Origin of the sequence: Micromonospora sp. II (assembly GCF_001709195.1) — a bacterium.
Taxonomy (GTDB): Bacteria; Actinomycetota; Actinomycetes; order Mycobacteriales; family Micromonosporaceae; genus Micromonospora; species Micromonospora chalcea.
On sequence record NZ_LYXF01000005.1, the window covers coordinates 1 to 113,753 of the forward strand.

106 protein-coding genes, 2 tRNA genes and 1 pseudogene (1 of these 109 running past the window's edge) are annotated in these 113,753 nt (G+C 73.4%); 64 read left to right on the forward strand and 45 right to left on the reverse strand.

Features of this window, described 5'->3' with window-relative positions:
• From A8711_RS02250 to A8711_RS02270, 5 genes are all read left to right on the forward strand, one after another.
• A partial coding sequence (locus tag A8711_RS02250; protein WP_141707642.1) for an oligopeptide/dipeptide ABC transporter ATP-binding protein occupies window positions 1-403 on the forward strand: 403 nt, incomplete at its 5' end.
• A complete protein-coding gene (locus A8711_RS02255; protein ID WP_069087325.1) occupies window positions 400-1,422 on the forward strand; it encodes an ABC transporter ATP-binding protein in 1,023 nt (340 codons plus the stop codon). The genes A8711_RS02250 and A8711_RS02255, both read left to right, overlap by 4 nt.
• Window positions 1,419-2,423 (forward strand): ABC transporter permease, encoded by a 1,005-nt coding sequence (locus tag A8711_RS02260; protein WP_069087326.1) that lies wholly within the window; start codon window positions 1,419-1,421, stop codon window positions 2,421-2,423. Before A8711_RS02255 ends, A8711_RS02260 begins: the two co-directional genes overlap by 4 nt.
• Before the next feature lie 13 nt (window positions 2,424-2,436).
• Window positions 2,437-3,423 (forward strand): ABC transporter permease, encoded by a 987-nt coding sequence (locus A8711_RS02265; protein ID WP_043328426.1) that lies wholly within the window; start codon window positions 2,437-2,439, stop codon window positions 3,421-3,423.
• A 107-nt stretch (window positions 3,424-3,530) separates the two neighbouring features.
• Window positions 3,531-5,276 (forward strand): ABC transporter substrate-binding protein, encoded by a 1,746-nt coding sequence (locus tag A8711_RS02270; protein ID WP_043328427.1) that lies wholly within the window; start codon window positions 3,531-3,533, stop codon window positions 5,274-5,276.
• Window positions 5,277-5,360: 84 nt separating this feature from the next.
• Here A8711_RS02270 and A8711_RS02275 read toward each other — a convergent pair whose 3' ends face one another.
• Window positions 5,361-7,505 (reverse strand): prolyl oligopeptidase family serine peptidase, encoded by a 2,145-nt coding sequence (locus A8711_RS02275; protein WP_069087327.1) that lies wholly within the window; start codon window positions 7,503-7,505, stop codon window positions 5,361-5,363.
• Between the two features lie 85 nt (window positions 7,506-7,590).
• On the opposite strand from A8711_RS02275, the gene mshB reads away from it, so the two are divergent.
• From mshB to A8711_RS02290, 3 genes are all read left to right on the forward strand, one after another.
• Complete coding sequence (gene mshB, locus A8711_RS02280; RefSeq protein ID WP_176722736.1) at window positions 7,591-8,514, forward strand: N-acetyl-1-D-myo-inositol-2-amino-2-deoxy-alpha-D-glucopyranoside deacetylase; 924 nt, start codon at window positions 7,591-7,593, stop codon at window positions 8,512-8,514.
• Window positions 8,511-9,005, forward strand: coding sequence for a hypothetical protein (locus A8711_RS02285; protein ID WP_043328433.1), 495 nt, complete (start codon window positions 8,511-8,513; stop codon window positions 9,003-9,005). Before mshB ends, A8711_RS02285 begins: the two co-directional genes overlap by 4 nt.
• An 85-nt stretch (window positions 9,006-9,090) precedes the next feature.
• Window positions 9,091-9,555, forward strand: a complete 465-nt coding sequence (locus A8711_RS02290) for a hypothetical protein (RefSeq protein ID WP_043328434.1) — start codon at window positions 9,091-9,093, stop codon at window positions 9,553-9,555.
• A 12-nt stretch (window positions 9,556-9,567) separates the two neighbouring features.
• Here A8711_RS02290 and A8711_RS02295 read toward each other — a convergent pair whose 3' ends face one another.
• On the reverse strand, window positions 9,568-10,602 hold the full coding sequence (locus A8711_RS02295) for a GNAT family N-acetyltransferase (protein WP_069087328.1): 1,035 nt from the start codon (window positions 10,600-10,602) through the stop codon (window positions 9,568-9,570).
• 78 nt (window positions 10,603-10,680) lie between these two features.
• On the opposite strand from A8711_RS02295, the gene fdxA reads away from it, so the two are divergent.
• From fdxA to A8711_RS02320, 5 genes are read left to right on the forward strand one after another with little or no spacing between them, the layout of a single operon-like run.
• Window positions 10,681-11,007 carry a ferredoxin gene (fdxA, locus tag A8711_RS02300; protein ID WP_007464872.1) on the forward strand — a complete coding sequence of 109 codons (327 nt, stop codon included), beginning with the start codon at window positions 10,681-10,683 and terminating at the stop codon, window positions 11,005-11,007.
• Window positions 11,004-12,113, forward strand: coding sequence for a succinyldiaminopimelate transaminase (gene dapC, locus A8711_RS02305; protein WP_043330946.1), 1,110 nt, complete (start codon window positions 11,004-11,006; stop codon window positions 12,111-12,113). Before fdxA ends, dapC begins: the two co-directional genes overlap by 4 nt.
• 1 nt (window position 12,114) lies before the next feature.
• Window positions 12,115-13,131 (forward strand): prephenate dehydrogenase/arogenate dehydrogenase family protein, encoded by a 1,017-nt coding sequence (locus tag A8711_RS02310; RefSeq protein ID WP_069087329.1) that lies wholly within the window; start codon window positions 12,115-12,117, stop codon window positions 13,129-13,131.
• Window positions 13,132-13,136: 5 nt separating this feature from the next.
• Complete coding sequence (locus A8711_RS02315; RefSeq protein WP_064447912.1) at window positions 13,137-13,781, forward strand: SIMPL domain-containing protein; 645 nt, start codon at window positions 13,137-13,139, stop codon at window positions 13,779-13,781.
• Window positions 13,781-14,428 carry a nucleoside/nucleotide kinase family protein gene (locus tag A8711_RS02320; RefSeq protein ID WP_064447911.1) on the forward strand — a complete coding sequence of 216 codons (648 nt, stop codon included), beginning with the start codon at window positions 13,781-13,783 and terminating at the stop codon, window positions 14,426-14,428. The genes A8711_RS02315 and A8711_RS02320 overlap by 1 nt, the downstream gene beginning before the upstream one ends.
• 42 nt (window positions 14,429-14,470) lie before the next feature.
• Here the strand turns inward: A8711_RS02320 and A8711_RS02325 are convergent, their stop codons facing one another.
• Both A8711_RS02325 and A8711_RS02330 read right to left on the reverse strand, forming a co-directional pair.
• Window positions 14,471-17,056, reverse strand: coding sequence for a hypothetical protein (locus A8711_RS02325; protein WP_069087330.1), 2,586 nt, complete (start codon window positions 17,054-17,056; stop codon window positions 14,471-14,473).
• 83 nt (window positions 17,057-17,139) lie between these two features.
• Window positions 17,140-17,706, reverse strand: coding sequence for a sugar O-acetyltransferase (locus A8711_RS02330; protein WP_069087331.1), 567 nt, complete (start codon window positions 17,704-17,706; stop codon window positions 17,140-17,142).
• A gap of 140 nt (window positions 17,707-17,846) precedes the next feature.
• Here A8711_RS02330 and A8711_RS02335 point away from each other — a divergent pair, with 140 nt between their 5' ends.
• Window positions 17,847-21,185, forward strand: a complete 3,339-nt coding sequence (locus tag A8711_RS02335; protein ID WP_069087332.1) for a S8 family serine peptidase — start codon at window positions 17,847-17,849, stop codon at window positions 21,183-21,185.
• A 51-nt stretch (window positions 21,186-21,236) separates the two neighbouring features.
• On the opposite strand, the gene dapD is transcribed toward A8711_RS02335, so the two are convergent.
• On the reverse strand, window positions 21,237-22,196 hold the full coding sequence (gene dapD, locus A8711_RS02340) for a 2,3,4,5-tetrahydropyridine-2,6-dicarboxylate N-succinyltransferase (protein ID WP_064447941.1): 960 nt from the start codon (window positions 22,194-22,196) through the stop codon (window positions 21,237-21,239).
• Window positions 22,197-22,301: 105 nt separating this feature from the next.
• Here dapD and dapE point away from each other — a divergent pair, with 105 nt between their 5' ends.
• Window positions 22,302-23,375, forward strand: coding sequence for a succinyl-diaminopimelate desuccinylase (gene dapE / locus A8711_RS02345; RefSeq protein WP_043328442.1), 1,074 nt, complete (start codon window positions 22,302-22,304; stop codon window positions 23,373-23,375).
• A 46-nt stretch (window positions 23,376-23,421) separates the two neighbouring features.
• Here the strand turns inward: dapE and A8711_RS32315 are convergent, their stop codons facing one another.
• On the reverse strand, window positions 23,422-23,583 hold the full coding sequence (locus A8711_RS32315) for a hypothetical protein (RefSeq protein WP_166457212.1): 162 nt from the start codon (window positions 23,581-23,583) through the stop codon (window positions 23,422-23,424).
• A 154-nt stretch (window positions 23,584-23,737) separates the two neighbouring features.
• On the opposite strand from A8711_RS32315, the gene A8711_RS02350 reads away from it, so the two are divergent.
• From A8711_RS02350 to A8711_RS02380, 7 genes are all read left to right on the forward strand, one after another.
• On the forward strand, window positions 23,738-24,619 hold the full coding sequence (locus A8711_RS02350) for a TIGR00730 family Rossman fold protein (protein ID WP_069087333.1): 882 nt from the start codon (window positions 23,738-23,740) through the stop codon (window positions 24,617-24,619).
• Between the two features lie 2 nt (window positions 24,620-24,621).
• The gene (locus A8711_RS02355; RefSeq protein ID WP_043328444.1) at window positions 24,622-25,167 is read left to right on the forward strand and encodes a TIGR00730 family Rossman fold protein; all 546 of its coding nucleotides are present in this window, start codon (window positions 24,622-24,624) and stop codon (window positions 25,165-25,167) included.
• Window positions 25,168-25,408: 241 nt separating this feature from the next.
• Complete coding sequence (locus tag A8711_RS02360) at window positions 25,409-28,993, forward strand: ATP-dependent DNA helicase (RefSeq protein WP_176722741.1); 3,585 nt, start codon at window positions 25,409-25,411, stop codon at window positions 28,991-28,993.
• Window positions 28,990-32,394, forward strand: a complete 3,405-nt coding sequence (locus A8711_RS02365; protein ID WP_069087334.1) for an ATP-dependent helicase — start codon at window positions 28,990-28,992, stop codon at window positions 32,392-32,394. The genes A8711_RS02360 and A8711_RS02365 overlap by 4 nt, the downstream gene beginning before the upstream one ends.
• Window positions 32,395-32,598: 204 nt before the next feature.
• Window positions 32,599-32,802, forward strand: a complete 204-nt coding sequence (locus A8711_RS02370) for a cold-shock protein (RefSeq protein WP_013288421.1) — start codon at window positions 32,599-32,601, stop codon at window positions 32,800-32,802.
• Window positions 32,803-32,980: 178 nt separating this feature from the next.
• Entirely contained in the window at window positions 32,981-34,234 is a 1,254-nt protein-coding gene (locus A8711_RS02375; RefSeq protein ID WP_069087335.1) for a DEAD/DEAH box helicase, read from the forward strand.
• A 163-nt stretch (window positions 34,235-34,397) separates the two neighbouring features.
• A complete protein-coding gene (locus A8711_RS02380; protein WP_043328445.1) occupies window positions 34,398-34,583 on the forward strand; it encodes a hypothetical protein in 186 nt (61 codons plus the stop codon).
• A 150-nt stretch (window positions 34,584-34,733) separates the two neighbouring features.
• Here A8711_RS02380 and A8711_RS02385 read toward each other — a convergent pair whose 3' ends face one another.
• Genes A8711_RS02385 through A8711_RS02400 form a run of 4 tightly spaced genes read right to left on the reverse strand, consistent with a single transcriptional unit; the run spans window position 34,734 to window position 37,893 of the window.
• Window positions 34,734-35,177 (reverse strand): Rrf2 family transcriptional regulator, encoded by a 444-nt coding sequence (locus A8711_RS02385; RefSeq protein WP_069087336.1) that lies wholly within the window; start codon window positions 35,175-35,177, stop codon window positions 34,734-34,736.
• Between the two features lie 4 nt (window positions 35,178-35,181).
• On the reverse strand, window positions 35,182-36,066 hold the full coding sequence (locus tag A8711_RS02390; protein ID WP_030503657.1) for an ABC transporter permease: 885 nt from the start codon (window positions 36,064-36,066) through the stop codon (window positions 35,182-35,184).
• A complete protein-coding gene (locus tag A8711_RS02395; RefSeq protein WP_030503658.1) occupies window positions 36,056-36,835 on the reverse strand; it encodes an ABC transporter ATP-binding protein in 780 nt (259 codons plus the stop codon). Before A8711_RS02395 ends, A8711_RS02390 begins: the two co-directional genes overlap by 11 nt.
• Window positions 36,832-37,893 carry an ABC transporter substrate-binding protein gene (locus A8711_RS02400; protein ID WP_064447905.1) on the reverse strand — a complete coding sequence of 354 codons (1,062 nt, stop codon included), beginning with the start codon at window positions 37,891-37,893 and terminating at the stop codon, window positions 36,832-36,834. Before A8711_RS02400 ends, A8711_RS02395 begins: the two co-directional genes overlap by 4 nt.
• Window positions 37,894-38,041: 148 nt before the next feature.
• On the opposite strand from A8711_RS02400, the gene A8711_RS02405 reads away from it, so the two are divergent.
• From A8711_RS02405 to nudC, 3 genes are read left to right on the forward strand one after another with little or no spacing between them, the layout of a single operon-like run.
• Entirely contained in the window at window positions 38,042-39,352 is a 1,311-nt protein-coding gene (locus tag A8711_RS02405) for a pitrilysin family protein (protein ID WP_064447904.1), read from the forward strand.
• Entirely contained in the window at window positions 39,349-40,677 is a 1,329-nt protein-coding gene (locus tag A8711_RS02410) for a pitrilysin family protein (RefSeq protein WP_069087337.1), read from the forward strand. The genes A8711_RS02405 and A8711_RS02410 overlap by 4 nt, the downstream gene beginning before the upstream one ends.
• A complete protein-coding gene (gene nudC / locus A8711_RS02415; protein WP_064447903.1) occupies window positions 40,674-41,621 on the forward strand; it encodes an NAD(+) diphosphatase in 948 nt (315 codons plus the stop codon). Before A8711_RS02410 ends, nudC begins: the two co-directional genes overlap by 4 nt.
• Before the next feature lie 195 nt (window positions 41,622-41,816).
• Here the strand turns inward: nudC and A8711_RS02420 are convergent, their stop codons facing one another.
• The 3 genes from A8711_RS02420 to A8711_RS02430 all read right to left on the reverse strand — a co-directional run bounded on the left by A8711_RS02420 (window position 41,817) and on the right by A8711_RS02430 (window position 43,575).
• Window positions 41,817-42,086: a hypothetical protein gene (locus A8711_RS02420; protein ID WP_064447902.1), complete on the reverse strand. Its 270-nt coding sequence runs from the start codon at window positions 42,084-42,086 to the stop codon at window positions 41,817-41,819.
• 197 nt (window positions 42,087-42,283) lie between these two features.
• Window positions 42,284-42,523 carry a DUF397 domain-containing protein gene (locus A8711_RS02425; protein ID WP_069087338.1) on the reverse strand — a complete coding sequence of 80 codons (240 nt, stop codon included), beginning with the start codon at window positions 42,521-42,523 and terminating at the stop codon, window positions 42,284-42,286.
• Window positions 42,524-42,594: 71 nt separating this feature from the next.
• Window positions 42,595-43,575 (reverse strand): helix-turn-helix transcriptional regulator, encoded by a 981-nt coding sequence (locus tag A8711_RS02430; RefSeq protein ID WP_030503665.1) that lies wholly within the window; start codon window positions 43,573-43,575, stop codon window positions 42,595-42,597.
• 205 nt (window positions 43,576-43,780) lie between these two features.
• Here A8711_RS02430 and A8711_RS02435 point away from each other — a divergent pair, with 205 nt between their 5' ends.
• Window positions 43,781-45,034 carry an MFS transporter gene (locus A8711_RS02435; protein WP_069087339.1) on the forward strand — a complete coding sequence of 418 codons (1,254 nt, stop codon included), beginning with the start codon at window positions 43,781-43,783 and terminating at the stop codon, window positions 45,032-45,034.
• A gap of 57 nt (window positions 45,035-45,091) precedes the next feature.
• On the opposite strand, the gene A8711_RS02440 is transcribed toward A8711_RS02435, so the two are convergent.
• The gene (locus A8711_RS02440) at window positions 45,092-45,334 is read right to left on the reverse strand and encodes a mycoredoxin (RefSeq protein ID WP_043328458.1); all 243 of its coding nucleotides are present in this window, start codon (window positions 45,332-45,334) and stop codon (window positions 45,092-45,094) included.
• A gap of 91 nt (window positions 45,335-45,425) precedes the next feature.
• Here A8711_RS02440 and A8711_RS02445 point away from each other — a divergent pair, with 91 nt between their 5' ends.
• From A8711_RS02445 to A8711_RS02450, 3 genes are all read left to right on the forward strand, one after another.
• Window positions 45,426-47,549, forward strand: coding sequence for an ATP-dependent DNA helicase UvrD2 (locus A8711_RS02445; protein WP_043328460.1), 2,124 nt, complete (start codon window positions 45,426-45,428; stop codon window positions 47,547-47,549).
• A gap of 129 nt (window positions 47,550-47,678) precedes the next feature.
• Window positions 47,679-47,933, forward strand: coding sequence for a hypothetical protein (locus tag A8711_RS31295; RefSeq protein WP_082931090.1), 255 nt, complete (start codon window positions 47,679-47,681; stop codon window positions 47,931-47,933).
• A 131-nt stretch (window positions 47,934-48,064) separates the two neighbouring features.
• Window positions 48,065-48,430: a WhiB family transcriptional regulator gene (locus tag A8711_RS02450; protein ID WP_030503670.1), complete on the forward strand. Its 366-nt coding sequence runs from the start codon at window positions 48,065-48,067 to the stop codon at window positions 48,428-48,430.
• 317 nt (window positions 48,431-48,747) lie between these two features.
• On the opposite strand, the gene A8711_RS02455 is transcribed toward A8711_RS02450, so the two are convergent.
• From A8711_RS02455 to A8711_RS32670, 3 genes are all read right to left on the reverse strand, one after another.
• A complete protein-coding gene (locus tag A8711_RS02455; RefSeq protein ID WP_069087340.1) occupies window positions 48,748-50,094 on the reverse strand; it encodes an AarF/ABC1/UbiB kinase family protein in 1,347 nt (448 codons plus the stop codon).
• 10 nt (window positions 50,095-50,104) lie between these two features.
• Window positions 50,105-51,217: a TOMM precursor leader peptide-binding protein gene (locus A8711_RS02460; RefSeq protein WP_140946507.1), complete on the reverse strand. Its 1,113-nt coding sequence runs from the start codon at window positions 51,215-51,217 to the stop codon at window positions 50,105-50,107.
• Between the two features lie 169 nt (window positions 51,218-51,386).
• Complete coding sequence (locus A8711_RS32670) at window positions 51,387-51,554, reverse strand: DUF5679 domain-containing protein (protein ID WP_007464795.1); 168 nt, start codon at window positions 51,552-51,554, stop codon at window positions 51,387-51,389.
• A 471-nt stretch (window positions 51,555-52,025) separates the two neighbouring features.
• Between A8711_RS32670 and A8711_RS02465 the strand changes: the two genes are divergently transcribed.
• Together A8711_RS02465 and A8711_RS02470 are read left to right on the forward strand one after the other, a co-directional pair.
• Window positions 52,026-52,547 (forward strand): M48 family metallopeptidase, encoded by a 522-nt coding sequence (locus tag A8711_RS02465; RefSeq protein ID WP_043328464.1) that lies wholly within the window; start codon window positions 52,026-52,028, stop codon window positions 52,545-52,547.
• 115 nt (window positions 52,548-52,662) lie between these two features.
• A complete protein-coding gene (locus A8711_RS02470; RefSeq protein ID WP_069087341.1) occupies window positions 52,663-53,283 on the forward strand; it encodes a hypothetical protein in 621 nt (206 codons plus the stop codon).
• Window positions 53,284-53,441: 158 nt separating this feature from the next.
• Here A8711_RS02470 and A8711_RS02475 read toward each other — a convergent pair whose 3' ends face one another.
• Window positions 53,442-54,713 carry a zinc-dependent metalloprotease gene (locus A8711_RS02475; RefSeq protein WP_082931089.1) on the reverse strand — a complete coding sequence of 424 codons (1,272 nt, stop codon included), beginning with the start codon at window positions 54,711-54,713 and terminating at the stop codon, window positions 53,442-53,444.
• Window positions 54,714-54,828: 115 nt separating this feature from the next.
• Between A8711_RS02475 and A8711_RS02480 the strand changes: the two genes are divergently transcribed.
• The 7 genes from A8711_RS02480 to A8711_RS02510 all read left to right on the forward strand — a co-directional run bounded on the left by A8711_RS02480 (window position 54,829) and on the right by A8711_RS02510 (window position 61,229).
• Complete coding sequence (locus tag A8711_RS02480) at window positions 54,829-55,842, forward strand: PDZ domain-containing protein (RefSeq protein WP_176722737.1); 1,014 nt, start codon at window positions 54,829-54,831, stop codon at window positions 55,840-55,842.
• A 127-nt stretch (window positions 55,843-55,969) separates the two neighbouring features.
• Window positions 55,970-58,960 carry a UPF0182 family protein gene (locus A8711_RS02485; protein WP_233607763.1) on the forward strand — a complete coding sequence of 997 codons (2,991 nt, stop codon included), beginning with the start codon at window positions 55,970-55,972 and terminating at the stop codon, window positions 58,958-58,960.
• Between the two features lie 149 nt (window positions 58,961-59,109).
• The gene (locus A8711_RS02490) at window positions 59,110-59,619 is read left to right on the forward strand and encodes an RNA polymerase sigma factor (protein ID WP_043328470.1); all 510 of its coding nucleotides are present in this window, start codon (window positions 59,110-59,112) and stop codon (window positions 59,617-59,619) included.
• Entirely contained in the window at window positions 59,609-60,538 is a 930-nt protein-coding gene (locus A8711_RS02495) for a hypothetical protein (RefSeq protein WP_069087343.1), read from the forward strand. The genes A8711_RS02490 and A8711_RS02495 overlap by 11 nt, the downstream gene beginning before the upstream one ends.
• Before the next feature lie 50 nt (window positions 60,539-60,588).
• Window positions 60,589-60,662, forward strand: a tRNA-Met gene (locus A8711_RS02500).
• A 136-nt stretch (window positions 60,663-60,798) separates the two neighbouring features.
• Window positions 60,799-60,872: transfer RNA gene (locus tag A8711_RS02505), tRNA-Met, on the forward strand.
• Between the two features lie 108 nt (window positions 60,873-60,980).
• Entirely contained in the window at window positions 60,981-61,229 is a 249-nt protein-coding gene (locus A8711_RS02510; protein WP_043328474.1) for a hypothetical protein, read from the forward strand.
• 114 nt (window positions 61,230-61,343) lie between these two features.
• Here A8711_RS02510 and A8711_RS02515 read toward each other — a convergent pair whose 3' ends face one another.
• On the reverse strand, window positions 61,344-62,669 hold the full coding sequence (locus tag A8711_RS02515) for an ABC transporter substrate-binding protein (protein WP_069087344.1): 1,326 nt from the start codon (window positions 62,667-62,669) through the stop codon (window positions 61,344-61,346).
• Window positions 62,670-62,793: 124 nt separating this feature from the next.
• Here A8711_RS02515 and A8711_RS02520 point away from each other — a divergent pair, with 124 nt between their 5' ends.
• Window positions 62,794-63,627: a phosphoribosylaminoimidazolesuccinocarboxamide synthase gene (locus A8711_RS02520; protein WP_043328477.1), complete on the forward strand. Its 834-nt coding sequence runs from the start codon at window positions 62,794-62,796 to the stop codon at window positions 63,625-63,627.
• 3 nt (window positions 63,628-63,630) lie between these two features.
• Here A8711_RS02520 and glpK read toward each other — a convergent pair whose 3' ends face one another.
• Window positions 63,631-65,115 (reverse strand): glycerol kinase GlpK, encoded by a 1,485-nt coding sequence (gene glpK / locus A8711_RS02525; protein WP_069087345.1) that lies wholly within the window; start codon window positions 65,113-65,115, stop codon window positions 63,631-63,633.
• Between the two features lie 64 nt (window positions 65,116-65,179).
• Between glpK and A8711_RS02530 the strand changes: the two genes are divergently transcribed.
• Window positions 65,180-66,118 carry a ribose-phosphate pyrophosphokinase gene (locus A8711_RS02530; protein ID WP_069087346.1) on the forward strand — a complete coding sequence of 313 codons (939 nt, stop codon included), beginning with the start codon at window positions 65,180-65,182 and terminating at the stop codon, window positions 66,116-66,118.
• Here the strand turns inward: A8711_RS02530 and A8711_RS02535 are convergent.
• Window positions 66,099-66,554: an ATP-binding protein gene (locus A8711_RS02535; protein ID WP_043328481.1), complete on the reverse strand. Its 456-nt coding sequence runs from the start codon at window positions 66,552-66,554 to the stop codon at window positions 66,099-66,101. The genes A8711_RS02530 and A8711_RS02535 overlap by 20 nt on opposite strands.
• A 115-nt stretch (window positions 66,555-66,669) precedes the next feature.
• Between A8711_RS02535 and macS the strand changes: the two genes are divergently transcribed.
• Both macS and A8711_RS02545 read left to right on the forward strand, forming a co-directional pair.
• Complete coding sequence (macS, locus tag A8711_RS02540; protein ID WP_064447892.1) at window positions 66,670-67,791, forward strand: MacS family sensor histidine kinase; 1,122 nt, start codon at window positions 66,670-66,672, stop codon at window positions 67,789-67,791.
• Between the two features lie 11 nt (window positions 67,792-67,802).
• Window positions 67,803-68,435, forward strand: coding sequence for a response regulator transcription factor (locus A8711_RS02545; RefSeq protein WP_176722742.1), 633 nt, complete (start codon window positions 67,803-67,805; stop codon window positions 68,433-68,435).
• On the opposite strand, the gene A8711_RS02550 is transcribed toward A8711_RS02545, so the two are convergent.
• The 3 genes from A8711_RS02550 to A8711_RS02560 all read right to left on the reverse strand — a co-directional run bounded on the left by A8711_RS02550 (window position 68,436) and on the right by A8711_RS02560 (window position 70,815).
• Complete coding sequence (locus tag A8711_RS02550; protein ID WP_069087347.1) at window positions 68,436-69,008, reverse strand: DUF5709 domain-containing protein; 573 nt, start codon at window positions 69,006-69,008, stop codon at window positions 68,436-68,438.
• 80 nt (window positions 69,009-69,088) lie between these two features.
• On the reverse strand, window positions 69,089-69,760 hold the full coding sequence (locus tag A8711_RS02555) for an ATP-binding protein (RefSeq protein WP_051611585.1): 672 nt from the start codon (window positions 69,758-69,760) through the stop codon (window positions 69,089-69,091).
• 56 nt (window positions 69,761-69,816) lie between these two features.
• A complete protein-coding gene (locus tag A8711_RS02560; protein ID WP_043328486.1) occupies window positions 69,817-70,815 on the reverse strand; it encodes an SDR family oxidoreductase in 999 nt (332 codons plus the stop codon).
• 194 nt (window positions 70,816-71,009) lie between these two features.
• On the opposite strand from A8711_RS02560, the gene A8711_RS02565 reads away from it, so the two are divergent.
• Entirely contained in the window at window positions 71,010-72,278 is a 1,269-nt protein-coding gene (locus A8711_RS02565) for a glycosyltransferase (RefSeq protein ID WP_064447891.1), read from the forward strand.
• On the opposite strand, the gene A8711_RS02570 is transcribed toward A8711_RS02565, so the two are convergent.
• From A8711_RS02570 to aroA, 5 genes are all read right to left on the reverse strand, one after another.
• Window positions 72,161-73,126 carry a hypothetical protein gene (locus A8711_RS02570; RefSeq protein ID WP_176722743.1) on the reverse strand — a complete coding sequence of 322 codons (966 nt, stop codon included), beginning with the start codon at window positions 73,124-73,126 and terminating at the stop codon, window positions 72,161-72,163. The genes A8711_RS02565 and A8711_RS02570 overlap by 118 nt on opposite strands.
• 60 nt (window positions 73,127-73,186) lie before the next feature.
• Window positions 73,187-74,005, reverse strand: a complete 819-nt coding sequence (gene hisN / locus A8711_RS02575; RefSeq protein WP_064447890.1) for a histidinol-phosphatase — start codon at window positions 74,003-74,005, stop codon at window positions 73,187-73,189.
• A 68-nt stretch (window positions 74,006-74,073) separates the two neighbouring features.
• Window positions 74,074-74,766, reverse strand: coding sequence for a DUF6348 family protein (locus A8711_RS02580; protein ID WP_069087348.1), 693 nt, complete (start codon window positions 74,764-74,766; stop codon window positions 74,074-74,076).
• A 55-nt stretch (window positions 74,767-74,821) separates the two neighbouring features.
• The gene (gene rsgA, locus A8711_RS02585) at window positions 74,822-75,715 is read right to left on the reverse strand and encodes a ribosome small subunit-dependent GTPase A (protein WP_205798140.1); all 894 of its coding nucleotides are present in this window, start codon (window positions 75,713-75,715) and stop codon (window positions 74,822-74,824) included.
• Window positions 75,716-75,919: 204 nt separating this feature from the next.
• Window positions 75,920-77,221 carry a 3-phosphoshikimate 1-carboxyvinyltransferase gene (aroA, locus tag A8711_RS02590; protein ID WP_064447938.1) on the reverse strand — a complete coding sequence of 434 codons (1,302 nt, stop codon included), beginning with the start codon at window positions 77,219-77,221 and terminating at the stop codon, window positions 75,920-75,922.
• Window positions 77,222-77,323: 102 nt separating this feature from the next.
• Between aroA and A8711_RS02595 the strand changes: the two are divergent.
• The 5 genes and pseudogenes from A8711_RS02595 to rsrA all read left to right on the forward strand — a co-directional run bounded on the left by A8711_RS02595 (window position 77,324) and on the right by rsrA (window position 80,659).
• Window positions 77,324-78,030 (forward strand): annotated as a pseudogene (locus tag A8711_RS02595) (SOS response-associated peptidase).
• A gap of 212 nt (window positions 78,031-78,242) precedes the next feature.
• Window positions 78,243-78,635: a WhiB family transcriptional regulator gene (locus A8711_RS02600; protein ID WP_030503699.1), complete on the forward strand. Its 393-nt coding sequence runs from the start codon at window positions 78,243-78,245 to the stop codon at window positions 78,633-78,635.
• A gap of 96 nt (window positions 78,636-78,731) precedes the next feature.
• Window positions 78,732-79,343 (forward strand): alpha/beta family hydrolase, encoded by a 612-nt coding sequence (locus A8711_RS02605; RefSeq protein WP_069087350.1) that lies wholly within the window; start codon window positions 78,732-78,734, stop codon window positions 79,341-79,343.
• A 228-nt stretch (window positions 79,344-79,571) separates the two neighbouring features.
• Complete coding sequence (locus tag A8711_RS02610) at window positions 79,572-80,369, forward strand: sigma-70 family RNA polymerase sigma factor (RefSeq protein ID WP_069087351.1); 798 nt, start codon at window positions 79,572-79,574, stop codon at window positions 80,367-80,369.
• A 2-nt stretch (window positions 80,370-80,371) separates the two neighbouring features.
• A complete protein-coding gene (gene rsrA / locus A8711_RS02615) occupies window positions 80,372-80,659 on the forward strand; it encodes a mycothiol system anti-sigma-R factor (RefSeq protein WP_043330951.1) in 288 nt (95 codons plus the stop codon).
• Between the two features lie 83 nt (window positions 80,660-80,742).
• On the opposite strand, the gene A8711_RS33095 is transcribed toward rsrA, so the two are convergent.
• Complete coding sequence (locus A8711_RS33095) at window positions 80,743-80,817, reverse strand: 50S ribosomal protein bL37 (RefSeq protein WP_369752275.1); 75 nt, start codon at window positions 80,815-80,817, stop codon at window positions 80,743-80,745.
• A gap of 238 nt (window positions 80,818-81,055) precedes the next feature.
• Here A8711_RS33095 and A8711_RS02620 point away from each other — a divergent pair, with 238 nt between their 5' ends.
• Window positions 81,056-81,271 (forward strand): biotin/lipoyl-binding carrier protein, encoded by a 216-nt coding sequence (locus A8711_RS02620; protein WP_043328500.1) that lies wholly within the window; start codon window positions 81,056-81,058, stop codon window positions 81,269-81,271.
• Window positions 81,268-81,780, forward strand: coding sequence for a GNAT family N-acetyltransferase (locus A8711_RS02625; RefSeq protein ID WP_064447885.1), 513 nt, complete (start codon window positions 81,268-81,270; stop codon window positions 81,778-81,780). The genes A8711_RS02620 and A8711_RS02625 overlap by 4 nt, the downstream gene beginning before the upstream one ends.
• A gap of 6 nt (window positions 81,781-81,786) precedes the next feature.
• Here A8711_RS02625 and A8711_RS02630 read toward each other — a convergent pair whose 3' ends face one another.
• Window positions 81,787-82,362: a TetR/AcrR family transcriptional regulator gene (locus A8711_RS02630; protein WP_064447884.1), complete on the reverse strand. Its 576-nt coding sequence runs from the start codon at window positions 82,360-82,362 to the stop codon at window positions 81,787-81,789.
• A gap of 119 nt (window positions 82,363-82,481) precedes the next feature.
• On the opposite strand from A8711_RS02630, the gene A8711_RS02635 reads away from it, so the two are divergent.
• The gene (locus A8711_RS02635) at window positions 82,482-84,074 is read left to right on the forward strand and encodes an MDR family MFS transporter (protein ID WP_064447883.1); all 1,593 of its coding nucleotides are present in this window, start codon (window positions 82,482-82,484) and stop codon (window positions 84,072-84,074) included.
• Window positions 84,075-84,298: 224 nt separating this feature from the next.
• On the opposite strand, the gene A8711_RS02640 is transcribed toward A8711_RS02635, so the two are convergent.
• The gene (locus tag A8711_RS02640; protein ID WP_069087352.1) at window positions 84,299-85,897 is read right to left on the reverse strand and encodes a tetratricopeptide repeat protein; all 1,599 of its coding nucleotides are present in this window, start codon (window positions 85,895-85,897) and stop codon (window positions 84,299-84,301) included.
• Between the two features lie 184 nt (window positions 85,898-86,081).
• Between A8711_RS02640 and A8711_RS02645 the strand changes: the two genes are divergently transcribed.
• Together A8711_RS02645 and A8711_RS02650 are read left to right on the forward strand one after the other, a co-directional pair.
• Window positions 86,082-87,110, forward strand: coding sequence for an SIS domain-containing protein (locus A8711_RS02645; RefSeq protein WP_069087353.1), 1,029 nt, complete (start codon window positions 86,082-86,084; stop codon window positions 87,108-87,110).
• 25 nt (window positions 87,111-87,135) lie between these two features.
• Window positions 87,136-88,725 (forward strand): PAS domain-containing sensor histidine kinase, encoded by a 1,590-nt coding sequence (locus A8711_RS02650; protein ID WP_043328512.1) that lies wholly within the window; start codon window positions 87,136-87,138, stop codon window positions 88,723-88,725.
• Here the strand turns inward: A8711_RS02650 and A8711_RS02655 are convergent.
• Complete coding sequence (locus A8711_RS02655) at window positions 88,700-90,595, reverse strand: glycosyltransferase family 39 protein (RefSeq protein ID WP_069087354.1); 1,896 nt, start codon at window positions 90,593-90,595, stop codon at window positions 88,700-88,702. The two genes, A8711_RS02650 and A8711_RS02655, sit on opposite strands and share 26 nt — an antisense overlap.
• A 596-nt stretch (window positions 90,596-91,191) precedes the next feature.
• Here A8711_RS02655 and A8711_RS02660 point away from each other — a divergent pair.
• The 4 genes from A8711_RS02660 to A8711_RS02670 are packed head-to-tail and all read left to right on the forward strand — an operon-like array spanning window position 91,192 to window position 94,533.
• Window positions 91,192-92,901: a nitrite/sulfite reductase gene (locus tag A8711_RS02660; RefSeq protein WP_043330952.1), complete on the forward strand. Its 1,710-nt coding sequence runs from the start codon at window positions 91,192-91,194 to the stop codon at window positions 92,899-92,901.
• The gene (locus A8711_RS32320) at window positions 92,898-93,056 is read left to right on the forward strand and encodes a hypothetical protein (protein WP_013288361.1); all 159 of its coding nucleotides are present in this window, start codon (window positions 92,898-92,900) and stop codon (window positions 93,054-93,056) included. The genes A8711_RS02660 and A8711_RS32320 overlap by 4 nt, the downstream gene beginning before the upstream one ends.
• Window positions 93,053-93,802, forward strand: coding sequence for a phosphoadenylyl-sulfate reductase (locus A8711_RS02665; protein ID WP_043328516.1), 750 nt, complete (start codon window positions 93,053-93,055; stop codon window positions 93,800-93,802). The genes A8711_RS32320 and A8711_RS02665 overlap by 4 nt, the downstream gene beginning before the upstream one ends.
• Window positions 93,784-94,533: a sirohydrochlorin chelatase gene (locus A8711_RS02670; protein ID WP_176722739.1), complete on the forward strand. Its 750-nt coding sequence runs from the start codon at window positions 93,784-93,786 to the stop codon at window positions 94,531-94,533. Before A8711_RS02665 ends, A8711_RS02670 begins: the two co-directional genes overlap by 19 nt.
• Window positions 94,534-94,596: 63 nt before the next feature.
• Here A8711_RS02670 and A8711_RS02675 read toward each other — a convergent pair whose 3' ends face one another.
• Entirely contained in the window at window positions 94,597-94,854 is a 258-nt protein-coding gene (locus A8711_RS02675) for a WhiB family transcriptional regulator (RefSeq protein WP_013288358.1), read from the reverse strand.
• A 448-nt stretch (window positions 94,855-95,302) separates the two neighbouring features.
• Complete coding sequence (locus tag A8711_RS02680; RefSeq protein WP_043328518.1) at window positions 95,303-96,253, reverse strand: diacylglycerol kinase family protein; 951 nt, start codon at window positions 96,251-96,253, stop codon at window positions 95,303-95,305.
• Between the two features lie 43 nt (window positions 96,254-96,296).
• On the opposite strand from A8711_RS02680, the gene A8711_RS02685 reads away from it, so the two are divergent.
• Complete coding sequence (locus A8711_RS02685; RefSeq protein ID WP_069087397.1) at window positions 96,297-96,698, forward strand: hypothetical protein; 402 nt, start codon at window positions 96,297-96,299, stop codon at window positions 96,696-96,698.
• 37 nt (window positions 96,699-96,735) lie between these two features.
• Here A8711_RS02685 and A8711_RS02690 read toward each other — a convergent pair whose 3' ends face one another.
• Genes A8711_RS02690 through sodN form a run of 3 tightly spaced genes read right to left on the reverse strand, consistent with a single transcriptional unit; the run spans window position 96,736 to window position 98,101 of the window.
• Window positions 96,736-97,143, reverse strand: coding sequence for an ATP-binding protein (locus A8711_RS02690; RefSeq protein WP_069087356.1), 408 nt, complete (start codon window positions 97,141-97,143; stop codon window positions 96,736-96,738).
• Between the two features lie 32 nt (window positions 97,144-97,175).
• Complete coding sequence (locus tag A8711_RS02695; RefSeq protein WP_069087357.1) at window positions 97,176-97,700, reverse strand: GNAT family N-acetyltransferase; 525 nt, start codon at window positions 97,698-97,700, stop codon at window positions 97,176-97,178.
• The gene (gene sodN / locus A8711_RS02700; RefSeq protein WP_043328527.1) at window positions 97,697-98,101 is read right to left on the reverse strand and encodes a superoxide dismutase, Ni; all 405 of its coding nucleotides are present in this window, start codon (window positions 98,099-98,101) and stop codon (window positions 97,697-97,699) included. The genes A8711_RS02695 and sodN overlap by 4 nt, the downstream gene beginning before the upstream one ends.
• Before the next feature lie 78 nt (window positions 98,102-98,179).
• On the opposite strand from sodN, the gene A8711_RS02705 reads away from it, so the two are divergent.
• The 3 genes from A8711_RS02705 to A8711_RS02715 all read left to right on the forward strand — a co-directional run bounded on the left by A8711_RS02705 (window position 98,180) and on the right by A8711_RS02715 (window position 100,890).
• Window positions 98,180-98,518 carry a S24 family peptidase gene (locus A8711_RS02705; protein WP_069087358.1) on the forward strand — a complete coding sequence of 113 codons (339 nt, stop codon included), beginning with the start codon at window positions 98,180-98,182 and terminating at the stop codon, window positions 98,516-98,518.
• A 157-nt stretch (window positions 98,519-98,675) separates the two neighbouring features.
• Window positions 98,676-99,851, forward strand: a complete 1,176-nt coding sequence (locus A8711_RS02710) for an NADP-dependent malic enzyme (protein ID WP_043328531.1) — start codon at window positions 98,676-98,678, stop codon at window positions 99,849-99,851.
• 85 nt (window positions 99,852-99,936) lie between these two features.
• Entirely contained in the window at window positions 99,937-100,890 is a 954-nt protein-coding gene (locus A8711_RS02715; RefSeq protein ID WP_030503225.1) for a Zn-dependent alcohol dehydrogenase, read from the forward strand.
• A gap of 115 nt (window positions 100,891-101,005) precedes the next feature.
• Here the strand turns inward: A8711_RS02715 and A8711_RS02720 are convergent, their stop codons facing one another.
• The 3 genes from A8711_RS02720 to A8711_RS02730 form a co-directional block, all read right to left on the reverse strand.
• A complete protein-coding gene (locus A8711_RS02720) occupies window positions 101,006-101,971 on the reverse strand; it encodes a chlorophyllase (protein ID WP_069087359.1) in 966 nt (321 codons plus the stop codon).
• 41 nt (window positions 101,972-102,012) lie between these two features.
• Window positions 102,013-102,546, reverse strand: coding sequence for a nucleotidyltransferase domain-containing protein (locus A8711_RS02725; protein WP_069087360.1), 534 nt, complete (start codon window positions 102,544-102,546; stop codon window positions 102,013-102,015).
• 113 nt (window positions 102,547-102,659) lie between these two features.
• Window positions 102,660-103,733 carry a hydrolase gene (locus A8711_RS02730; protein ID WP_069087361.1) on the reverse strand — a complete coding sequence of 358 codons (1,074 nt, stop codon included), beginning with the start codon at window positions 103,731-103,733 and terminating at the stop codon, window positions 102,660-102,662.
• Between the two features lie 181 nt (window positions 103,734-103,914).
• Here A8711_RS02730 and A8711_RS32325 point away from each other — a divergent pair, with 181 nt between their 5' ends.
• Window positions 103,915-104,088, forward strand: a complete 174-nt coding sequence (locus A8711_RS32325) for a hypothetical protein (RefSeq protein WP_166457193.1) — start codon at window positions 103,915-103,917, stop codon at window positions 104,086-104,088.
• 145 nt (window positions 104,089-104,233) lie between these two features.
• Here A8711_RS32325 and A8711_RS02735 read toward each other — a convergent pair whose 3' ends face one another.
• Together A8711_RS02735 and pta are read right to left on the reverse strand one after the other, a co-directional pair.
• Window positions 104,234-105,346, reverse strand: a complete 1,113-nt coding sequence (locus A8711_RS02735; RefSeq protein WP_064447873.1) for an acetate/propionate family kinase — start codon at window positions 105,344-105,346, stop codon at window positions 104,234-104,236.
• Window positions 105,343-107,418, reverse strand: coding sequence for a phosphate acetyltransferase (gene pta, locus A8711_RS02740; RefSeq protein ID WP_124779061.1), 2,076 nt, complete (start codon window positions 107,416-107,418; stop codon window positions 105,343-105,345). Before pta ends, A8711_RS02735 begins: the two co-directional genes overlap by 4 nt.
• Before the next feature lie 94 nt (window positions 107,419-107,512).
• Between pta and A8711_RS32330 the strand changes: the two genes are divergently transcribed.
• Together A8711_RS32330 and A8711_RS02750 are read left to right on the forward strand one after the other, a co-directional pair.
• The gene (locus A8711_RS32330; RefSeq protein WP_069087363.1) at window positions 107,513-108,031 is read left to right on the forward strand and encodes a hypothetical protein; all 519 of its coding nucleotides are present in this window, start codon (window positions 107,513-107,515) and stop codon (window positions 108,029-108,031) included.
• A complete protein-coding gene (locus A8711_RS02750; RefSeq protein ID WP_069087398.1) occupies window positions 108,024-110,360 on the forward strand; it encodes a bifunctional polysaccharide deacetylase/glycosyltransferase family 2 protein in 2,337 nt (778 codons plus the stop codon). Before A8711_RS32330 ends, A8711_RS02750 begins: the two co-directional genes overlap by 8 nt.
• A gap of 21 nt (window positions 110,361-110,381) precedes the next feature.
• Here the strand turns inward: A8711_RS02750 and A8711_RS02755 are convergent, their stop codons facing one another.
• Together A8711_RS02755 and A8711_RS02760 are read right to left on the reverse strand one after the other, a co-directional pair.
• A complete protein-coding gene (locus A8711_RS02755; RefSeq protein ID WP_030503218.1) occupies window positions 110,382-110,561 on the reverse strand; it encodes a DUF6104 family protein in 180 nt (59 codons plus the stop codon).
• A gap of 63 nt (window positions 110,562-110,624) precedes the next feature.
• Window positions 110,625-113,753 carry the 3' portion of a multifunctional oxoglutarate decarboxylase/oxoglutarate dehydrogenase thiamine pyrophosphate-binding subunit/dihydrolipoyllysine-residue succinyltransferase subunit gene (locus A8711_RS02760; RefSeq protein ID WP_069087364.1) on the reverse strand. The gene runs 615 nt beyond the window's last position, so 3,129 of the gene's 3,744 nt are visible here — the last part of the coding sequence; the start codon falls outside the window, past its right edge; its stop codon occupies window positions 110,625-110,627.

Genomic DNA, 113,753 nt, shown 5'->3' on the forward strand with positions numbered 1-113,753 from the left:
GATCACGCATGACCTGGGTGTGGTGTCTCAGGTGGCTGATGACGTGTTGGTGATGTACGCGGGTCGGGCGGTGGAGCACGGGAGTGTGGAGCGGGTGTTGCGGGCGCCGCAGCATCCGTACACGTGGGGGTTGTTGTCGAGTGTGCCGTCGTTGCACGGTGACGCGGACGCGGACCTGGTGCCGATCCCGGGTAACCCGCCCAGCTTGATCAATCTGCCGTCTGGGTGTGCGTTCCATCCGCGGTGCCGGTGGGCCGGCGTGAACGGTGACCGGTCCCGCACCGAGGTGCCCGARCTGCGGGAGGCCGGCGTGCCGGGTCACCTGGTCGCCTGCCATMTGCCGSCGGGTGACCGGGAGCGGATCTACCGGGACGAGGTCGCGCGGGTGGGGGTGGCCCGATGAGCGCCGAGACCGAGCCGCTGCTGTCGGTGCGGGGACTGACCAAGCACTTCCCCGTCCGGCAGGGCCTGCGCGTCACGGGTGCGGTGCGGGCCGTCGACGGGCTGGACTTCGACGTGCGGCCCGGCGAGACGCTCGGCCTGGTCGGGGAGTCGGGGTGTGGGAAGACCACGACCGGGCGGATGCTGGTGCGTCTGCTGGAACCCACCGCCGGGACGATCGAGTTCGCCGGGCGGGACATCACCCACGGCGGGCGGCGTGAGCTGCGCGCGTTGCGGCAGGACCTGCAGATCATCTTCCAGGACCCGTACGCCTCACTGAACCCCCGCCACACCGTCGGGCGGATCGTGGCCATGCCGTTGCAGGTCAACCGGATCACCCCACCCGGCGGCGTGAAGAAACGCGTCCAGGAACTCCTCGAACTCGTCGGGCTGAATCCGGAGCACTACAACAGGTACCCGCACGAGTTCTCCGGCGGGCAACGCCAGCGCATCGGCATCGCCCGCGCCCTCGCGTTGAAACCCAAGCTGATCGTCGCCGACGAACCCGTCTCGGCGCTGGACGTGTCGATCCAGGCGCAGGTCATCAACCTGCTCCGCGACCTGCAACGCGACCTCGACCTGGCGTTCGTGTTCATCGCCCACGACCTCGCCGTCATCCGCCACTTCTGCCACCGCGTCGCCGTCATGTATCTCGGCAAGATCGTCGAAATCGGCGACCGCGACACCATCTACACCCGGCCCCAGCACCCCTACACCCGAGCCCTGCTCTCCGCCATCCCCGACGTCACCACCCTCGGGCCCGCCGGCCGGATCCGCCTCACCGGCGACGTCCCCACCCCGTTGAACCCGCCATCGGGCTGCCGCTTCCGCACCCGCTGCTGGAAAGCCACCGACCACTGCGCCACCGAAGAACCCGCCCTGACCACCCGGGACGACGGCGGGCAGCTCACCGCCTGCCACTACCCGGAGAGCGGACCGGTCGGCATGCCGACCGGCGAACCCGTGGAGGTGTCGAAATGAGCCTGTCGCCGGTCGAGGGCGCGGCGCTCGCCGAGATCGAGTCCTCCGATCAGGAGCCGGACGAGAAGAAGCGGCTGGTCGGCCGCTCACCGGGCCAGCTCGTCTGGGCCCGGCTGCGGCGCGACCGTACCGCAATGGTCAGCGGTGTCGTGCTGGCCCTGTTCATCCTGGCGGCGATGGCCGCGCCGCTGATCCAGCGGCTGTACGGCGTGTCGCCGAACCAGCAGTTCGGTGACCTGTTGGACGCCACCGGCATGCCGCTGGGCTACGTGGGCGGCGTCAGCGGTGACCACTGGTTCGGGCTGGAACCGGGCCTGGGCCGGGACATCTTCATCCGGATGATCTACGGCATCCGGACGTCGCTGCTGATCGCGCTCGGCGCCGCGCTGGTCACCACGACCATCGGCGTGGTGCTCGGGATCGTCGCCGGCTTCCTGGGCGGCGTGGTCGACTCGGTGATCAGCTGGATCACCGACGTCGCGCTGGCGTTGCCGTTCCTCATCTTCGCGCTGGCCGTGGTGCCGACGTTCTCGCTGCGCTTCTACGGCCCCCGGGACGCGGTGCCGACGTGGTTCGCGGTGACCACGCTGATCGTGGTCTTCGCCGCGTTCGGCTGGACCGGAACGGCCCGGCTCGTCCGGGGCCAGGTGGTGTCGCTGCGCGAACGGGAGTTCGTGGAGGCGGCGCGGGCCAGCGGCGCCGGGCTCGGGCACATGCTGTTCCGGCAGTTGCTGCCGAACATCTGGGCCCCGATCCTGGTGGCGTTCTCGCTCGCCGTGCCGTCGTACGTCACGGGCGAAGCGGCGCTGTCCTTCCTCGGCGTCGGGCTGCCCGAGTCGGTGCCGAGCTTCGGCCGGATGATCTACCGCAGCATCGACTACCTGCAGACCGACCCGGCGTACGTCTTCTTCCCCGGCATCACCATCTTCGCGCTCGTGCTGGCGTTCAACCTCTTCGGCGACGCGCTGCGCGACGCGCTCGACCCGAAGTCGTCACGGTAGGGGGTTCGACGACATGGTGCGGTTTCTGCTGAAGCGGCTGCTGCTCGCGGTCTCGGTGCTGCTCGCGGTGAGCATCGTCAGTTTCCTCATGTTCTTCGCGCTGCCCCGCGACCCGGTGACCGGCATGTGCCCGAAGAACTGCAACGCCGAGCGGCTGGAGCGGGTACGCACGGAGCTGGGGCTCAACGACCCGAAGCCGACGCAGTACGTCAACTACATGAAGGGCATCTTCGTCGGCCGTGACCTGGGCAGCGCGCAGGGCGGCAAGTGCGAGGCGCCCTGCCTCGGCTACTCGTACGTCAACAGCGAGGCGGTGACCGACACGTTCGCCCGGGTGCTGCCGGTGACGCTGAACATCGTGCTCCCGGCGGCGGTGCTCTGGCTGGCGCTCGGCGTGGGGCTCGGGATGATCTCCGCGCTGCGGCGGGGGTCGCTGCTCGACCGCATCTCGATCGGGTTGACGCTGACGTTCGCCTCGCTGCAGCTCTACTTCGTCGGCGCCGTGCTGCTGCTGGTCTTCGTGTACTCGCTGAAGATCCTGCCGACACCCCGCTACGTGCCGTTCCTGGAGAACCCGATCGAATGGGCGCGCGGCCTGGTGCTGGCGTGGGTGACGCTCGCGCTGCTCTTCTCCGCGATCTACGCGCGGCTGTCCCGGGCGCAGATGCTGGAGACGCTCTCCGAGGACTTCGTGCGGACCGCGCGGGCCAAGGGCGTGGCGAAACGCAATGTGTACGGACGGCACGCGCTGCGCGCCGCGATCACGCCGATCGTGACGATCGCCGGGCTCGACGTGGGCGCGGCGCTCGGCGGCACCGTCATCACCGAGACGACGTTCGGCATCCAGGGGCTGGGGCGTACGGCGGTGGAGGCGGTACGCCAGGGCGACCTGCCGACCATCATGGCCACCGTCCTGGTGTCGGCGCTGTTCGTGGTGGTGGCGAACATCGTGGTCGACCTGCTGTACGCGTTCATCGATCCACGGGTGCGTCTCGGCTGATCCGGGCGTCGCCGGTGGTCGATCGTTGTGCCCCCGTTATCTGCTCGAAATTTACCGCGAGTGAAAGCTAGGCGAAGCTTTCCTTCATCGGACCCGAGGAGTTGAGTATGCGAGCAAGACTCGCCACCGCCGTGGGCGGTGCGATGGCACTGGTGGTCGCCCTCAGTGCGTGCAGCAAGAACACCGGCGACAACGGCGACACCGCGGACACGAACAAGCCCCGCAGCGGCGCCATCGCGACCGACCCGAAGGACTCGCTCGGCCCGGCGGCCGAGGTGCCCGGCGCGGCCAAGGGCGGAACCTTCTACATCCTGCGCGAGAGCAAGATCTCCCACCTGGACCCGCAGCGGGTCTACTCGTTCGCCGGCCTGATGGGCAGCCAGCTCTACGCCCGGTTCCTCACCACCTTCAAGGACGACGGCAAGGGCAACGTCACGCTGGTCGGCGACCTCGCCGAGACGCCCGGCAAGAACGTGAACAACGACTGCAAGGTCTGGGAGTTCACGATCAAGGAGGGCGTCAAGTTCGAGGACGGCCGCCCGATCACCTCCAAGGAGATCGCGTACGGCATCGCCCGCTCGTTCGACCCGGACCTGACCGGCGGCCCCACCTACCTGCAGGAGTGGCTGGCCGACAGCCCGCAGTACGACACCAAGTGGGACTTCAAGAAGAACAAGACCTCGCTGCCGCCCGGCCTGACCACGCCGGACCCGCGCACGCTGCGCTTCGAGTTCAACAAGCCCCGCTGCGACCTGCCGTTCGCGGTGTCGCTGCCGGCCACCGCGCCGCTGCCGCCGGACAAGGACACCGGCGTCAACCTGGACAACATGCCGTTCTCGTCCGGGCCGTACCGCTTCACCAAGATCCAGCCCGGCGTGGAGATGGTGCTGGAGCGCAACACGAACTGGGACCCGGCCACCGACCCGGTGCGGCACGCCTACCCGGACAAGTTCGTCTGGTCGCTCGGCTCGGACAACACCACCCAGACCAACCGCGTCCTCGCCGGCACCGGCAACGACGCGGCGGCGGTCGCCACCGGTGGCGTGCCGCCCGAGCTGATCGCGAAGGTGACCGGCGACCCGGCGCTCAAGGCCCGGATGATCGTCGCGGCGACGCCCAACGCCTACCGGCTGAGCATCAACACCACCCGGGTCACCGACCTGTCCGTGCGGCAGGCGATCAACTACGCGATCGACCGCAGCAGCATCACCAAGAACCTCGGCGGCCCGTACGGCGCGGTGCCGCTGACCACGCTGCTGCCCCCTACCACGCTCGGGTACAAGAAGTTCGACGCGTACCCGGCCGGTGAGAGCGGCGACCCGGCGAAGGCGAAGGAGACGCTGGGCGGCAAGTCGGTGAACCTGGTGCTCGGCACCTCCGACGACACCGCCTCGCAGGAGACCGCCACCCAGGTCAAGAACGCGCTGGAGAAGGCCGGCTTCACGGTCACCGTCAAGCCGATCCCCGAGGACGGCTACCTCGACTTCGTGAAGAAGAAGAGCAACCCCTGGGACCTGTGGGTCGACTCGTGGGCGGCCGACTGGCCCAGCGGCGCCTCGATCCTGCCGGTGCTCTTCGACGGCCGCAGCCTCAAGGCCGAGGGCAACAGCAACACGTCCCAGCTCAACAACGAGGCGATCAACGCCGAGTTCGACCGGGTGCTGGCCCTCGACCCGGCCAAGCAGGCCGAGGAGTGGAGCAAGCTGGACGAGAAGCTGATGAAGGAGTCCGCGCCGGCGGTGCCGCTCTACAACGAGGTGGTCTCCGTGGCGCACGGCGAGAAGGCCGGTGGCATCTTCATCGGCAGCATCTTCGGCTGGCCCAGCTTCGTCAACGCGTACGTCAAGCAGTAGCTCTGCAAGGAAGGGCCCCTTCTTAACGCCTGGCGTTAAGAAGGGGCCCTTCCTTTACCGCAGGCGTTAACAGGGGGCCCTTCCTTACAAGTAGCGGCGGAGGAAGTCCAGCTCCAGCCGGAGCAGGCGCTCGGACACCCCGCCCGCGGCCAGGTGGCTCGCCCCGGTCAGCGGCAGCACCGCGTGCGGGCGGCCCGTCGCCAGCAGCGCCGCGGACAGCCGCAGCGTGTGCGCGGCCAGCACGTTGTCGTCGGCCAGGCCGTGCACCAGCAGCATCGGCCGGGCCTGCGCCGGGTCGCCGAGCGGCTCGGCGGCCAGCTCGACCAGCGAGTGGTGGGCGTAGACGTCCATGCCGTCGTCGGGCATGCCGAGGTAGCGCTCGCTGTACGCGGTGTCGTACAGCGCCCAGTCGGTGACCGGCGCGCCGACGATCGCGCACTTGAACAACTCCGGGTGGCGCAGCACCGCGAGCCCGGCCAGCCAGCCGCCGAACGACCAGCCGCGCACCGCCACCCGCTCCAGGTCCAGGTCGGGGTGCTTGTCGGCGAGCGCGGTGAGCGCGTCCACCTGGTCGGTGAGGATCACGTCGGCGACCCGGCGGTGGATCGCCTTCTCGAACGAAGGCGCGATGCCGGGGGTGCCCCGGTTGTCGATGGTGACCACCGCGAAGCCCTGCTCGGCCCACCACTGCCGCTCCAGCCAGACGCTGCGGGCCGCCACCACCTCCTGGTGGCCGGGGCCGCCGTAGATGTCCAGCAGCACCGGCAGCCGGGTGCCCTTGACGTGCTCGGCCGGGTAGAGCACCGCGCTTGGCAGCCGCCGGTCGGTGACCCGGACCATCGTCGGCCGCGGCGCGTACGAGCAGGTGGCGGCCAGCGAGCGCAGCTCACCCACCTCGCGGTCGCCGTGCCAGACCCGCCAGCGGACGCCGGGGTGCTCCAGCGACGCGATGCCCACCGCCAGCGTGGAGCCGCCGATCGAGGCGGTGTGCCAGCCGGGGTCGCTGCCCATCCGGCGGGCGTCCATGCCGCCGCCGATGGTGGTCCGCACCCGGTAGAGGTGGCGCTGGCTCGGCTCACCCTCACTCGCCTCGACCAGCAGGTCCGCGGTCGTGCCCGGGCCGTTCGGCAGCCGCCCGACCACCCGCCGCACGTACAGCGAGGGCGGGGTGAGCAGCGTGCCGTCGGCGAACAGGCAGCGTGCGTCGTACCCGTCGTGGGCCAGCTCGCCGCCGACCAGCACCCGCCCGTTGGGCAGGTGGGCGGGGGTGCCGGGGATCGGTTCCACCCAGCGCGGGTCGGCCAGCTCGGCGTGCACCTGCGTCTCCCCGGTGCGCGGGTCCACCGCCAGCACCAGGCCGTGCTGCTGCGAGCGGCGCAGCACCGTGATCAGCGGCCCGCCGTCGGACCAGTCCGCCGAGCTCAGGTAGGGGTAGGTCTCCCGGTCCCAGTGCACGTCGACCCAGCCGCCGTCGAGGTCGAGCAGGTGCAGGCTGACCTCCGCGTTCGGGCCACCCGCGACGGGGTACGCCAGCGACGTCGGCGGGCTCGCCGGGTCGGCCGGGTCGTGCAGGTACCAGCGCTCCAGCCGGGACTCGTCGACCCGGGCGGCCAGCACGCTGCGCCCGTCCGGCGCCCACCAGTAGCCGCGGTAGCGGTCGAACTCCTCGGCGGCGATGTGCTCGGCCAGCCCCCAGGTCACGCCGCTGTCCTCACCGGCGAGCAGGTTGTCGGTACCGTCCGGCTCCACCACCCGCAGCTGGCCCCGGCGTACGCCCTCGGCGGCGTCGGTGACGTAGGCCAGCCGCTCGCCGGTCGGGTCGGGCCGGGGGTCGATCACCGGCCCGCCGGTGGCCACCTCGACCACGTCGCCGTGCACCAGGTCGGCCCGGAACAGCCGCCCGGCCAGCGCGAACGCGGCCACCCGGCCGGCCGCGTCCAGGGCGTACGAGCCGATGCCGCCGGAGCTGAGCCGCAGCCGCTCGCGCAGCGCCCGCTCACCCGGGGACAGGCGGGCCGGATCGGCGTCCGCGCCCAGCAGCACCGCCGGGTCGGCGACCAGGCGTTCCTCGCCGCTGTCGATGTCGAGCAGCCAGAGCGCGTCGGCCGGGTCCTCCGGTCCCGCGGAGCGCAGGAAGACGACCCGGGAGCCGTCGCCGGAGACGGTGACGGCGCGCGGCGCCCCGTGGCTGAACCGACGGGTACGGGCGGCCAGCTCGGGAAAGTCCACGCCTGCAGCGTAGGCGCGCGCCGGAGGTGATGTGGCCGACCTGAGCGGACGCATCACCGTCGAGCGGGCAGGACCGCCGGTTAGAGTGACGGGCGTGACGACGCTGCCCGACCGACGCCTTCTGCTGGTCCACGCGCATCCCGACGACGAGTCGATCGGCACCGGCGCGACGATGGCGCACTACGCCGCCACCGGCGCCCACGTCACGCTCGTCACCTGCACGCTGGGCGAGGAGGGCGAGATCCACGTCCCGGCGCTGGCCCAGCTCTGCGCGGCCGAGGCGGACCAGCTCGGCGGCTACCGGATCGGCGAGCTGGCCGACGCCTGCGCCGCGCTCGGCGTCACCGACCACCGGTTCCTCGGCGGCGCGGGCCGCTACCGCGACTCGGGCATGATGGGCATGGCCACCAACGAGCACCCGCGGGCGTTCTGGCAGGCCGACCTGGACGTCGCCGCCGGGCACCTGCTGGAGGTCATCCGCGAGGTCCGTCCCCAGGTGCTCGTCACGTACGACCCGAACGGCTTCTACGGCCACCCGGACCACATCCAGGCGCACCGGGTGGCGATGCGCGGCGTGGAGCTGGCCGCGGCCGAGGGGATCGCCCCGGCGAAGGTCTACTGGACGGCCATGCCGCGCAGCGTGCTCGACGCCGGGCTGGAGACGTTCACCGAGTCCTCGGACAACCCGTTCGCCGGCATCGAGAGCGCCGACGAGCTGCCGTTCGGTACGCCGGACGCGGAGATCGCCGCCCGGATCGACGGCACCGAGCAGCACGCCGCCAAGGAGGCGGCGATGCGGGCCCACGCCACCCAGATCCCGGCCAACTCGTGGCTCTACTCGATCGCCGGCAACTTCGGCGGCGAGTTCATGGGCGTCGAGTACTTCACGCTCGCGGTGGGCGAGAAGGGGCCCGGCCATGGCCCGTACGGCTGGGAGGACGACCTCTTCGCCGGGATCGCCCCGGACGCCGCGGATCGGTCCCCGGTCGCGGCGGCCGGTGTCCGGTGACGCTGCCGGCCGTACCCGTGTCGACAGTTGCCGAGCCGCCACCGGAGGCCGCGCCGCCGAGCCGGGCGGAGCGGACGCTCGACCGCGCGCTGCGGGTGACCGGCGGCGTGCTGACGGTCTGGGGCGGCGTGCTGCTCGCGCTGCTCGAACTGATCTTCTCGACCTGGGCCTGGGAGCTGGTGCAGGGCCGTTCCGGCGCGGCGCAGGCGCTGGTCGGGGTGGGCGCGGTGGTCGTCGGCGTGCCGGTGGTGGTGGCGGCGACGGTGCTGCTGGGCTCGTTCGGGCACCGGTCGACGGGGGGCCGCTGGGCGGTCGTGCTGGCCGCGCTGCCGTGGTTCGTGGTGATCGTGGCGGGCGGTGTCCGGACCGTCGAGGGTGATCTCGCGCTGGTCGGCGACAACGTGCTCGGGCTGGCGCTGATCGTGGCCGGCGCGGTCACGTTCGCGGTGGTCGGTTTCCGGCACCTGGTGACGCCGCCCCCTGTCCGGTGAGGTGCTGACGCCACACAGGCGACGGTGGTAGACATTCCTGCCAGAGGCCCGCCGAGGGAGCGGGCGGTACGGCGGGAGGCGTGCGATGGGTCAGCGGTGGCGTGCGGTCGGAGTGCTGGCGGCCGCGTTGTTCGCGGTGAACGTGGTGGCCCGGCTGGTCACCAGATTCGCGTTCCCGGACGACGACGCCGCGTCCGACCGGGTGTCGCTGGCGATGTTCCTGGTGATCGGGCTGATCCTGGCGGGCGTCGCGTTCCGGTGGGGGGCCGACCGTCCGCTCGGCCGCCTGGCCGGTGACCTGGCCGCCGCGGTGGGGGTGGCGCTGGCGCTCACCGTGTTCGTCGGTCCGCTGGTGGTCGGGGAGAACCCGTTCGGCGGTGGCGCCGGCCTGTTCTTCGCCCAGATCTGGCTCTATCTCGCCGCCACCGCCGCCGGTGTGCTGGTCGGCTACCTGATCCTCACCGCGCTCGGCCGGGACTACCGGTCCCGGCAGCTCAAGCGGTACGCCGAGATGAAGCGGTCCCGGCCGCGCCGGGTCGTCCGGCGCTGACCCTCCGGCCGTTCAGGCGGCCGGGGCGACCCGGGTCAGGTAGGTGTGGTGGGTGGTGAACCCGAGCCGGCGGTAGAGCTCGACCGCGCGGGTGTTGCTCTGCTCCACCTGGAGGAACGCCCGCGTGGCGCCCTCGGCCGCGCCCCAGCGGGCCAGGGCGCGGACGACCGCGACGGCGAATCCGCGCCGACGCGCCTCGGGCAGCACTTCGAGCAGGCTGACGCCGAGCCAGCGGCCTTCGCCGGTCACCGTGCCCCGGCCGACCGCGAGCAGCCGGCCGTCGATCCGCAGCTCCGCGAAGCGGACCCGGTCGACGGCCGTGAGCACGTGCCGCGCGGCGTCCGGCAGGCCTCCCTTGCGACCGGCGGCGATCGCCAGCCAGTCGTCGGCGGGCGCGCCGGCCAGCGTCACCGGCGGCGTGCCGTCCGGACCGGCGAGCGGCGGCGGGCCGTCCGGGCCGGCGGTCGGCGTGTCGGCATCCGGCGGCGTGTCGGCGAGCCCGGCGTCCGGCGGCGCGGCCAGGGCGCGCAGCGGCACGGTCTGCACCAGCACCGGGGGCCGGGCCGTCCAGCCGCGCGCGTCCAGTTCGGCGCCGACCGGGGCGGCCAGCGGCAGCGGGGTGTTCACCAGCGCGGTGCCGCCCCGCTCGGCGTACCAGCGCTGCACCGCGTCCAGCGCGGCGGGCAGGGGCCGGTCCGGGTCGCCGACCGGCAGCGCGCTGTTCGCCCGACCGGTCCAGCCGTCGGCCCAGCGCAGCCGCCAGTCGCCGAGCCGTCCGCGTACCGGTGCGGGCCACGCCTCGTCGGCGGCCAGCTCCAGCGCGACCACGGCGGCGGCGGTGGGGCGGCGGGCCGGCGGCACCCGCTTGGCCCGGTGCACCTCGGCGACCGGTACGCGCAGCGGACCGGCGTCGGTGGCGAGGGTGATGTGGGTCTCGCTCAGCTCGACGAGTTCGCCGAGCGCGTCGGAGAACAGCGTGCGGCCCTCACGAATCCCCACAATCCGGCGGACCACGATCCGGTGTCCCACGTCCTGCTGTCGGAGCACGATCGACCCCCTCCCCGGCGAGATACTAGGCTCTTACCGTTGCGGGTGATCGCGACGAGTCTGCGGAGGAGAAGACCGGTGACCTACATCATCGCCGAGCCGTGCGTGGATGTGCTCGACAAGGCATGCATCGAGGAGTGCCCGGTCGACTGCATCTACGAGGGCAACCGGATGCTCTACATCCACCCCGACGAGTGCGTCGACTGTGGTGCCTGCGAGCCGGTCTGCCCGGTAGAAGCGATCTTCTACGAGGACGACGTCCCGGAGCAGTGGAAGGACTACACCGGGGCCAACTACGAGTTCTTCGAGGACCTGGGCTCGCCCGGTGGCGCCTCGAAGATCGGCAAGGTGGAGAAGGACGCCACCTTCGTCGCCGCGCAGCCGCCGCGCGGCGAGGGCCACTGAACCGGCGCTCGCCGGTCTCGGCACGGCTGCCCGACTTCACCTGGGACACCCTGGACGCCGCGGCCGCCACGGCCGCGGCGCATCCGGACGGTCTCATCAATCTGTCGATGGGCACGCCGGTCGACCCGGTGCCACAGCTGATCCGGCAGGCGCTGGCCGACGCGTCGAACGCGCCGGGCTACCCGCTGACCGCCGGCACCGCGGCGCTGCGGGACGCGATCGCGGCGTGGGTCGCCCGGGCCTGCGGCGCGGGCGTCGACGGGCTGGGCGTGCTGCCCACGATCGGCTCCAAGGAGCTGGTGGCGTGGCTGCCCACGCTGCTCGGGCTCGGCCCCGGTGACGTGGTGGTGGTGCCGTCGGTGGCCTACCCGACGTACGAGGACGGGGCGCGGCTGGTCGGCGCGACCACCGTACGCACCGACTCGCTGACCGCGCTCGGCCCGGATCCCCGGGTCCGGCTGGTCTGGGTCAACTCGCCGGGCAACCCGACCGGCCGGGTGCTGCCCGCCGCCCACCTGCGCAAGGTGGTCGAGTGGGCGCGCGAGCGCGGGGCCGTGGTGGCCAGCGACGAGTGCTACCTGCCGCTGGGCTGGGACGCCGAGCCCGTCTCGGTGCTCTCGCCCGAGGTGTGCGGCGGCTCGTACGACGGCGTGCTGGCGGTGCACTCGCTGTCCAAGCGCTCGAACCTGGCCGGGTACCGGGCCGGGTTCGTCGCCGGTGACCCGGCGCTGGTGGCCGAGCTGCTCAAGATCCGCAAGCACGCGGGTCTGATCGTGCCCGCGCCGGTGCAGGCCGCGATGGTGGCCGCGCTCGGCGACCAGGAGCACGCCGACGCCCAGCGGGAGCGCTACCGCGTCCGGCGGGAGAAGCTGCGTGCGGCGTTCACCGGGGCCGGCTTCACGGTCGAGCACTCGGAGGCCGGCCTCTACCTCTGGCTGACCCGCGACGAGGACTGCTGGGACACGGTGGACTGGCTGGCCCGCCGGGGCATCCTGGTCGCGGCCGGGATCTTCTACGGCCCGGCCGGCGCCCGGCACGTCCGGGTGGCGCTCACCGAGTCCGACGAGCGTGTCGACGCGGTGGCCGGGCGGCTCGCCGGGTCCTGACATGGCGGGCGAGCTGGCACGGGCGGCGGTGGTCGGCACCGGGCTGATCGGCGGTTCGCTGCTGCTCCGGTTGCGCGACGCCGGGCTCGACGTGACCGGCTGGGACCCGGACCCGGAGACCCGCGGGCGGGTACGCGAGCGGGGCGTCGTGGTGGCCGACACGGTCGAGGACGCGGTGGCCGGCCGGGACGTGGTGTTCCTCTGCGGCCCCCTGCCGACGTTGCCGGCGACGTTGGCCCGGGTCGCCGCCGTCACCGACGACAGGTGCGTGCTCACCGACGTCGGCAGCGTCAAGGCCGAGGTGAGCACCGTCGCCACCGTGCAGGGGCTCGGGCACCGGTTCGTGCCGGGCCACCCGATGGCCGGGGCCGACCGGGCCGGACCGGACGCGGCCGAGCCGGGCCTGCTCGACGGCGCCGCCTGGGTGCTCTGCCCGGGGCCGACCGGGCTGGACGCCTTCCGGCGGCTGGCCGCGCTGCTCGTGGACGTCTTCCACGCCCGGGTGGTGCCGATGTCCGCCCCGGAGCACGACGGAGCGGCCGCGCTCGCCTCGCACGTGCCGCACGTGCTCGCCGGGGCGCTGGCCGGCACCGTGCACCGGTCGGCGCTGCGGGACGCGGTTCTGACGCTCGCCGCCGGGAGCTTCTCCGACGGCACCCGGGTCGCCGGCGGGCCGCCCGAACGGACCGCGAACATGCTGCTCGGGAACCGCGACCGCGTCCTCGCCGAGCTGGACGCGCTCGGCGTCTTCCTGGGCGAGCTGACCGAGGCGCTGCGCGCCGGCGACGCCGACGCGCTGGCCGAGCGCCTCGCCGAGGGGCGGCAGACCCGGTCCACGCTGCGGGCGCGCGAGTTCACCGCGCACCGGCGGGAGTTCCCGTGCGCCGCCGACCACGTCGGCGAGCTGGCGTACCTGCGGGAGCTGGGCGCCGCGGGCGGTCACCTGACCGGGGTACGCGAGGCGGGCGGCGCGGTCACCTACACGGGGCACCTGCCGGCCACGCCGCCGTTAGGCTGAGCGGCATGGCGGACGCACCGGTCGTGGCGGTACGCGGTGAGGCGTACCGGGAGGTGGCGCCCGAGCTGGCGCGGTTCACGGTGACGGCGACGGCCCGGGACCGGGATCGCGAGACCACGCTGACCCGGCTGGCCGAACGGGCCGCAGCGGTGCGGGCGCTGCTCGACGCGGCCGAGCCGGCGGTGGAGCGCCGGGAGACCGGCCAGGTGCACGTCTGGCCGGTGACGAGGCGTTCCGGCGACCGCGTCGTGGCATACCAGGGCAGCGTGAGCACCACTGTCACGACGAGCGACTTCACCGCGCTGGGCGAGCTGATGCTCCGCCTGGCCGACCAGGAGCAGGTCGAGGTGGCCGGCCCGGTGTGGTCGCTGCGGCCGGACAGCCCGGCCTACCGGGAGGCGCGGCAGGCGGCGATCGCGGACGCGCTGGTCCGGGCCCGGGAGTACGCCGAGGCGCTCGGCGCCCGGGTGATCGCGTTGCGCGAGCTGTCCGACACCGGGCTGAGCGCGTCCCCGCCGATGATGGTCAAGGCGGCGTACGCGCGCTCCGGCGAGCAGCCGGAGCTGGAGTTGGAGCTGGACCCGGCGCCGCAGCCGGTGCAGGCGGCGGTCGAGGCGCGGTTCACCATCAGCGAGCCGGTGCTGGACTGATGCCGGCGGCGGAGGTGCTCGGGCTCGACGACCTGGTCGCCCGGGCGCGCGCGCTGGCCGAGGCCGGCCCGCGTCAGCTGCTCGGCATCGCCGGGGCACCCGGTGCGGGCAAGTCCACCCTGGCGGAAGGGATCGTGGCCGCGCTCGGCCCGGTCGCCCGGCTGGTCCCGATGGACGGCTTCCACCTGGCCGGGACGGCGTTGGAGCGGCTCGGCCGGTCGGGGCGCAAGGGCGCGCCGGACACGTTCGACGTCAACGGGTTCGCCTCGATGCTGCGCCGGTTGCGCCGGCTGGAGCCGACGTCGGTGTGGGCGCCGGAGTTCCGCCGTGACCTGGAGGAGCCGGTCGCCGGGGCGATCGAGGTCCCGCCCGAGGTGCGCCTGGTGGTCACCGAGGGCAACTACCTCCTGCTGCGGGACGACCCGTGGGAGGAGGTGCGGACGCTTCTGCACGAGGCCTGGTTCCTCGATCTGGAGGCGGAGGTGCGGGTGCGCCGGCTCACCGCGCGGCACGAGGCGTACGGGAAGTCGCCGGAGCAGGCCCGGGCCTGGGCGCTGGGCAGCGACGAGGAGAACGCCCGGCTGGTCGCGGGCACGGCCGTGCACGCCGACCTGGTGGTCCGCCTGGCCGACCCGCCGCCGGCGTGACGCCGGGCGCTGCCGCAGACCCGCCGCCGCACCGGCGCACGGTCAGCCGGCCCGCTGCCGGGGCGACGGCACGGTGCGGCGCAGCAACCGGGCCACCACGGCGCGCTCGCGGGTGAACTCCGCCGCCTCCGGGTAGCCGCTGTGGCTGCGGATGGGCGGGTCGGCCACCTCGCCGCCGGTCGGGTGCAGCGCCTCCGGGTCCGCCACCGGCACGTCCCGCTGCCCGGCGCTGACCTGCCAGCCGAGCGGATCCGTGTCCCGCCAGAAGTTCGTCCAGGCCACGTGGCCGCCGGGCCAGGTGAGCGCGCCGGCCAGCGTACGCAGCCGCTCCGGGCCGAAGTAGGACGGGAAGACCCGCCCGTAGAGCCGGGTGAGCTGGCAGCCGTAGGAGAAGAACCAGGTACGCAGCCGCCACCGGCGGGGCAGTTGCAGAAGCACTGCGGCGCAGATGACGGTGCCCTGGCTGTGCCCGGAGAGGATGACGCCGTCCATCCGGTCGCTGTGGTGCGGCGGTAGCGCCAGCAGGCCCGCGACCCGGGTCTGGAGTTCCGGTACGGCGCGCTCGGCGTAGCTGGGCGGGGCGAGCGGGTGCGCGGCCCGGGGCCAGAACGTGCACACGTCCCAGATCACGCCGACCGAGCGGCGTACCGAGTCGGTGCGGTAGACCAGCAGCCCGAGCGCCGCCATCACCACCGGCAGCCAGCCGAGGATGGCGTCTCCCCGTTCGGCGGTCCAGTGGATGGCGGTCTGCCAGCCGGAGGGGGACAGCGGGCTCGGCCGTTCGCCGGAGAGCGCGGCGGCGCAGCAGAGCGTGACCAGGACCGCGCAGAACGCGGCGTAGCAGCCCATCAGCCGGACCGCGTGCTCGCCGACCAGCCGGTGCAGCGCCCGGTACGTGCTGACGTCGCGGCAGCGTCGCCGGTCGTGCGCGGACAGGCCGGGGGCGGCGGTGAGCCGGGCGTACTCCACCCGGCGCAGGCGGTGCAGCAGGACCGCGACCCGGACCAGCAGCCCGATCAGCGCGAGCAGGCCGACCGCGCAGGCCAGCCCGGCCCAGAAGACGGCGAGCGGAGGTATCACCCGGCTCGGGCCGCTCGGCTCGGCCGACGCGTCCAGCCGGTCGCTGACCCAGTAGAGCAGTCCGGCGCAGTAGGCCGCCGCCATCATCCAGCCGAAACCGGCGATGACCGCCGGGGCGCAGCCCCGCCAGGCCAGATCGGTGTACGCGCCGAGCGGCTGGGTCGGCACCGTCGGGCGCAGGCGGGGCAGGAGCAGTCCGATGCCGGCCAGCACACCGGCCGGGCCGACGAGCATCCAGGTGCGCAGCGCGTCCGGCGCGTCGGGCAGGCCGGGCAGCCCGTGTTCGATCCAGGTCGCGCCCAGCGGCAGCAGCAGCGCCCCGGCGGCCGGACCGGCCAGTGCCCGCCGGCCGGAGCGGTTCGCCGCGGCGATGGCCACCAGCAGCAGCACCTGGTAGGCGACGAGCCAGGCGATGGCGGTGTCGTACCCGGGCAGTGACCGGTCGGCATGGCAGCCGGCGATCTCCGGCTGCGCCGCGCACCCGAGCGGCGGCCGGTACGCCGACAGCGGCTGGCCGGCCGGGCCCTCGGGCAGCAGCAGCAGGACGAACGTGCCGACCAGACCGAGCGCGGTGAGCGCCGCGACGGCGATGCTCCACCGGCCGAGCGGGGTGGCGCCCTGGCGCCGGCTCAACCAGGGCCGGGCCACCGCGATCACGGCGATCGTCACCACGGCGGCGAGCAGCGCGACGGTCGGCCAGGCGACAGCGGCCCGCAGGCCGCGCGGCGGATCCATGATGAGAACCGCGGTGACGGGTACGGCGGCGGCGGTGACCGCGCCCGTGCACAGGTGCAGCACGGCGGCGCGGCGCAGTTGCCCTTCCCCGTTCCAGAACGTCGGATCCTGGAGCGGGTTCTGCGGCGGCTCGCGCGGCTCCGGTGGTTCGACCGGCTCACCGTCTTCCCGGACGGGCGCATGGTGGTGCGGGTCGGCGGGCATCTGCGCCTCGTACTGGTAGGTGCGGAAGGCGACGAGTCCGATCGCGGCCAGCACGAGCAGCGGCAGCAGCAGTCCGAGCGCGAGCGCCCGGGTGCCCTGCCGCCACCAGGAGTCGCCGAGGAACTGCCACGGCCCGGGGAGCCGGCCGAGGCAGTCCGCCTCCACGCACTGCCAGCCGATCAGGTCCACGCCGACGCCGGTCACGGTCATGACGAGCGTGCAGGTCAGGCTCAGGCAGAACAGGCGGATGAGCCAGGCGGTGATGCCGGACCGGCTGGCCCAGCGCTCCTGGTCCGGGTCGGGCGGGATGCCCGCGCGGGCGTGCAGCGCGACGTTCGCCAGGGCGAAAGGGAGCAGCAGCGTCCACAGCGCCCGTTCCACGTCCCGCCGGGTCCGCGCGCCGGAGGTCAACTGCCCCCAGCTGTACGCCTCGACGGTGATCGGGTCGTCCCGGCCGGCTGTGGTGGACCGGTAGAAGCCGGTCACCTGACCGCCGGCGACGAGTGCTGGTTGCCCACCGTCACCGTTCGCGCCTGCTTTCAGGCCGAGCAGCTGATCCGGCGGGGTGTTCGACACCCCGTGCACCCGTAGTTCGAGGACCCGCTCCATAGTGCCTCCCGGTGAACGCCCTACTACTCAGAGTGCACGCCGGGGCTGGAGTCCGCATCCGCTGGAGCGGTTGTTCCCGCAGCTCAGGATGGCTGAGTCAGGCTTCTGATCGGACGAGCGGGGTTACCCACCGCCACCACATTGGCCGGCAGGTCGCGGGTCACGACAGCGCCGGCGCCGACCACCGTGTTATCGCCGATGGTCACCCCGGCCAGGACGATCACTCCGCCGCCGAGCCAGACGTTGTCACCGATGGTGATCGGCTGTGCGGATTCCCACTTGGCCCGGCGCGCCTCCGGTTCGACCGGGTGGGTGGCGGTGAGCAACTGCACGTTCGGTCCGATCTGGACGTCCGCGCCGATGGTGATGCGGGCGACGTCGAGGAGGACCGCGTTGAAGTTGACGAACGTGCGCGGGCCGATGTGCGTCTGGTGTCCGTAGTCGCAGTGCAGTGGCGGCCGGACCCAGGCGTCCTCGCCGAGTGAGCCGAGCAGTTCGCGCAGCGCGGCGAGGCGGCCCGCCGGATCGTCGGCGGAGCTGCGGTTGAAGCGTTCACTGAGCCGGGCCGCGCGCGCCAGGTCGGCGATGATCGCGGGATCGTCGGCGATGTACTGCTCGCCGGCCAGCATCCGGTCCTTCATGGAGGTCATCGCTCGATCGTCCCGGCCGGTTCGGGAGCGTGGTGGCGGTTCCGTCGGATCGGCGACTTCCCGATGCATACGCGGTATGCAATGCTGATACCCGCATCGATGTGTCCCTCATCGATGAAACGTTCGACGAAGGAGGAAGGTTGCTCCGGAATCGCAGAAAACTGGGCGCGCTGGGCATGGCCCTGGCGCTGGCGCTCGGTCTGCCGGTGCCCGCGCGGGCTGCCGCGCCCACCGGCCCGACCGCGCCCACCGGCCCGTCCGAACAGGCCGGCAACCGTACGGCCACCGTCACCCTGATCACCGGGGACCGGGTCACCGTCACCGGCGACCACGCCGCGGTACGCCCCGGCGCCGGGCGTACCGGCATCGAGTTCCTGGTCCGCCGCGAGCGCGACCGCCTCACCGTGCTGCCGCAGGACGCGCTCCCGCTGGTCCGCGCCGGCAAACTCGACCGGCGGCTGTTCGACGTCACCGGGCTGATCGAGGCCGGCTACGACGACGCGCGGCGCGACACCGTACCGCTGCTCGTGACGTACCGGCCGGGGGTGGCCCGGCGCGCGGCGGCTCCGCTCGCCGGCGCCCGGGTGACCCGCGACCTGCCGGCGATCACCGGCGCGGCGGTCGTCGCGTCCAAGAGCGACACCGGCGCGCTCTGGAACGCGGTCAGCGCCGACAGTTCCGGTGCCCGGCTCGACGCGGCGGGGGGTGTCGAGCGGATCTGGCTCGACGGCCGGCGGCGGGTGACGCTCGACCACAGCGTGCCGCAGATCGGCGCGCCGACCGCCTGGGCCGCCGGATACACCGGCAAGGGCGTCCGGGTCGCGGTGCTCGACACCGGCGTCGACCTCACCCACCCGGACCTGGCGGGCAAGGTCGCCGAGTCGCGCAACTTCACCGAGGAGACCAACCCGGACGACATCGTCGGGCACGGCACCCACGTGGCCTCGACCATCGCCGGCAGCGGGGCCGCCTCCGGCGGGAAGTACCGGGGCGTCGCGCCGGACGCCACGCTGCTGTCCGGGAAGGTCTGCGAGGTCTACGGCTGCACCGAGTCGGCCATCCTGGCCGGCATGCAGTGGGCCGCCGCCGAACAGCACGCCACTGTGGTCAACATGAGTCTCGGCGGCGGCGACACGCCGGAGGTGGACCCGCTGGAGGAGGCGGTGGGGACGCTCACCGAGCAGCACGGGACGCTCTTCGTGATCGCCGCCGGCAACGACGGCGCCGACGGCTCGGTCGGGTCGCCGGCCAGCGCCGACGCCGCGCTGGCGGTCGGCGCCGTGGACCGCGACGACGCGCTCGCCGACTTCTCCAGCCGTGGCCCCCGGGTCGGCGACGGAGCGATCAAGCCGGACATCACCGCGCCCGGCGTGGAGATCGTGGCCGCCCGGGCCGCACACGGCGAGATCGGCGACCCGGTGGGCGACAAGTACGCCTCACTGTCCGGCACGTCGATGGCCACGCCGCACGTGGCCGGCGCGGTCGCGCTCCTCGCCCAGCAGCACCCCGGCTGGACGCCCGCCAGCTACAAGGCGACGTTGATGGCCTCGGCGAAGCCGCACCCGGAGCAGACCGCGTACCAGCAGGGCGCGGGCCGGGTCGACCTCGCCCGCGCGATCACCCAGCAGGTGACCAGCGACCCGCCGTCCGTCTCGTTCGGCGTGGCGACCTGGCCGCACACCGACGACCAGCCGATCAGCCGGACCGTCACCTACCGCAACGGCGGGACCGCCCCGGTCACGCTGGACCTGAGCACCGAGTTCACCGGGCCGGGCGGACGGTCCGCACCGGCCGGCATGCTCACCCTCAGCGCCCCCCGGCTCACCGTCCCGGCGGGCGGCAGCGCCCAGGTGACGGTGGTCGTGGACACCCGGCTCGGCGGCGCCGACGGCTACTGGACCGGCCGCCTGGTCGCCCGTGCCGGCGACGCGGTGGCGGTGACCCCGCTCGCGGTCGACCGCGAGGTGGAGAGCTACGACCTGACGGTGACGCACCGCAACCGCTCCGGCGCTCTGACCGGTGACTACTTCACCAGCCTGCTCGGGCTCGACGACGCCAGCTACCGCGACGTGTACGACGCCGACGGCGAGGCCCGGCTGCGGGTGCCAAAGGGCCGGTACGGCGTGCAGAGCCTGATCTTCGCAGCCGGCGACGAGGGCTGGTCGGAGGTCTCCTTCCTCGCCCAGCCGGAGCTGGTGGTGACCGGCAACCAGCGGCTCGTGCTGGACGCGCGGGCGGCGAAGCCGGTCCGTACCACGGTGCCGCAGCGCGGCGCGGCACCGCTGCTGATCGACCTCACCGCGGCCTGGAAGCTTGACGACTTCCAAGCCAGCTTCGGGCTCTGGGCCGACAAGTTCGACGGTCTCTACTCGGGCCAGGTCGGCCGCAACGTCTCCGCCGACCTCTTCGTCGGCGCGGTCGCCAGCCAGTGGACCGAGGCGAAGGCGCCCGAGCGCAGCCCGTACTTCTACGGCCTGAACGAGCAGTTCCCGGGCCGGTTCCCGACCGGTTTCGTCAGGCACTACCGGCCCGCCGACTTCGCCACCGTCACGAGCCGGTTCGCCGCCGGCTACACCGGGATGGACAACGAACGGGTCGTGTTCCCGGAGTCCGACTACGACATCGGCGGCTCGGCGATCGTCCTGCCGGTCCAGGTGCCCGGCAAGCGGATCGAGCACCTCTCCACCGCCAAGACCCGCTGGAGCGCCGAGCTGGACTTCGGTGAGCGGGGCGAGGACGGCTGGCTGGAGGCGCGGGCGGTGCTGCAGTCCGTGCCCACCCGCTACCGGGCCGGGCGCACCTACACCGAGGAATGGAACAAGGGCCCCTTCGGCCCGTCGTTCCCGCAGCCGCGCTGGCCGGAGGAGAGCATCACCCGCATCGGCGACAGCATCGTGGTCTCGCTGCCGGTGCACAGCGACGCGGCCGGCCACCCGGGCGGTTCGCTCAACGACACCGAGCAGACGCGGCTGTTCCGCAACGGCAAGCTGCTCGGCGAGTCGCCCTACCCGGGCTACGGCGAGTTCACGGTGCCGCCGGGCGCGGCGAACTACCGGCTGGAGACCACCGCGACCCGGGGCTTCACCGACCTGAGCACCGAGGTCTCGGCGAGCTGGACGTTCCGCTCCAAGCGGGTTCCGGGCGACGTGCCGGCCCGGCTGCCGGCCATGGCGGTCCGGTTCACCCCGCCGCTGGCGGTGGACAGCTCGGCACCGGCGGGCCGGACGTTCACCGTGCCGGTGGCGGTGCAGCGCCAGCCCGGCGCGCCGTCCGGCCGGGTCGTCGCGCTCACCGTCGACGTCTCCTACGACGGCGGGAAGACCTGGCGCAAGGCGACGGTGAAGAAGCAGGGCGGGGCGTGGACGGCCACCGTCCGGCACCCGGCCGGCCCGGGGTACGCGTCGCTGCGGGCCACCGCCCGTGACGACGCCGGCAACACCGTGACCCAGCGGATCATCCAGGCGTACCGCCTGCGGTGAGCCGGCCGTCCGGGTCCGCGCGGTGGGCGCGGACCCGGACGGGGGTACGGCTCAGTCGTTGGCGTGCAGCGCGGCGTTCAGTTTGATGCCCTGCCCGGTGCGGGGCTTCGCCTCCAGCGCGCCGGTCACCGAGTTGCGCCAGAACAGCAGCCCGTCGACGCCGGACAGCTCGCGGGCCTTGACCGTCCGGCCGTCCGGAAGGGTGATCTTCGAGGCGGCGGTGATGTAGCAGCCGGCCTCCACCACGCAGTCGTCGCCGAGCGTGATGCCGACACCGGCGTTCGCGCCGATCAGGCTGCGCTCACCGATGCGCACCCTCTCCGTGCCGCCGCCGGAGAGCGTGCCCATGATCGAGGCGCCGCCGCCGACGTCGGAGCCGTCGCCGACCACCACGCCCTGCACGATGCGGCCCTCGACCATCGAGGTGCCCAGCGTGCCCGCGTTGAAGTTGACGAAGCCCTCGTGCATCACGGTGGTGCCGGAGGACAGGTACGCGCCCAGCCGGACCCGGTCCGCGTCGGCGATTCGCACCCCGGACGGCACCACGTAGTCGGTCATCCGGGGGAACTTGTCGACCCCGTACACGGCCAGGTGGCGGCCCGCCGCCCGCTCGATGACACGCAGCTCGTCCACCCGCTCCGGCGGGCACGGCCCGGCCGACGTCCAGGCCACGTTCGCCAGCTTGCCGAAGATGCCGTCGAGGTTCAGCTCGTTCGGCCGCACCAGGCGGTGGGAGAGCAGGTGCAACCGCAGGTACGCGTCGGCCGCGTCCTTGATCGGGTCGTCCAGCGAACCGATCACCGTGGTCACCTCGACCGTGCGCAGACCGGGCAGCGCCCGCTCGCCGATCGCGCCCGGCGGCAGGTCGAGCACGTCGGCCTGGTCCTCGCCGGGCACCAGCGGCAGCTCGCCCAGACCCAGCTTGCCGGTCGGGTACCAGGTGTCGAGCACCTGGTCCTCGGCGGTGACGGTGGCCAGGCCGATGCCCCAGGCAGATGGTGCGGACGTCACGATGTCACCCTTCTCCTCCGGCAACGGCGTCCGCCGCTGCTCGCGGCCGCGGGCCTCGCCGAACGTGTTCCCTGGCCCGCCGAGGTTGACGGTACCGTGCGAGACATGCAGAACCCGTTGACCCCCGAGGTCCTGGCCGATCCGGTGGCGCTGACCCGCGCCCTGGTCGACATCGAGTCGGTCTCCCTCAACGAGAAGGCGATCGCCGACTGCGTCGAGGAGGTGCTGCGCCGTGTGCCGCACCTGACCACGTACCGGCACCAGAACACCGTCATGGCCCGTACCGACCTGGGCCGGGCCCAGCGCGTGGTGCTCGCCGGCCACCTGGACACCGTCCCGCTCAACGGCAACTTCCCCTCGACCATGCGCGGCGACCTGATGTACGGCTGCGGCACCTCCGACATGAAGTCCGGCGTGGCGTTCGCCCTGCACCTGGCGGTCACGCTGCCCGACCCGCGCTACGACGTCACGTACTTCTTCTACGAGGCCGAGGAGATCGAGTCGAAGTACAACGGCCTCACCCTGGTCGCGCAGACCCACCCGGAGTGGCTGGAGGCCGACTTCGCGGTGCTGCTGGAGCCGACGTACGGGATCGTCGAGGCGGGCTGCCAGGGCACCATGCGGGCGGTGATCACCACGCACGGGGAGCGGGCCCACGCGGCGCGTTCCTGGCACGGGGTGAACGCCATCCACGGCGCGAGCGAGGTGCTGCGGCGGCTGACCACGTACGAGGCGCGCCGGGTGACGATCGAGGGCTGCGACTACCGCGAGGGCCTCAACGCGGTACGGATCACCGGCGGGGTGGCCGGCAACGTCATCCCCGACCGGTGCGAGATCGAGATCAACTACCGGTACGCCCCGGACCGCGACCCGGCGGGCGCCGAGGCGCACCTGCGCGAGGTCTTCGCCGGCTTCGACCTGGCGGTCACCGACGCGGCGGCCGGCGCGCCACCCGGGCTGGACAACCCGGCGGCGCAGGAGTTCCTGGCGGCGGTGGGCGCCGCCCCGATCGGCAAGCTGGGCTGGACGGACGTGGCGCGGTTCGCGGCCATGGGCATCCCGGCGCTGAACTTCGGGCCCGGCGACCCGAACCTGGCGCACCACAAGGACGAGCACGTCGAACTGACCAAGATCCGGGACGGCGCGGCCACCCTGCACCGCTGGCTCGCCCCGGCCTGACGCGCCGCGATCCGGGGCCCGCACCCGCCTGGCGGGCCCCGGATCGTCAGACGCTGGTCGTCAGGGGCGCGTCCGCCTCGCCGGTCTCGCCGGTGAGGTCGGTGCGGTGGGTCTCCATCATCCGGGCGCGGCGGCGCTCGGCCACCACGTCGCGGATCCGCCGCTGCATCTGACGGCGAATCCGGATCATCTCGCTGTTACTGATCAACGCTGGCTCCTCCCCCGAAGGCGCGTCGCCCGGGGTATACCGGGTATGTGAATAGTAAGACGTACGAGCCAGCGATTTAGTTGCCCGTATCCCAGATTTTCTTCGGCTCCCGGGCCAGCGCGTCCCGCCGGATCCGCTCCATTACGGTGACCACATGGGCGAGAGCAGCGGGAAGTCGGCTGGGCAGGGGCGGCGGGGGGAGACGCGTCGGGCGGAACGGCACCGCGGTGCGGTGACGCTGCGCAACCGGGCGATTCCGACGAGTACCGCTGATCAGCGACTGCTCGACTCCCGGGGACGCAGCGACTGGAAGACCAAGGACGCCTGGCGGGCCCTGCGGATCCTGTCCGAGTTCGTCGAGGGCTTCGACACCCTCGCCGACCTGCCCCCGGCGGTGAGCGTCTTCGGCTCCGCCCGCAGCAAGCCGGACAGCCCGGAGTGCCGGATGGCCGAGGAAGTGGGCGCGGCACTGGCCCGGGCCGGCTACGCGGTGATCACCGGGGGCGGCCCCGGCGTGATGGAGGCCGCCAACCGTGGCGCCGGCGAAGCCGGCGGCCTCTCCGTCGGGCTCGGCATCGAGCTGCCGTTCGAGCAGGGCCTCAACGACTGGGTCGACCTGGCCATCGACTTCCGCTACTTCTTCGCCCGCAAGACCATGTTCGTCAAGTACGCCCAGGCGTTCGTGGTGCTGCCCGGCGGCTTCGGCACCCTGGACGAGCTGTTCGAGGCGCTCACCCTGGTGCAGACCGGCAAGGTGACCCGGTTCCCGGTGGTGCTGATGGGCACCGACTACTGGCGCGGACTGCTCGACTGGCTGCGTACGACGATGGCCGCCGAGGGCAAGATCGGCCCGGCCGACCTCGACCTGATCCGGCTCACCGACGACGTCAACGAAGCGGTCCGGCACATCGTGGAGGCCGAGGCGGTGCTCTCCGCCGAGCAGGAGGCGGTACGCGAGGAGGCGGTCGCCCGGGTCGCCGCCGACCAGCGCGCCGCCGCCGAGGCCGCCCCCGAGGGCCCGGCCGGACGGAGCTGAACGTGGCGAACGTCTGTGTCTTCTGCGCGTCCTCCCGTACTCTCGACGACCGCTGGCTCGCGCTGGCCACCGAGACCGGCGAGGAACTCGCCCGGCGCGGTCACACGTTGGTCAGCGGCGGCGGCTGCGTCGGCATGATGGGCGCCGTGGTGGAGGGCGCGCGGGCGGCCGGCGGCCGCACCATCGGCGTCATCCCGCAGTCCCTGGTCGACCTGGAGGTCGCCGACCTGGACTCCGACGAGCTGCTGGTGACCGACAGCCTGGCCGACCGCAAGACGCTGATGGACGAGAAGTCCGACGCGTTCGTGGCGCTGCCCGGCGGCCTGGGCACGTTGGACGAGCTGTTCGAGGTGTGGACCACAGCCACCCTGGCCCTGCACGCCAAGCCGATGGTGATCGTGGACGTGGACGGCTTCTACCGGCCGCTGCTCGACTGGATCCGCGGGCTCGGCGAGCAGCGCTTCCTCAAGCCGGCCGCGCTGGACCTGCTGATGGTCGCCGACAGCGTGCCCGCCGCGCTCGACCTGATCGACGCCCGCCTCACCTGACGCGCGCCCGGCCACCCGTGCTTGTTCACTACCGTCTCGGCGTGCTTGATCGACACTACTTCGGGGAGGTGGTGGTGTCCGGGCGCGCGTGATGCGGCCACTTCGCCGAGGTGGCGTGAACGCATGGAGCCGGGCGTGGGGCGGAGCCGGCAATGGTGCGCGCCGCGGGCAAGGTGAGCTGGTGACGGGCGGGACGACTGTCGGTTTCCGGGTGTCGTACCGGCGTGGTGGGATGTCGGTGATGCAGGCGTACCGGTTGGTGCGCCGGCCCGGCGGCGCGGGGGCGGGGGTCACCCACGACGCCGGGGCGGGGCAGGGGGTGGGTCGGTCCGGTGGGCCGGCCGAGGCGGAGCCGCGATCCGGGGGGTCGGCGGGCGATGCCGCGCACCCACAGACCGCCACGCCGCACGACAGCGCTTCGCCGCAGACCGGGACCGGGGCCGGGGCGGGCACGAACGTCTCGCGCCGGGTCGATCCGGTGCAGGCCGAGGTGGTCGCGCACACCGACGGGCCGATGCTCGTCGTGGGTGGTCCCGGCACCGGCAAGACGTCCACGCTCGTCGAGGCGGTCGCCGCCCGGGTGGCCGAGGGCGTCGACCCGGAGCGGATCCTGGTGCTCACCTTCGGCCGGCGGGGCGCCACCGAGCTGCGCCACCGGATCGAGGCGCGTATCGCCGGGGACGGACACCGCGTGGTCCGCGAGCCGCTGGTGCGCACGTTCCCGGCGTACGCCTTCGGGCTGCTGCGCCGCGCGGCGGCCGAACGCGGCGAGCCCTCACCGCGGCTGCTCACCGGCCCGGAGCAGGATCTGATCATCCGCGAGCTGCTCGACGTGGTGGGGGAGGAGCCCGGCGACGACCCGGTCGGCTGGCCGGAGGATCTGCGCCCCGCGCTGCGTACCCGGGCGTTCGCCCAGCAGCTGCGCGACCTGCTGATGCGGGCCGCGGAGCGCGGCGTCGGGCCGGTGGAGCTGGCCCGGCTCGGCGAGAAGCTGGGCCGCGCCGACTGGCCGGCCGCCGCGCGTTTCCTGCGGGAGTACGTCGCCGTGCTCGCCCTGCGCGACGTGAGCAACAGGGGCTCGGTCGCGTACGACCCGGCGGAGCTGGTGCGCGCCGCCACCGGCATGCTGCTCGACGATCCCGACCTGCTCGCCGCCGAGCGCCGCCGCCTGGCCCACGTGTACGTCGACGAGCTGGCCGACACCGACCCGGCGCAGCTCGACCTGCTCGCCGTGGTGGCCGGAGGCGGGCGGTCCCTGGTGGCGTTCGCCGACCCGGACTCGTCCACGTACGCCTTCCGGGGCGCCGACCCGGCCGGCGTCGCCACGTTCCCGCACCGCTTCCGCACCGCCTCCGGCGCGCCGGCGGCCCAGGTCACGCTCACCACCTCGTACCGGGCCGGGCCGGAACTGCTCGCGGCCACCGCCCGGCTGGCCCGGCGGCTGCGCGGCCCGGCGGCGCACCGGCGGCTGCGCCCGCTGCCCGATGCGCCGGCCGGAACGGTGGAGGTACGGACGTTCCGCTCCGCCACCAGCGAGTCGGCCTGGCTGGCGCACGCGTTGCGCGAGGCGCACCTGCTCGACGGCGTGCCGTGGTCCCGGATGGCGGTGCTGGTCCGCTCCACCGGCCGGCAACTGCCGTCGCTGCGGCGCGCGCTGCACACGGCCGGGGTGCCGACCGTCGTGCACGGCGAGGACCTTCCGCTGCACCTCCAGCCGGCGGTCGCCCCGCTGCTGCTCCTGCTGCGCTGTGCGCTCGAACCGGACCGGCTGGACGAGGAGGCCGCTGTCGCGCTGCTGCACTCGCCGCTGGGCGGGGCCGACCCGCTGGCCGAGCGGCGGCTGCGTCAAGGGCTGCGGGCGCTGGCGCTGGCCGGCGGCGACCGCCGTCCCTCCGGCGACCTGCTGGTGGAGGCGCTGCGCGACCCGGCCGAACTGTCCACCATCGAGCGCCGCTGGGCGGCCCCCGCGCAGGCCGTGGCGCACCTGCTGGAGACCGCCCGGCAGGCCGCCGCCACCCCGGGCGCGACGGTCGAGGACGTGCTCTGGGCGGTGTGGCGGGAGAGCGGGCTGGCCGAACGCTGGGCCGGGGCGATCACCAGGGGGCGGGCGGCCACCGGCGAGCACGAGACCGCCCAGCGGTGGCGGGCCGAGGCCGCCGACCGGGACCTGGACGCCGTACTCGTGCTGTTCGACGCGGCGGCCCGGTTCACCGACCGGCTGCCCGGCGCGCGTACCGAGGTGTTCCTCGACCACGTTCTCGGGCAGGAACTGCCCGCCGACACGCTCGCCGCCGCCGCCGACCGGGGCGACGCGGTACGCCTGCTCACCGCGCACGCCGCGAAGGGCCTGGAATGGGACCTGGTCGCGGTGGCCGGGGTGCAGGAGGGCGTCTGGCCGGACCTGCGCCTGCGCGGCAGCCTGCTCGGCTCGGAGCGCCTGGTCGACGTGCTGGCCGGTCGCGCCGACGGGGCCGGCCTGCGGGCCAGCCTGGTCGGGCAGACGTCGGCGTTGCTGGACGAGGAGCGGCGGCTGTTCCACGTGGCGATCAGCCGGGCGCGGCGGCGGCTGCTGGTCACCGCTGTGGCGTCGGCGGCGGTCGGCGGGGACGACCACGAGGAGCAGCCGAGCCGCTTCCTGCACGAAATCGCAGCCGCCGACCCACCCGCCACCGGCGCAGGCGGCACCGCCCCGACCGGCCCGGACCCGACCGGCCCCGGCCCGGCCGGGAACGGACCGACCGGCCAGGTCACGCGCGGGCAAACCGCGGACGGGCCGGTGCCGCACGGGGACGAGCATCCGCAGGACGGGCCGCCCGCCGTACTCCCGGTCACGCTGCCGCCACGCGGTCTCACCCTGTCCGCGCTGGTGGCGGAGCTGCGTACCGCTGTCACCGACCCGGCGGCGCCGATCGCCCGGCGGCACGCGGCGGCGGGTGAGCTGGCGCGGCTGGCCGCCGCCGGGGTGCCCGGCGCGCACCCGGACGACTGGTGGGGGCTGCGCGGCCTCTCCGACGACCGGCCGCTGGTCGACGAGGGCGAGCCGGTGCGGGTCACGCCGTCGGCGATGGAGAGCGCGTTGCGGTGCAGCCTGCGCTGGCTGCTGGAACGGCACGGCGGTAGCGGGCCGGCGAGCGCCGCGCAGGGCGTCGGCAACCTGGTGCACGCCGCCGCGATGCTCGCCGAGGACGCCAGCGTCGACCGGGAGGCGTTGCTGGAGTACGTGGCCGCGCGGTTCGACGCGATCGAGCTGGCCGCCCGGTGGATGGCCGGCCCGGAGCGGCAGCGCGCCGAGGCGATGGTGGACAAGCTGCTTCGCTGGCTGGCCGGAAACCCGCGCCGGCTGCTGGCGATCGAGCACGAGTTCGCGGTCCGCCTCGACGATCCGTCCCGCCCGATCGAGCTGACCGGCCGGGTCGACCGGCTGGAGGTCGACGCCGAGGGGCGGCTCGTGGTGATCGACCTGAAGACCGGCAAGTCGACGGCGGTCACCGAGCGGGAGGTGGCCGAGCATCCGCAGCTCGGCGCGTACCAGGCGGCGGTGGAGGCGGGCGGGTTCGCCGAGTTCGGCGAGGAACCGGGCGGGGCCGCGCTGGTGCAGCTCGGCACCGGCGCGCGGGACGCCAAGGAGCAGACCCAGGCCGCGGCCGGGGAGGGGCCGGAGGCCGGGTGGGCCACCGCGCTGGTGCGCCGTACCGCCGACACGATGGCCGCCTCGACGTTCGCCGCGGTGGCCAACTCCAAGTGCCGGGTCTGCCCGGTACGCACCAGCTGCCCGGTCTCCGGCCAGGGCCGCCAGGTGGTCGAGCCGCCCCCGGAGAACTCATGAGCGTTCAGCCGGCGCTGTTCGGCGCTCCCGCCACGCCCGCGCCGCGCGCGGCCGACGCCGGGCCCCGCTACACGCCCGTCGAGCTGGCCCGGCTGCTGCGGCTGCCCGCGCCCACCCGGGAACAGGCCGCGATCATCGCCGCGCCGGTGGAGCCGCTGCTGGTGGTCGCGGGCGCCGGCTCCGGCAAGACCGAGACGATGGCCGCGCGGGTGGTGTGGCTGGTCGCCAACTCCTACGTACGCCCCGAGCACATCCTCGGCCTCACCTTCACCCGCAAGGCGGCCGGCGAGCTGGCCCACCGGGTCCGCACGCGGCTCGACCAGCTCATCCGGCGGCTCGGCCGGCAGGGGCGGGACCCGCACGACGACCCGCTGGCGGGCGAGCCGACCGTGTCCACGTACCACTCGTACGCCGGGCGGATCGTCACCGAGCACGGGCTGCGCGCCGGGTACGAGCCGACCACCCGGCTGCTCACCGAGGCGTCCCGCTGGCAGCTCGTCGACATGCTGGTGCGCAACTACGACGGGGACATGTCCGAGGTGGACCGGATGCCGTCCACCATCACCGACGCGGTCCTGGCGCTCGCCGGTGAGCTGGACGAGCACCTGGTCGACCCGGACGAGCTGGCCGGCTGGACCGGCCGGTTCTTCGCCGAGGTGCAGTCGCGTCCCGGCCGGGTCTACGCCGACGTGCGCAAGGCGCTCCAGCTCCAGCGGACCCGGCTGAAGCTGCTGCCGCTGGTGCGCGCGTACGCCCGGCGCAAGGACGACTTCGAGGCGATGGACTTCGCCGACCAGCTCGCCCGCGCGGCCCGGGTGGCCCGCGACCACCCCGGCGTCGGCGTGATCGAGCGGGACCGGTTCCGGGTGGTGCTGCTCGACGAGTACCAGGACACCAGCCACGCCCAGGTGGTGCTGCTCAACGCGCTGTTCGGCGGCGGCCACCCGGTCACCGCCGTGGGCGACCCGTGCCAGTCCATCTACGGCTGGCGCGGGGCCAGCGCCGGCACGCTGGACCGGTTCCCGGCCGAGTTCGCCCGCACCGACGGCAGCCCCGCCGACGTGCTCAGCCTGACCACGAGCTGGCGCAACCGGCCGGAGATCCTCGGTGTCGCCAACACGCTGTCGGTGCCGCTGCGGGCGGCCGGCGCGCGGGTGCCGGAGCTGCACGCCGCGCTCAGCGTCCGCGACCCGATCCCGCACCGCACCCCGGGCGGGCAGGCCGCCGGCACCGTGCACTGCGCGCTGCTGGAGACGTACGCCGACGAGGCCGACTGGATCGCGGACAGCGTGCTGGCGGCCTGGCGAGGCGCGGCCGGGATGCCCGGCGCGCTGCCCGAGCACATCCCGGCCGACCGCCGCCCGACCACCGCGGTGCTGGTGCGGCTGCGCAGCCAGATCCCGGCGATCGAGGCGGCGTTGCGCGCTCGTGGACTGCCTGTCGACGTGGTCGGCCTGGGTGGGCTGCTGGACACCCCGGAGGTACGGGACGTGGTGTGCACGCTGCGCGTGCTCGCCGACCCGACCGACGGGGCGGCGTTGCTGCGGCTGCTCACCGGCGCGCGCTGGCGGATCGGCCCGCGTGACCTGGTCGCCCTGCACCGCCGCGCTCGCGCGATCGCCCGCAGCCGCCGGGAACTGACCGGCGACGAGGGCCCGGAGATCACCGTGGACGTGCTGGACGAGGCGACGCTCGTGGAGGCGCTGGCGGACCTGGGGCCGGCGCAGGCGTACTCGGCCGAGGGCTACGCGCGGCTGCGCTCGTACGGGATGGAACTGGCGCTGCTGCGCTACCGCCTGGACCAGTCGCTGCCGGAACTGATCGCGGACATCGAGCGGACCATCGGCCTCGACGTCGAGGTGGCGGTCCGGGCCGGCCGGGACGGCGCGGGCGACGCCGGGCTGGCCCGCGCGCACCTGGACGCGCTCGGCGACGTGGCGGCCCGGTTCAGCGGCGAGACGCCCGGCGCGACGCTCGCCGGTTTCCTCGCCTACCTGGCCGCCGCCGAGGACGAGGAGCGCGGGCTGGCGCCGGGCGAGGTCGAGGTGGTGGCCGGCGCGGTGCAGGTGCTCACCTCGCACGCCGCGAAGGGCCTGGAGTGGGACGTGGTGGCGGTGGCCGGGATGACCCGGGGCGTCTGGCCGGGGCCGGTGCGCAACTCCGACCACTGGCTGGGCGGGCTGGGCGTGCTGCCGTTCCCGCTGCGCGGCGACGCGGACGGGCTGCCCGAGCTGGCCCTGCCGGAGGCGGAGGACCAGCGCGGGGTGGCCCGGGCGCTGACCGAGTTCACCGACGACTGGCGGGCGCACGACGAGCGGGAGGAGCGCCGGCTGGCGTACGTGGCGGTGACCCGCCCCCGCCGCCTGCTGCTCTGCTCCGGCTACTGGTGGGGGGAGGGGACCAAGCGGTTCCGCGGCCCGTCGGTGTTCCTGCGGGAGGTGCACGACGCCTGCCTGGCCGACCCGGACGGCCGTGTGGTCGACGCGTGGACGCCCGAGCCGGCCGGGGACGCGGTGAACCCGACCACCGAGACGGTGCTGCGGGCCGAGTGGCCGGCCGACCCGCTGGGCGCCCGCCGGCCCGCGCTGACCGAGGCGGCGGCGCTGGTCCGCCGGTACCTCGCCGACCCGGAGGTGGCCCGGCGCGAGGCGGCGCTGCTCGCCACCACCGGCGCGGCGGAGGACGCCGAGGTGGCCCGCTGGCGGCGTGAGGCCGAGCTGCTGCTCGCCGAGCGGGCGGAGCTGGCCCGGCAGGCCGAGGCGGTCGAGGTCGAACTGCCCGGCCATCTCTCGGTGACCCAGCTGGTGGCGTTGCGCCGCGACCCGGAGGCGCTGGCCCGGACGCTGCGCCGCCCGATGCCCACCGAACCGACGCCGTACGCCCGGCGCGGCACCGCGTTCCACGCCTGGCTGGAGCAGCGCTTCGGCGCGGACCGGCTGCTCGACGTGGACGAGCTGCCCGGCGCGGCGGACGAGGACGCGGCCCCGGACGAGGCCCTGGTCGAGTTGCAGGAGCGCTTCCTGGCCAGCGAGTGGGCCGACCGGGTGCCGGTGGAGGTGGAGGTGCCGTTCGCCACTGTCGTCGCCGGGGTGGTGATCCGGGGCCGGATGGACGCCGTGTTCGCCCGCCCGGGCGGGCGCTACGACGTGGTCGACTGGAAGACCGGGCGGCAGCCCACCGGCCGGGAGGCCGACGCGGCGGCGGTGCAGTTGGCGGTCTACCGGCTGGCCTGGGCGGAACTGGCCGGGGTGCCGGTGGAGCGGGTCGGCGCGGCGTTCCACTACGTCCGGGACTCGGTGACCGTCCGCCCGGCCGACCTGCTCGACGCGGACGGGCTGGCCGATCTGGTGGCCGCCGTGCCGGAAATCCCGGGGGATCTACCGCAGCGCACGAGTCCGTGATACGTTGTCCGGGTTGCAGTTTTGGTTTCCAGAGACTCTGTGTGCGCCTGGCGGATTGTGGCCCCAGGCGCTCTTTGTTGTGTCCGGAGTTCTCCGGGCGGGGCGACCAGCAGCGACAGGCACGCCGCGTATTCCACGCGCGGGGTGCTCCTCTCCGGCCCGCAACACGTGCGGGCCGACCGTTCCGTCAAGGAGACGAAACACATGGCAATTGGCACCGTCAAGTGGTTCAACGCTGACAAGGGCTTCGGCTTCATCACCCCGGACGACGGCGGCGCCGACGTCTTCGCCCACTTCTCGGCGATCCAGACCTCCGGCTACCGGAGCCTGGACGAGAACCAGCGGGTCGAGTTCGAGGTGACCCAGGGCCAGAAGGGCCCGCAGGCGGAGAACATCCGCCCGCTCTGATCTTCGGATCAACCGGCACCACCACCGCGCCCTCTCGGGCGCGGTGCACGGGCCGGCCCGCCTCTGCCGGGCCGGCCCGTCCCTTTCGGTTCGTGCTTGTGACCACCGGTGACGCCGGTGACGCGCCGCAGCCCGGCGCCCTTCCTCGACACGTGCCGCCTCGAGGAAGGCTTTCCGCATGACCACGACCCTGCCCACGTTCGCCGCCACCGGCCTGGCGCCGGCGCTCGTCTCCGAGCTGACCGCGCAGGGCATCTCCGCGCCGTTCCCGATCCAGGCGGCCACGCTGCCGGACTCGCTGGCCGGCCGCGACGTGCTCGGCCGGGGCCGCACCGGCTCCGGCAAGACGCTCGCGTTCGGGCTGCCGCTGCTGCACCGTACGGCCGGCCGCCGGGCCCGCCCGGGCCGTCCGCTCGCGCTGGTGCTCGTACCCACCCGGGAACTGGCCGCGCAGGTCACCGCCGCGCTCACCCCGTACGCTGCCACGCTCGGGCTGCGCTGCGCCACAGTGGTCGGCGGGCTCTCCCTGACCCGGCAGGCGGCCGCGCTGCGCGCCGGCGCCGAGGTGCTGGTGGCCACGCCGGGCCGGCTGCACGACCTGATCGACCGCGGGGACGCCCGGCTGGACCAGGTGTCCATCACGGTGCTGGACGAGGCCGACCAGATGGCCGACATGGGCTTCCTGCCGCAGGTGACGAAGCTGCTGGAGCAGGTCGCGCCGGGCGGGCAGCGGATGCTCTTCTCGGCCACCCTGGACCGGGGCGTGGACCGGCTGGTCCGCCGCTTCCTGGCCGACCCGGTGACGCATTCCGTCGACCCGGGCACCGCCACCGTCACCGCGATGACCCACCACGTGCTGCACCTCGATGCGGACGACAAGCAGGCCGCGCTGGCCCACATCGCCGCCCGCGAGGGCCGCACCATCGTCTTCATCGCCACCAAGCACCGCGCCGACCGGGTGGCCCGGCAGTTGCTCGCCAAGGGCGTACGCGCCGCGGCGCTGCACGGCGGCAAGTCGCAGCCGCAGCGCACCCGCATCCTGGAGCAGTTCCGCACCGGCCAGGTCACCGCGCTGGTGGCCACCGACGTGGCGGCCCGGGGCATCCACGTCGACGGGCTGGACCTGGTGGTCAACGCCGACCCGCCCGCGGAGGCCAAGGACTACCTGCACCGGGGTGGCCGGACCGCGCGGGCCGGCGAGTCCGGCACCGTGGTCACGCTGGTGCTGCCGGAGCAGCGCCGCGACGTCGCCCGGCTGATGAGCACCGCGGGCATCAACCCCAAGACCACCCGGGTACGCCCCGGCGACAGCGAGCTGAGCCGGCTCACCGGCGCCCGGGAGCCGTCCGGTGTGCCGGTGACCATCGCCGCGCCCGCTGCCGCGCACCCCGCCCCGGCGACCCGTCCTCGCCGGCGTCCGCGCCGCCGCTGACCGCGCCTGACCGGCTCGGCTTCGAGCGGGCCGGCCGACCGTCCCTGAGTCGGGAATCAGTCGACGTTCGGTCGGCTGTCCGACTGTCCGGCCTCGCCGTGGCGGCGATGCTGTCGGGCGGGGGACCGGTCGGGGGGTCGGCCGGACGCGGAGGGAGCGGTTCATGGCGGGGGAAGCCGGATCGGGCGGTGCACGGGAAGTGCTGCTGGTGCTCGCGGTGGCGGGGGCCGGCCTGGCGCTCGCCGCGGTGGCCGCGTTCGGGCCCTGGCGGCCCTCCGACGGCGGCTCGCCGGATCGCGGCGCCGCCCGCAGCTTCACGCCCGGAATGAGCGCCCCGCACGCTCAGTAGCCGCGCCGGGCGGATGATGCCCGGAAAGCGATATGACTCTCAGGTATAAATATGCCCGAGAGTCATATCGGCCAGGAGTCATGCCCTCTGTGGCCGACAACCGGCCGGGTCCGCGACCCCGCGCGCCGTCGCCCTGTGACCGGACGCGCGTCAGGGTGCCGTCGCCCGGTCGCTCAGCAGGTCGGCGAGCGTGGTCCGGTCCACGACCAGGGCGATCGCGCCGTCCACCGCCAGCCACACGTCCCGCAGGCCGGTGGCCACGCCGTGGTAGCCGGCCCGGTCGGCGGGGATGCCCCGGACGCTGGTGATCGCGCCACCCACCGCGCGGAGCACGTCGCCCACGCTGATCTCGTCCGGCGGGCGGGTCAGCGCGTACCCGCCCTCGGTGCCGCGATGGCTGTGCAGCAGCCCGGCCCGCCGCAGGTCGAGCAGGATCCCCTGGAGGAAGCTGAGCGGGATGTCCTGGCTCTCGGCCAGGCTCGCCGCCTTGACCAGCTCGCCGCCGCCGGACACCGCGTCGCCGGGGGTACCGGCGGCGTCGGCGACGGCGAGCATGGCCCGGAGCGCGTAGTCGGCGCGCGCGGAGATGTACACGACGTCAGTTGCCGGCCTGGTCCAGCACGCCCCAGCGGCGGCGGATCGCCTTGTCGGCGGCACCGAACGCGGTGTCCACGAGCAGGCCCACCACCAGGATGACGATCATGATGGCCATCAGCCGGGGCGCCTCGCTCAGTTCACGCGCGTACGTCAGCTGTGCGCCGATCGAGGTGCGGGTGGCGATGACCACCAGCAGCTCACCGGCCATCAGGCTGCGCCAGGCGAACGCCCAGCCCTGCTTGAGCCCGGCCACGATGGCCGGTAGCGCGGCCGGCGCGATCACGTACCGGTAGAGGTTGAGCCCCCGGGCGCCGAGGTTGCGGCCGGCGCGGACCAGCAGCGGCGGCACGTAGTCCACGCCGTGGATGACGCCGTTGGCGACCGACGGCGCGGCGCCGAGCACCACCACGAAGAAGATCGCCTGCTCGCTGAGCTGGAACAGCAGGATGGCCAGCGGGAACCAGGCGATCGACGGCATGGTCTGCAACGCGGTGATCATCGAGCCGAGCGCGGCCCGGAGCACCTTGACCCGGGCCACGCCGAGGCCGAGCAGCAGGCCGACCGCGACCGCGGCGGCGAACCCGACCGCCGCCCGCCGGGCGGTGGTGGCCAGGCCCTCCCAGAGCGCCGAGCTGAGCAGGTACTCCCCGAGGTCGCCGAAGACCACGGCCGGGCCGGGCAGCGCCCACGGCTCCTTCCACCCGGACCAGACCACCGCCTGCCAGATCGCCACCGCGAGCGCGAGCGCGGCGAGCTTGGGCCAGGTGGCCGACCACAGGCGGCGTACCCGGGACGGGCCCTTCTCCCGGCCGGCGATCTCCAGCGCGTCGAGCCCGGAGATCTCCGCGTCGGCCCGCGCCGACGCGGACAGGGTGTCACTGGCCATGCCGGCCCACCTCCTTGCGCAGCCGGTCGGTGACCTCGGCGGCGATGGCCGAGACCTCCGGCGAGTCGATCCGCCGGGGGCGCGGCACGGCGACCTCGGTGGAGTAGATGATTCGGCCGGGCCGGCTGGAGAGCAGCACGATGCGGTCGGCGAGCCGGGCCGCCTCGCGGACGTTGTGCGTGACGAACAGGACGGTGAGCTTGCGCTCGGTCCAGATCCGCTCCAGCTCGTCGTGCAGGATGTCGCGGGTCATCGCGTCCAGCGCGCCGAACGGCTCGTCCATCAGCAGCACCGGCGTCTCCAGCGCGAGTGTGCGGGCCAGCGCGACGCGCTGCCGCATGCCGCCGGAGAGCTGGTGCGGGCGCTTGCGGCCGAACTCCGACAGGTGGACCGTGCGCAGCAGCTCGGCCACCCGCTCCTTGCGCTGGTCGCGGGGGAGACCGCGCAGCTTCAGCGGCACCTCGACGTTGCCCTCGACGGTGAGCCATGGGAAGAGCGCCGGCTCCTGGAACATGAGCCCCGGGTTGACGCCCTCGCCCAGCTCGATGGTGCCGCCGCTGGCCCGGTCCAGGCCGGCGACCAGGTTGAGCAGCGTGCTCTTGCCGCAGCCGGACGCGCCGACCATGCAGACGAACTCGCCGGGCGCGATGTCCAGCGACAGTCCGTCCAGCGCCAGGACGGCCTGGTCGCCCTGGCCGTACACCTTTGTGACGCCGCGCAGCGCGACCGAGCCGGTCGCGCTGCGCGGGGTCGTGGTCGTCGACGTCACGGCTGGCTGACCTCGGCCTTGCCCTGCGCCTTGAGGACCTCGTTGAGGTACTTGAGGTCGTACAGGCCGTTCAGGTCGACCGGCTGGGTCAGCCCGACCGCGACGGCGTGGTCCAGGCCGGTCTTCAGCGAGGCCGGGATCGGGTCGTTGGTGAACTCCAGCGTCGGCCAGGCCTGCTTGATCAGCTTGAGGTCCAGCGGCTTGCCGGTGATCTTGCCGATGTGGTCGGAGATGGCCTGCTGCGCCTCGTCCGGCTTGGTGTTGACGAACTCGTTCGCCGCGACCTGGCCCTCGACCAGCTTCTTCACCACGTCCGGGTGTGCCTTGAGGAACTTGGTGCTGACCAGCAGGTTGGTGATGACGAACTTCTTGTCCGGCCAGAGGTCACGCTCGTCGACGAGCACCTTGCCACCGGCGTTGACCAGCCGGGAGACGAACGGCTCGGGCACCCATGCGCCGTCGATGGCGCCGCTGCCGAACGTCTCGATCGTCTGCGCGTTCTCCTGCGGCACGATCTTGACGTCGCCGCCGCCCTCCTTGGTGGTCTCCAGGCCCTTCTCCTTGAGCCAGAAGCGCAGCGCCACGTCCTGGGTGTTGCCGAGCTGCGGAGTGGCGATCTTCTTGCCGCGCAGCTGCTCCACCGAGGTGATGCCGGGCTTGACCACGAGCGCGACGCCGCCGGACGCCGCGCCGGAGATGACCCGGACCGCCTCGCCCTTGGACTTGGAGAAGGCGTTCACCGTCGGGTTCGGGCCGATGTACGTGGCGTCGAGCGCGCCGGAGAAGACCGCCTCGATGGCGGCCGGGCCGGCGTTGAAGGTCTTGGTGTCCAGCTCGACGTCGCTGCCGAGTTTCTCCTTGAAGATCCCCTTCTCCACGCCGACCACGGCCGGGGCGTGCGTGATGTTGGGGAAGTAGCCCAGGCGCAGCGTGACCGGGCCGGACCCGCCGGCGGCGTCGCTGTCCTCGCCGCAGGCGGCGGTGGTGCCGAGCGTGGCCGCGCCGACCGCGGCCAGGGTCGCCAGGGTGACCAGGCGGCGCAGGGGAAGCCCTCTCATCGAATGTCCAATCCGCAGTATTCCTATTTAGTTGGTAGGAAGAGTGGGGCAAGTGGCCGCCGGCGTCAAGACCCGTCCCGCAACAGTCCACCGTTCGGCCAGGGCACACCGGCGATAGAGCCGGTACGGAAGCGCTAATGTCGATCTCGTGTCCACGCGGAGAGCGAAGATCCCAGCGACGAAGTACCCGGCCGAACGGTTCACCCTCGACAACGGCCTGCGTGTGGTGCTCACGCCGGACCGCAGCGCCCCGGTCATCGGGGTGGCTGTGGTCTACGACGTCGGCATCCGCTCCGAGCCGGAGGGACGCACCGGCTTCGCCCACCTCTTCGAGCACCTGATGTTCCAGGGGTCGGAGAACCTGGAGAAGCTGGCCCACTTCCGGCACGTCCAGGGCGCCGGCGGGACGTTCAACGGCTCCACCCACCTGGACTACACCGACTACTTCGAGACGCTGCCCGCCAACGCCCTGGAACGCGCGCTGTTCCTGGAGGCCGACCGGATGCGCGGCCCCCGGCTGACCGAGGAGAACCTGCGCAACCAGGTCGACGTGGTCAAGGAGGAGATCCGGGTCAACGTGCTGAACCGGCCGTACGGCGGGTTCCCCTGGCTGACGCTGCCCCCGGTGATGTTCGACACCTTCCCCAACGCGCACGACGGCTACGGCTCCTTCGACGACCTGGAGTCGGCGACAGTGGCCGACGCCGCCGACTTCTTCCGCCGCTACTACGCCAGCGGCAACGCCGTACTGGCGGTCAGCGGCGACATCGACGTGGCCGAGGCGACCACGCTCATCGAACGGCACTTCGGCGACGTGCCGGCCCGTCCCGCCCCGCAGCGGCCCGACTTCGCCGAGCCCGACCTGACCACCGAGCGGCGCAGCACGTACACCGACGCGCTGGCCCCGCTGCCGGCGGTGGCCGGCGCGTGGCGCGTGCCCGACCCGGTCGACGACTTCGCCGGCTACCTGCCCTACGTGGTGCTGGCCGAGGTGCTCACCGACGGCGACGCGTCCCGGCTGGTCGAGCGGCTGGTGCAGCGCGACCGGTCGGTCACCAGCCTCGGCGGGTACGTCGGTTTCATGGGCGACCCGTTCGACGTGCGCGACCCCACCGCGCTGCTGCTCCAGGCGCACCTGCCGCCCGGCGGCGACGTGGACAAGGTGCTGCGCACCATCGACGAGGAACTGGACCGGCTGGCGACCGACGGGCTGACCGACGGAGAGCTGGCGCGCACCCAGGCCCGGATGGCCACCCACCTGCTGCGCGACACCGACGCGGTGCTCGGCCGGGCGCTGCGGATGGCCGTGCTGGAACAGCAGCGCGGCGAGCCGGGCCTGCTCAACGAGCTGCCCCGGCTGGTCGGCGCGGTGACCGAGGACCAGGTCCGCGCCGCCGCCGCCACCCTGCGGCCCGAGCGCCGCGCGTCCGTCGAGGTCGTCGCCGGAGGAGCCCGATGACTGCTACTACTGTCCGGCCGCTGCCGGCGCTGCGCCCGAACCGCCGCCTCAAGGTGCCCAAGCAGGCCGAGCGCACGCTGCGCAACGGCCTCACCGTGATCGCGGTACGCCGCTCCGCCGTACCGCTGGTCGAGCTGCGACTGTGGATGCCGTTCGGGCGCACGCACCTGGCCCGCGGCGCGATGCTGGCGCAGACCATGCTCGCCGGCACGCAGGCGCACAGCGCCACCGAGATCGCCGCCGAGCTGCAGAAGGTCGGCGGCGGACTGACCGCCGGGCTCGACCCGGACCGGTTGATGCTCTCCGGCGCGGGCCTGGTCACCGGCCTGGACCGGATGCTGGAACTGCTCGCCGAGGTGCTCACCGGCGCCAACTACCCGGCCGACTGGGTGGAGACCGAACGGGACCGGCTGGTCGACCGCATCCAGGTCGCCCAGAGCCAGCCGTCGCACCTGGCCCGAACCGCGCTGCTCAAGCGGGTGTACGGCCGCCACCCGTACGCCGTGCAGACCCCCGACCCCGACCAGGTCCGGGCGGTCCGGCCGGCCGCGTTGCGCCGGCTGCACGCCGAGCGGGTACACCCGGCCGGTGCGGTGCTCGTGCTCGTCGGCGACGTGGCGCCGGAGCGGGCGCTGGACGCGGCCGAGCAGGCGCTCGCCGGCTGGCGCGGCGACGGCCACGTCGCCGAACTGCCGCCCGCGCCGCCGCTGGAACCCGGGCCGCTGCTGCTCGTCGACCGGCCCGGCTCGGTGCAGTCCTCGGTACGCCTCGCGCTGCCCGCGGTGCCCCGTACCCACCCGGACCACGCCGCGCTGCAACTGGCGAACCTCATCTTCGGTGGCTACTTCTCCTCCCGCTGGGTGGAGAACATCCGCGAGGACAAGGGCTACACGTACGGGCCGCACTCGCTCGTCGAGCACTCGGTGGCCGGTTCGGTGCTCATCGCCGGCGCCGAGGTGGCCACCGAGGTGACAGCGGCGGCGCTGGTGGAGACGAACTACGAGCTGGGCCGACTCGCCACGGTGCCGCCGAAGGCCGACGAGCTGGAGCAGGCCCGCCAGTACGCGCTCGGCACGCTCCAGCTCGGCATGTCGACCCAGGCCGGGCTCGCGTCGCTGACCAGCGCGTACGCCGGCAACGGGCTGCGGCTGGACTTCCTCGCCGAGCACGCAGCCCGGCTCGCCGCCGCGACTGTGGACGACGTGGCCGAGGTGGCCGCCCGCTACCTGGCGCCGGCCCGCGCGGTCACCGTCGTGCTCGGCGACGCCGAACGGGTGGCCGACTCGCTCGCCGCGCTGACACCGGTACGTACGGAATCCGCGTGAGCGGCGAGCCCGCGCCGCCGCTGGCCCGGTCCACGCTCGACCGGGCCGCCCACCGGCGTACCGACCCGGCCTGGCTGGCCGAGGCGTGGGAGCGGGCGCGGGTGCTGGTGCTCGACTCCGCCGCCGAGGGGCGTGCCCTGGTCCGGGGCGTGGCGAGCCCACCCGAACTGGTCCTGGTCGGCCCCGGCGACCTGCCCGAGGTGCCCCGGTCGGTGCCGATGTTCCTCGGCGTCGAGCCGGACGGCGTGCCGGTCTTCGCGGTCGACGGGCCGCTGCCGGCGCTGCCGGAAACTCGCCCGGCGCACCTGCGCGAGGTCGGCCACCTGATGACCGACCGGGACGCGGGCCTGTTCACCACCGCGCTGGCGCTGCTCAACTGGCACCTGCGGCACGGCTACTCGTCCACGACCGGGAAGGCGACGCAGGCCGACGAGGCCGGCTGGTCACGGATCGACCCGGGCGGCGACCGGGTCTGGCCGCGTACCGACCCGGCCATGATCGTGCTGGTGCACGACGGCATGGACGGCGCGGACGGCCGCTGCCTGCTCGGCAACAACGCGGCCTGGCCGCGCACCCCGGGCCAGCGCCGCTACTCCTGCCTGGCCGGATACGTCGAGCCCGGCGAGTCGGCCGAGGCCGCCGTGCTCCGCGAGGTCCGCGAGGAGGTAGGCGTCCCGGTCGAGGAGATCGCGTACGTGGGCAGCCAGTCCTGGCCGTTCCCCGGCTCGCTGATGCTCGGCTTCCTGGCCCGCGCCGACGCCGACGCGCCGATCCGGGTCGACCTGGCCGAGATCGCGCACGCGCGCTGGTTCACCCGCCGGGAGATCGGGGCCGCGCTGGCCGGCGAGCCGGTGCCGGTGGGCGGGGGAGACCGGCTGATCCTGCCGCCGCCGTCGTCGATCGCGCTGTTCCTGGTGCACCGCTGGCTCGACGGCCACTGCTGACCCGCCCTGGTTCCGCCCGCCCGCCCGTCGGGTTGGGGCGTTTCGGCTGGCGGGCGCAGGGCCGGGCGGGCACGGTCCCGGCCCGGACCGTCGTTGCCGCGACGGTCGCGGGCCGGGAACACGGGCCGTCGTGGCCGGGTGAGGCGATGATCGGCGGGGGAAGCCGGTCCGGCCACGACGGACGTCAGCGTCCGGTCATCCACCGTGCCAGCGGTACGGCTGCCCCGGTGCGGGCTCCTCGATGGGCAGCACCTTGACCCGGTGCCGGCCGGCGCGTACCGCCCCGACGGCGGACAGCGCTCGGGCGAGCAGGAGCGCGGCGTCCCGGTCCTCGGCGTGGACGACCTGGCGGCGGGGTTCCGGCGTGCTCGTCTCGTCCCGCAGGCGGCCCCCACCGGCCCAGGCGGCGGCGATGTCGGCGTCGGCGGCGGTACGGATCTCGGTGCGGACGATCAGGAACCGCATGGTGTCCCCCGGAGAGTGGACGGTTACCCGCTGGAACTTCCACGTCACTCCCGCGTCATGTTACGCCGATGTGTCCTCCCGACAAGTGGAACGCGCCACCTCGACCGATCGGGGGATGCCAGGTCAGCACCGTTGTCGGGGCCGGACACGCGAGGGGGCCGCCGGCGTGACGCCGACGGCCCCGAACGTTCGCCGGATCAGTCCAGATCGAACTGACCGTTCTTCGCTCCGGCGAGGAAGCCGAGCCAGCCGGCCCGGTCGAACAGCAGGACCGGCCCGCTCGGGTCCTTGCTGTCCCGCAGCGCCATGGTCGCCGGCCCGGTGCCGAGCGGCGCGACCTCCACGCAGTTGGAGGTCTGGCTGCGGGTGCTCTTGCGCCAGGCGGCGCCCACGAGCTGTCCCGAGAGGGCGGTCGTGCTGGTACGGATCTTGTTCATGGTGCTTGCTCCTGGTGAGGTGCTCCGATGGGACCGAGCGACGCCGGAGCGCGGACGGTGTCCCTACCGGATCACCGCTCCGTGGTGAGGCGCCCCGAGTCCCGGCGGCGCTGGGTCGGCGCCGTTGCCGGCCCGTACACCGCCGTGGACTCGACTGCCGTGCCGGTCAGCCGTCCTGTCGCCTCGATCAACCAGGAGAGGGTGTCCGATGCGGAGAGTGCCGACGAGCATAGCCACTCGAACACCACTTTATAGCGATTTAGGGTGTTCACCTCGGTCGACATGACGTCGGTGAACCCACCTTCGATGGCCAATGTCTCCGGATCGAGCGGATCGGCGAACCGGTAGACCGAGAACGCGGTCGGCGGAAGGTACCAGTCGCCGACCCGGGTGTCCCGCAACAGCAGCAGCAACGTCACGTTCGGGAGCAGGGCCATCTCGCACAGGTGGACGAGCTGGTCGTGCAGCACCTCCGGCGGGCCGGCCCGCCGGCCGAGGGCGGCCTCCTCCAGCACGGCCGTGTACCGGGGCACGTCGGGGGAGCGGGTCAGCAGCGACTGGCGGGCCTGCCGCGCGCGTACCTCGGTTTCCGGGTCCTCGTGCTCCTGGTCGCCGGCCTGGGCGGCGACCTGCGCGGCCGACATGATCCGGTGCCGGGCGTACCCGGGCGTCTGCAGCAGCCCCGGGACCAGCACCGGGTTGTACTCGGAGATCTCCGCGCAGCCGGCCTCCAGCTCGGCGAAGGCGCGCTGCTGCTGGGTCATCACCGGGAAGTTGCGCAGCCAGCCGCGCATGTCGCCGGCCTCGTGGGTGATGCCGGTCAGCTCCGCGCGCTGCTCCTCGTCGGCGCCGTAGAGCGTCAACAGCACGTCCACGTCGTCCGGGTCGGGCCGGCTGCGGCCGTTCTCCAGGCGGGACAACTTGGATGCGGAGGCCCAGCCGATCCGCTCGATGACCTGGTCACCGGTCAGACCGGCCTGTTCGCGGAGCCGGCGCAGCTCGATGCCGAGTCGACGGCGGCGCAGAATCGGGCCTGGTACGGCAGGAGGCACGGCGTCCTCTTTCCCGTCGACCGTCGCAGGACGCGACGGTAACTGTATGAAATTCGCCCCCCACGGTCAGTATGGACGTCGCGACCGGCGTCGGAGGTTCCGGCACGGGCGTGTCACGAGACAAAAAGAGGACTGTGGAGGGTGTCTTCACCAGCGCCCACCCCCGACGCGCCCCTGGTGGCGCACCCCTGCCGGAGGCAACCCGATGCGCACCGTCCTGCGCCGCCCCGACTTCCGTCTCCTCTTCGCCGCAGTGGTGGCGAGCATGGCGGCGGAGTCGGTGCTGCTGCTCGCCCTGGCCGTCTGGGTCAAGGATCTGACCGGGTCGGACAGCATGGCGGGGGCGACCATCTTCGCGGTCATCGCACCGATGGCCCTCGCCCCGCTCGTCGGCTGGGTGGTCGACCGCTACCGCCGGAAACCCTTCTTCATCGCCGCCAACCTGGTCGCCGCGGCGCTGCTCAGTCCGCTGCTCACGGTCCGGGACCGCTCCGACGTCTGGGTGATCTACGTGGTCGCGGCGTTCTACGGACTGTCGTACATCACCCTCGCCGCCGTGCTCAACGGACTGATCCGGCATCTGGTTCCGGCCGAGTCGCTGGCCGACGCGAACGGACTGCTGCAGACGGTCCGGCAGGGCCTGCGGCTGATCGGGCCGCTCGCCGGGGCGGGCGTCTACGCCGCCGTCGGCGGCTGGCTGCTCGCCGTCCTGGCCATGACCGGATTCCTGGTGGCCGCGGCGGTGGTCGGCCGGCTGCGGGCGCAGGAGCGGGAACCGTCCCGGTCCGGCCGCCGCGGGCCGTCCGAGCTGAGCGCCGGGCTGCGCCACCTGACCGGCGAGCCGGCGCTGCGCCGGGCGCTGCTCGGGTACGGGCTCGGCTCGCTGGTGATGGGCTTCACCGAGTCGCTGATCTTCGCGTACGTCGACCTGGGTCTGCGCCGTGAGGCCGCGTTCGTCGGCGTGCTGGTCATGGTGCAGGGCGTCGGCGGCCTGGTCGGCGGCCTGTTCTCGGCCGCCGTGGTCCGCCGGTACGGCGAAGTCGGGGCGCTGGCCGCCGGGGTGACGTTCTTCGGACCGGCCGCGCTGGCGCTCGCGTACCCCCGGTTGTGGCTCGGGGTGGTGGCGCTGCTGCTGGCCGGCCTGTCGCTGCCGCTGACCATGGTGGGGTYGAACACGCTGATCCAGCGGCGGACGCCGCCGCGGCTGCTCGGCCGGGTCACCGCGGCGTCGGAGGCCCTGGTCAGCGGTCCGCAGGCGCTCTCCATCGGCACCGGCGCGCTGCTCGTCGGGGTGTTCGACTACCGGCTGCTGTTCGCAGTGGTCGGGGCGGTCACCACGGCGGCCGGTCTCTACCTGTGGCGGGGCCGCGGGCTGAGCGCGCCGGTCGCCGGGCCGGTGCGGATCCCGGGGCCCCGGAAGCCGGCCGACGACGGCGTGCTCAGTCGGGGCGGCTCCTGAACGACGGCGAGCGGCCGTACCCGGGTCGGGTACGGCCGCTCGCAGTGTCGCGGGAGATCAGCCGGGCAGCGCGGCCAGGTGCTGCTTGACCTGGTTGATCGAGGGGTTGGTCAGGGCGCTGCCGTCGGCGAAGCGCAGCGTCGGGACGGTCTGGTTGCCGCCGTTGACGCTCATCACGAAGTCCGCGGCCGCGGGGTCCTGCTCGATGTCGACCACCTCGTACGCGATGCCCTCCCGGTCGAGCTGCGACTTCAGCCGGTGGCAGTAGCCGCACCACGGGGTGGAATACATCGTCAGCATGGTCTGGTCCTCCAAGGGGTGGCTCGCGCCCGGTCCGATCAGGCCAGGCTAACCGCTGCAACGTCACACGATGCTGGGATGATTCCCTGCTGTGGGCGTTCACTCAGGTGCGGAACGGGTGCTGGCCGGGCTGGATCCGGAGCAGCGGTCCGCGGTGACCGCCCCGGCCGGGCCGGTCTGCATCCTGGCCGGCGCCGGCACCGGCAAGACGCGGGCGGTGACGTCGCGGATCGCGTACCGGGCGCTGACCGGCGACATCGCCGGCCGGCACGTGCTGGCGGTCACGTTCACCGCCCGCGCCGCGGCCGAGATGCGCAGCCGCCTCACCGTGCTCGGCGTGCAGGGGGTGCAGGCGCGCACGTTCCACGCGGCGGCGCTGCGGCAGGTCCGCTACTTCGCGCCCCGGCTGCTGGCCGGGCGGGCCATGCCGGAGCTGCTGGACAGCAAGGTGCGGGTGGTCACGCTCGCCGCCGCCAAGGTCGGGCTGCGCGCCGACCGGGCCGCCGCGCGCGACCTCGCCGCCGAGATCGAATGGGCCAAGTCGTCGCTGGTCGAGCCCGGGGAATACGTGGTCGCCGCGGCCAAGGCGCTGCGCGAGACGCCGTACGAGCCGGCCCGGGTGGCCGACGTGTTCGACGCGTACGAGCGGCTCAAGCGCGGCAACGGGGTGATCGACTTCGAGGACATGCTGCGCGCCGCGGTCTGGGGCATCGAGGAGCACCCGGACGTCGCCGAGCAGGTGCGCAACCAGTACCGGCACTTCGTGGTCGACGAGTACCAGGACGTCAACCCGCTCCAGCAGCGGCTGCTGGAGGCGTGGCTGGGTGGCCGGGACGACCTGACAGTGGTCGGCGACGCCAGTCAGACGATCTACTCGTTCACCGGCGCGACCTCGTCGTACCTGGTCGACTTCCCCCGGCTGCACCGGGGCGCGACAGTGGTCCGGCTGGTCCGCGACTACCGCTCCACCCCGCAGGTGGTCGGGCTGGCCAACGCGGTGATCTCCCAGGCGCGGGGCACCGAGGCGCGGCTGCGGCTGGAGCTGCACGGCCAGCGCCGGCCCGGTCCGGAGCCGGAACTGCGGATCTTCACCGACGAGCCGGCCGAGGCGAACGCGGTCGCCGCCCGCTGCCGGGCGCTGGTCGCGGGCGGCACCCCGGCGCGGGAGATCGCTGTGCTGTTCCGCACCAACGCGCAGTCCGAGGCGTACGAGAAGGCGCTTTCCGAGGCCGGCGTGCCGTACGTGCTCCAGGGCGCGGAGCGGTTCTTCGAACGGCCCGAGGTGCGCCAGGCGATGATCGCGCTGCGCGCCGCCACCCGGTCGGCGTCCGTCGACACGCCGCTGCCGGCCGCCGTGGTCGAAGGGCTCTCGGCGGTCGGCTGGGCGCCCGACGCGCCCCCGCCCGGCGGCGCCGCGCGCGAGCGGTGGGAGGCGCTCGCCGCGCTGGTCCAGCTCGCCGAGGAGTACGCCGCCGACGCCGAGGCGGAGCCGGGGCTGACCGGGTTCACCGAGGAACTGGCCCGGCGGGCCGCCCAGCAGCACGTGCCCACCGTCGAGGGGGTCACGCTCGCGTCGCTGCACTCGGCGAAGGGGCTGGAGTGGGACGCGGTGTTCCTGGTCGGGCTGGCCGAGGGCACGCTGCCCACCACGTACGCGAAGACCATGGAGCAGGTCGAGGAGGAACGGCGGCTGCTCTACGTCGGGATCACCCGGGCCCGGGAGTGGCTCTGGCTGTCGTACGCCACGGCGCGCTCGCCGGGTGGGCGGGCCCGGCGGCCGTCGCGGTTCCTGCCGCAGCTCGACCGCTCCGGCGGCGGCGAGCGGGCCGGCGGCGGCGGACCGGCGCGGCGGGCCGAGCGGCGCCGGCCGCAGGTGGTCTCGTGCCGGATCTGCGGCGCGACGCTGCTCGCCGGCGCGGACCGCAAATTGGGCCGCTGCCCGACCTGCCCGTCGGACATCGACGAGGAGCTGTACGAACGGCTGCGCGATTGGCGGCAGCGGGTCGCGGGAGCGCAGAAGGTGCCGGCGTACGTGGTCTTCACCGACGCCACGCTCACCGCGCTGGCCGAACGGAAGCCCGGTCGCACCGAGGAACTGGTGGCGATCGCCGGGATCGGGCCCCGAAAAGTCGGGCTTTACGGTGATACGGTCCTCGCCCTGGTGGCGGGCGCCACGGTGGACGAGGTCTGCTCACAGAAAACTTCTGAAAACTAGCCGTAAATCGTTTGCCCTCGCCCGAGGGCGAGGAATAGCCTCATGACACACCTCGCGAGCGGCGCTGTTCTGGCTGCTCAACGGGGATGAGTCCACGGTCGGCACGAGGAGAGTAGGGAGGTGGCACCAGTGAAGATCTTCAACTATGAGCGTCTCGCGGCGATGCCGTCTGCCGTCGCTCCGCTGTCGGCTGTCCGGGTGGCCCTCGCCGCTCGACCGTCGGCTCCGCAGGTGCACCAGGTCCAGGTTCAGGCCGAGCTGAACCTGACCGTTGCGCCGATCGCCGGAGTCGAGGGGACCAGTGGCTTCGCGGGCAAGGGCATCGATGGCGCCAAGAAGCGCACGGATGTCCGCGGCGTTCCACCTCGAGGTAGACCGGTCTGATCCATCAGACGCCGGCTCACCTCGAGGCCGCGGAACCCGCATACCGGGATCCGCGGCCTCAGTTTTTTGTCCCGCCGAAGTACGTCGGAATGCGATCCACGAGATCGAAGTGAGAGAGAGGTGACCGGAGGATGAGTCTGGCGTTGGCCCCCCTCGACGTGAGCGTCGACGTGGAGGCGAACCTGCCCTGCCGGAAGTTCGACCCCGACCTGTGGTTCTCCGACTCGCCCGCCGAGCTCGAGCTGGCCAAGTCGCTCTGCGGGGACTGCCCGCTGCGCGTCGAGTGCCTGGCCGGGGCGGTCGAGCGAGCCGAGCCCTGGGGCGTCTGGGGCGGCGAGATCTTCGAGCGTGGCGCGGTCGTTCCGCGCAAGCGGCCCCGTGGCCGTCCGCGCAAGGAGGACCTCGCCCGCGACGCGCAGCTCAGGGTCGAGGCGGAGGCGCGACTGGCGGCCAGCGGGCTGTCCGAGTCGCGTAGCGCCGTCCGGCTGGCAGCCTGACACACCTACGTTCCAAGACCGACCGATGCCGGTGTCCCTCCACCGGCCGACCTGAGAGAGAAATTCTGATGCTGAACCTGCCGAACGGATTCGAGATGCAACTACTCCACGAAGCGTTGTCCAGGGCCCGAATGCGCCGGCCTCAGGCCGGTCGCACCACCACGAGCACTGAGGCAACCCGTTCCGCCCGTACCGTCGCCATGCGGAGTCGCAGCCAGTCGGCACGCGACCTGGGCGTCCTGTAGAACGATCGCGTGAGGAAGGGGCGGTGACCTGCTGGTCACCGCCCCTTCGCCTGCTCCGTGCCCAGCCGGTGCTCAGGGCACCGGCGCGAAGCCGGGCAGCCAGCGTTCCAGGATCGACCGGTAGGACGCCTTCGCCTCCAGCTGGCAGAGCACGCCGATCGAACCCAGCGTGACCCGATGGATCATCAGATACGACGGGGGCAGGTTGAGCTGGCGGCTGAGCTGGTACGCGGGGGAGCGGGGACTGGCCAGCCGGGTCGCCTCGGCGCGCAGCCAGGTCCGGGTGAAGCGGAACTCGTCGGCCGCGATCGGCTCCAGCATCGGACGCAGGAAGTCGAGCACCGCCGGGGCGTCGATCGACTCGGTGCGGCTGACGAAGCCCTCGGCACGCAGCCCCTCCACCACGGCGTCGGCGTCGCCGTTCAGCGCGAGCGCCGCGATCCGGCCGATCGGCTCCGGCGTGCCCTGCGGCATCCGGGCCACCGCGCCGAAGTCGATCACACCGAGCCGCCCGTCCGGGAGCAGCCGGAAGTTGCCCGGGTGCGGGTCGGCGTGCAGCAACCCGGCCCGCTCCGGCGCGGAGAGGTGCAGCTCGGCCATCAGCCGGCCGGCCTCGTCGCGCTGCTCCTCGGTGCCCTCCCGGATGATCTGGGACAGCGGGATGCCCTCGACCCACTCGGTGATCAGCACCCGGGGCGCGGCGTCGAGCACCTCCGGGATGAAGATGTCCGGGTCGTCGGCGTACGCGGCGGCGAACGCGCGCTGCGACTCCGCCTCCAGCTCGTAGTCCAGTTCCTCGGTGATGCGCTCGCGCAGTTCGGCCAGGAGCGGCTTCACGTCCAGCCCCGGCTGGATCGCCCGGAACATGCCGCCGAGCCGGGAGAGCTGCTTGAGGTCGGCGAGCAGGGCGTCACCTGCGCCCGGGTACTGGATCTTCACGGCCACGTCCCGGTGCTGCGGGCCGCCGTTCGGGCCGTACCCGGGGTCGCGCCAGAGGGCGCGGTGCACCTGGCCGATGCTGGCCGCCGCGGCCGGGGTGTCGTTGAACTCGACGAACCGGTCGCGCCAGTCCGGGCCGAGCTGCTCGGCGAGCACCTTGTGCACTGTCGCCGCCGGCAGCGGCGGGGCGGCCTCCTGGAGCTTGGTGAGCGCCTGCCGGTAGGGTGCGGCCACCTCCTCGGGCAGCGCCGCCTCGAACACCGACAGGGCCTGGCCGAACTTCATCGCCCCGCCCTTGAGCTGCCCGAGCACGCTGAACAGCTGCTCGGCGGTGCGCTGCTGGATCTCGGCGGAGATGACGTCGGACGCGAGCCCGGTCACCCGCTTGCCCATGCCGAGGACGGTTCGACCGGCGAATCCGAGCGGCAGGGCGGCGAGTTTGGCGGTGCGGGACACGGCCCGGCGCGGGATGTCGGTCACCCGGCCATTGTTACCGACTCGGGGCCCTCGCTGCTGCCGTGCGGCCGGGAGCGGCCGGGGCCGACCGGATCGGGCGACGCCGGCAGCAGCCACAGGAGGGGTGCGGCGGCCACCGTCGGTGACGCACCCGGCCCGGGGCTGCGACCTCCACCGCGCCGCCGAGCGTCTCCGGGTGGCCGCCGTCGAGCTGGGCCAGCGCCTCGGCCGTGGCGAACGCGGCGGCGGCGAGCCGGGTGGTGGCGGCGCAGGCCCGCTCGCCCCGGTCGGCGGCGAGCTGGGCGGCGAGCGCCGGCCAGTCCGGGTCCCGGTCGCCGCGGTGCAGGTCGAGGCAGCGCAGGCACGGACCGACGGGTGGGCGGACCAGCGGGCCGATCACGGGTACGCCGCCGCGCAGGTCGAGCAGCAGGTGGGGCTGGCGTCGGCGGGCGTACCCGGTGGCCAGCAGCTCGGCCGGCCGGTCCACGCCGAGCTGCACCACCAGGTCCGGCCGGGCCGCCCGGATCGGGGTCGTGGCAGTGCCCGGCGCGCACCGCTCCAGCGCCGCGCGTACCGCCGGGCCCAGCGGCCGGCCCAGCTCCGCGGCGGTCAGGCCGGTCCCGACCAGGTCGCCGACGCCGACCGGGCCGGCCAGATCGGGTACGACGTGCCCGACGCCGGCCTGGGCCAGCGCGACGGCGACCGCCGCGCCGAGTCGTCCCGTGCCGGTGACCAGCACCCGGGCGGACCGGCGGCGGCGCAGCAGCCGGGCCGGTGTGCCGGGCAGGTCGGGGCAGGTCAGCGCCAGCGCGGCGGCCTCGGCTGCCAACCGGGTCCGGACCGCGCCGGCGAGGTCACGGGGGAAAAGGGCCTGCGCGGGCACCACCAGGCCGGCGTCGCGGAGCGTGTCGAGCAGCGCGCGTGCCTCGTCGGGCGGCACCCGGGCGGCGCCGGCCTCGGCCAGCACGGCGCGTTCGCTGCGGGTGCCGTCGAGCAGGTCGAGCAGGCGGGCCGTGCCCGGCGAGGACATCTCCAGCAGCACCGCCCGGCCGGGCAGCTCACCGAGTTGGAGCGTATGGCGGTCGCGCCAGAGCCGGGTCAGGCCGGGCAGCAGGATCGGACGGACGAGCGGTGTCGGATCGGTCACGGCACCGATAGTGACCGTCTCCAAGCGCTCCGTCGTTCGTTGTCCACAGGTGCGGCGAGCCGTGGCCAGCCTTGTCCACAGGATCTCGCCGGTTTTCCACAACTGGCGGGTAACTGTGTCGGTTACCCGACGGGGAGGGCGGCCGAGGGCCGCCCTCCCCGTGGAGCGGTCAGACCTTGGCCTTGCCCAGGATGCGGTTCACTGTTGTGCCGCACACCGGGCACTTGCCCTTGGCCATGTTCATGCCGGTCTTCGAGACCTCCACGTGCCCCTCGAAGTCCCGCTTCTCCTTGCACTTGACGCAGTAACCGTTGTAGGTCTGGGCCTGGTCGGCCACGGTAGCCTCCTCGTCTCGTCCGCCGGAGGTTGTCCCGGCGGTCTCCCTGCGGCCGAACGTGACGTCGGCGCCGGGGGGTTCTCCGCGATCAGTCACCTGACCGTGGTTGGCGGACCCTACCCAGGTCTGGGCGGTTCCATGTCAGCTGTACGCCGACTCTGTGAGCTAGTCGACGTCGAGAGTGTGCATGCCGAGTTACGTCGGATAAGTCAGTTTCGCGCGGACACGCCGGGTAAAAGCGCCCAGATCCCCTTCGTGTGCCCCTGACGCCGGTCACTCACCGTAGATCACTTAACGTTGCAGAGGGTCGGTTGGTGATGGTCATCTACCAGCGCAAAGAATTTTTTCTGGACTCCTGACAATCAACCGCCATTTTCCGGGCGCGTGTCGTCGTGTTGACTCTTGCGGAGTCCTGGTCAGTACGCATTAGCTTTCCATCGTGACAGTCAACCGAGGCTGCGCGGGCCGGTAATGGCCGTGACGCGGAAGCCCGTCGTCGAGGTACGGCGCAGTCAGCGCCGGCGGCGCACGGTGTCCGCGTACCGGGACGGGGAGCGCGTCGTCGTGCTGATCCCCGACCAGTTCTCCCGGGCCGAGGAGAGCGAGTGGGTCGACCGGATGCTGGCCCGGCTCGCCGCCCGCGAGGGCCGGCTCGCCCGCTCGGACGCCGAACTGCTCGCCCGCGCCCGCCGCCTGATCGACAGCTACCTTCCCGAGTACGGCTCGGCCGCCGTGCCCGCGAGCGTGCGCTGGGTGACCAACCAGAACGGCCGCTGGGGCTCCTGCACCCCCGCCGACCGCACCATCCGGATCTCGCACCGGATCCAGGACATGCCCGACTGGGTGATCGACTACGTCCTCCTGCACGAGCTGACGCACCTCATCGTGCCCAGTCACAACGCCGAGTTCTGGGCGCTGGTCGCCCGGTACCCGCGCTCGGAGCGGGCGCGCGGCTACCTGGAGGGCGTGGCCGCCACCGCCGCCATCCCCTGACCGCGCCCCCGCCCTCTGGCGCCCGCGCGGTCGATCATGAAGTTGACCTGGTGATCCGTCCGTTTCGTCACCGTCAACTTCATGATCGCGTGTGGGGTGGGGTTAAGGTCGGCGGGTGTCCCGACGTGTGGTGGTGGCGTTGCTCGGCCCGGTGACCTGGACGCCGCCCGGAATCGAGCCGGCGCGATGGCGTACCGCCCTCGCCGAGGACGTGGTGGACCTGCTGGCCACGCTGAACGAGGTGGAGACCGCCGTCGCGGTCGCCGCGCGGGACCGCTGGCTGGCCGACGCCGTGGTTTGGCCCGGCACCCCGGTGTACGAGGTGCCGGAGCCGACGCCGAACGCGGTGTTCGCGGCGCTCGCCGCTGCCGGCCCGGAGGCGGGCTACGACCAGGTGGCAGTGGTGGCGGCGGACGCGCCGGACGTGCCGGGGCTGACGCTCGGCAAGCTGCTGCGGCCGCTGACCACCCGGCCGGTGGCGGTGGCCCCGGTCGAGGGAGGCGGAACCGGGCTGCTGGGAGTGGCTGCTCGACTGCCCGTACCGGCGTGGTTGCCGGCGCTGGACCTGGACACGACCGCGCCGGCCGAGGTGCGCCGGGCCGCGCCGAGCCCGGGGGACGTGGCGGTCACCGCCGGCTGGCGCCGGATGCGCGGTCCCGCCGACCTGGCCGCGCTCGACCCGGCCGTCGAGGGCTGGGAGGCCACCCGGGCCCTGCTGTCCGGCCGCCCCGTCTGACCCGTACCCCCACTACCTCGCCGCGCATCCGGCCACTCCGCCGATCTTGGAGTTGTGGTGCCTGACAAACGTCGCTACCCGGGCATCCTGGGCGCCACAACTCCAAGATCGACGGGCCGGGCCGGGCCGGGCCGGGGCGGGCCCGGGGGTGTACTGCGTCAGCGCTTGTCGTCGTCCTCGCCGGGGGACTTCTCCTCCGGGGCGCCCGGCGCGGAGAAGTCGAAGTTCGCCAGCTCGTCGTCGAGATCGGTGCTGGTCGTGGCGAACGCCTCCGGCGCGGCGAAGTCGTCGTCGGAGGGCAGCAGGTCCGGGTGGCCCCAGATCGCGTCCCGGCCGGCGATGCCGCGGTGCTCGGTCAGCGCCGCCCACAGCACAGTGGCCTCGCGCAGCCGGCGGGGCCGCAGTTCGAGACCGACGAGCGCGGCGAACGTCTGCTCGGCCGGGCCACCCGCGGCGCGGCGGCGGCGGAACGCCTCGCCGAGGCGTACGACGTTGGGGAGGCGGTCACCGGCGGCGCTGTCGACGACGTGGCAGACCCAGCCCTCGACCAGGGCGAGTACGGTCTCCAGCCGGGCCAGCGACGCCTTCTGCGCGGGAGTGTCCTCGGGCGTGAAGATGCCCTCCAGCGCGATCGCCTGCATCGACTCCGGGTCGGTCGGGTCGACCCGGCCCATCGCCTCCTCGATCGCCTCCCGGTTGACCCGGATGCCCGCGGCGTAGTTCTCCACCGCCGTCAGCACGTGCCCGCGCAGCCACGGCACGTGCTGGAACAGCCGCTGGTGGGCGGCCTCGCGCAGGGCCACGTAGAGGCGTACCTCGTCCTCGGGCAGCTCCAGGCCCTCGCCGTACGCCTTGATGTTGGCGGGGACGAGCGCGGCGGTGCCGGCGGGGCCGAGCGGCAGGCCGATGTCGCCGGCGGAGAGCACCTCGGCGGCGAGCGAGCCGAGCGCCTGGCCGAGCTGGCCGCCGAAGAGCGCGCCGCCCAGCGTGGCGACCATCGACTGCATCGGGCCGAGCTGGGCGCGGGCCTCCGGCGGCACCAGGTCGCCCATCGCGCCGACCATCCGGCTGGCGACCGGGTCGCAGAGCTTGCGCCACACGTCGAGCGTCTTGAAGATCCACTCGTTGCGGTTCCAGGCGACCGAGGTGCGGATGCCGGAGGGCCACGAGGTCGCCGGCTCCAGCCAGAGGTCGGCGATGCGCAGCGCCTCCTCGACCGCGTTGCGTTCGAACGGCGACACCGCCGGGTCGCCGGCGGCGGCGAGCTGGCTGGCGGCTACCTGCCGGGCGAGGTCCCAGTTGACCGGCCCGCTGCCCGGCGCCGAGAGCAGGTGCTGCAACTGCGACATGAACTGCTGCATCGCCGCGGGATCGTTGGGGTCCGGTGGTTGACCACCCGGGAGCGCGAAACCGAACGGAATATCAGGCACGACGTCTACGGTACGCGGGCCCCGCCGCAGGTCGTGCCACTCGGCGTTGCGCTGAGGGCGAAGTCCTCGGGTCACCGCGCCGGGCGGCGGGGCGCGGATCGGTACGCTCTGGCGCATGAGACGTCGCGGCGTGACCGTCCTGCTCGGTGCCCTGCTCACCGCACTGCTCAGCGTCGGTGTGCTGAGCGTGCCGCTGCCGTACGTGGTGCTCGGCCCGGGTCCGACGGTGAACACGCTGGGCAGCGAGGACGGCAAGGAGGTCATCCAGGTGACCGGCCGCTCGACGTCGACGTCCGCCGGTCAGCTCCGGCTCACCACGGTCGGCGTGCAGCCGACGGTGCGGCTCCGGTCGGCGCTGGCCGGATGGTTCTCCTCGGACGAGGCGGTGGTGCCGCGCGAGCTGGTCTACCCGCCGGGGCAGTCGCAGGAGGAGGTCGAGAAGCGCAACGCGGAGGACTTCCAGAACTCGCAGACCAGCGCCGAGACGGCGGCCCTGCGTGAGCTGGGCTACCCGATCAAGGTGCTGGTCAAGGCGGTCACGGCGGGCGGGCCGTCGGCCGACGTGCTGCGCCCCGACGACGTGCTCACCTCGGTCGACGGGGTGCCGGTGACGAGCGCGGCCAAGCTGACCGAGCTGATCCGGTCGAAGCCGGCCGGCACCGCGCTGCGGATCGGCTACACCCGTGGCGACACCCCGGGCACGGCCACGGTGACCAGCCAGGAGCAGGACGGCCGGCCGCGGATCGGCGTGGAGATCGACCAGCAGCAGCCGCACCCGTTCACCCTCAAGATCGACCTGGGGGACATCGGCGGGCCGAGCGCCGGGCTGATGTTCTCGCTCGGCATCATCGACAAGCTGGAGCCGGCCGACCTGACCGGCGGCAAGATCATCGCCGGTACCGGCACCATCGACGACGAGGGCCGCGTCGGCCCGATCGGCGGTATCGCGCAGAAGCTCGTCGGCGCCAAGGAGGCCGGCGCGAACGCGTTCCTGGTGCCCGCCGACAACTGCGCCGAGGCCGTCCGCAACCCGCAGCCGGGCCTGCCGATGCTGAAGGTCGCCACGCTGGACGAGGCATTGAAGGCACTCGAGGCGCTGCGTACCGGGGGACAGCCGACGCGCTGCTGAAGCGGCCGGGACCACGACTGCTGTGCCGATCGTGACGTGACCTTGACCCGACGTGCTCAGGATGACCCCGTACTCTTGGTGCCTGGTCGGAGCCGATCACATCGAGCGTGCGGAGCCAACAGTGGTCATGCGTAGCAGTCCCTTGCCGAGGATGAGCCGACGCGGACGCGTCACCATCGGTGTCCTGATCGGGGTGTTCGTCTTGTTCACCCTGCTCGGCTGGGGCGTCAACGCATGGACGGACTGGCTCTGGTTCAACGAGGTCCGCTACACCCAGGTCTTCACCGGCGTGCTCGCCACCCGGCTGCTGCTGTTCCTGGTGGTCGGCGTCGGCATGGCGCTGATCGTGGCCGGCAACCTCTGGCTCGCCTACCGGCTGCGACCCCGGATGCGCCCGCACTCGGCCGAGCAGGCCACGCTGGAGCGCTACCGGATGCTCCTGAGCCCTCGCCTCGGCACCTGGATCGCGCTCGCCGCCGCCGTCGTCGGGCTGTTCGCCGGCCTGTCCGCGCAGAGCCGGTGGAGCCAGTGGCTGCTGTTCCGCAACGGCGGCGACTTCGGCGTGAAGGACCCCGAGTTCGGCATCGACGTCGGCTTCTACGTCTTCCAGCTCCCGTTCTGGCGCTACCTGCTCGGCGTCGGCTTCACCGCCGTCGTGCTGTCCCTGCTCGGCGCGCTCGCCGTGCACTACATCTTCGGCGGGGTGCGGCTGCAGGGCGTCGGCGACCGGATGACGAACGCCGCCCGCGCCCACCTCAGCTCGCTGGTCGCGTTCTTCGTGCTGCTCAAGGCCGTCGCGTACGTGCTGGACCGGCGGGCCATGCTGCTGGAGTACAACGACAGCGCCAAGCTCTACGGCGCCGGCTACGCCGACGTCAACGCGCTGCTGCCGGCGAAGGAGATCCTCGCCTGGATCTCCGTCCTGGTGGCGCTGGCGATCATCGTGTTCTCCAACGCGGTCATGCGGAACCTGGTCTGGCCGGGCATCTCGCTCGCCCTGCTCGGCGTCTCCGCGGTCGCGATCGGCGGCATCTACCCGTGGGCCGTGCAGACGTTCGAGGTCAAGCCGAGCGCCCGGGACAAGGAAGCGCCGTACATCGAACGCAGCATCAAGGCCACCCGCACCGCGTTCGGCCTCGAAGGCACGAAGACCACACCGTACGCGGCGAGCAACCTCGTTCCACCCGCCAGCCTGGCCACCGACACCTCGGTGGTGCAGAACATCCGGCTGCTCGACCCGCAGCTGGTCTCCGAGACGTACACCCAGCTCCAGCAGGTACGTGGCTTCTACGACTTCGGCTCGAAGCTGGACATCGACAGGTACTCGGTCAAGGACAAGACCTCCGACTACGTGGTCGGCGTCCGTGAGATCAACTACGGCGAGCTGACCGACCAGCAGAGCAACTGGATCAACCGCCACACCGTCTACACCCACGGGTACGGCCTGGTGGCCGCCCCGGCGAACCAGGTGGTCTGCGGCGGTCAGCCGTACTTCGTCTCCGGCTTCCTGGGTGAGAAGGCGCAGGAGGCGTGTTCCTCGCCGGCCGAGGAGATCCCGGCCCAGCAGCCGCGGATCTACTACGGCGAGCGGATGGAGCCCGGGGACTACGCGATCGTCGGCCAGAACGGCGACCGCAACGTCGAGTTCGACCGGCCCACCTCCACCGGTGGCGAGCAGTACTACACCTACAGCGGCGAGGGTGGCGTCAAGATCGGTTCGTTCCCGCGCCGCCTGCTCTACTCGATCAAGGAGCAGGAGCCGAACTTCCTGCTCTCCGAGGCGGTCAACGAGAACTCGAAGCTGCTCTACGTGCGCAACCCGCGTGACCGGGTGGAGAAGGTCGCCCCGTTCCTCACGCTCGACGGCGACCCGTACCCGGCGGTCGTGAACGGCCGGGTCCTGTGGATCATCGACGGCTACACCACGGCGGCGACCTACCCGTACGCCGAGCGGGTCAACCTCCAGGCGGAGACCGCCGACGAGCTGACCGGCCGGGGCACGTTCCAGCTCGCCCGGGAGAACGTCAACTACATCCGCAACTCGGTGAAGGCGACTGTCGACGCCTACGACGGCACGGTCAAGCTCTACTCGTACGACGACACCGACCCGGTCCTCAAGGCGTGGAACAAGGCGTTCGGCGGTGACCTGGTGCTGCCCAAGGGCGACATCCCGGCCGAGCTGGCCGAGCACTTCCGCTACCCGGCGGACATGTTCAAGGTGCAGCGCAACCTGCTCACCAAGTTCCACGTCACCGACCCCGGCGACTTCTACTCCGGCCAGGACTTCTGGCAGGTGCCGAACGTGCCGGACGCGCCGGACAGCGGGCAGAAGCAGCCGCCGTACTACCTCTTCACCCAGTTCCCCGGGCAGGAGGGGCCACGCTTCCAGCTGACCTCCGCGGTCACCCCGAACGGGCGGCAGAACCTCGCCGCGCTGGTCTCCGGCTCGTACGTCGACGGCAAGCCACAACTGGAGGTGCTGGAGCTGCCGGACCAGACCCGGATCTCCGGGCCGACGCAGGTGCACCAGCAGATGACGAACAACGGCGACATCCGGCAGCAGCTCAACCTGCTCTCCTCGAACCAGGCCCAGGTGCAGTACGGCAACCTGCTCTCGCTGCCGTTCGCCGACGGCATGCTCTACGTCGAGCCGGTCTACGTGAAGAGCAGCAACCAGGACGCGTACCCGCTGCTGCAGAAGGTGCTGCTCTCCTACGGTGACGGCGGCTCGTACGTGGTGCTCGCCAACAACCTCAACGACGGCATCAAGCAGCTCGTCGAACAGGGCAAGCGGGCGCCGAACAACAACCCGCCGCCGAGCACCGACGACAACGAGACGCCGACGCCGACGCCGACCGGGGGTGACAACAACACCCCGCCGGCGACCGGCGAACTGGCCCAGGCGGCGGCCCGGGTGCAGACCGCGATCAGCGAGGTCAAGGCCGCGCAGGCGTCCGGCGACTTCGAGCGGTACGGGCGCGCGCTGAAGGCGCTGGACGAGGCGATGAGCGCGTTCCAGCAGGCACAGTCCGCGGCCGGCGGCTCGGGCAACCCCGCGCCGTCGGGCAGCGCCTCACCGCCGGCGCCCACGTCGCCCGCGCCCACGCCGAGCGGCTGACGCCGAGCCGACACCACGAGCCCGTGGTCCGGGACCGCAACGGTCACCCGGACCCCGGGCTCGTGTCGTCTTCCGGACTCCCCGCCCGCAACCCCGGACCGCACTGCGCCGTCAACAGTGCAGGTGGACGTGTGGGGGCGGGAGGGCACATGCGGGACGCGAACAGCTTCGACGACTTCTACCGCAGCACGTCGGGGCGGGCCATCCGGTACGGCTACGCGGTGGCCGGCGACCCGGCCGAGGCCCAGGACCTCGTGCAGGAGGCGTACGCGCGGGCCTGGCGGCAGTGGGCGAAGCTCGCCGCCCATCCCGCTCCGGAGGCGTGGCTGCGGCTGGTGATCAGCCGGCTGGCGGCCGACCGGTTCCGGCGGCTGCGCGGGTGGCGCCTCGCGGCCAGCCGCACCGGGCCGCCGCCCGACGTCGGGCCGCCGGGCGAGGACACCGTGCTGCTGGTCGGGGCGCTGCGGCAGCTTCCGCCCCGGCACCGGCAGGCGCTCGCCCTGCACTACCTGTTCGACCTGCCGGTGGAGGAGATCGCCCGGGAGGCCGGGGTTCCCGCCGGCACTGTGAAGTCCTGGCTGTCCCGGGGACGGGCCCGGCTGGCCGAGCTGTTGCCCGGCGTCGCCGCCGAGGAGCTGGAGGTCAACGATGTCGCCTGAACTGCACCGCTACTACCGGTCCCTCGCCGCCGACACGGACGAGCGGGTGCTGCCGGCGCCGGACCGGCTGCGCCGCAGCGCCGACCGCTGGGCCCGCCGCCGGGCCGCGCTGACCGTCCTGGCCGCCGCCGGGCTGGTCGCGGGCACGGTGGCCGGCAGCCAGCTGGTGCTCGCCGCCGGGCCGGGCCCCGACCCGGCTCCACCGCCCGCGGGTACGCCCACCCCGCGGCCGTCGTCCGTCGCGCCTTCGGTCGTGCCGTCGTCGCCGCCCCCGCCGTCGCCGTCCGTCGGCCGTACCCCCGGCTCGCGGAGCCCGGCCGTGACCACCACGCCGCCGGCCGCGGCGACCCTGACCACGATCCCGGACCGGGCGTTCTTCGTGCTGCCGGCCGCGAACGACGCCGGTACCGGCAACTACTTCGGCCCGGGGCCGGTGCTGCCGGTGCTCTGCGGCGCGAGCCCCGGCGACGAGCGGGTGGTGGCGCAGCGGGCCCGGTCGCTGCCGTACCGGCGGGCCGGGGCCACGGCCGACGAGGTGCCGTCGGGCAACTACCGGCACAGCATCACGATCTACCGGTCCGGCGGCGCCGGCGCCGCGTTGGCCGAGCTGCGCGCCGCGGTGCGGGCCTGCCCCGAGCAGCCCGCCCGGGGTACGCCGCCGGTGACGGTGCGGCAGCGTCTGCTGCCCGACAGCGGGTACGGCGACGAGTCGGTGCTGTTCGAGACGCGGACGCCGTACCGGGACGCGAACGGCGATCCGAGCGGCGGCGACGAGGTGCACCTGATCCGGGCGGTCCGCGTCGGTGACGTGGTGTCGCTGCTGTGGGAGCAGGGCTGGGAGAGCACCTCGACCGAGCGCGCCCAGTTCGACGCGGACAGCCGCCGGGCGGTCGAGGCGGTCCGGCGGTGGCTGGACTGAGTACCCGTTTTGCGCCTCCCCGGGTCGGTGCGCTACGGTTGTCGAGCCGACGCGGGGTGGAGCAGCTCGGTAGCTCGCTGGGCTCATAACCCAGAGGTCGCAGGTTCAAATCCTGTCCCCGCTACTCGTGACGAAGGGCCCCGGAGTTCTCTCCGGGGCCCTTCGCCGTTTCCGCCTGCCGCCGGTCCGCGCGGGCCGGCGGCAGGATCGGGGACCCGGCTGATCTCCGGGATCGGAGTGCGATAAGCTTTACGAGCCGACGCGGGGTGGAGCAGCTCGGTAGCTCGCTGGGCTCATAACCCAGAGGTCGCAGGTTCAAATCCTGTCCCCGCTACTCGTGACGAAGGGCCCCGGAATTCTTTCCGGGGCCCTTCGCCGTGTCCGGCGACATCCGCCCTCATCCGCCGTGCCCCGGTTGCGGGTCTCGGCGAGGATGGGGGGCATGTCTGCATGGAACAAGTGGTGGGGCCGCCTGGGCGCGGTCCTCGGTACGGTCGTGCTCTCGGTGTTCGTGCCGGTCGCGGCCTGGGCGTCGTCGGGCACCGGCGAGATCGTGGTGGAGGCGGCGCGCCGGCGCGGCCGCGGCGGGTTCGGCTTCCTCGGCCTGCTCTGCTGCCTCGTGGTGGTCGGCGGCATCGTCCTGCTGGTGCTGCTGCTCACACGCGGACGCCGCAACCGCCCTCCGCGCTGACCCGGGCCCGCCCGCCCCTGGTTGATCATGAAGTTGGCGGTGCGCCGCGTCCGATTTGTCGCCGCCAACCTCATGATCGCCGGGCAGGGCGGTCGGTCGGGCGCGGCGGGCGGGTCAGCTCGCCAGGGCGGCGTTGGCCTGGGCCATGAAGCGCGAGGTGGCGGTGCGGGCGCCGGAGCGCTTGCCGCGGATGCTCTCGGCCGCGTCGATCAGCAGGGTGCGGACCTTGGCGTGTCCCTTGGGCGGCGGCGCGGGTGACGGACCGGCCAGCCCGTCCAGTTCGGCGCCGAGCGCGGCCATGCGCTTCTCGGACCGGTCGGTCAGCTCGCCGGCGACGAACGAGCGCACCTGCTTGCTGGCGTTGAGGCCGCGCTCCACGCCGAGGAGCCGGCCGGCCGCCACGTTCGTGGTCAGGAAGTCGATCACGTTCGCCACCACCTCCGGGTGGCGGGTGCCCTGGAAGCCGGCCCAGTACATCGACGCCCGGGGCCACTGGGCGGCGGGCGTGCCCGGAAAGGCCACCGCCGCCAGCTCGTCGTCGGTCAGGCGTTGCAGCTCCGGCAACTGGTGCGACCAGGCGAACGAGGCCGCTGTGTGCCCGGTGACCACGAGCTGGCGGGCCAGCTCGCCGCTGTCCGCCTGCTCGACCAGCGCGGCGCTCGGGGTGGCCCGGCCGAAGCGGGCCACCTCCCAGAACTCGAACCAGTCGAGCAGCTCGGCCGAGCTGAACCCGAGCTGCCGCCCCCGGTACATCTCGCTGCCCTGGCCGCGCAGCCACAGCCAGAGCGCCCGGTAGTCGCCGGAGGCGTCCATGGTGCCGGCCACCCGGTTGCCGGAGGCGCGGGTCACGCGGGCGGCCCAGGCGACGTACTCCTTCCAGGACATCCCGGTGCGCGGCTCGGGCTGGCCCAGCCGGCGCAGCAGCGCGCGGTTGAACACCAGCGCCGCGCTGGTCTGCGCGGCCGCCACGCCCACGGTCCGCTCGTCCACCTGGCCGTAGCGGGCCAGCTGCGCCGGCACCTCGCGCAGGTCGATCCGCCCGTCGGTGGCGTACGGGCTGAGGTCGAGCAGGATGTCCCGGCCGGCGTACTCGGCGAGCAGCGTGTCGTCGATCTGGAACAGGTCCGGCGGGTTGCCGCCGGTGGCCTGGGTGGCCAGCCGGTCGTAGTAGCCGCTCAACCCCTGCCAGGTGACCCGGAAGCTGACCCGGGGGTTCTGCTGCGAGTACAGGCGCAGCGCCTGCTCGGTGGCCGCCGCCCGCCGGTCGCCGCCCCACCAGAACACCGACAGCTCGACCGGGCCGTCGTCGACGGCAGCCTCCTCCGGGCTGCACCCGGCCAGTGCCGGCAGCCCGCCGCCGAGCAGCGGCAGCCCGGCGAGCGCGCCGAGAAGCCGTCGCCGGTCCAGGCCGGGACGGGGTACGGACTGCGCAGCGGGCACGGATCTCTCTCCGAACGTCGGTGGACGGATCATTTCACCGGCCCCTACGGCGGGGTGTCAACGCCGGGCGGGACCTCCGGTGGGCGCGCCGGGCGGCCCCCGCCGGTCATGGTGTACTAGCGCCGTGGAACTTCTGCATTCGGGCAAGGTCCGGGACGTCTACGCCGACGGCGAGGACCTGATCCTGGTCGCCACCGACCGCGTCTCCATCTACGACGTGGTGCTGCCGACCCCGATCCCGGACAAGGGCCGCCTGCTCACCGCGCTGTCGCTGTGGTGGTTCGAGCAGCTGTCCGACCTGGTGCCGAACCACGTGATCTCGGCGACGGACGTGCCGGCGGAGTTCGCCGGCCGGGCGATCCGCTGCCGCCGGCTGGACATGGTGCCGGTCGAGTGCGTGGCCCGGGGCTACCTGACCGGCGGCGGCTTCGCGGAATACCAGCGCACCGGCTCGGTCTCCGGGGTGCCGCTGCCGCGCGGCCTGGTCGAGGCGTCGATCCTGCCCGAGCCGATCTTCACGCCGTCGACGAAGGCGCCGAAGGGCGAGCACGACGAGCCGATCACGTACGAGCAGGTGGTCGACAAGGTCGGCCCGGAGGTCGCGGAGCGGCTGCGGCAGATCACCATCGACGTCTACCGGCGCGGCGCGGAGATCGCCGCCGAGCGGGGCATCCTGATCGCGGACACGAAGCTGGAGCTGGGCTGGGCGGCGGACGGCACGCTGGTTCTCGGCGACGAGGTGCTCACCTCCGACTCGTCCCGGTTCTGGCCGGCCGAGTCGTACCAGCCGGGCCGCGCCCAGTTCTCCTACGACAAGCAGTACGTGCGGGACTGGGCCACGTCCAGCGGCTGGGACAAGCAGCCGCCCGCGCCGGAGGTGCCGGCCGAGGTGATCGAGGCGACCCGGGCCCGCTACGTCGAGGTGTACGAGAAGCTCACCGGCAACCGCTGGGACTGACGCTCACTCGGCCCAGTCGAGCGTGCGCTGGACCGCCTTGTGCCACTGGCGCAGCTCACGCTCCCGGTGCGCCGGGTCCATCGTCGACTCCCACTGCGCGTCCGAGCGCCACTTCTCGCGCAGCGTGGCCAGGTCGGGCCAGAACCCGACGGCCAGGCCGGCGGCGTACGCGGCGCCGAGGCACGTCGTCTCGGTGATCCGGGACCGTACGACCGGCACGGCCAGCACATCGGCGAGGAACTGCATGAGCAGCTCGTTGCCGGTCATCCCGCCGTCGACCCGCAGCCGGCGCAGCGCCACGTCGGAGTCGGCGTTCATCGCGTCGACCACCTCGCGGGTCTGGAACGCTGACGCCTCCAGCACCGCGCGGGCCAGATGCCCCTTGGTGATGTAGCCGGTCAGCCCGGCGATCACGCCCCGGGCGTCGCTGCGCCAGTGCGGGGCGAACAGGCCGGAGAAGGCCGGCACCACGTAGCAGCCGCCGTTGTCGTCGACGGTGCGGGCCAGCTCCTCGACCTGCGGGGCGGTGGAGATCAGGCCGAGGTTGTCGCGCAGCCACTGCACCAGCGAGCCGGTGACCGCGATGGCGCCCTCCAGCGCGTACACGGCGGGCTGGCCCTCGATCCGGTACGCCACGGTGGTGAGCAGGCCGTGCCGCGACGGCACCGGGCTGGCCCCGGTGTTGAGCAGCAGGAAGCTGCCGGTGCCGTAGGTGCACTTGGCCTCGCCGGGCTGGAAGCAGGTCTGCCCGAACAACGCGGCCTGCTGGTCGCCGAGCGCGCTCGCCACCGGCACCCCGGCCAGCACCCCCTGGGCGGTGCCGTACACCTCGGCCGAGCTGCGGATCTCGGGCAGCACGGCGGCCGGGACGCGCAGCGCGTCGAGCAGCTCCGGGTCCCAGTCGAGCGTCTCCAGGTCCATCAGCATGGTGCGGCTGGCGTTCGTCACGTCGGTGACGTGCCGGCCGGTCAGCTTCCAGATCAGCCAGCTGTCCATGGTGCCGAACAGCACCTCGCCGCGCTCGGCCCGCTCGCGCAGCCCGTCGACGTGGTCGAGCAGCCAGCGCAGCTTCGGCCCGGCGAAGTAGGTGGCCGGGGTCAGGCCGGTGCGGGCCCGCAGCCGCTCCTGGTCGTACGTCTCGGTCAGCTCCCGCAGCAGCGGGCCGGTGCGGGTGTCCTGCCAGACGATCGCGTTCGCCACCGGGCGGCCGGTTTCCCGGTCCCACACCACAGTGGTCTCCCGCTGGTTGGTGATGCCCACCGCGGCCAGCATCTCGGTGCCGATGTCGGCACTGGCCAGCGCCTCGCGGACCACGTGCTCGACGTTCGTCCAGATCTCCTCGGCGTCGTGTTCCACCCAGCCGGGCCGGGGGAAGATCTGCCGGTGCTCGCGCTGGGCCACGGCGACGATCTCGCCGGCCTGGTCGAAGACGATGCAGCGCGACGACGTGGTGCCCTGGTCGATGGCGGCGACGAACTCTGCGGTCACGGCAGCACCGTACCCGCCGCGAGTGTCCACCGTCTCCTCCCGGCGGCCCGTACGATCATCAGACGTGCGTGACATTGCCGTGTTCAGCGGGTCGGCCCATCCGGTCCTCGCCGCCGAGATCTGCGCCCACCTCCACGTCCCGTTGCATCCGGTCCGGGTGTCCCGGTTCGCCAACGACTGCCTGGAGGTGCAGTTGCAGGCGAACTGCCGGGAGCGCGACGTCTTCCTCATCCAGCCGCTGGTGCCGCCGGTGCAGGAGCACCTGGTCGAGCTGCTGCTCATGATCGACGCGGCCCGGGGCGCGTCGGCCGCCCGGATCACAGTGGTGCTGCCGCACTACGCGTACGCCCGGTCGGACAAGAAGGACGCGCCGCGCATCTCCATCGGCGGCCGGCTCGTCGCCGACCTGCTCACCTCCGCCGGCGCGCACCGGGTGCTGGCCATGACGCTGCACTCGCCGCAGGTGCACGGCTTCTTCAGCGTCCCGGTGGACCACCTGCACGCGCTGCGGGAGCTGGCCGCCCACTTCAAGGGGCACGACCTGGGCAACGCGGTGGTGGTCTCGCCGGACCTGGGCAACGCCAAGGAGGCCGCCGCGTTCGCCCGGATGCTGGGTACGCCGGTGGCGGCCGGCGCGAAGCAGCGCTTCAGCGACGACCGGGTGCAGATCAGCACGATCATCGGCGACGTGACGGACCGGGACGTGATCGTGCTGGACGACGAGATCGCCAAGGGCAGCACCGTGATCGAGCTGATCTCGCACCTGCGCGAGCGGCGGGTCCGTTCGATCCGGCTGGCCTGTACGCACGGCCTGTTCTCCAGCGGGGCGCTGGAGCGGCTCAGCGGGCAGGAGGGCGTACTGGAGATCGTCTGCACCAACACCGTGCCGATCCCGGCGGAGAAGCGGGTGCCGAAGCTGGAGGTGCTGTCGGTGGCGCCGGCTCTGGCCGAGGCGATGCGGCGGATCCACAACGGGGAGTCGGTCAGCGCCCTGTTCGCCTGACGGTGGCGAGCGCGGCGGTGATCCGGACGACGGTGCCGGCGTCGCCGGTCTCCACCTCCATCGTGTCGCTCAGCTCCCGGGCCAGCCAGAGTCCCCAGCCGCCGGCGGTGTCCGGCGCCGGCCGGTCACGGTCGCGCAGCCGCCGCTCGCTGATCCCGGGCCCGTGGTCGGCGACCTGGCAGACCAGCTCGCCGTCGCGCTGCCAGAGTCGCAACCAGCCCTGCCCGCCGCCGTGCCGCACCGCGTTGGTGATCAGCTCGTTGACCGCCAGCACGAAGTCGTCCAGCCGTTGACCGGACAGGCCGGAGTCCTGCGCGCAGGAGGTCACCGAGTGCCGCAGCTCGGTCACCTGCGCCTGACCGAAGGCCGTGGCGAGAAGGAGGGAAGGTTCGATGGGCACAACCGTACGCGGTGCGGGGAGTTCTGCGTCTGTCATGACCCCGTCCCGACGATGGCTCTCGACGACTTTCGCGGCATTTCAACCGTACGTCAGGGTTTCTCAGGCCGCACCGGCCGGGGTCCCCTCGACCGGCTGTGACAGGGTGACGCACATGCCGTCGTCCTCCGGCCTCGAGGGCCCGTTCTGGCGCTCCATCGCGGTGTTCCGGTTCGCCGCGCTCGCGTACGTCGGGCTGGTCGTGCTGCGCGACGCGGACCGCTACGCGCACCCGGTCGCCGCGGGCGGCGTCCTGCTGGCGATGCTGGCCTGGAGCGGCGTGACGGCGGCCGGCTACGGCCGCCCGGCCGGGCGGCGCTGGCCGCTGCTGCTGGCCGACCTCGGCGTGGTGCTGGCGATCATCCTGGTCACGCCCTGGGTGGTCGGGCGCGCGGCGCTCGCCGCCGGCGTGCCGATGCTGACCGCCGCCTGGCTGGCCGGGCCGGTGCTCGCCTGGGCGGTCTCCGGCGGGCGGCGGCGCGGCGCGGTGGCCGCGCTGGTGCTCGGCGGCGCCGACCTCGCCACCCGGGACCGGATCAGCCCGTCCGCGCTGACCGGGGCGATCCTGATGTTGCTCGCCGGTGTGGTGGTCGGGCACGTGGCGCGGCTGGCGGTGCAGGCGGAGGAGCGGTTGCAGCGGGCGGTGGAACTGGAGGCGGCGACCCGGGAACGGGAGCGGCTGGCCCGCGACATCCACGACTCCGTGCTCCAGGTGCTCGCGCTGGTCCGGCGGCGCGGCGCGGACCTGGACGGCGAGGCGGCCGAGCTGGCCCGGCTGGCCGGCGAGCAGGAGGCCGCGCTGCGGGCGCTCATCGGCCGGGCGGGCGCGCCGCCGGACCCGGCCGGCGCCGAGCAGGACCTGCGCGACCTGATCGACAGGTACGCCTCGGCCACCGTCGTGGTGTCCGCGCCCGCCACCCCGGTGCCGCTGCCCGCGCGGACCGCCGGTGAGCTGGGCGCGGCGGTCGGCGCGGCGCTGGACAACGTGGCCCGGCACGCCGGTGGCCGGGCCTGGGTGCTGATCGAGGACGAGGAGGAGACGGTGACCGTCTCGGTACGCGACGAGGGGCCGGGCATCCCGGACGGGCGGCTGGCGGAGGCCGCCGCGCAGGGGCGGCTCGGGGTGGCRCAGTCCATCCGGGGCCGGGTGGCCGACCTGGGCGGCGAGGTGCGGATCGCGTCCGCGCCGGGCGCCGGCACCGAGATCGAGCTGATCGTGCCGAGGAGCCGCGGGTGAGCATCCGGGTGATGGTGGTCGACGACCACCCGATGTGGCGCGAGGGCGTGGCCCGCGACCTCACCGAGGCGGGTCACCAGGTGGTGGCGACCAGCGGCGAGGGGCGGCAGGCGGTACGGGTGGCCGCGGCGGCCCGCCCCGACCTGGTCGTGCTCGACCTCCAGCTGCCGGACATCTCCGGCGTCGAGGTGATCCGGGGGCTGCGCGCGGCGCTGCCCGAGGTGCGGGTGCTGATGCTCTCGGCCAGCGGCGAGCCGCAGGGCGTGCTGGACGCGGTCAAGGCCGGCGCAACCGGCTACCTGGTCAAGTCGGCCGCCCCGGCGGAGTTCCTGGACGCGGTGCGCCGTACGGCGGCCGGCGAGCCGGTGTTCACGCCGGGCCTGGCCGGCCTGGTGCTGGGGGAGTACCGGCGGCTGGCCGCGGCGCCGCCCGCCCCGGACGACGACGCACCCCGGCTCACCGAGCGGGAGACCGAGGTGCTGCGCCTGGTCGCCAAGGGGCTGTCCTACAAGCAGATCGCCGACCGGCTGGGCCTGTCCCACCGGACCGTGCAGAACCACGTGCAGAACACCCTGGGCAAGCTCCAGTTGCACAACCGGGTCGAGCTGACCCGGTACGCCATCGAGCGGGGCCTGGACGGCTAGCTAGCGGGCGTCCGGCGGGCGGGTCTCGTGCACCGCCAGCTCCTCCGCGCTGGCCCCGCCACCGGCCGCGCCCGCGTCGTAGGCGACGTTGTCGGTCTCCTGGTCGGTGTGCGCGCCCTCGTCCGGCTCGACCAGCCGGCCCACCTGGTGGTCGGCGACGGTGCCGAGCTGACCGTGGTCGTACACGGAGACGGGGGAGTCCGGGTCGGATACCGGGCCCGGGTCGATCACGTCGGCGTCGAGCTGGGCCTGCGCGGCGGCCTCCTCGCTGTCCGCCTCGGCGGCGATGTCCGGGTCGACCGGGCCGGCCAGCGGGTCGTCGGCGGGACGCTCGTACTGCTCGCGCTGGAGCTTGTAGTCCAGCGCCTCGCCGTCGAGCTGCTCCTCCGCCGTGGTGCCGAACTCGTCCACCGCGACCGGCGTGCGGTCGCCGGGGAGCTGGGCCGGCTCGGGGCCGTCCGCCTCGCGCCCGGTCAGCACGTCGTCGTTGGCGGTGGAGTCGTCGTCGGCGGTGTCGGGCAGGCCCGCCGCCTCGGGATCGGACACGGGGGTGGGGTACTCGTCGTCGCGCATGCTCGGGAACTACCCACTGCGCTCCCCGCCCTAACCGCAACCGGCCGGGTGGATCGGGAGCAACAGGGCGAAAGGGCACCTCAGTTGCGGACCGCCGCCTCGTCCTCGACGTACAGCACGCACCACACCACCTTGCCGTCGGGCAGCGGAGTGCTGCCCCAGCGCCGGGCCACCGTGTCGATGAGCAGCAGCCCGCGCCCGCCCAGCGCGTCCGCCGCCGCCGGACCCGCGTACGCGGGCTGCCCGGCCGAGTGGTCGCGGACGGCCACGTGCAGCGCGTTGCCGCGCGGCGCCAGCCGGAGCGTCATCGGGGTCAGCGCGTGCGCCACCACGTTGTTGACCATCTCGGTGACCGCGATGCAGGCCGGTTCGACCAGCTCCGGCAGGCCCCACCGGAGGCACCCGGCGGAGACCAGCGACCGTGCCTCGCGCGCGGCCTCGACCACCGGGGGCAGTTCGACGCCGAGCGGGTCCGGCGGCGGGTCCGGCGGCGTGGCGTCCGGGTCGAGCAGCATCTCGCTGGCCGGCCAGTCGGACACCGCCCGGCAGACCTCGTCCAGCGCGTCGCGGGCCAGCGGGTCGGCGATACGCACCCCGGACAGGTCCACGAGCAGCAGGCCGGGGCGCTGCCACAGCCGGGCCAGCAGCGCGTCCCGCACGGCCTCCACCTCGGCCCGGTCGAGCACGCCGGTCAGCCGGACTCTCGCGGAGGAATCGTCGGTCTCCACCAGGCAACGCGCATCCGTCGGCATGATCGCCCCATTGTGCACCTCGGCCGCCGCCCGCGCACCGGTCCGGTCGGCGGGACTCACGGCCGGCCCGTCCGGGACCGGCGGCTGATCGCCGCCGCCGTGCCGACAGCGGTGCCGGCCGCCAGACCGACGGCCGCGGTGAGCCGCAGCAACTGACCCCGCCGCCCGGACCAGCCGTCGGTCCGCTCCGCCGCCGCGCCGGGGGTGAAGACGGCGCCGGTGGAGTCGGCGCGTACGCCGGGCCCGAACTGGGTGCGCGCGGTGTACCAGCCCATCACCCGCTCGGCCAGCGCCGGGGCGAGCCGCCACTGGAGCCCGATCAGCCGGGCCGCGCCGCCCGCGTACGCCTCCCGCCGGGGCCGGCGCAGCAGCTTCACGATCGTCTCGGCGACCATCTCCGGCGGGTACACCGGCGGTGGCGGGGTCAGTTCCCGGCCGGTGTGGTTGGCCGCGTGCCGGAAGAACGGCGTGTCGATGGTGGCCGGCAGCACCGTGCAGATCGAGATGTTGCCCCGCCCGGTCACCCGCAGCTCCTGCCGGACCGTGTCGGCCAGGCCGCGGATCGCGTGCTTCGTGGCGTTGTACGCCGACTGGTACGGCATCGCCACCTCGGCCAGCACCGAGGCGTTGTTGACCAGCACCCCGCCACCGGCGGCGGTCAGCCAGGGCAGCGCCGCGCGTGTCCCGTACACGGCCCCCAGCAGGTTCACGTCCACCACCCGGCGGAACTCGGCCACCGGGATCTCGTCGAACAGTCCCACGGTGCCGACCGCCGCGTTGTTGACCCAGGCGTCGATCCGGCCGAACTCGGCCACCGCCCGCGCCGCGAGCTGCTCCACCGCCTCCGGGTCGGTCACGTCGGTGGGCACCACCAGGGCCCGTCCGCCCAGTTCCCGGCAGCTCGCCGCCACCCGGCGCAGCGCCGACCCGGTCCGGGCGGCGAGCACCACGTCGGCGCCCCGCTGGGCCAGCGCGTACGCGGTCGCCGCGCCGATCCCGCTGGAGGCGCCGGTGATGACGACCGTGGCGTCGGAGAGGCTGCGGGTGAGCGGCATCCTTTGGCGGTACCCCCGGGCCGCCCGGTCATGCCGACCGATTTCGACGGTGATCGGGTTCGGTCGGCCGTCCCGCTCGCGGGACAGCGGTGGCCCGGTGACCCCGATCTGCCAGGTTTGGGCGCGCCGGACCTGGGTTAATGGGACGCTCTGACCGGAGACCCCGCTACGCGAGAAACGCATGGAGGTGCACCATGCGCGTCGGCCTTGTATGCGCGCACGCCGGCTCGTCCACCGACGGTCCCACCGTCGGGACGCAGGAGCACATTGCGCGTGTGGCGGCGGAACTCGCCGCCCGGGGCCACGACGTCCGCGTGTACGAGCGCCGTGCCGCCGCCGCCCAGCCCGCCCTGACCGAACTCGACGGCTACCGGGTGGAACGTGTGCCGGTCGGCCCCCCCGACGTGCTCTCCACCGCCGAGCTGGTGCCCTTCGTCGCCGAGTACGGCCGCTGGCTGGCCGGGCAGTGGGCCGGTGACTGGACCCCCGACGTGGTGCACGGCCACTACTGGGTCGGCGGGCTGGCCGCCGCCCACGCGGTACGCGCCACGGACATCCCGGTGGTGCAGACGTTCCACTCGCTCGGCGTGGAGCAGCTGCGGCACCTCGGGCCCCGGTACGGCGGCCCGGGCGAGCGCATCCCGCTGGAACGGGCGCTGACCCGGGCGGTGGACGTGGCGGTGGCCCAGTGCAACGACGAGGTGGACGAGCTGACCCGGATGGGCCTGCAGCGTACGTCGGTGGCGATGGTGCCGACCGGGGTGGACACCGGCCAGTTCCATCCGGACGGCGAGGCGGCGCCCCGCGACCAGCGGGCCCGGATCCTCTCCGTCGGCGGGCTCGCCCCCGGACACGGGCAGGACGACCTGATCCGGGCGATGCGGCTGGTCGGCGACGCGGAGCTGGTGATCGCCGGCGGCCCGCCGGCCGAGCGGCTGGACGGGCACGCCGAGGCGCGCCGGCTGCGGGAGCTGGCCGAGCGGGCCGGGGTGGCGGAGCAGGTGAAGCTGGTCGGCGCGGTGCCGCACGACCAGATGGCGACCTGGTACCGCTCCGCCGACGTGGTGGCCTGCACGCCGCACTACGCGTCGGCCGGGCGGGTGTCGCTGGAGGCGATGGCCTGCGGCGTGCCGGTGGTCGGTTACGCCATGGGCGGCATCGCCGACGCGGTGGTGGACGAGGTGACCGGCAAGCTGGTGCCGCCCGGTGACGTACGCACGCTCGGGGTCACGCTGCGCCGGCTGCTGTCGGACAACGCCGGGCGGTTCGCGTACGGGCACGCCGCGGTGGACCGGGTCCGGTGCAGCTACACGTGGGAACGTACCGCTGCCGCGCTGGAACGTCTCTACGAGCGGGTGATCGGGCGTCGCCGCCCGGCCACGCCGATCGAGCCGACGCCGGTCGAGGTGACGCCGCCGGTCGAGGTGGCCGTCTCGGAACGGGGACCGGTCGAGGCGGCCTGAACCGGCACCATCCCGGCGCCCACTATCGCCTTCTGGCGGGCGCTGGCGTGGTGGTGCTGCGGTTCGGCGTACCGGGTCAGGCCGACCACCGCCGCGAGCGTGACCAGGAAGCCCAGACCGGCCAGCCACTCCCGGCCGGGCCAGATCTTGTCGTTGAGCAGCAGCAGGCCGACGATCGCCGCGGGCACCGCCCCGGCGGCGTCCATCGCGGCCACCGCCGCCGTGGTCGACCCGCGCTGCATGGCCAGGCCGAGCAGCAGCTGGCCGATGACCGAGTGCACGATCAGCAGGTAGAGCAGCGGGTCGCGGACGAACGCCTCCACCGATCCGGCCGAGGCGAGCGGGCGGGCCGCCACCGCGGCGGCGGAGAACGCCATCCCGGCCAGCGAGCCGAGCACCACCGACCCGAGCGCGCCGTGCAGCCGGGCGGCGAAGAACCCGGACCCGGCGATCGCGAACACCGCCACCGCCAGGCCGACCAGTCCGGCGGTGCCGAGCTGCCGCGACGGCGCCGGCTGGGCCGACAGCACCAGCGCGGTGATGCCGGCGAACAGCAGCACCAGCAGCACCACCTCGGCGGCCGGCAACCGCCACTTGAGCACCAGCACGCCGAGCACGGCGGTCACCCCGAGCCCGGCCGCCACGCTCGCCTGCACCAGGAACAGCGGCAGGTCGCGGCGGGCCAGGAACGCCAGCACGAAGCCGACCACCTGGCAGGTCAGGCCGATCAGGTACGTCCGGTGCCCGGCCAGGCGCAGCAGCAGCCCCGGGTCGAACGTGTGGTGCACGGTTGTCCGCGCCGCGGCGACCGACTGGAGAAGGTTGGCGAAGCCGTACGCGACGATCATCGCTGCCAGGAAGCACCAACCGGAGGAAACCACCTGGCGAGGATAGAGGCTCTTCCCGGTTCAGCGCTCGGCTGGACGGCCGAGCCGGGCCAGGATGTCGTCGTGCAGCGCGCCGTTGCTGGCCACGGCGCTGATGTCGGCGGAGTCCGCGCCCGCCGGGGCCGGCCGGCCGGCCAGATCCGTGATCACGCCACCCGCCTCGGTGACGATCGGCACCAGCGCGGCGATGTCCCACAGCGACAGCTCCGGCTCCACCATCACGTCCAGCGCGCCCTCGGCCAGCAGCATGTAACCGTAGAAGTCGCCGTATGCGCGGCTGCGCCAGGTGTCCCGCATGAGCTGGAGGATCGCGTCCAGCCGGCCGGCCTGCTCCCACCCGGTCAGCGACGAGTAGCAGATGCTCGCGTCGCCGAGCGCGGTGACGCCGGAGACCCGGATCGGCGTGCCGTCCGCCGGTCCGGCGCCGGCGAACGCGCCCGCGCCGAGCGCGCCCCACCAGCGGCGGCCCAGCGCCGGGGCGGAGACCAGGCCGAGCACCGGCCGGTCGTGCTCCAGCAGCGCGATCAGGGTGGCCCAGACCGGTACGCCCCGGACGAAGTTCTTCGTGCCGTCGATCGGGTCGATCACCCAGCGCCGCCCGTCCGGCCCGGCCGGCGGCTGCTCGCCGTACTCCTCGCCGAGCAGGCCGTCGCCGGGACGGTGGGTGGCCAGCAGCGCGCGGATCTCCCGCTCCACGGCGGTGTCCGCGTCGGAGACCGGGGTCAGGTCCGGCTTCGACTCGACGCGCAGGTCCAGCGCGCGGAACCGGGCCGAGGAGACCGCGTCCGCGGCGTCGGCGAGCAGGTGGGCGAGGGCGAGATCGTCGGCGTACCCGGTCATGACGGACACGCTAGTGGCGTGACCACGACCGTCGGTCGTCGGGGCGTCACCCGAGCGCTGTCACCGCCTCAGTCGGGGCCGACCAGGAGGACGAAGGTGCGTGCCAGGCCGAAACGGTCGGTGCGCGGCCAGTCCAGAGCGGCGAGCGCGGCGGCGGACGGCTCGTGCCGCCGGCCGTTGATCCGCACCTCGCACTCGGTGACGTCACCACCCTGGCCGACCAGCATGCGAATGCCGTTGAGATGTGGACGGTCCAGCCCGGCCGCGATCACCGGCGCCAGGGTCGACCACGGCATCGCCTCGGCGAACCACTCCTGCTTGTGCTGCGATCCGTCGGCGGACCATCCGGTCACGCCGCCGACGATCGCATGCCAGCCGGCGAACCCGCCCTTGTCGCCCGACCTGAAGTGGCTCGCCAGCCGCCCTCGCTGCTCGATCATCTCCAGGACCGTCACCAGGCAGGTCTCGATCCACGCCCCGATCGCCTGACGGGCCGCCTCGACCGGGTCGGCCGCCAGGCCGAGCGTGCAGTCGACGATCGTCGGCACGTCCGGCCGGTCCGCGTTCAGCAGGAGCTCCAGGTCCAGGTGGCGGTAGTCGTCGCTGTCCGGTGGAAGGACCCGGACGCCCAGCGATCCCGACCGCAGCATCGGCCCGTCGGTCATCCGCCACTCGCCACCCACCTCGGTGAGCATCGGCGCGGCCAGCTCCAGCACCCGCTCGGCGGGCAGAGGCCGTGGGGTCGGCCGGGGATCGATCATGGTGGGTCAGCGTACCGGCGAGGCCCGGCGCCGTGGGCCCGGCCGGCGACGCCGGTCAGGACCCGGCGAGCGGATCGCCGGGGTTGCGCTCCGGCTCGCGCGGGTCGCCCTCGCCGCTGCGGGAGGCCAGCAACCGCCGGTACGAGGCGAGCCGGCGCGCGTCCGCCTTCCCGGCGGCCACCCAGGCGTCCAGCGCGCAGTCCGCCTCGTCGGCGGTGTGCGGGCAGTTGGCCGGGCAGTCCACCGTCGCCTCGACGAGGTCCGGGAAGCCGTGCAGCAGGCTCTCGGCGGACACGTGGGCCAGCCCGAAGCTGCGCACCCCCGGGGTGTCGACGATCCAGCCGGTGTCGCCGTCGGCGCCGGGCTCGGCGGGCAGCCGCAACGCCACCGCGCTGGTCGAGGTGTGCCGGCCCCGGCCGATCGCGCTGACCGTGCCCACCGCGCGTTCGGCGTCCGGGACCAGGCGGTTGACCAGCGTCGACTTGCCCACGCCGGAGTGACCCACCATCACCGACACCCGGCCGGCGAGCAGCGCCCGCAGCGCGGCCAGGTCGGAGTCCGGGCGGATCAGCACGTACGGCAGCTCCAGCTCGGTGTAGTAGCCGAGCACCGCCTCCGGGCCACCCAGGTCGGCCTTGGTGAGGCAGAGCAGCGGCTCGATGTCGGCGTCGTACGCGGCCACCAGGCAGCGGTCGATGAACCCGGTACGCGGCGGCGGGTCGGCGAGCGCGCTGACGATCACCAACTGGTCGGCGTTCGCCACCACCACCCGTTCCAGCCGCCCCTCGGCGGTGGTCTCGTCGTCGTCCGCGGTACGCCGCAGCACCGAGGTCCGTTCGGCGATGCGCACGATCCGGGCCAGCGCGCCGGGCGCGCCGGAGGTGTCCCCGACCAGACCCACCCGGTCACCCACCACCACCGACTTGCGTCCCAGCTCGCGGGCGCGCATGGCGGTGACGAGCGGGGCATCCGGCCCGGCCCCGGGCAGCACGCAGGTGTAGCGGCCCCGGTCGACGGCGATGACGAACCCGTCGACGGCGTCGGCGTGCCGGGGGCGGGTGCGCGTACGCGGCCGCGACGACCGGCCCGGTCGGACCCGGACGTCGTCCTCGTCGTACTCGCGCCGCTTCGTCGCCAGGACGTCCCCCCGCTGTCAGTTCTTGCCGGTCACCATCCCCGACCATAGTGCCGGGAACTCCGGCATGGTCTTGGAGGTGCACGCCACGTCGTCGACCTCGATGCCGGGGACGGCCAGCCCGGCCACCGCCGCGGCGTGCGCCATCCGGTGGTCGGCGTACGTGCGGAACGTCCCGCCGCGCAGCGGGCGGGGCCGGATGTCCAGCCCGTCGGGGGTTTCGGTGATGTCCGCGCCGAGCGCGGTGAACTCCTTGGCGAGTGCGGTGACCCGGTCGGTCTCGTGGCCCCGGATGTGGCCGATGCCGGTGAGCCGGGACGGGCCGTCGGCCAGCAGCGTGAGCGCGGTCAGCACCGGGGTCAGCTCGCCGACGTCGGAGAGGTCGGCGTCCAGCCCGCGTACCGTGCCGGTGCCCCGCACGGTCAGGCCGTCGGTGCCGAGCGTCACCTCGCCGCCCATCCGGTGCAGCAGCTCCCGCAGCCGCTCGACCGGCTGGAGGCTGCTGCGCGGCCAGTCCTGCAACGTCACCTCGCCGCCGGTGACCAGCGCGGCGGCGAAGAACGGCGCGGCCCCGGAGAGGTCGGGTTCGATCTCCCAGCCCCGCCCGGACAGCGGGCCCGGCTCGACGGCCCAGACGTCCGGCGTGGTGTCGTCCACCGCGGCGCCGGCGGCGCGCAGCATCTGCACCGTCATCCGCAGGTGCGGCGCGGACGGGACCGGGGGACCCTGGTGCCGGACCACCACGCCCCGGTCGAACCGGGGCGCGGCCAGCAGCAGCCCGGAGACGAGCTGGCTGGACGCGGAGGCGTCGATGACCACGTCGCCGCCGGTCACCTGCCCGGCGCCGAGCACGACGAGCGGCAGGCTGCCCGTCGGCGGGGCGTCGATGCGGACGCCGAGCGCCCGCAGCGCGCCGATCAGCGGGCCGAGCGGGCGGGTGCGGGCGTGCGGGTCGCCGTCGAACGTGACCCGGCCGGCGGCCAGCCCCGCCACCGGCGGCAGGAAGCGCATCACCGTGCCGGCCAGGCCGACGTCGACGTGTGCCGGCCCGGCGAGCGGATGCGGGCGGACCAGCCAGCGGTCGTCGTCGGAGATGGACATGTGCGCGCCCAGCTCGCGAAGGCCGCCGGCCATCAGCTCGGTGTCCCGGGCGCGCAGCGGCCGGGCCAGTGTCGACGGCCCGCTGGCCAGCGCGCCGAGCACCAGGGCCCGGGCGGTCATCGACTTGGAGCCGGGCAGGCGCAGTGTCGCGGCGACCGGGTCGCTGGCGGTCGGCGCGGTCCACGGTTGCGGCTGACGGGTAGCGATCGGATTCCCCACGGTCACATTCTGCCAAGTTCCCGGCCCGGTGGAACCGTCCGTGGCCGCTGCTCCCGTTGGGCGGGACAGCCGAAACGTCCGGATGGGGCTAGCGTGGGCGCCATGTGCGGGAGGTACGCCACGACCCGGAGCGCCGGTGACCTGAGCGCGCTGTTCTCCTCGGCTGACGAGACCGGCGGGGTGGCGCCGGACTTCAACGTCGCCCCGACCGATCCGGTGCCGCTGGTCCGGCTCGCTCCGGAGGGGCACCGGCTGCTCTCCCTGGCCGCTGGGGGCTGTTGCCGGGGTGGTCCCGCAGCGCCGCCGGCGCCGCCCGCATGATCAACGCGCGGGCCGAGACGGTCGCGACCAGCCGGGCGTACGCGCCGTCGTTCGCCCGGCGCCGGTGCCTGGTGCCGGCCGACGGGTGGTACGAGTGGGTCCGGCTCGCCGGTGGCGGGCGGCAGCCCTACTTCATGACGCCCCGGGACGGCTCGGTGCTCGCCTTCGCCGGCATCTGGTCGGTGTGGGAGTCGGCCGGGGTGGCCCGGCTCACGTTCAGCGTGCTCACCACCGCTGCGGTCGGCGAGCTGGCCGAGGTGCACGACCGGATGCCGCTGCTGCTGGCGCCGGATCGCTGGGCGGATTGGCTCGGCCCCGCCGACGACCCGGCCGGATTGCTCGCGCCGCCCGACGCCGGCCTGCTCGCCGGGCTGGAGATCCGCCCGGTCTCCCGGGCGGTCGGCGACGTCCGCAACGACGGTCCCGAGCTGATCGCGCGGGTGTCTCCGGAGGGCGTGGAGGCGGTCTCCGGGCCGACCCTGTTCTGATCACGCTCCGCCACATCGACGCGCCCCGTTTGCCGGGGTTGCGCCGGAAAAGTCGCCCGGACGTTCAGTCAGTTTCATTGAAGACTCTTGTCCTTACGTATGCGAATGCGATAGAACACAGCGCCGGTGATGGGCGTTGGTTCGCACGGGGCGACGACACCCATCGATCTTGCTGAAAGATCTCTGCCGGTCCCACGGGGGAGGTGGGTGTATTGACACGGGCACGCATGCCCCGCCCGCACGAGGTCGCCGCGGCACGGCGCGACCCACGACTGCTGCGGGCTCTGCACGAACGACGCCAGGACGAGGCGTGGCGCACCAGAGGCACCTGTCAGAACGTCGATCCGGAGACGTTCTTCCCGGCGCCGAACGAGCCGGCCGACGCGGCGGTGGCGCTCTGCCGCACGTGCGACGTCCAGGGCTCCTGCCTGGCCTGGGCGCTGGAGGTGGGCGACTGCCACGGCGTCTGGGGCGGCACCACGCCGCGCGAGCGCCGAGCCATGCTCGTGGCCTGGCGCAGCGAGGTCCAGCCCGATCCGGACGCGATCGACGACGCCGGCCCGCCGGTGCGTGACCGCCTGCTCACCCTGGTGCCGCTGAGCTGATCCCTCGTCGCCCGTGGCCCGTCCGCGGGCCACGGGCGACGACCGGTTCGGCCCGTCCCGGCGCCGCCGGCCGACCGGCACGCGCAGAATGGGCTGGTGCGGCACGACGACGAGATCGACACACCCCGGGGACGGGCGCGGTTCCGCTTCCACCCGCCCGCAGACGGCGCGACAGTGCTGGTGCTGGGCCACGGGGCAGGCGGCGACGTGGACGCGCCGGACCTCACGGCGGTCCGGGACGCGGTGCGCGACGCCGGGGCCGGGGTGGCCCTGGTGACCCAGCCGTACCGGGTCGCCGGGCGGCGCGCGCCCGCTCCCGCCGGGCACCTCGACGAGGCGTGGACGGCGGTGCTGGCCGAGCTTCGCCGGCGCGCCCCGCAGGTGCGCGACTGGGTGGTCGGCGGCCGGTCCAGCGGCGCCCGGGTGGCCTGCCGCACCGCCGCCGCCGTCGGGGCGGCCGGAGTCGTCGCGCTGGCGTTCCCGCTGCACCCGCCGGGCCGGCCGGAACGCTCCCGGGCCGCGGAACTGCTCACCGGGCTGCCCACGCTCGTGGTCAACGGCGACCGGGACCCGTTCGGCGTGCCCGAACCCGGCCCGGGGATCGAGGTGGTGGTCCGGCCGGGACAGCGGCACGACCTGCGGGGCGACCCGGCCGGCACGGCCGCCGTGGTCCGGGACTGGCTGCGCGTACACGGATGGTTGTCCTGAGCGGCGGCGCGCGCCGTGACCGTCGCCCGCGGCGGGTCGTTGCACCGGTTGGTGCCGGCCGCCCGGTTCGGGTGCGCCGGGGCCACCCTCCCAGGCCCTTCCTGGTCCCAGCGGCGGTCGCGGCCGCCGCCGGGGCCAGGATCGGGTGGGACCTGTGGAATGCCGCACCCCGTACCTCGCGTTACCTCCCTGTGGACGACGACAGTGCCAGCGCGAGGGGGGTGACCGGTGCCGATACAGACACGGAGCCGGGAACGGGACGAGCGGCAGCTCAGGCGGCTGCTCGACGCGCCGGAGTGGCCCGCGGCGTCGGTCGTGAGCACCGGCACAGACTCCGGAAGTGAATCTGCCGGAAAGTGGGTACGCGTATCCTCAGCGGGAAAGCATCCGACGCGAGGGGATGTGCGGTTGACCACCGAGAAGACGGACGAGCGCAGGGCCCGCTTCGAGCGGGACGCTATGCCCTTCGTCGACCAGCTCTACGCCGCCGGTCTGCGGATGACCCGCAACCCGGCCGACGCGGAGGACCTGGTTCAGGAGACGTACCTGAAGGCGTACGCCGCCTTCCACCAGTTCGAGCAGGGCACGAACCTGAAGGCCTGGCTCTACCGGATCCTGACCAACACCTACATCAACACCTACCGTAAGCGGCAGCGGCAGCCCATTCAGGCGCCGACCGAGGAGATCACCGACTGGCAGCTCGCCGAGGCCGAGTCCCACACCTCCAGCGGCCTGCGCTCGGCCGAGACGGAGGCGCTCGACCGGCTCCCGGACAGCGACGTCAAGGAGGCCCTCCAGCAGTTGCCGGAGGAGTTCCGCCTGGCCGTCTACCTGACCGACGTCGAGGGCTTCTCCTACAAGGAGGTCGCCGACATCATGGGCACGCCGATCGGCACCGTGATGTCCCGTCTGCACCGTGGCCGACGTAATCTGCGGAAGCTGCTCGAGCAGTACGCGGCGGAGCGCGGTTTCAGCGCCGCCTCGTCGAAGAAGGGTTCGACCGCCGCCGCCAGCCGGGAGGTGTGACCGTGAGCTGTGGACAACCGCACGAGACGGACTGCCGCGAGGTGCTCGCCGAGGTCTACCTCTACCTCGACCTGGAGTGCGGCGAGGAGCGCCGGCTGCTGATCCGGCACCACCTGGACGAGTGCGGGCCGTGCCTGCGCGAGTACGGCATCGAGCAGGAGGTCAAGGCGCTCGTGGCCCGGTGCTGCGGCAACGACTCGGCGCCGGAGAAGCTGCGTGAGCGGCTGCGTCTGCGGCTGACCGAGCTGGTGGTCTTCGAGACCACCGAGTCCCGCGAACTGGCCGACTGAACAAGCGACGGAACGGCCCGGGTCCGAATGATCGGACCCGGGCCGTCACGCGTTTCCGGCAGGTGCCGCGCTGTTCCCGATGATCAGGAGTTGGGGCGCTTGCCGTGGTTGGCGCTGCTCTTCTTCCGGGCCTTCTTCTTGCGGGCCTTCTTCGCCATGCTCTGCCTCCTTGTGCTGGTCACGGTTCCGTCCGCGGCTGGCCGCGGCGGAGGTCGCGGTGTGGCTCCCCGGCTCGCCGGTGGCCGACCCGCACGATGCTAGTGCCGACGCAGCCCGCCGGAGCGCGGTGGGGCGCATCGCGTGCCCGGTGGTGCGCGGCCCGGCGTGACCGGCGTCATGATTGGATACCGTTCGCAGGACTGTCGGGGAGTCGTCGGGGAGAGGGAGGGCCGGAAGATGGCCGAGGAGATCCGCGCCGAGATGGTGGCGAACGTCTGGAAGGTCGTGGTGTCGGCCGGCGACACCGTGTCCGAGGGCGACACGCTCGTCATCCTGGAGTCGATGAAGATGGAGATCCCGGTGGTCGCCGAGTCCGACGGCGTGGTGCAGCGCCTCGCCGTCAACGAGGGAGACGTGGTGCAGGACGGCGACCTGATCGCGGAGATCGGTTGACCGCCCTGCTGGTGCGCCGCGCCGAGCCGGCGGACTTCCCGGCCGTGGCGCGGCTGACTGTGGCCGCGTACGAGGCGGACGGCCAGCTCAAGGACGAGAGCGGGTACGCGCCGGTGCTCGCCGACGTGGCCACCCGCGCCCAGACCGGCGAGGTGCTGGTGGCCGTCGACGACACCACCGGCCAGGTGCTCGGCGCGGTGACGTTCGTGCTGCCCGGCACCCCGTACGCCGAACTCGCCGGCCCGGGCGAGGCGGAGTTCCGGATGCTCGCGGTGGATCCGGCCGCGCAGGGCCGGGGCGCCGGCGCCGCGCTCGCGGCCGCGTGCGTGACGCGCGCGACCGAGCTGGGATGCACGGCGGTGGTGATCTGCGTACGCGCCGGGATGGCGGCGAACGCGCACCGCCTCTACGAGCGGCTCGGGTTCGTCCGGCTGCCGGAGAAGGACTGGTCGCCGCTGCCCGGCATCGACCTGCTCGGTCTGCGACTGGACCTGACCGCGGCGGGCTGAACCGGCTCAGCCCTGGCCGGTCTCGCCGATCTTGGCGAGCAGCTCGTCGGCCACCTCGAGCGCGATCCGCTTCCGCTCGTCGTCGGTGATGCCGGGCGCGCGGACCGCGAACCAGCTGGTGTGCACCGCGAACAGCGTCAGCGTGGCGCGCAGCTGGGCGGCCGGCGAGTCGTCACCCCGGCACAGCTCGTGGGCCAGCCGCATCATCCGGTCCCGCATCTGCTGGCCGGCGACCAGGCTCTTGAGCACCGTCTGGTTCTGCTCGAAGAAGCGCATCACCTGGGGCAGGTCGCCGGCGAACATGCTGTCGGCGTACCGCCCGAGCAGGGCGCGGCGGGTCGCCAGGGTGGGTGGCTGGTCGGCGGCCCAGGCGATCAGCTCGTCCATCCGGCGCAGCCGGTCGTCGACGAAGCTGGTGACGATCTCGTCCTTGCTCTTGAAGTGGTAGTAGAGCGCCGCCTTCGTGACGCCGAGCCGCTCGGCGATCTCCCGCAGTGACGTCTTCTCGTAGCCCTGCTCGGTGAAGAGTTCCAAGGCGACGGCCTGGATGCGCTGCCGTGTGCCTCCTGTGGTCTCCCTCACCAGCCGACTTCCTTCCAATCCGCTTGACGTCCGACCGTCATCAGCTTACCGTCCGGCTAGTAAGCAAACTAGCCGGGCGGCAAGTAAGTTGATCACATGATCTGCGGGGGAGCCTACCGATGAGTCAACAAGCCCCGGTCGTCGCGAGACCGAACATCCGCGTCGTCCTGTTCGGCCTGATGATCGCGATGATGCTCGCGATGCTCGACAACATGATCGTCAGCACCGCGCTGCCGCGGATCGTCTTCGAGTTCGGGGGCGCCGACCACTTCACCTGGGTGGTCACCGCGTACGTGCTGGGCACGACTGTCTCCACGCCGATCTGGGGCAAACTCGGCGACCTCTACGGACGCAAGGCCGTCTTCCTCACCGCCGTCGTCGTGTTCCTGGTCGGCTCGGCGCTGTGCGGCATGTCCGGCTCCGGCGTCTTCGGCGGCGCCGACAGCGGCATGATCGAGCTGATCGCGTTCCGCGCCGTGCAGGGCCTCGGCGCCGGTGGCCTGATGGTCGGCGTCATGGCGATCATCGGTGACCTGGTGCCGCCCCGCGAGCGGGGCCGCTACCAGGGCATGATCGCCGGCATCATGGCCATCGCCATGGTCGCGGGGCCGCTGGTCGGCGGCTTCATCACCGACAACCTCTCCTGGCGCTGGGCGTTCTACGTCAACCTGCCGCTGGGCGGCGTGGCGCTGCTGGTCCTGGCCACCACCATGCACCTGCCGAAGTACCGTACCGAGCACAAGATCGACTGGCTGGGCGCGGCGCTGCTGTCCGTGGGCATCACCGCGATCGTGCTGGTCACCACATGGGGCGGCAACCAGTACGACTGGGCCTCGCCGCAGATCCTCGGCCTCGCCGTGCTGGCGGTGGCCGCGCTCGGCGTGTTCGCTCTCGTCGAGCGGCGCGCGCCCGAACCGATCCTGCCGCTGAGCCTGTTCGCCAACCGCAACTTCGCGCTGATCTCGGTGATCGGGTTCCTGCTCGGCTTCGCCATGTTCGGCGCGATGAACTTCCTGCCGCTCTACCAGCAGACCGTCCAGGGCGCCTCGGCCACCAACAGCGGCCTGCTGCTGCTCCCGCTCATGTTCGGCATGCTCGTGGTCTCGCTCGTGGTCGGCCGGACGATCACCAAGACCGGCCGCTACCGGGCCTTCCCGATCGTCGGCGGCGTCGTGATGGCCGCCGGGATGGGCCTGCTCAGCCTGCTCGACGTGGACACCAGCAAGGCGCAGTCCTCGCTCTACATGGTCGTGCTCGGCGTCGGCATGGGCTTCCTGATGCAGACCTCGATGCTGATCGCGCAGAACAGCGTCGAGCAGAAGGACCTCGGCGCCGCCAGCGGCGCCGCCACGTTCTTCCGGTCCATCGGCGGCTCGTTCGGCGTCTCCCTCTTCGGCGCGATCTTCGCCAACCGTCTCGCCGACTCGGCGGCCGGCCCCGCGTTCGCGGGCTCGGGTGGCGGCGAGGGCGGCGCGATGAACCTGGAAGCCCTCAAGAAGCTCACCGGCCCGATGCGCGAGGCGGTGCTCGGCGGCCTCGCCGACGCCATCTCGCACGTCTTTTTCTGGGCGGTCCTCTTCACCGTGGCCGTGCCGGTGCTCGCCTGGTTCATCAAGGAGGTGCCGCTGCGCGCGACGAACGACGTGCGGCCGGCCGGCCCCACGCCGGAGGACGAGGCCGAGGCCGCGCTCGGCAAGGCCCCCGTCGCCTGACTCACCCGCCGCGGCCCCGCGCCCCCACCCCGGGGGTACGCGGGGCCGCCGCGTCTCCACTCCAGCGAGGCACCCGGTGCCTTCCGCCCGCTGCCCGCCACATCGGGGGAGTGGTGGGGTCGGAGGGGAGTTGATCGCGCCACCTCGGCGAAGTGGCGGCGCTCGGCTGGGTGGTGGGGGCCGGGGAGCCGGCCGGAAATGGGGCCCCGGAACGGTCCCGGCGCTCAGCCTCTGCGGAACAGGGCGGTGAGGCGTCGCCAGAGGCGGCGCAGCGGGCCTCCGCCGGCGCCGGCGATGAGCGAGTCGGCGGTGGCGCGGGCGGCCGGGTCGAGGGCCGGGGTCGCCCGCGCCAGATAGGCGAGCGAAACCGCCACCGGGGTACGCCGGGCGGCGCCGGATGCCACCTCGGTGAGCCGCCCGGCCACCACGGCGGCCACGTCGGCGCGGGTGGCCGGGTCCACCCAGGCGGCGGTGACCAGGGCGAACAGCGCCGCCTCGGCGGCCGGGCCGGGAACGGTGGCCAGTTCGTGCAGCACCCGCCGCCGGGTCGACGACTCCCACGGCTCGTCGGTGCGGTGGTGCAGCAGGCCGAGGCAGGCCCAGACCTGCGCGCAGCGTCTCCACAGTGCCGGGTCCTGCCCGCCGAGCACGCGGCCCAGCGCGGTGGCGGGTGCCTCCGGCGGGTGCGCCAGCAGCGCGAGCAGGTCGGCGAGGTCCAGTGTGGCCAGCCCGACGGCGGCGTCGTACGCGGCCGGGGGGTGCGCCCACGCCGGGTGCGCCAGGTGCTGGAGGCGGCGTACCGCGGCTGCCGAGGGGGCGGGCCCGTCGGGGGACGGGAAATCGTCGTCTGCCGGTGTGACCTGACCCAGCCAGGGCCGCCCCCGGCAGCATTCGGCGAGGTCGCCGTGCTCGTGCGTGTCGTCCGGATGTTCCCGGACGAAATCGGCGAGCGCCACCAGGTGGTCCACGTCGCCGTCGCGCAGGTAGCGCAGCCGGTGCGCGGTGTGCACGGCGCAGTCGAAGGTGGGGTCCTTCGCCAGCGCCCGGTCGATCCAGCCCAGCGCCGCGTCGAGCCGGCCGTTGTCGGCGAGCGTGCCGGCGATGTCCGCGTAGACGGCGAGGTCGTCGGGGTCGAGCGCGACAGCCCGTTCCAGCGCCGCCAGCGCCTCGCCGGTGCGGCCGGCGCTGCGGTACGCGTACCCGAGCCACACCTCGCCGAGTTTGGTGGGCTGTGCGCGTACCCCCCGGGTGGCCCAGGTGACGGCGAGGGTGACCTCGCCGAGGCGCCGGGCCAGCGCGGACGCCGCGCCCAGCAGCAGCGGGTGGGCCGGATGCACGGTGATCGCGTTGCGGGCCAGCGTGAGGTACGGCGCCAGCGGCTCGCGCAGCCGGCGCGGCGCGGGGTCGGGCGCCGCCGCGCAGACCTGCATGAGGATCCGGGCGGTGCGTTCGGGGTCGAGGCGTTCCGGCAGGTCGGCGGCGGTCACCCAGGGTACGGCGGCCCACGGCGCGGCGGGCGCGTAGCCGGTGGCGGCGGCCAGCAGGTCGAGCCCTTCGGCGGGCCGGCCGGCGGCGGCGAGCAGGTGCGCGCGGGCCACCACGGCGCCGACGAACGCCTGCTGGCCGAGCGGGAAGAGGTCCAGGTCGCCGCCGCTGGCCGCGTCCAGCCGGGCGAGCGCTTCGTGCGCCTCGGGCAGCGTGGGGGAGCGGACCAGCGCGGCGGCGATGTGGTCGGCGGCGTGCCGCAGGTCGCCCTCGCCCAGCGCCAGCCGGGCCAGCGCGAGTTCCTCCTCCGCCGAGAGCGCGGCGTCGTCCTCGGGCACGTCGTCCTTCCGCCGGTCGGGGTCGGTCAGCCGGGCAAGCCTAGGGGATCTTCCGTCAATTAGTGATCCACTGCGCACTCCTGCTCGTTGCGTTGATTGAGGCTGCTGAAACGTGCAAGACTGAGCATCGAACGCGCGAGAAACGCGCAGAAGGAGGTCTGGAGTGACGCGAGCAGGGGCCGGTATGGCCGCCGACATCGACGAGCAGCCGGCCGGTTACGAGCGTCTGCTCTCCGCCGAGCACGCCGCGGCGATCGCCGAGGTCGCGGCCGTCGTCGCGCAGCGGCGCCCCCGGCACGTGGTGTTCACCGCGCGGGGCACCTCCGACCACGCCGCGCTCTACGCGGCCTACCTGACCGAGATCCGCCTCGGACTGCCCGCCGGGCTGGCCTCGCCCAGCGCGATCACCGTCTTCGGCGCCCGGCCCGACCTCTCCGACGCGCTCGTCGTCGGCGTCAGCCAGAGCGGCGGCTCGCCCGACCTCGCCGAGGTGCTGCGGGTCGCCCGCGCCTCCGGCGCGCTCACCCTGGCCGTCACCAACAACCCCGGCTCGCCGCTGGTCGAGACCGCCGAGCTGAGCGTGGACATCGCCGCCGGCCACGAGCGGGCGGTCGCCGCCACCAAGACCTACACCGCCGAACTGCTCGCGCTGCTCATGCTGATCGAGGGGGTACGCGCCGGCGACGGCGTGCTGCCCGCCGAGGAGCGCGCCGCGCTGAGCCGGCTGCCCGAGCTGGCCGCGCAGACGCTCGCCGACGACACCCCGGCCCGGCTCGCGCCGCGCTACCGGTTCGCCGCCCAGCTCGTCACCACCGGCCGGGGGTACGCGTACCCGACCGCGCGCGAGGCGGCGCTGAAGCTGATGGAGACCTCGTACCTGCCGGCGCTCGCCTTCTCCGGCGCCGACCTGCTGCACGGCCCGCTCGCCATGACCGACCCGGACGTACCGGTGCTCGCCGTCGTCGGCTCCGGCCCCGGCGGCACGTCGATGCGCGAGGTCCTGCCCCGCCTCGGCGAGCGCCGCGCCGACGTGGTGGTGGTCGGCTCCGCCGAGGTCGGCGAGACCCGGATGGCGGTGCCCGAGGTCGACGAGCGGTACGCGCCGCTGCTCGACATCCTGCCGCTGCAACGGCTCGCGCTGGCCCTGGCGCTGGCCCGGGGCGAGGACCCGGACGCGCCGCGCGGCTTGAAGAAGGTCACGGCGACGATGTGAGGCCCGGCGTGGCACGCTGTGTGGCGTGTCCACCCTCCGTGACCTCGCCGAGGAGCACACCGCGCTCCGCCCGGCCGACATCGACCACCTGCACCGGATCGCCGGCGACTGGCAGCTGCTGTCCGACCTGTCCTTCGCCGACCTGCTGCTCTGGGTGCCGGTGGACGGCGACGGCACGTTCCTCTGCGTGGCCCAGGTCCGTCCCACCACCGCCCCGACCGCCTACCTGGACGACCAGGTCGGGCGGATCGTCGGCGGGGCCGAGGTGGCCCACCTGGAGGTGGCCTACCGGCAGGGACGGATCTGGCGCGAGGGCGACCCGGTCTGGTACGGCGACGTCCCGGCCCGCCACGAGGCGATCCCGGTCCGGCTGCGTACCGGCGACGGTGAAGCCGGCGAGGTGATCGCCGTGGTGGGCCGGGACACCAACCTGTCCACCGCGCGCACCCCGAGCCAGCTGGAACTGAACTACCTCACCACCGCCGACGACCTGGCCCAGATGATCGCCGACGGCACGTTCCCGCCGCCCCGGCACCCCGGCGAGACCACCTCGGCGCCCCGGGTCGGCGACGGCCTGGTGCGGCTCGACGCCAACGGCAAGGTCACCTACGCCAGCCCGAACGCGCAGTCCGCGTACCGCCGCCTCGGCTACGCCTCCCACCTGGTCGGCGAGGACCTGGCCAAGCTGCACCGCCGGCTCGCCGGCGACCCCCTCGAAGGCACCGACGCGGGCAACGCCGTGCTCGCCGCGCTGCGCGGCGAGGCGCCACCCCGGCGGGAGATCGACGCCCGCGGCGCCACCATGCTCACCCGGGCGCTGCCGCTGATGCCCGCCGGAGTGCCGATCGGCGCGCTGGTGCTGGTCCGCGACATCACCGAGGTACGCCGCCGCGACCGCGCCCTGATCACCAAGGACGCCACCATCCGGGAGATCCACCACCGGGTGAAGAACAACCTTCAGACCGTCGCCGCGCTGCTGCGCCTGCAGGCCCGGCGGGTCTCCATGCCCGAGGCCCGGGTCGCGCTGGAGGAATCGGTACGCCGGGTCGCCTCGATCGCGCTGGTGCACGAGACGCTCTCCATGTCCAGCGACGAGGCGGTCGAGTTCGACGGCATCGTGGACCGGGTGGCCAGCGCCGCCACCGAGGTCGCCGCCACCGAGGTGAGTGTCGGCATGCGCCGCCGCGGCAGCTTCGGCGTCCTGCCCGCCGAGATCGCCACCTCGCTGGTGATGGTGCTCAACGAGCTGCTGCTCAACGCCGTCGAGCACGGTTTCCCGTCGGCCGAGGAGGAGGCGGCCGCTCCTCCTGTGGACGTGCCCCGGCCGGAGGCGGGGGTTTCCGCGCCCCGGCCCGAGGTTGTGGTCTCCGCGCACCGGGCGCGCAAGCAACTGCACGTAACGGTGACCGACAACGGCCGGGGGCTGCCCGAGCAGTTCGACGCCGAGCGCGGCGGCAACCTGGGCCTGCAGATCGTCCGGGCGCTGGTCACCGGCGAGCTGCGCGGCACCATCGAGCTGCGCAACGGCGCCGACGGCGGCACCGAGGCGGCCATAGTCGTACCGCTGGCCCGCGGCACCACCGACCGCCTCACCGGACGAGCAGGGCCACTGTGATCCCCGGACGCGGCCACACCTGCCGCACCGTGTAGCCCGCGCGCAGGGCGTCGCCCTTCACACCCGGCACCGCCGCCAACGGGTCCGCGCGCCGGCCGGTGACCACCAGCCACACCCGGTCCACCCCGGCCAGGCACCGCGCCAGGTCGTCGCACTCCACGGCCCAGAGGCTCGCGTCCTGACGCTGGTCGCGGACCACCAGCACGTCGCGTGGCAGCCTCGACCCCAGGTGGTACGCCATGCCGAGATCCGGGAACAGCCAGCCGTCCCGGGGCGAGTAGACGATCGCGTCGCCCGGCCGCTGCCCGGCGCGGATGGTCCCGGCCGCGCCCGCGTAGTCGACGGGTGCGCTGCGCGGCCACTCGTGGGTGCGGCGCAGCGCCGCCTGATCGGGCAACCCGAGCAGCCCGGCCAGGACCACCACCGCGATTCCCGCCGCGACCCGTCCGCGCGGCGACGTCGGCCCTTGCTCTGCTTCCGTGGGCGCGGCAGTGCGGCCGGCTGCGGCGGGTGTCGCCGTGCGCGCTGGTCCAGCGGGCGTTGCTTCAGCGGGCGCTGGTTCAGCGGGCGTTGCTTCAGCGGGCGTTGCTGTTGCCGGCGTTCGGGCCGGTGCGGGAGTGACCCGCGCGGCAGTCAGCGCGGCGCCGGCCAGTACGCAGGCGAACGGCACGGTGAAGACCAGGTAGCGGGTCACCCAGAGCGGCACCATCGTTCCGGCGGCGAACATCAGCAGCACCGGCAGCAGCACGGCGGCGGCCGGCAGCAGCGCCCGGCGACCCAGCCGGGCCACGCCGAGCGCCGCGAGCGCGAGCACGAAACCGCCGACGACGCCGCTCTGCGCCAGCGCACCTGGTAGCGCCGCCAGGTCGGGCAGGCGCGCCGGGTCGACCCAGTCGAGCTGTCGACCGCGCTGCCCCCGGGCGACGAGTGCCAGTGGGGTGACGAGCACGACGGCCGGCACCAGCGCCAGCAGCCACCCGGCCAGCGTCTCCCGAGCCTCGCCGGTCACGTTCTGCGGTTCCGCTTCCGGCGCGTCCGTGCCATGCTCCCTGCTCCCGGGATGCGGTGACACCCGTGGCGTTCCACCGGCGTTCGATCTCGTGGCTGGGTGGAACGCCGTGGGTGTCTGCGGGGCGCCGTGACACCCGTGGTGTTCCACTCGCGCTCGATCTCGTGGCTGGGTGGAACGCCACAGGTGTCTGCGGCGTGGCCGGCTCGCGTCGGGCATCTGGGCTCGGGACTGGCCGGGCGGATCGACGACCCCCGCAGGGCCATGTGCGGCGGTCAGCAGCACCACCACGGCGTGCGCGGCGAGCAGGGTGAGCGCGACCAGGTGGAGCAGGCCGAGCGCGGCGACCGCAGCGGCGTACCCGGCCCAGCGTCGCCAGGTCGGCCGGCGCAGCGCCTCGACCAGCAGCAGCGTGGCCAGCACGGCGAGCAGCGTGGCTAGGGCGTACGGGCGGGCCTCCTGCCCGTACCGCGAGGTGACCGGCAGGACCGCGAACAGCAGTCCGGCCAGCAGCCCGGCGCGACGGCCGACCAGCACCGCGCCGAGGCGGGCGGTGAGCGCGGCGGCCACGGCCATGGCCAGCGCGGAGGGCAGTCGCAGCGCCGTCGGCGACGTGCCGGCAATCGCCGTCCAGCCGTGCATGAGCAGGTAGTACGGCCCGGTGGCGGCGTCGATGGTGCGGGTCATCCGGGCCAGGTCGGATAGCGGGCGGCTGGCCGCGCTCCAGGTGGCCAGCTCGTCCCGCCACGGCTGGGCGTGCCCGATCCCGGCCAGCGTCACCACGAGCGTGAGCAGCCCCGGCGTCACCCACACCGCCCAGCCGGGAAGGGCGCGAACAGACGCGGGCCCGAACCTCCTCACCCCCGCAGCGTCACACGCCCGCTCCCGCTCACCCCCCAGCTCCCCCATTTCCCACCCACCCGGCCCACCCCACCCCACCCCGCCCGGCCCCGGCCCCGTCGATCATGAGGTTGACGGCACTCACCGTCCCTTTTGTCCCCGCCAACTTCATGATCAACGGTGCGGTGGCGGGGGTGGACGGGGACCGGCGGTGTCGACCAAGGAGATTGCGGCCTGATGTGGCGGGTTGGGGGACGTCAACTCCTTGATCAACGGGAGAGGGCGGGGAGGGAGGGCGGGGGACAGGGACGGGAGTCGATCCCGGTTGTGGCCCGTGATGTGGGATCACAGTGCGGAGCTGTGGTCCGGCCGGGCGTGGTGTGGCAGCATGAGGCACATGACCGCCGCTGTCGTCCGCCGCTTCGTGGCTCGCCGCCACGTCGATTACGGCCGCGTGCGCAGCGCGATCTGTCCGGCCCACTGACGACGCCCGACCCTTCCGTCTCGGGCGCGCACTCGCGCCGGCCGTCATCGACATCGCCGTCCACGGCCCACTCCCGGGCCGGCCGCCGCGTCCGCGCTCGCAGGCACCGCAGCAAGCAATGGAGGACGCCGCGATGGCGGTCAGCAGCACCCCGACCCGTCCCGACTCCCCGGCGCCCGCCGCCCGTGCGCCCCGCCGGCCACGCGGCGAGGGCCAGTGGGCGCTCGGGCACAAAGAGCCGCTCAACCCCAACGAGCGGATCAAGAAGGACGACGACCCGCTGAACGTGCGGGACCGGATCGAGAACATCTACGCCCATCGCGGTTTCGCCTCGATCGACCCGCAGGACCTGCGCGGCCGGTTCCGCTGGTGGGGCCTCTACACCCAGCGCAAGGCCGGCATCGACGGCGGGCGTACCGCAGTCCTGGAGCCGCACGAGCTGGAGGACGAGTTCTTCATGCTCCGCGTCCGGGTGGACGGCGGCCAGCTCAACCTGGCCCAGCTCCGCGTGATCGCGGACATCTCCCGCGAGTTCGCCCGGGACACCGCCGACATCACCGACCGGCAGAACATCCAGTACCACTGGATCCGGGTCGAGGACATGCCGGAGATCTGGCGCCGGCTGGAGGCGGTCGGCCTGCAGACCACCGAGGCGTGCGGCGACTGCCCCCGGATCGTGCTGGGCAGCCCGGTCGCCGGGGTGGCCCGGGACGAGGTGCTCGACCCGACTCCGGCGATCGACGAGATCGTCCGCCGGTACGTCGGCGACAAGGCGTACTCCAACCTGCCCCGCAAGTTCAAGACCTCGATCTCCTGGCTGGTCGACACCCCGTACGAGGCGAACGACATCGCGTTCCTCGGCGTGGAGCACCCGGAGCACGGTCCCGGCTTCGACGTGTGGGTGGGCGGCGGGCTCTCCACCAACCCGATGCTCGCCAAGCGGCTCGGCGTCTGGGTGCCGCTGAACGAGGTGCCGGACGTGTGGGCCGGTGTGGTCGGCATCTTCCGCGACTACGGCTACCGCCGGCTGCGTAACCGGGCCCGGCTGAAGTTCCTGGTCGCCGACTGGGGCGTGGAGCGGTTCCGGGAGGTGCTGGAGAAGGAGTACCTGGGCCGCACGCTGCTGGACGGTCCGGCCGCGGAACTGCCGGCGAAGCCGGTGGACCACATCGGTGTGCACGCCCAGCGTGACGGCGCGAACTACGTCGGCGCGGCCCCGGTGGTGGGCCGGGTCTCCGGCACCCAGCTGGCGCAGCTCGCCGACGTGGTCGAGGCGCACGGCAGCGGCCGGGTGCGGCTCACCCCGTACCAGAAGCTGCTGGTGCTGGACGTGGCGCCGGAGCGGACCGAGGAGCTGGTCACGGCGCTGCGCGGGATCGGCCTGGAGGCCCGGCCGTCGGCGTGGCGGCGCGGCACGATGGCCTGCACCGGCATCGAGTTCTGCAAGCTCGCCATCGTCGAGACCAAGCGGCGCGGCGAGGAGCTGGTCGCGCGCCTGGAGGAGCGGCTGCGCGACTTCGACGCGGACATCTCCATCCACCTCAACGGCTGCCCGAACGCCTGCGCCCGCACCCAGGTCGCGGACATCGGGCTCAAGGGCCAGCTCGTGGTCGGCCCGGACGGCCGGCAGGTCGAGGGTTTCCAGGTGCACCTCGGCGGCGGCCTCGGCATGGCCCAGGGCCAGACGGCCGGTTTCGGCCGCAAGCTGCGCGGCCTGAAGACCACCGCCGAGGAGCTTCCGGAGTACGTGGAACGGCTCGCCCGCCGCTACCTGGCCGGCCGGACCGAGGGTGAGACGTTCGCCAACTGGGTGATCAGAGCCGACGAGGAGGAGCTCCGATGAGCGATGCCCGATCTGCGCCTCTCTACTGCCCGTACTGCGGGGAGGAGGACCTGCGACCGCACGAGGCCGGACACGGCGCCTGGGAGTGCCACGCCTGCGCGCGGGTCTTCGCGGTCAAGTTCACCGGTCTGCTGAGCCGGGCGGTGACCCGGTGAGCGGCCTCGTCTCCGCCGCCGGCCTCGGCCTGATCGGCGAGGCCGGGCCGGCCCGCCGGGACCCGGAGGAGTTGCGCGCGCTGGCCGAGGAGGCCGGCCGGGAGCTGGCGGACGCGCCGGCGATCGAGATCGCCCGGTGGGCGGCCGAGACGTTCGGCGAGCGGTTCTGCGTGACCAGCTCGATGGCCGACGGGGTGGTGGCGCACCTGGTCTCCCGGGTCGCGCCCGGCGTCGACGTGGTGTTCCTGGACACCGGGCTGCACTTCCCGGAGACGCTGCGGGTGCGTGACGAGGTGGCCCGCCGGATGCCGGTGCGGGTGCGCTCGATCCGGCCGCGGATGACCGTGGGCCAGCAGGACGGCCAGTACGGTCCGCGGCTGTTCAACAGGTCCCCGGACGACTGCTGCCAGCTGCGCAAGGTGGAGCCGCTGGAGCGGGCGCTGTCCGGGTACGACGCGTGGGCCGCCGGACTGCGCCGGGACGAGTCGCCGACCCGGGCGAACACGCCGGTGGTGGGCTTCGACGCGCGGCGCGGCAAGGTCAAGGTGAACCCGATCGCGGCGTGGACGCAGCGGGAGGTGGACGCGTACGTGGCCCGGTACGACATCCCGGTCAACGAGCTGTTCGCACGCGGCTACGGCTCGATCGGCTGCTGGCCGTGCACCCGGCGGACGAAGGCGGGGGAGGACCCGCGGTCCGGTCGCTGGGCGATGTTCGAGAAGACCGAGTGCGGCCTGCACACCTGAGGGCCGGGCCACCCGTGGTGCTGGTGGCGCACGGGAGCCGTGACCCTCGGGCGGCGGAGGCGACCCGGGCGCTGGCCCGGGCCGTGGCGGACACCTGGCCCGGTCGTGCGGTGCTGCCGAGCTGGCTGGACCACACCGATCCCGGCCCGGCCGAGGTGCTGCGCGGGCTTGCCGCCGCTGGCCACTACCGGGCGGTTCTGGTGCCGCTGCTGCTGACCGCCGCGTACCACCGGAAGGTCGACATCCCGGCGGCGGTCGCGGCGGCCGGCGCCGAGATCGAGGTACGGGTGACCGACGTGCTGGGCCCGGCCGGCTCCGGCGTGGACGGCGGGTTGCTGGACGGGCTGCGCCGCCGCCTGGCGGAGGCGACCGGCGACGAGCCGGGCGGGCTGGACGCGGTGGTGCTGGCGGCGGCCGGTACCCGGGATCCGGCCGCTCGTGCTTCGGTGGGCCGGGTCGCGGCGGCGTTCGGCGCCGGGCTGGGCGTGCCGTGCCGCGTGTCGTACGCCTCGGCGGCGCCGCCGGAGGTCGGCGGCGCGGTGACGCGACTGCGCGCGGCGGGGGCCCGCCGGGTCGCGGTGGCGGCCTACTTCCTGGCGCCGGGCCGGTTCCACGACGGGGTACGCGCGGCGGCCCGGTCGGCGGGCGCGGTGGCGGTGGCGGAGCCGCTGAACGACCTGCCGGAGTTGGCGGATCTGGTCCGGCGGCGCGTGGATACGGTTGCGGCCTGACGGGTGAGGACAACGCAACGCCCCGGCCGGATTCCCGGCCGGGGCGTTGTCGTGTGGTACGGGTCAGGCGGAGTGAGCGCGCAGCACCCGGAGACCGCCGCGGCGCTTCACCGCGCGGCGCTCCTCCTCGCTCATCCCGCCCCAGACGCCGGCGTCCTGACCGGACTCCAGCGCCCACTGCAGGCACTGGTCGGTCACGGGGCAGCGCCGGCAGACGGCCTTCGCCTGCTCCACCTGAAGGAGGGCCGGGCCGGACGTCCCGATGGGGAAGAACAGCTCCGGGTCCTCGTCGCGGCAGACCGAATCGTGGCGCCAGTCCATGGCGGCAACACTCCTCATTCTTAGTGGGTGGCCAGTAAACGCTTCGTTGCTATTCCTATTTGCGTCCGCATTGCCGAAGGGTGACGGTCAGCATCCATCAATTCGGCGCAGCGTGAGCAGGCTGTGGGGTGCCTGGACCTGCTGGAACAGCTCAACCGAACGAGCATATCCAGGCAATGTCCCGGCAACACGAGTTCGCTTGTGAATACTTTCACGAACTACAGCGATGTCAAGGGTGCCGCTCGGAAAAACTCCGAACAGTGAGCGGGCTCACCACCCATTTGTCCGGGTTTACCAGGGTCCTGGTTACCCGGCGTGCCACAGTCGATAATCAATGTAGTACGGTCTGCGTGACGTTGCTGACATTTCCGGCACCCTTCCTCGGCGTGGCGGCCACCGCGCCCGCGCGGCGGGGGGATCCGCGTCAACCGACTGGAGTACCCGAGACCTAGCAGATTACTCTCAGTGCCGCCGGCACGGAGGTGAATCGGACTTTCTCCCGCTCGCCGAGGTAGTCCCCGTCCATCTGGAACGGCAGTGGGCGCTCCGAGCGCAGGGTGAACTCCGCCAGGTCGTGCAGGCGCAGCACCTGCTTGCCGTGCGGGTCCGGCTTCCGGGAGAAGAACTGCGCCGCCGTACGGGCCGTGCTGGCCACCCGCAGCCGCCGCAGCGCGAGCACGTCGAGCCCGAGATCGAACGAGGCTTCCGGGTTCGGGTTGATCTCCCGGTCGCCCAGGTACGTCCACGGCGCGGTGTTCTGGATGATCGCCGTGGCCAGCTCCGTGTCCGGCGCCTCACCCGGACGCTCCAGCGTGATCGACGGGTGGCGGCGGTCCGAGCCGACGAAGTACTGGCTCGCGGTGGACCGGAAGTAGAGCGCCGGCGTGGAGACGCGCCCCTTCCTGCGGGACTGTTCCACCCGGCGGATGACCGCCGCGTCCAGCCCGAAGCCGGCGCAGAACGTGAAGTAGCGGTCGTCGGCCCGGCCCAGCCCGATCGTGCGGGACCGGCCCAGCCGCAGTCCCTCCAGGATCATGCTGGTGCCGTCCGGCCACTCCCGGGGCAGCCCGAGCGCGCGGGCGAAGACGTTCGTCGAGCCGCCGGGCACGGTGGCCAGCGCGGGCAGCCGCTCGGCCGAGGTCTGCCCGGTCCGGAACGTCGGCGGCTCCGCCGCCATCAGGCCGTTTACCACCTCGTTGACGGTGCCGTCGCCACCGAGCGTGACCACCAGGTCGACGCCCTCCTGGGCGGCCTCCCGGGCCAGGTCCATGGCATGGCCCCGCCGGCGCGTGTAGCGCACCGACAGGTCGACTTCACTGCGCAACGCCCGGACCAGCACGTCCCGGCTGCGCTCGCTGGTGGTGGTGGCCTTCGGATTGACCACCAGGACGGCCCGCATGGGCGGCACTGTACCGCGACTACCCACCGGTATCGTGGCGCCCGTGACGATCGACTCCGACCCGGTCCCCGGCACGCTGCGCGCCGCGGTGCTCCTGCTACGCGCGGAGGCGGTGGCGCTCGGGCTGATCGCGGTGTGGCTCATCTGGTCCGACCTCACCGCTGAGACGACAGACCTGGTCTCGGCGCTGTGGGTGACCGCGTTCGCGGTCGGCGGCGCGGTGGCGCTCTGGGCGCTCGGCGGCGCGTTGTCCCGCCGTCGCGCCGGGGCACGCGCGCCCGCGATCGTGCTTCAGCTCATGCTGCTGCCGGTCGGCTGGTTCATGATCGAGGGCGGCATGGGCTGGCTCGGGCTGCCGCTCATGGCGTTCGGCATCGGCATGGTCGGGTTGCTGGTGAGCGGCCCGACCAACCGCGCGCTCGGCTTCGGCGACCCGGCCCGCTGAACGCCGGACGGCCGCCGGGGCGGTGGCCGCGACCCGGTCAGTAGCCGCCGGCGCGGCGGGTCAGCAGCGAGATGGTGGCCCGGCCGTCGGTCGCGTGGGCGTTGGCCCCGGTGGTCAGCGCGGTGAGCACCTTCCAGGCGAACGACGACTCCGACGGCAGCGTCGCGCCCCGGACCGTCGGCACCGTGACCTCGACGGTGAGCGCGTCCTCGGTGACCGCGAACCGGCACTCCAGTTCGGCGTCGCGGGTGGCGATGGCGAGCAGCATGGCGCACGCCTCGTCGACGGCGATGCGCAGGTCCTCGATCTCGTCGAGGGCGAACTGCAGCCGGGCCGCGAGGCCGGCCGTGGCGGTGCGGAGCACGCCGAGGTATCCACCGTCGGCGGGCACGGTGAGGTGGACGACGTCGTCGTCAGTCGTCGAGTGCCCGGTCAGTTGAGTCACGGCTCCTCCCCCCGGTGCGGGACTCTACCCGGTCAGGGGGCCGACCGCGTGGGCGCGGCCGTCGCGTGCGTGGCGAGCTCGCGCAACGCGGGTCCGGCCAGGCGGTACGGGGTCCACTCGTCCATCGGCGTGGCGCCGATCGCGGCGTAGAAGCGGGCTGCCGGGTTCCAGTTGATCATCCACCACTCCAGCCGCTGGTAGCCGCGCTCGACGCAGATCGCGGCGAGGGTGGCCAGCAGCATCCGGCCCGCGCCGGTGCCCCGGGCGGACGGGCGGACGTACAGGTCCTCCAGGTAGATGCCGTGCACGCCGGCCCAGGTGGAGAAGTTGAGGAACCAGAGCGCGAAACCGATCGGCTGGTCCGCCGCGTCGACGGCCACGTGACCGAAGAGCGCCGGCGCCGGCCCGAACAAGGCCGCCTCCAGCTGCTCGGCGGTGAGGTGGCACTGCTCCGGGGCGCGCTCGTACTCGGCGAGTTCGTGCACCATGGCGACGACGGCCGGTACGTCCCCAGGACGTACCGGCCGGATCGTCGGAGTGCCGTCGGGCGACGTCACGCCTGCTTGGTCTCCCAGAAGATCTTCGAGATCTCGTCGATCTTCGCCAGCAGCTCGTCCGCCTTGGCCGGGTCGGTCGCGCCCTTGGCGCCGGCCGCGCCGGCCAGCTTGGTGGCCTCGTTGAACAGCTGGTGCAGGTGCGGGTACTTCTCGAAGTGCGGCGGCTTGAAGTAGTCGGTCCAGAGCACCCACAGGTGGTGCTTGACCAGCTCCGCCCGCTGCTCCTTGATCAGGATGGCGCGGGTGCGGAACTCCGGGTCGGTGTTGGCCTGGTACTTCTCACAGATCATTTTGACCGACTCGGCCTCGATCCGGGCCTGGGCCGGGTCGTATACGCCGCAGGGCAGGTCGCAGTGAGCGCTGGCCGTCACCCGGGGCGTGAGGATGCGGGGAAGGCGCATCAGGGTCCTCCATGGGTTGTTTGCGATGATCCAAGACGACATTACTCCTGGAGACGCCCTCGGGGGCTGGGAGGTGACATGGCGCCCACCGCCGAACCTCCGGCGCTGCGCGGCCCGCTGACGCCGGTGCTGGTGACCGGCCCCTCCATGTCCCCCACGCTGCGGCACGGCGACGCGGTGCTGGTCCGCACCGGCGGCCGGGCGGTGCGCCCCGGTGACGTGGTCGTCGCGGTCTTCCGCAGCCGTCCCGACCTGCTCGTCGTCAAGCGGGCGGTGGAACCGCGCGACGGCGGCTGGTGGTTGCGCGGCGACAACGAGTTCGTCGCCGACGACTCCCGCGCGTACGGGGTGGCCGACGTCCGCGGCCGGGTGGTGGCCCGCTGGTGGCCGCGTCCGGGACTGGTCAGGGGCCGGTAACGACCGGAGCGGATATGACCCCGCTCACATACTGGCTGCCGAAGCGTGACTATGCTCGGAAAGTGCCCGGGTGACCCCCGCACCGCCGCGCCGCCGGTCGCTGACCACCGCTGACCACGCCGGCCGGTCCGTCTGCTCGACAGATCCTGGAGTCACCATGTCTTCGTCCACCCCGGACCCCGCCGATCCCGTCTTCCGCCTGCACGTCGGCGGCAAGATGGCAGTCGCCTCCACCGTCCCGCTGACCAGCCGCGAGGACCTCTCCCTCGCGTACACCCCGGGGGTTGCCCGGGTGTGTGAGGCGATCGCCGCCGACCCCGCGCTCGCCGACACCTACACCTGGGTGTCGCACACCGTCGCGGTCGTCACCGACGGCTCCGCCGTACTCGGTCTGGGCAACATCGGCCCGCGCGCCGCGCTGCCCGTGATGGAGGGCAAGGCGGTGCTGTTCAAGCAGTTCGCCGGCGTCGACGCGGTGCCGGTCTGCCTGGACACGCAGGACGTGGACGAGATCGTCGCGACGGTCAAGGCGCTCGCGCCCTCGTTCGGCGGGATCAACCTGGAGGACATCAGCGCGCCGCGCTGCTTCGAGGTGGAGCGGCGGCTCGACGAGGCGCTGGACATCCCGGTCTTCCACGACGACCAGCACGGCACCGCGATCGTGGTGCTCGCCGCGCTGCGCAACGCCGCCACGCTGCTCAACCGCAAGCTCGGCGACCTGCGGGTGGCCGTCAGCGGCGCGGGCGCGGCCGGTGTCGCGGTGACCAAGATGCTGATCGCCGGCGGCGTCGACCCGGCCGGGGTGGTGGTGTGCGACTCGCGCGGCATCATCGGCCGGCACCGCGAGCTGACCGGCACCAAGGCCGAGCTGGCCGAACTCACAAACGCCGAGGGGCGCCAGGGCGACATCACCGAGGCGCTGCGCGGCGCGGACGTGCTCATCGGCGTCTCCGGTGGCCAGATCCCCGAGGCGGCGGTGGCCGGCATGGCGCCCGGCGGCATCGTGTTCGCGCTGGCCAACCCCACCCCGGAGGTGCACCCCGAGGTGGCCGCCCGGCACGTGGCGGTGGTCGCCACCGGGCGCAGCGACTACCCGAACCAGATCAACAACGTGCTCGCGTTCCCCGGCGTGTTCCGGGGCGCGCTGGACGCCGGCGCCACCCGGATCACCGACTCGATGAAGGTGGCCGCCGCCGACGCCATCGCGAACGTGGTGGCCGAGTCGCTCACCGCCGACGCGATCGTGCCCTCGCCGCTGGACCCCCGGGTCGCGCCGGCGGTGGCCGAGGCGGTCGCCGAAGCCGCCCGCCGCGACGGCGTCGCCCGCCGCTGAGATGTAAGGAAGGGGCCCTTCTTAACGCCTCCGGTAGAGGAAGGGCCCCTTCTTAACTGCTGCTCAGCTTGTTACCGTGCCGATCATGCGTGCTGCCTTCGCCTCGGCCTTCGACACCGACAACCCGCTTGCCGCGCTCGCCGTCGGCGACCGTCCCGAGCCGACCCACCCGCAGGACGACTGGGTCACCGTGCGGGTCCGGGCCAGCTCGCTCAACCACCACGACCTCTGGTCGCTGCGTGGCGTGGGCCTGACCGCCGACCAGCTCCCGATGATCCTCGGCTGCGACGCGGTCGGCACCGACCCGGACGGCAACGAGGTCGTCATCTACCCGGTGGTGCCCACCCCGGGCGACCCGCGCGGGGTCTCCATCCTCTCCGAGCACTACCAGGGCACGTTCGCCGAGCTGGTCGCCGTACCCCGGATGAACCTCCTGCCGCTGCCCGACGGCCTGTCGGCCACCGACGCGGCGTGCCTGCCCACGGCCTGGCTCACCGCCTGGCGGATGCTGACCACCAAGGGCCGGGTCGCCGACGGCGAGTCGGTGCTGGTCCAGGGCGCCGGCGGTGGCGTGGCCACCGCGGCTGTCGCGCTCGGCGTCGCGCTCGGCAAGCGGGTGTACGCGACCAGCCGCGACGCCGCCAAGCGGGAGCGGATCGCCGAGCTGGGCGCGACCGCGCTGGAGCCCGGCGCGCGGCTGCCGGAACGGGTCGACGTGGTGATCGAGACGGTCGGCGCGGCCACGTTCGACCACTCGCTGAAGTCGGCCGCGCCGATGGCCCGGATCGTGGTCTCCGGCGCCACCTCCGGCCACGAGCCGAAGGTCAACCTGCGCCGGGTCTTCGCCATGCAGCTGGAGATCCTCGGCACCTCGATGGGCACCCCCGACGAGCTGACCGAGCTGCTCGCGTTCTGCGCCGAGCACGAGGTGCGGCCGGTGGTCGACCGGGTGGTGCCGTTCAGCGAGATCACCGAGGCGTTCGCCCGGCTGCAGTCCGGCGACGTCTTCGGCAAGGTGGTCGTCGACCACACCGCCTGAGGCGCGCGGCGCGGATGGTGCTCGGCGCTGGCGGCGCTCGGCGCTGGCGGCGCGCGGCGCGGCGTGTTAAGAAGGGGCCCCTTCTCTACCGGAGGCGTTAATAAGGGGCCCTTCCTTACAGCCGGTCGTCGAGCGTGGCCACGCCGCCTCGGGCCGCGGCGGCGGGGAGGCGCTCCTTCGCCGCCGGGTCGCCGTAGAGCGTCCAGCGGAGGAACTCGATCGTGGTGTCCGCGACCACGCCGAGCGCCTTGCCGTCGCCGAGCAGCGCCCGGCCGTGGTCGCCCTTCGGCAGGCTGAGCATCGCCTTCGGCCACGGCACCGCGTCGAAGACGGCCTTGCCCGCGGCGTACGACACCACCTCGTCGGCCTCACCGTGCACGAACAACTGCGGCGCGACGGTGCCGGCGAACGCGGTCCCCACGCCGAGCGCGGTGCCGGCGAAGACGATGCCCGCGTCCAGCCGCGCGTCCCGGCCCGCGGTGAACAGGCCGATAGTGGTCACGCCACCGGCGCTGTGCCCGGTCGCGGCCACCCGCTCCGGGTCCAGCCGGCCGCGCAGCGGATCGCCCGCCTTCTCGCCGAGCGCGAGCACCCGGGTCAGCACGTACGACACGTCGGCCGGCTGGTTCAGCACGTCCAGCGCGTTGCCGTCGGTGCCCCGCGAGGTGTGCGGGAAACGTGGCGCGGCGACCACGAAACCGGCCGCCGCCCAGCGCGTGAGCAGCACCTGGTAGTCCTCCGGCCGGGCGGTCAGCCCGTGGCTGAACAGCACCACCGGGAACCGCCCGGCCGCCGCCGGGGCGGAGCGCTCGACCGCGCCACCGGCCGCGCCCGCCGCCGGGTACCAGAGCGTCACCGGCAACGGCCGGTCGCCGTCCCGGTTGAGCTTCACCTGGCGTACGCCGACCGCGAAGCTCTCCGTGGGCGCCTTGCCGGCGGGTACGCGCGGGGTCGGTGTGACGCTTGTCGGTGCGGTGTCCGGAGCGGGCCGCCCGGCCGGGGCGGCGGGCTGCTCCGAGCAGCCGGCGAGGGCGGCGCCGAGGACGGCGGCGGTGAGCAGGGCGACGGGACGACGGCGCATGAACTGAATTGTGCCTCGCGATCGCCTGTGACCCCGCCCGGTCAGCCGGTCGGGTGGTCGCACGCCGATGCGCGGAGCCGGGCCAGGTCGGCGGCGTCCTTGGCACGGCGGGGCCGCTCCGGCATCCAGACCGGGAACATCTCCTTGAACTCGATCTGCGCGGCGAGGCTGATCACCGGGGCCGCGAGCGGACCGATCCGGCCGGGTGGGGCGCTCAGCATGCCCTCGGGCAGGACGGTGCCCGCCCACGGTCCGGCGCCCACGACGACCCGGCCCGCCGTGTCCCGGTCGAGGTACGCGAAGCTCAGCTCGACGTCGTCCCGGACCAGGTCGAGCTGGAGCGTTGCCGGCATTCGGGGGTCGGGCCGCCAGCTGAGCGCGCCGAGCCGGTCGGCCAGCAGGTCGGCGTCCCGCCGCCAGCAGTACCAGTCGACATCGACGTGGGGGCGGCTCACCGCTCCGAGGTGGAAGTCCATCGCCCAGCCGCCGCGCAGCCAGACGTCGATCCCGGCCGCTCCGGCCACCTCGACGACCTCACGGATGGCGCCCAGTTGCCGCCCTTCCAGCCCGTCCACGCCCGCACCCTACCCACCCCCGCCCCGGCTCGCGTCGATCATGATGTTGGCGGCATCTGCTGTCCGGTTTGTCGCCGTCAACCTCATGATCAACGGCGCTGGGCCGGGTGCGGTCACGTGGGGAGGGAGTGGGTCGTGAAAGTTGTGCCGGGGGCTGTCGCGTCGGCGGGGAGGCGACGCAGCGCTGCCCGGTCGGCGTAGAGCGTCCAGCGCAGGAAGTCGGTGGTGGTGGCGAGCACCTGGGGGAAACCGGCCCGGCCCGGCGTCAGATACTCACCGTGGCCCTGACCGCGCAGGCTCAGGAAGGCGGCCGGTCCGAGGCAGCGGGCGTACGCGGCCCGGCCGATCGACTCCGGCACGATCCGGTCGGCGCTCCCGTGCACGAACAGCATCGGCGCGAGCGGACGGGAGAAGCCGGCGACCATCCGGCCACCGGCGATCACGATCCCGGCCCGTAGCGGGGTCGGTTGCCCGGAGGCGAACATTCCGAGGCTGGTGTGACCACCGGCCGAGTGCCCGGCGGCGGCGAACCGGTCCACGGCCAGGTGCGCGCCGAGCGGGTCACCGGGGCGGGTGCCCAGGCGGACCAGGTGACGGACCAACCGCCAGGCGTCGGCCGGCTGGTTGCGTACGTCGTCGCGGGTGTAGCTGCGGGCGCGCAGGCTCGTACGCGGGTAGGTGGGCGCTACCACCACGAACCCGGCGGCCGCCCAGCGGCTGGTCAGGGCGGCGTGCAGCGCGGGCAGGCTGCGCAGCCCGTGGCTGTAGAGGACCACCGGGAACCGGCCCGCCGCGAACGGCGCGCCCGGCCGCACCCGTGGCCCGTCCAGCGTGCCGGTGCCGGACGGCCCGGCGGCGGGGCCGGTCGAGGTGGCGGCGGGGCCCGGCGAGAGGGCGGCGTCACGTGCGGGGGCGGAGCCGGGTAGCGCGGTGGTGTGGGCCGGTGCGGCGGGACCTGCGGAAGTGGACGGGGTCGCCTGCGTGGGCAGGTCGGCCGGGTACCAGACGGTGACCGGCAGCGGTCGCGTGCCCTCCGGATCGAGCGTGAACTGGCGCATCCCCACCGCGTACTGGCGATCGGGCGCGGGCCGGACACCGGCCGGTACGGGATCGGTGGTGGCGACGGCCTGGCCGCAGCCGGCCAGCAGCGCCGTCATCAGCGCGGCCACCAACCGCTGCCCCCTCACACCTGCACGGTAGGCAGCCGAGTGGTCGGTCCGCGCCCGCCGTCCGGATCGGCTGCCATCACCACCCGGCCGGGCGACGCCTCCACCGGCCGGGCGGGTTTGCGCGGGCCCGGTGAGCCGGATGTCGAGCTCCGGCCTGGCGGGGCGGCCTGGTCCGGCCGGTTTCGCTAGGGTCACCCGCATGGCTGAGAACTACACCGACCCGAGTGGCAACACAGCGCAGTTCCGCGCGTTCGTCGATTCGCCCGAGCCGGCCGCGTCGGCGTCGGCGCCGTCCCGGGTGCCGCTGATCGCCGGTGTGGCTGTCGCCGTCGTCGTGGTGGTCGCGCTGGTCGCCTGGATCGCCCTGGGCTGACCCGGCCGCCGCGCATCGGTCGCCGGCAGCGGCAGGGTCGGGTTTGGAAGCGCTGGGGTCACGCCACCTCGCCGAGGTGGCGGCATCGGAGGGGCCGGGATCGCGCCACTTCCCCGAGGTGGCGGCACCGTCGCCCAGAACGCGGTCAGACGCCCAGCACCTCGCGGGTCTCGCGGGCGATCTCCCGCTCCTCGTCGGTGCCGACCACGAGCACCGCCACCTCCGCGCCGTCCGGCGAGACGATCCGGTCGCCGTGGCCGTCGTTGCGCGCCGGGTCGACGGCGATGCCAAGCCGCTCCAGCCCGGCCAGCGATGCGGAACGCACCGGCGCGGCGTGCTCGCCCACCCCGGCGGTGAACGCGATCGCGTCGACCCGGCCGAGCAGCGCGTAGTACGCGCCGACGTAGCCGGTGATGCGCCGGCAGTAGACGTCGAAGGCCAGTGTCGCGTCCGGGTCACCGGCGGCACGCCGGGCCAGCACCTCACGCATGTCGTTGGCGCCGGTCAGCCCGAGCAGGCCGCTGCGGTGGTTGAGCAGGTCGTCGATGTCGTCGACGCCCATGCCGCCCTCGCGGCGCAGGTGGAAGATGACTGTCGGGTCGAGGTCGCCGCTGCGGGTGCCCATCACCAGGCCCTCCAGCGGTGACATGCCCATCGAGGTGGCCACGCTGCGGCCACCCTGGACGGCACACGCGCTCGCCCCGTTGCCCAGGTGCAGCGTGATGGTGTTGAGCTGGTCGTACGGGCGGTCGAGCAGGTCCGCCGTGCGCCGCGAGACGTACGCGTGCGAGGTGCCGTGGAATCCGTACCGGCGGACGCCGTACCGCTCGGCGGTGGCCTTGTCGATCGCGTACGTGGCGGCGGCCTCGGGCAGCGTGTGGTGGAACGCGGTGTCGAAGACGGCCACCTGCGGGACGTCCGGCAGCGCCTCCCGCGCGACGCGGATGCCGGCCAGGTTGGCCGGGTTGTGCAGCGGGGCGAGCGGCACCAGGTCCTCGATGGCGGCGACCACCGCGTCGTCGATGCGTACCGGCTCGCTGAACTTCCGCCCGCCGTGCACCACCCGGTGGCCGACGCCGGCCAGCCCGGTCAGGTCGAGCCGGCCGATGATCTCCCGGACCGCGCTCTCGTGGTCGGCCGGCCCGCCGCCGGGTTCGCCGATCCGTTCGACGGTGCCCTTGTCCAGGACGTCGTCGCCGTCGTACAGCCGGTACTTGACCGACGAGGACCCGCTGTTGAGGACCAGGATGCGGCTCATTCCGACGCCTCCGCGGCGGCCTGGATGGCGGTGATCGCCACCGTGTTGACGATGTCCGGCACGGTGGCGCCCCGGGACAGGTCGTTTACCGGCCGCCGCAGGCCCTGCATGACCGGCCCGACCGCCACCGCCCCGGCCGACCGCTGCACCGCCTTGTACGTGTTGTTGCCGGTGTTCAGGTCCGGGAAGATGAACACCGTGGCGCGCCCGGCGACCGGGCTGTCCGGCAGCTTGGTGGCGGCCACCTGCGGGTCGATCGCCGCGTCGTACTGGATCGGGCCCTCGACCAGCAGGTCGGGCCGGCGTTCCCGGACCAGCTTGGTGGCCGCCGCGACCTTCTCCACGTCGGCGCCCGCGCCGGAGCTGCCGGTGGAGTAGGACAGCATCGCCACCCGCGGCTCGATGCCGAACCGGGCCGCGGTGTCGGCCGACGAGATGGCGATGTCGGCGAGCTGGTCGGCGTCCGGGTCGGGGTTGACGGCGCAGTCGCCGTAGACGAGCACCCGGTCGGCGAGCAGCATGAAGAAGACGCTGGAGGCGACCGAGACGCCCGGCACGGTCCGGATGATCTCGAACGCGGGCCGGATGGTGGCGGCTGTGGTGTGGGTGGCGCCGGACACCATGCCGTCGGCGTGGCCGGTCTGCACCATCATCGTGCCGAAGTAGTTGGGTTGCGCCACGATGTCGTGCGCCAGTTCCACGGTGACGCCGCGGTGGGCGCGCAACTGCGCGTACGCCTGCGCGAACTCGTCCCGCCACGGGCTGGTCGCCGGGTCGACCACCTGCGCGTCGCCGAGGTCCACGCCCAGTTCCCGGGTGCGGCGGGCGATCTCGTCCGGGCGGCCGAGCAGCGTGATCTCGGCGACGCTCCGGCGCAGCAGCACCTCGGTCGCGCGCAGGATCCGTTCGTCGGCGCCCTCGGGGAGCACGAGCCGGCGGCGCTGGGCGCGGGCCCTGTCGATCAGGTCGTTCTCGAACATCAGCGGGGTGACCCGCGCGGACCGGCTGACCCGCAGCCGGCGGGCCAGGTCGTCGGTGTCCACGCAGCGTTCGAACGCGCCGAGCGCGGCTTCGACCTTGCGCGGGTTGGCGGTGCTGGGGCGGCCCTCGATCCGGCTGGACGCGGACACCGTGTCATAGCTGTCGCTGGGTACCGACAGCACCGGGAGCCCGGTGTTCATCCGCTCGACCAGGCGCATGGCCCGCGGGTCGGGCTGTTCGCCGAGCGTGAGCACCAGCCCGGCCAGCGACACCTGCCCGGCGACGTGCGCGGCCCCGGCGGCCACCAGCAGGTCGGCGCGGTCGCCCGGGGTGATCACCAGCGCCCCGTCGGTGAGGTGGTCCAGCAGCGTCGGCACGTGCGCCGCGCCGACCACGTAGTCGAGCACGTCACGGTCGAGCGCGGTCTCGTCGCCGGTGAGCACGGTGCCGCGCAGCGCCGCGGCGACCTCGGCCACCGTCGGCGCCGACACGGTCGGCACCTCCGGGATCGCGTACGCGGGCACCGGCAGCTCGGGCAGCGTCATCGGCTCCGGCACGCGGTTGGCCAGCCCCGCGATCACCGTCGCGCCGAGGTCGACCAGATCGTGGTACGCGCCGCGCAGCGCCGCCGCGATCGTCTCGGGCGTCTGCCCGAAACCGTCAACCACCGGGACCACGACGCTGCTGAACTCGGTCGCGAGCCGGGCGTTGAAGGCCAGCTCACGCGGGCCGGTGCCGTCGCCGTAGGCGAAGTCGCTGCCGACCACCACTATCGCCGGGCAGCGGCGCTCGACCTCGCGGTAGCGGGTGACGATCCGGGAGATCAACTCCTCCCGGCGGCCGTCCGCGACGAGCGCGCTCGCTTCGGCGTACGTGGCGCCGTACAGCTCGTCGACCGGCAGATCCATCCGGTAGCGCTCGGTGAGCAGGGCCAGGATCGGGTCGGTGCCGTCGCCGGTGACGAGCGGCCGGAACGCGCCGATTCGTTCCACCTGGCGGGACAACAGCTCGGCCAGCCCGAGCGCCACTGTCGATTTTCCCCCGCCCGAGCCAACGCCGGTCAGGTACACGCTGCGCGCCACGGCACCCAACCTACAAGATCGAGGTCGGTGCTGTCCGTTCTGCCTGGTCAGCACGGCTAGCCGGGGGAGAAGGCGGAAGTTTCTCGCATCTACACTTGGCCGTGTGGAAGGCCCGACAGCACTGATTCCCGTCGTACCGGAATCGCCCCCCGTCTTCGTCGACCCGAGCGGGCGGCGACGTCGGCGGCTGCGCCGTCTCGCCTACTGCGCCGGCGCGGCCGGCGTGATCTACACGGTCATGGTGGGGGTCAGCTTCGCCGGCGGGCCGATCACCCCGGACACCGTCATCCCGTTCGTCGAGCCGACCAGCGAGCAGCGGCTGCCCTCGCCGAAACCGTCGGACACCCCCGCGCCGACCCGTGCCACGCCGGACACGCCCACCGACATCCGCACCGCGCCGGTGCGGGTGCCGGCAACCTCCGTCGCCCCCGCCGCCACGGTCCCGCCGAGCCCTCGGTATCCCCGGCCGACCCGCACCGCACCGACCGCGCCCCGGCCCGTCCAGACGCCGGCCACCACCGCGCCGCCCACCGCCCCCACCGCCGAGGTGCCGCCGCCCGTTGTCGACCCGCCGGCGGTTGTCGACCCGCCCGCCGCGCCGGTCGCGCCCGCCGATGAGTGACCAGGCGCCCGCCCGCCCGAACCCGCAGACAAGTGAGCAGCCCACAGTCACGCTGGACCCCCGCCGTGTGCGGGCCGCCCGCGGGCACCGGGCCGGGCGGCAGCCGGACGACGCGCCCACAGCCGTGCTGGACGTCCGGCAGATCCCCGGCGTGCGGCAGATCCCCGGCGCGCGCCGGTCCCGTGGGCGGCGTCTCCTGCCCCGGCCGAGCTGGGCCCTGGTCGCCATGGTCGTGGTCGTCCTGGGCGGTCTGCTGGTCGTCGAGGCGTACACGAACGCCGCGTTCGTACCGGACAACCGGGTGACGCCCGGCAGCCAGCGGGAGGTCCCCAGCTCGGTGGTCGGCGGCGGCCCGATCGTCAACGTCGGCGCGGAGGGCCGGACCCAGTCGCACCGCCTGCCGCCGCGGACCGTCGCGCTCACCTTCGACGACGGACCCGACCCGCGGTGGACGCCGGAGGTGCTGCGCGTCCTGGACAAGTACCAGGTCAAGGGCACCTTCTTCGTCATCGGTTCGCAGGTCGTCAGAAACCCGGAGGTGACCCGCCGGCTGGTGGCCGAGGGCCACGAGCTGGGCGTGCACACGTTCACCCATCCCGACCTCGCCGCGCTGCCGCAGTGGCGGCGCGAACTGGAGTACGCGCAGACGCAGCTCGCCATCGCCAGCACCACAGGTGTCCGGACGTCGCTGCTGCGCTTCCCGTACTCGTCCCGGGCGGACGCGTACACCGACCGGGACTGGCCGATGCTGCGGCAGGCGGGCGAGCTCGGCTACCTCACGGTCGTCAACGACGTCGACAGCCGGGACTGGGAGCTGCTCCCGGTCGAGGAGATGATCGCGAACGCCACGCCGGACGGGACGGCCGGCACCATCGCGCTGTGGCACGACTCGGGCGGCGACCGGGCCGGCACCGTGGCCGCGCTGGACCGCTACATCCCGGCGATGCTGGAACGCGGCTACCGCTTCACCACCGTCAGCGAGGGACTCAACCAGACGTTCGCGGCCGCGGGTGTGTCCGGCCCGGTGGGCGGGCACACGGCGGCCCCGCTCGACGAGCGGTTGCGGGGCCACGTGCTGGTCGGCGCGGTACGCGTCGCCGACGGCATGTTCGGGGTGCTCGGCGTCTTCTTCGTTCTCGTCGGGGTGCTCACGATCGGCCGTACCCTGCTGCTGTTCGTCGTGGCCCCGCGGCACGCGCGCCGCCGCCGTCGCCGCGACTGGTCCTGGGGCTCGCCGGTCACCGAACCGGTCTCGGTGATCGTGCCCGCGTACAACGAGCGGGAGGGCATCGCCGCGGCGGTCCGCTCGCTGGCCCTGGGCGACCACCCCGGCGGCATCGAGGTGGTGGTGGTCGACGACGGCTCGACCGACGGCACCGCCGACATCGTCGCGGCGCTGCACCTGCCGAACGTGCGGGTCGTGCGCAAGCCCAACGGCGGCAAGCCCAGCGCGCTGAACACCGGCGTCGCGCTGGCCCGGCACGACCTGATCGTCATGGTCGACGGCGACACGATCTTCGAGCCGGACTCGGTCCGCCGGCTGGTCCAGCCGTTCGCCGACCCCCGGGTCGGCGTGGTCGCCGGCAACGTCAAGGTCGGCAACCGCCGCGGCCTGATCGCCAAGTGGCAGCACATCGAGTACGTCATCGGCTTCAACCTCGACCGCCGCCTCTACGAGACGCTGCGCTGCATGCCCACCGTCCCCGGCGCGATCGGCGCGTTCCGGCGGCAGGCGCTGGAGCAGGTGGGCGGCCTGACCGACGACACGCTCGCCGAGGACACCGACGTCACCATCGCCGTCGGCCGCGCCGGCTGGCACATCGTGTACGAGGAGAGCGCCCGCGCCTGGACCGAGGCGCCGACCACCATCGGCCAGTTGTGGAAGCAGCGGTACCGGTGGAGCTACGGCACCATGCAGGCGATGTGGAAGCACCGGCGCTCGGTGATCGAGAGCGGTCCGTCGGGCCGGTTCGGCCGCCGGTGCCTGTCGTTCCTGACGCTGTTCGGCGTGCTGCTGCCGCTGGCCGCCCCGGTGATCGACCTGCTCGCCATCTACGGGCTGATCTTCCTGGACCGCAGCGACACGGTGGTGGCCTGGCTGGTGATGCTCGCGCTCCAGTTCCTCACCGCGGTGCTCGCCTTCCGGCTGGACCGGGAGAGGCTCGGCGTGCTCTGGGTGCTGCCGTTGCAGCAGTTCGTCTACCGGCAAGTCATGTACCTGGTACTGCTCCAGGCGGTCGGCACCGCGCTGACCGGCGGCCGGCTGGGCTGGCAGAAGCTGCGGCGTACCGGGGACCTGCGGGTCGCCGGGCGGGGCGCGGCCGGCTGAGGCCGCGCCCGGCCGCGCGCGTCAGTCGTCGTCCGGGTCGTCGAGGCGGGCCAGCCAGGTGGCGAACCGCTCGATCGGGGTCTCGAACTCCGGGTTCAGGTCGACGAAGTCACGCAGCCGCTCGCCCAGCCACTCCAGGCTGACCTGCTCGTCACCCCGGCGCTCGACCAGCTCCTCGATGCCACGGTCGGTGAAGTACACGGTGTTCCTCTCGTCGTACGGCAACGGCCCGCCCCGGGTCGGGACGGGCCGCTGCCGGTGGTGTCACGGGCGGGGGAGAGCCGCCTCGATCAGCGCGTTCTGCTCGACCTCGTGCATCTTCGCCGAGCCCACCGCCGGGGCGGCGGCGGCCGGCCGGGAGATGCGGCGCAGCCGGACCTCGGGCAGGTGCTCCAGCAGGTTGAGCGCGACGAACGACCAGGCGCCCTGGTTGGCCGGCTCCTCCTGGACCCAGGCGAAGTCCTCGGCGTTCGGGTACTGCGCGAGCGCGGCCCGGACCTCCTCGACGGGCAGCGGGTAGAGCTGCTCCATCCGGATGATCGCGGTGTCCGTCACGCCCCGCTCCTGCCGGGCCTGGAACAGGTCGTAGTAGACCTTGCCCGAGCAGAGCAGCACCCGCTTCACCTGCTCCGGCGCCGGAGCCGCGGTGTCGGCCAGCACGGGCTGGAACGTCCCGGTGGTGAAGTCCTCCACCGGCGACACGCAGAGCTTGTGCCGCAGCAGCGACTTCGGCGTGAACACCACCAGCGGCTTGCGCTTGGGCGACATGGCCTGGCGGCGCAGCAGGTGGAAGTAGTTCGCCGGGGTGGTCGGGATGGCCACCCGCATGTTGTCCTCGGCGCAGAGCTGGAGGAACCGCTCCGGGCGGCCGGACGTGTGGTCCGGGCCCTGGCCCTCGTGGCCGTGCGGCAGCAGCAGCGTCACCGCGGAGCGCTGACCCCACTTCACCTCGCCGGACGAGATGAACTCGTCGATCACCGACTGGGCGCCGTTGACGAAGTCACCGAACTGGGCCTCCCAGGCCACCAGCGCGTTGATGTTCTCCACCGAGTAGCCGTACTCGAAGCCCATGGCCGCGTACTCGGAGAGCAGCGAGTCGTGGACAAAGAAGCGCGACCGCTCGCCGTCGGCGGTGAGCGACATCAGCGGCAGGTAGTCCTCGCCGGTCTTGGCGTCGACCACCGAGGCGTGCCGCTGGACGAACGTGCCGCGGCGCGAGTCCTGCCCGGCGAGCCGGACGGTGACGCCGTCGTGCAGCAGCGTGCCGAACGCGATGATCTCGGCGAAGCCCCAGTCGATGCCGCCCTCGACGGACATCTTGCGGCGCCGCTCCAGCAGCTGCTGGATCCGCTTGTGCGGGGTGAAGCCCTCCGGCAGGTTGACGTGCGCCTCGCCGATCGCCTTGACCACCGCGGCGTCGGTGGCGGTGTCGACATGCGGCTCCGGCTCCTCCTCCCGCGGCGGGCGGCTGAGCTGACGCGGTGTGGTCGCGGCGTCCCGGGTGGCCTTGAAGACCCGCTCCAGCTGCCCCTGGTAGTCGCGCAGCAGCTCCTCCGCGTCCTCCACGGTGATGTCGCCGCGCCCGATCAGCTCCTCGGTGTAGAGCTTCCGGACCGACCGCTTGGAGTCGATGATCTTGTACATCTCCGGGTTGGACATCGACGGGTCGTCGCCCTCGTTGTGCCCGCGCCGGCGGTAGCAGACCATGTCGATCACGACGTCCTTGTTGAACGCCTGCCGGTACTCGAACGCGAGGCGGGCCACCCGGACCACTGCCTCCGGGTCGTCGCCGTTCACGTGGAAGATCGGCGCCTGGATCATCCGGGCCACGTCGGTGCTGTAGAGGCTGGACCGGCTGTACTCCGGGGCGGTGGTGAAGCCGACCTGGTTGTTGACGACCACGTGCACGGTGCCGCCGGTGCGGTAGCCGCGCAGCTGGGACAGGTTGAGCGTCTCGGCGACCACGCCCTGGCCGGCGAAGGCGGCGTCACCGTGCACCGCCAGCGGCAGCACGGTGTAGCCCTCCAGCTTGAGATCGATCCGGTCCTGCTTGGCCCGGACTATCCCCTCCAGCACCGGGTCGACGGCCTCCAGGTGCGACGGGTTCGCCACCACCGACACCTTGACCGCGTGCTCGCCGTCCGGAGTGGTGAACTTGCCGTTCTGGCCGAGGTGGTACTTCACGTCGCCCGAGCCCTGGGTGGAGCGCGGGTCGAGGTGCCCCTCGAACTCGGAGAAGATCTTCTCGTACGGCTTGCCGACGATGTTCGCCAGCACGTTGAGCCGGCCGCGGTGGGCCATGCCGATGACGACCTCGTCCAGCCCGGCCTCGGCGGAGCACTCCAGCACCTCGCCGAGCAGCGGGATCAGCGACTCGCCGCCCTCCAGCGAGAAGCGCTTCTGGCCGACGTACTTGGTCTGCAGGAACGTCTCGAACGCCTCGGCGGCGTTGAGCCGGTTCAGCACGTGCTTCTGCTCGTCCTGGCTCGGCTTCTCGTACTTGCGCTCGACCCGCTCCTGGATCCAGCGCCGCTCCTCCGGGTCCTGGATGTGCATGTACTCGATACCGACCCGGCGGCAGTACGAGTCGCGTAGCACGCCGAGGATCGAGCGCAGCTTCATCCGCTGCTGGCCGGCGAAGCCGTTGACCGGGAAGACGCGGTCGAGGTCCCAGAGCGTGAGCCCGTGCTGGAGGACGTCCAGGTCCGGGTGCTTCCGGATCTTGAACTCCAGCGGGTCGGTGTCGGCCATCAGGTGGCCGCGCACCCGGTACGCGTGGATCAGCTCGTGCACCCGCGCGGTCTTGTTGATCTGGCCTTCGCTGTCGACTGCGACGTCGCGCATCCAGCGCACCGGCTCGTACGGGATGCGCAGCGAGGTGAAGATGTCGTCGTAGAAGCCGCGCTCACCGAGCAGCAGCTCGTGCATGACCTTCAGGAACTCGCCGGACTGCGCGCCCTGGATGATCCGGTGGTCGTACGTGCTGGTCAGCGTGATGACCTTGCTGACCGCGAGCTGGGCCAGGGTGGCCTCGCTCATGCCCTGGTAGGGGGCCGGGTACTCCATCGCGCCGACGCCGATGATGGCGCTCTGCCCCTGCATCAGGCGCGGGATCGAGTGCACGGTGCCGATGCCGCCCGGGTTGGTCAGCGAGATCGTGGTGCCGGAGTAGTCCTCCATGGTCAGCTCGTTGCGGCGGGCGCGCCGGACCACGTCCTCGTACGCCTGCCAGAACTGCCGGAAGTCCATCTGCTCGCAGCCCTTGATGGACGGCACCACCAGGTTGCGCGAGCCGTCCGGCTTGACCAGGTCGATCGCGATGCCCAGGTTGACGTGCTCCGGGCGGACCATCGCCGGCTTGCCGTCGACCTCGGCGAAGGAGTTGTTCATCTC

Coding starts and splice junctions, on each gene's coding strand:
- A8711_RS02495 (WP_069087343.1), top strand. CDS start 59,609: ATGTCGCCTGAACTGCACCGCTACTACCGGTCCCTCGCCGCCGACACG.
- A8711_RS02450 (WP_030503670.1), top strand. CDS start 48,065: ATGAGTCTGGCGTTGGCCCCCCTCGACGTGAGCGTCGACGTGGAGGCG.
- A8711_RS02580 (WP_069087348.1), bottom strand. CDS start 74,766: ATGATCGATCCCCGGCCGACCCCACGGCCTCTGCCCGCCGAGCGGGTG.
- A8711_RS02365 (WP_069087334.1), top strand. CDS start 28,990: ATGAGCGTTCAGCCGGCGCTGTTCGGCGCTCCCGCCACGCCCGCGCCG.
- A8711_RS02485 (WP_233607763.1), top strand. CDS start 55,970: ATGCGTAGCAGTCCCTTGCCGAGGATGAGCCGACGCGGACGCGTCACC.
- A8711_RS02680 (WP_043328518.1), bottom strand. CDS start 96,253: ATGCGGGCCGTCCTGGTGGTCAATCCGAAGGCCACCACCACCAGCGAG.
- A8711_RS02635 (WP_064447883.1), top strand. CDS start 82,482: ATGAGTCAACAAGCCCCGGTCGTCGCGAGACCGAACATCCGCGTCGTC.
- A8711_RS32320 (WP_013288361.1), top strand. CDS start 92,898: ATGAGCGATGCCCGATCTGCGCCTCTCTACTGCCCGTACTGCGGGGAG.
- A8711_RS32325 (WP_166457193.1), top strand. CDS start 103,915: ATGGCTGAGAACTACACCGACCCGAGTGGCAACACAGCGCAGTTCCGC.
- A8711_RS02490 (WP_043328470.1), top strand. CDS start 59,110: ATGCGGGACGCGAACAGCTTCGACGACTTCTACCGCAGCACGTCGGGG.
- sodN (WP_043328527.1), bottom strand. CDS start 98,101: ATGCGCCTTCCCCGCATCCTCACGCCCCGGGTGACGGCCAGCGCTCAC.
- A8711_RS02370 (WP_013288421.1), top strand. CDS start 32,599: ATGGCAATTGGCACCGTCAAGTGGTTCAACGCTGACAAGGGCTTCGGC.
- A8711_RS02735 (WP_064447873.1), bottom strand. CDS start 105,346: ATGAGCCGCATCCTGGTCCTCAACAGCGGGTCCTCGTCGGTCAAGTAC.
- A8711_RS02565 (WP_064447891.1), top strand. CDS start 71,010: ATGCGCGTCGGCCTTGTATGCGCGCACGCCGGCTCGTCCACCGACGGT.
- A8711_RS02675 (WP_013288358.1), bottom strand. CDS start 94,854: ATGGACTGGCGCCACGATTCGGTCTGCCGCGACGAGGACCCGGAGCTG.
- A8711_RS02255 (WP_069087325.1), top strand. CDS start 400: ATGAGCGCCGAGACCGAGCCGCTGCTGTCGGTGCGGGGACTGACCAAG.
- A8711_RS02360 (WP_176722741.1), top strand. CDS start 25,409: ATGCAGGCGTACCGGTTGGTGCGCCGGCCCGGCGGCGCGGGGGCGGGG.
- A8711_RS02270 (WP_043328427.1), top strand. CDS start 3,531: ATGCGAGCAAGACTCGCCACCGCCGTGGGCGGTGCGATGGCACTGGTG.
- A8711_RS02710 (WP_043328531.1), top strand. CDS start 98,676: ATGTCTTCGTCCACCCCGGACCCCGCCGATCCCGTCTTCCGCCTGCAC.
- A8711_RS02420 (WP_064447902.1), bottom strand. CDS start 42,086: ATGCGGTTCCTGATCGTCCGCACCGAGATCCGTACCGCCGCCGACGCC.
- A8711_RS02400 (WP_064447905.1), bottom strand. CDS start 37,893: ATGAGAGGGCTTCCCCTGCGCCGCCTGGTCACCCTGGCGACCCTGGCC.
- A8711_RS02705 (WP_069087358.1), top strand. CDS start 98,180: ATGGCGCCCACCGCCGAACCTCCGGCGCTGCGCGGCCCGCTGACGCCG.
- A8711_RS02480 (WP_176722737.1), top strand. CDS start 54,829: ATGAGACGTCGCGGCGTGACCGTCCTGCTCGGTGCCCTGCTCACCGCA.
- A8711_RS02310 (WP_069087329.1), top strand. CDS start 12,115: ATGGCGGGCGAGCTGGCACGGGCGGCGGTGGTCGGCACCGGGCTGATC.
- A8711_RS02330 (WP_069087331.1), bottom strand. CDS start 17,706: ATGACCTCCATGAAGGACCGGATGCTGGCCGGCGAGCAGTACATCGCC.
- hisN (WP_064447890.1), bottom strand. CDS start 74,005: ATGACCGGGTACGCCGACGATCTCGCCCTCGCCCACCTGCTCGCCGAC.
- A8711_RS02465 (WP_043328464.1), top strand. CDS start 52,026: ATGGCCGTGACGCGGAAGCCCGTCGTCGAGGTACGGCGCAGTCAGCGC.
- A8711_RS02535 (WP_043328481.1), bottom strand. CDS start 66,554: ATGACAGACGCAGAACTCCCCGCACCGCGTACGGTTGTGCCCATCGAA.
- A8711_RS02265 (WP_043328426.1), top strand. CDS start 2,437: ATGGTGCGGTTTCTGCTGAAGCGGCTGCTGCTCGCGGTCTCGGTGCTG.
- A8711_RS02510 (WP_043328474.1), top strand. CDS start 60,981: ATGTCTGCATGGAACAAGTGGTGGGGCCGCCTGGGCGCGGTCCTCGGT.
- A8711_RS02290 (WP_043328434.1), top strand. CDS start 9,091: ATGGGTCAGCGGTGGCGTGCGGTCGGAGTGCTGGCGGCCGCGTTGTTC.
- A8711_RS02645 (WP_069087353.1), top strand. CDS start 86,082: ATGGCCGCCGACATCGACGAGCAGCCGGCCGGTTACGAGCGTCTGCTC.
- A8711_RS02320 (WP_064447911.1), top strand. CDS start 13,781: ATGCCGGCGGCGGAGGTGCTCGGGCTCGACGACCTGGTCGCCCGGGCG.
- dapE (WP_043328442.1), top strand. CDS start 22,302: ATGCAGAACCCGTTGACCCCCGAGGTCCTGGCCGATCCGGTGGCGCTG.
- A8711_RS02325 (WP_069087330.1), bottom strand. CDS start 17,056: ATGGAGCGGGTCCTCGAACTACGGGTGCACGGGGTGTCGAACACCCCG.
- A8711_RS02620 (WP_043328500.1), top strand. CDS start 81,056: ATGGCCGAGGAGATCCGCGCCGAGATGGTGGCGAACGTCTGGAAGGTC.
- A8711_RS02750 (WP_069087398.1), top strand. CDS start 108,024: ATGAGTGACCAGGCGCCCGCCCGCCCGAACCCGCAGACAAGTGAGCAG.
- A8711_RS02560 (WP_043328486.1), bottom strand. CDS start 70,815: ATGCCGCTCACCCGCAGCCTCTCCGACGCCACGGTCGTCATCACCGGC.
- A8711_RS02315 (WP_064447912.1), top strand. CDS start 13,137: ATGGCGGACGCACCGGTCGTGGCGGTACGCGGTGAGGCGTACCGGGAG.
- A8711_RS02715 (WP_030503225.1), top strand. CDS start 99,937: ATGCGTGCTGCCTTCGCCTCGGCCTTCGACACCGACAACCCGCTTGCC.
- A8711_RS02440 (WP_043328458.1), bottom strand. CDS start 45,334: ATGCTGACGATGTATTCCACCCCGTGGTGCGGCTACTGCCACCGGCTG.
- A8711_RS02410 (WP_069087337.1), top strand. CDS start 39,349: ATGACTGCTACTACTGTCCGGCCGCTGCCGGCGCTGCGCCCGAACCGC.
- A8711_RS02425 (WP_069087338.1), bottom strand. CDS start 42,523: ATGAACAAGATCCGTACCAGCACGACCGCCCTCTCGGGACAGCTCGTG.
- A8711_RS02545 (WP_176722742.1), top strand. CDS start 67,803: ATGGTGGTCGACGACCACCCGATGTGGCGCGAGGGCGTGGCCCGCGAC.
- A8711_RS02390 (WP_030503657.1), bottom strand. CDS start 36,066: ATGGCCAGTGACACCCTGTCCGCGTCGGCGCGGGCCGACGCGGAGATC.
- rsgA (WP_205798140.1), bottom strand. CDS start 75,715: ATGCGCGCCCGCGAGCTGGGACGCAAGTCGGTGGTGGTGGGTGACCGG.
- A8711_RS02550 (WP_069087347.1), bottom strand. CDS start 69,008: ATGCGCGACGACGAGTACCCCACCCCCGTGTCCGATCCCGAGGCGGCG.
- A8711_RS02570 (WP_176722743.1), bottom strand. CDS start 73,126: ATGATCGTCGCGTACGGCTTCGCCAACCTTCTCCAGTCGGTCGCCGCG.
- A8711_RS02375 (WP_069087335.1), top strand. CDS start 32,981: ATGACCACGACCCTGCCCACGTTCGCCGCCACCGGCCTGGCGCCGGCG.
- A8711_RS02350 (WP_069087333.1), top strand. CDS start 23,738: ATGGGCGAGAGCAGCGGGAAGTCGGCTGGGCAGGGGCGGCGGGGGGAG.
- A8711_RS02720 (WP_069087359.1), bottom strand. CDS start 101,971: ATGCGCCGTCGTCCCGTCGCCCTGCTCACCGCCGCCGTCCTCGGCGCC.
- A8711_RS02260 (WP_069087326.1), top strand. CDS start 1,419: ATGAGCCTGTCGCCGGTCGAGGGCGCGGCGCTCGCCGAGATCGAGTCC.
- A8711_RS02380 (WP_043328445.1), top strand. CDS start 34,398: ATGGCGGGGGAAGCCGGATCGGGCGGTGCACGGGAAGTGCTGCTGGTG.
- A8711_RS02660 (WP_043330952.1), top strand. CDS start 91,192: ATGGCGGTCAGCAGCACCCCGACCCGTCCCGACTCCCCGGCGCCCGCC.
- A8711_RS02555 (WP_051611585.1), bottom strand. CDS start 69,760: ATGCCGACGGATGCGCGTTGCCTGGTGGAGACCGACGATTCCTCCGCG.